The organism is Priestia sp. ABM2_011 (assembly GCF_056158845.1).
In genome coordinates this window covers 1,683,150-1,796,546 of the sequence record NZ_JBSWUB010000001.1, presented here as the reverse complement: position 1 = coordinate 1,796,546, position 113,397 = coordinate 1,683,150, and the positions used below count along the sequence as shown (strand labels likewise).

Below are 113,397 nucleotides of genomic sequence, written 5' to 3'. Positions count from 1 at the left end.
TTTTAACGTTTTTTCTCTAAAATCGTTAATTTCTTTCATAAAAGGGTACTCACTGAACTTTACTATCTTGTAGGATAATCTATTTAATGTAGGACCAAAGCTTTGTTTTGACGATAAAGAGAAATTTGGGAACTCTGTAATTGGATACATAATTGGAACGGGCGGTAAGCAAATGCAAGGAATATGATAGTACAGCGCAATATCAACGGCACCAAGAGCTTTAGGATGATAAATGATTAGATCGGCTCCTTGGGAAGCCTGATAAAAATCATCCATACTTCTTCTGTAGGATGGAGCAATTTTTTCTTTTGAAAATTTCATTATTTTAAAAGGTGAAAACTTCTTACCATTAAGTATATCTCTTCCTTCCTCGCTCTCCATTATCGCCATCAAATCAGTAGCAGCGGGATGAAAGGAAACCTTATTTTCTTCAATAAAATGTTGAAACGTCGCACCTGTACAAATGACTACTTCATGTCCAATCTTAATCATTTCTCGAGCAAGTGCAATATAAGGCTGTACATCTCCTCTACTGCCTAACGTTAAAATTGTCACTTTCATAATTTCCACCCCCATAATAAATAATAACTTAACTTTTTTGTTTTGCTGCAACTATATTTTAGCTTATGTATGAATTTTTCTTATTTATTTAATTTTTGATTTCGTTAAGTTAAATGATAATGTTTTATGGTTTGCGATAGTTCTTGCATTCACAGATAATTTACTCTTTGCAAAGGTAATAAGGCAGATTAATCCCTTTGTTGAATATAAAATTACTCATCCTTTAAAAATTGCAAGATTTATAGTTTTTAGTTTGATTGCTATAGCCAACTTATACTGGATAAAATGTTGAATCAGAGTCTTTATATTCTCATGTCTCCTTTTCATCGTCATTAAAAGAAAAACTCATTTCTATTTTAAAAGAAGTCTATTCCGGACTTAATCTACTGAAATGATTAAAAGGTTGCAAAAGCTCTCTCCTTACCAAATAGCTGGTATAAAAGACGTTTTTTCATTCCGTATTAAGGGAATTAAGATAGAAATTTAAGAAAAAGGAGCTAAAATGGCAAAATAGTAAATTTAAGTCTTTCTGGAAGTCATTAATGTTAATTAAAAATATGAAGGAGGAAGATGATGAAGAAAACAACACCTATTTTTTGGATCTCTTTAATCATTAGCGTTTTATTTGTAGGCTGGGGTATATTAAAACCAACTAATCTACTTCACGTCATGACCACCGCGGAAAGTTATTTGCTTAATCGCTTTGGTTGGTTTTATCAATTTTCTGCCACATTCTTTTTAATATTTGCCTTAGTATTAGCTTTTAGTCGATTTGGAAAAATAAAACTGGGCAAACCCCATGAAAAACCTGAGTTTAGTACCCCTACTTGGTTCGCTATGTTATTTAGCGCTGGGATGGGAATTGGTTTACTTTTTTATGGGATTTCTGAGCCAATCTCCCACTATGCTACACCCCCTTTTGGGAAACCTCAAACTACTGAATCTGCAAAACTGAGCCTAGAATATACATATTTACACTGGGGATTTCATGCTTGGGCAATTTATGCTGTAGTAGCACTTGCCTTAGCCTATTATAAATTCCGAAAAAACATGCCTGGACTAATGAGCGCAACCCTAACCCCTCTTATTGGAAATAAGAGTAAAGGACCAATTGGCTACGCAGTAGATATTATAGCTGTGTTTGCTACTATATTTGGGGTGGCGGCATCTTTAGGATTAGGAGCTTCACAGATAAATAGTGGATTTCATTACCTAACTGGCATGCCTATTAGCTATAAAGTTCAACTCGTTATTATTGCCATTACAACTATTTTATTTATTACATCTGCAGGAACCGGTGTTTCAAGAGGTATCAAATATTTGAGCAACGCTAACATGGTTTTAGCCGTCATTCTATTTGTTTCTTTTCTTTTTCTTGGACCTACACAATACTTAATAGAGCTTTTCTCTACAACCTTTGGTTCCTACGTTCAACAATTACCAAGCATGGGGCTGCGATTTGCTCCCTTTAATTCGGACAATAACCAGTGGGTAAAAGATTGGACCATTTTTTACTGGGCTTGGTGGATATCATGGACCCCATTTGTGGGAACTTTCATTGCACGCGTATCTAAAGGAAGAACGGTTCGTGAATTTATTATGGCTGTATTAATCGTTCCAACACTTGTATGCTCAATATGGTTTGGCATATTTGGAGGTACCGGTATTTATTTTGATTTTGTGAAAGGATTAGATGTGGCAAAACAAAGCTTAGAAACCTCTCTATTCTTTGTGTATGATCAAATGCCGTTTGGAAGTTTTCTTTCTACCATCTCTGTAGTCCTTATTTTGACGTTCTTTGTGACTTCTGCAGATTCGGCCACTTTTGTTCTGGGGATGCAAACTACAGATGGGAATTTAAATCCACCTTTCTTTGTTACATTTATTTGGGGAATCATTTTAGCTGCTATTTCAGCAATTTTATTAGGTACAGGTGGCCTGCAAGGCATGCAAGCAGCTATTATTGTCAGTGCATTACCATTAGGGATTGTTCTTCTATTCATGTCCTATGCATTAATTAAGTCCTTCCGACAAGAAGTTTCTGAAGATAAAAAGCAAAATAAAAAAACTGCTTAACTTATTTCAATATGAAGCAGCTTTAAAAGGTGTATGATTTATTTTTAAACTGATATTTATATCTTTTGTTTGAGGGAAACTTTATAGTAAACATCATGTATGTAAGCTTTGTTAAAGGTTGTTTCCTTTTAGTGAGGAAACAACCTTTCTCTTCTTGCATGTTTGTAAGTACCAACTTATTTTTTTGATTGAAGTTGTATTCAAATTTATATTATTTAGCATTATATAAGTAATTTATTGCTAATGATACCTTAGGAAAATATTATCTATAATAAACAAAGTTATAAGAAAAGCCGTATATCTCTCAAGGTGACAGAAACCTATCCATAAAGAGAATGTACTCTTAACAATACTTGGCACATGAAGCATAATTTCAGTTTTAAAGAGACAAAGGAGCATAAAAATGGTTACATATTGGATTATTTTATTAGCTATCGCTGTAGGGGTAGTGTTTATCGCGGAAAAACTGAAACAACCTTATCCCACTTTCCTTGTAGTAATAGGATTAATTATTGGTTTGGTACCCATTCCTGCGTTGGGAGAAATAAAAAGTTATGCAGCCAATGATACCGTGTTTCAAACGACCGTTATTTTCATCTTCTTATCAGCTTTGTTAGGGGATGCAGCACTTAAACTTCCCTTTGATGAATTAAAACGTAATAAGAAATCGATTTCTTTATTAGCTTTTTTAGGTACATTGCTTACCTTCTTACTAGTTGCTGCTTCTACTTATTTTTTCTTGAACCTTTCTTTGCAAGAATCCTTAATTTTCGGTGCACTTATGGCAGCTACTGACCCTGTATCCGTTCTAAGCATTTTTAAGTCAATGGGCCTAAACAAGCGCCTCTCCATTGTGGTCGAAGGAGAAAGTTTAGCAAATGACGGAGTTGCTGTTGTACTATTTCAAATTGCTGTGGTAACTACTGCCTTGAGCTTAACAGGTACATTGAATGCGCTGCTTGAATTTCTGAAAGTTGTAAGTGGAGGCATATTGATTGGTGGAGTGTTTGGTTTATTAGCTTCTCGTATTACATCTAAGATTGATCATTATTTAGTGGAGACTGGATTATCGATGGTTCTATTTTATGGTACGTTTCAGCTTGCTGAACACTTTGACGTTTCTGGGGTAATATCTGTAGTAGTAGGTGGCGTAATCTTAGGAACTTATGGACGAAACGTAGGCATGTCATATTTAACACATGAAAAAGTGAATTCCTTTTGGGAAACAATCGCCTTTCTCTCCAATGCGCTTATTTTCTTATTAGTAGGATTAGAAGTGAGTCGTATTGATTTTTTAGATAAAGGATGGCTTATCGTTGGAAGTATTCTTATTGTTCTTTTAGCACGTTTTCTCGCTGTCTATATAAGCTTAGCTTTTGATAAATCCATTCCAACTTCATGGAAACCTATTATTTCATGGGGAGGATTAAAGGGATCTCTTTCAATTGCGCTTGTTTTAGGCATTACACCCGAATTTGAAGGAAAAAATCTGTTATTAGCAATGACATTTAGTAATGTAGTCTTTTCTCTTCTTATTCAAGGAACAACACTAAAAAAATTAGTTTCATTTTTGAATGTAAAATAAAAGCCTATACTAAAAGAAAGCTGATGTTATGTTTGAAACTTTTCTTACACCCACTCGTATATCCATAAGGAACACCCTTACTCCTTTCTTAGTCAACATACAATAAATACGCGATAGAAAGCTTACAAGGAGGAATTAGATGGAATCAAGAATGAGTTGGTGTATTAAAAATCCTTCGTTTTATTTGGGAGCTGTTTTATTTCTCATCTTTGGTAGCCAATGCGTTATGGGATATATAAAAGAACATCAATTCTACGTTTTAGAGAGCATATTGAGTATCATAGGTGTTTTTATGATTGTTCTACCGTTGAAAAAGAAACTTGCTCCTCATTCACCAAAAAGCACTTAGTTATATGGGACTGACCCCTGATTTCGAGACAAGGATCCAAACACCTTTTAAACAGCCAGTTTTCGGTATTGTACCGGTGACTGGTTGTTTAGTTTTGTTTGAATACAGATATGGTTATAATAAGTAATGTAGCTTTCGACAGTTTGTTCTACGATGGCAGTCGTAGTACATGTTAACTCATCGAGGTAAAATGTTTCAGACTTTAGGGTGAAATGAAACGATTCAATTCAATTCTGTTATTTTGTTAGTAATAGCTTATATAGTGAGTTTTAGATTTAACAGAAAAAGCTAAAATCAATTAAGGAGCTGCTTGATAAAAAGAAATCCTTAATAAAATCATGTAGCAAAGGGGGGCTTTAATACGATTTCGGTGTGAATAGGAATCTAGATCGTTACGTTTGTTTCCACATTTCAGGGCACATACTCCGGGTATAGATTAAATAGAAAAAGTAAAGAAGCAGAAAAAAAAGAGATTATACAGCAAGATAGCACGCTGTGTAGTGTCTTTTTTCTGCCTTTTCGCTTTTATATAGACTAATAAGGTTTTATTTTTACACGAAGGTAGACACCTGAAGCGATTTTCACTTTACAAAGCTACATCATAGTCTAACTCTTACTTCCGTACCATCTGTAGCTTTGACATCTACTAGAACCATTCCCTTATGTTTCTTCAGTTCCTTGACGATAGGCTTTAGCACACTTTTATCTATTAGCGGAAAAGTAAAGTTCAGCTCTTTTCTTTTAAAATGTTCTTTTGTCCATTTATCTATATGCTTCTGGATAAATTTCGAAAAAGCAACGCTAATAGCAACGTTTAAAAGAGCATATGGAATTGGGATACTAAACCGAGCTTCTTTGGTTTTCACTTTTACATGAATCATAAGCGCACCGTTACTCAATGATGACTGAAACGGTATCTCCGTTCGCCGATTTAATATCAACAATCTGGCCATCTAACTCGTTTTCAATTGCTTCAACAATCAGGTTTATATCTATATCTTTTACATATTTTTCTGATTGAGGAATACTTGCTGCGATGCTGTGTCCAGCCATTAATACCAGCTTGACAAGCTTTATTGGCAAATTAACCTTCACATTATCATTTTCAGTTGAAACAACTCGAACTTTTAACGTTTTATCTAAATACGCATTTGGTTTCTTCAAAAGCTTATTGCCTGTTTCTTCTTTTTCTTTTAATACTTGAATCAGTTCTGATCCCTTTTCTGCATCAATTTTTCCTTCTTGAACCATTGTTAACACTTTTGTAATTTCCTCTTTCACAAAAATCCCCCCTATTCTTCTTTTAAGAGCTTGATGGCTTCTTCTGCTGTAATTTCACCATTTTCTAACATAGACACAACTTTTTTCTCGTCTACTTCGTTTTTCTTCTTTTCTACATATCCAAGAGATGAAATGATGTCAGTCAGCTTGCCTCGAACCGTTGGATATGAAACGCCCAGTTCTTTCTCAACTTCTTTGATATTTCCTCTGCACGTTAAAAACACTTCTACAAAATGAAGCTGATCACTCGATAAAGATGCCAGCTTAGATAATTCAAACTCATTTTCAATCGTCGTGTGACAATGGCTGCACTGTAGCTTTGTAATTTTTAACGTTTCACTGCAGACAGGACAATTTGTAAGTACTTTATAAGCCATAATCAAATCTCCTTCTTTTAGTTAATTTGATTATACAACAATTATTTAATATTAAAAACAATAAAATTAAATAATTTTAAATAAAAAATTAAATATAATAATTTATACTTTAAAAAAATCAATAAAACATTTTAAATCACGCACAATGAAAACTAATAAATATTTGCTGAATTAGATGCTTGAGGTTTAAAAAGACACATACAGCTATACAAAAAAGAGTACCTTAAAACCTTCCCCAAACCTAAAAAAACACAGACCATACAATGGTCTGTGTTTTTTATTAATGCGCTTTTTGTTCAACATTAACTCTCTTGATAAAGAACGAGATCACTAATCCAACAATGGAAACAATAATCGCAAAGACGAATGCATGTTGAACACCGTTGGTAAAGGCAAGAACTTGGTTTAATGGATCCATTTTATCTGACACCGTCTCAAGGAAGCTTCTTGAACCTGATGACAGAATCGAGATTCCAACAGCTGTTCCGATTGCTCCAGAAACCTGCTGCAAGGTGTTCATAATCGCTGTTCCATGCGGGTACAGCTCTGGTGGAAGCTGGTTTAAACCATTTGTTTGAGCTGGCATCATAATCATCGAAATGGCAATCATAAGCGCAATGTGTAACCCAATGATAAACCCTGTTGACGTTTCCAGCGTTACGGTTGAAAAACCATACATGGTGCCGACTACAATCAAAAGACCAGGAATAACTAGCCATTTGGGACCAAAACGGTCAAATAATCCGCCCATAACCGGTGAAAGAATTCCGTTAATCACTCCTCCTGGAAGAAGCATTAGACCAGCGGCAAAGGTTGATAAAGCTAATGATGTTTGTAAGTACAGGGGTAAAATCATCATGGCAGACAGTAGTACCATCATGCAGACTAGAATTAATAAAAGACCAATTGTAAACATTGGATACTTAAAGGCTTTAAGGTCTAACATTGGCTCTTTCATCTTCGTTTGACGAATAGAGAATGCAACTAGTGCAACAGTTCCAATCACAAGAGTTAGAATAACCTGTAGACTTCCCCAGCCCCCGCCTTCTCCAGCGCTGCTAAATCCAAATACAATTCCTCCAAAACCTATCGTTGAAAGAACAACGGAAATCATATCGATTTTTGGCTTTGTTGGTGTCGTAACGTTCTGCATAAAGAAAGCTCCAAACACCAAGGCAACCACTAATAACGGAAGTGAAATCCAAAAAATCCAGTGCCACGTTAATGTTTTTAAGATTAAGCCTGATACAGTTGGTCCAACAGCTGGCGCAAACATAATAACAAGGCCAATGATCCCCATTGACTTTCCACGCTTATGCGGTGGAATAATAACAAGAATCGTGTTGAACATAAGCGGTAAAAGCAAAGCTGTTCCCACGGCTTGCACGACACGGGCAATCATTAGTACCCCAAACGTTGGTGCGATAGCGGCAATAAATGTTCCGATAATCGAGCAGATTAGCGATGCTATAAAAAGCTGTCTCGTCGTAAACCGCTGAAGAATAAAACCTGAAATAGGTACCAGAATTCCTAACGTTAATAGATATCCTGTTGTTAGCCATTGTGCCGTTGTTTCGTGAATACCAAAGCCTGAAATTAGCTCTTTTAACGCCATATTTAGCGCTGTTTCACTAAATAAACCGATAAACCCGGCAATAAGAAACGACGTAATAATCGGCAGCACTTTGATGTTAGAGCCTTCGGCTGCTGTTTGTTGATTACTCATATTAAATTGTCTTCCTCTCTTTTACGTACTCTTTTTGATAAATTTTTTTCTATCTCAATGATAAGTTGATTAGCAGACAAACGATACATACCGATATAAAGATTAGTAATAAGTTTAAGACATTGTGCTGATTAAGCTTTTTCCTTCTCTTCTCTTTTGACCGGATTGCTTTTTGTCTTCTAAATTCGTTTCTTTCCACAGATACCTCTCTCTCCATTTCATTTCTAAATTACGTATGTAAACTGTTTCCCATTTATGTATATGCTTTTTCAATAAGCAAGATAGAACTAAAAAATGAAAAGAGGAAAGGCACATATTTATACCATTCCCCTGCACAAAGGAAAAATGAATTTCCACTTTGTATACCAGGAATATTGTAACACATCTATAAGTACTGTTTCTATCTAAAATATACTAAATAATGATATCTATATACCTAACTTAGTGCCCTGTGACAATTAAAATTTGTTTCTGTTATTTCATTAGCAATGACGTATATAGTCATTTTTGAATGTAATAGAAGCTCTGTTTATGTTCATTGGCTACTATGTATATTCTCTGCTTCACAACGTAATTTATAAAAATCCTGAACGAATGTGTTTTCTTCTAAAATGGATTCTTTCATTTTACGTAAAGTTCTTTTTCCTACACGACGGTCAAGCATACACAATATTTTTATTAACATATCATTCGACTTTAAAGATAATTCAATTGGTGAATTAAAATATTCCTCCAAAGCAGAAAAGAAATCATATTGTGCATAAATGCCTTCCGTTTTTAATTGTTCTTGAGCTTGTTCTTGGATTGCTCGATTATTAAAAACATTATCATAAGTAAAATCGTCTAACTGAATACGAATATCTCTTTCTCTATAATATTCTTCTTTTTCAGCAGTAATCGTACACATATTTAACATTTCTACTTTATCAACAGTTATGACAGCCCTACCTAACTGGTCATGTGCTTTTCGATAATTAATCACTTGAAAATCTACTCTTGAATGCAAAGATTCGCATACAAAACTCAGTAAACGTTTCTTTGCTTTGCTCCATTTTGGATGATACAGCAATAAACTCCCTCCCTTTCAACCTATTAAATTTTACCATTATAACATATCTGTGGTAGTAGAAAAGAAGTATATGCAAGAATTAAAAGAGCAAACTCTCTTACACGTGAGTTTGCTCTTTCTCTTCTTCATTCAAATTTCTTAAGTTTAACTTATTGTCCTATATCCTTCATCCTTTTAAGAGCTTTTCTATATTCTTGATCTCTCATATGCAGCATTTTATCAGGAGAAGGTTTAGGCTGGCCAAACTTTTTCAAAGCTTCTCTATACTCGCTGTCACCAATGACTCCATTCGAAACAATCTCTTTAGGCGAACGCTCAAAAACGGGAGTAGCTTTTTTACTGTGAACCTTTTCGGTACTCGGCTTTTCTTTATTTTTTTCTTTATCATGCGACTTATGAGCCAGCTTGTGTCCCTTACCTGTTAAAAACATCAAAAACGAGAGAATGAATACCACAATGCTCAATACACACGAAAACGTAGAAAAGGTATGATACGTAATGATTTCAGATTTTACATGTAGAGATTGCGTGAAATTTTCTTTACTAGCCACCTGGCTCTCTGCACTTACCGTTGCAAGGTGATCTTTATACACCTTTGCAAAAACAATACTGCTGATTACAGGAATGACCGCAGATACTGTCACTCGTATAAATTGAACCGTGACCATCCGAGGGACTAAGCTTGGTAGTGGTCCGCCTAAAGCAGCACCCATCAGACCTGCAGCGACTGTGAATCCTACTCCTGCGATTAAAGCGGCAAAGCTGATAATAAAGAGAAAAGCTGAAGCATGACCGTCCACATACATCCACTGTATGTTTACTCCCATAATAATGACGGCTCCTATAATACCTAATACGCCCGGCCCGACTTTATCATATAATACGGCACTTAATATGGCTGCAATTACTATCCCGGCAAAAAGCCCGATATAGATCAGTGACATCTCTCCTTTATCAAAACCAGATTCACTTTTAAGCAATCCTTGTAGGGATAAAAGAGTGAGACTCATACTAATATTTCCTATAACAGCGATTAAGATAGCGAGAGCTGGTTTTCGAGAAGCCACTAATCGAAAGGGAATTAAAGGATTTTTAATATGCCATTCTGCTATAAATAAAAAACATAAAAAAATGATGCTTCCTACTATGCCTATCCATACATAAGTAGATGCCCATCCTGATTTTTGGAGATTAAGTAATGTAAACGTAATAAATGCAGTAACCATAAACATTAACGCTGCACCGATGATGTCAAATGGTTCATGATGTTTTTGCTGTTGCTTGGCATGATCATTTGTTAAAAATTTGTAGCTAAAACCTATTCCCAGTAAGGAAAGTACGGCCGCTATATAAAATAACCATCTCCAGTGTCCGTAGCTTTTCACTAACATTCCGAGAAAAATACCCACAACGCTAGAGCCATAAAATCCGCCAATAAGAATCAGTAATGCCAAGTTCCGTTTCTGAATCGGAAAAGAAAGAACCAGCATTGGAATCATCATCATAAGTGCTAAACCCGTTCCTGTCCCTTGTAAAAAACGACCAATTCCCATTCCTAAGAAGCTGTTAGAAGCAATACTTACGATAGCTCCTATAAGAAACAAACACATCGAAAGAACATAATTCCTTCTCTCCCCTAACTTGTGTCGAAGGATAGGTCCAAACGGAATACAAAATGCAAAGCTTATAACCCCTATTAAAACCGGTGTTATCGAAATATAAGATTGATTGTGAAACGTTTGTTGGAGAATGTCACGTATAGAATTTAATGACGTGTTTAACATTAAACCAGGACCAATAGCTAAAACTGCCAGTAAGGAAATCCCCCAGTGTTTTTCTATTTTCATACCACAATTCCTTTCTGCCTTTCATGATTGTAAAATATCTTTATTTCAACAAACTAAAAAATAAAGCTTCAGTAAGGAAGCTTTATTTTATTTTCTAAACCTGCCACTCGAATTGGCCCTAGAAGGGTTAAACGGGTTAATTTATCAGCCATAAATGCAGGGCTAAATTTCATATCGCTTTCTAACCAAGAACAAATGACACCTATATGAGCTGATGTAATATAGCTAATCAGGATATCTTTAGGGATATCCAGTCCATCCTCTTCTTCTCCAATCGAAGAGATTAGCTCTCCGTACACTCTTTTCTTTACAATTTCCGTCATATGACTTCTGAATTGAGGCAATCCTCGGTCACTTAGCATGACTTTAAAATAATCCGCGTGTTCGTAGATGAATTCAAAAAGCTTTAAAAAAGAAACAGACTCATCTTTTTCTTCCACTTCTGAGGAAACCTCGTTATTTTGTTTAGGCTTTACTTGCTCTATTAGCTCTTCTAGAACTTCATTCATAATCTGAACAAGAAAGTCTTGCTTATCTTGATAATGTAAATAAAATGTTCCTCGCGTTAATTCCGCTTTTTCCGTAATTTCTTGAATCGTAATGGACGTGACATCTTTCTCCTTAAGAAGTTCGACTAAAGCGTCTCTTAAGTATTTATTTGTTCTTTTTATCCTAGGATCTACTTTTTTTTTAGTCATAGTTGATCTCCTTGTATCACTTTTATTAAGACATACAATAGACTATTTAAACTATCCTGTATCGTCAACATACATTTTATACATAATGTAAACTAATGAACATCATGTATATTAAGTCTCACAAAGTATTGCCAATCTGTCAATATCAAAAATTGGGTAGCGTTAAAACATTCGTTAGACATGGATTGAGTGAACTCAAGAGTGTAATCTTTTGTAAAAACGTTCAAAAGAAATGGTATTAGAAATGAAGGAATAGTAAAAATTGATATTATGGAGGTGTTTTCTTATGAAAAAGTTTGAAGTAACGTTTCATTTAATCAATGGTGAAATCAGTCATATAGTTGAAACTAAATCACTTATTCGTGCAAAGAACTACATACAATATAGATTTGAAGATAAAAGTAAAGTATTGGACTTAGCAAATGACTTGGTACTCGTTAAAAGCAGCGTTCAATACTTTACCGTAGCTGAAAAAGAATAAGTAATGATATAAAAGGGATAAATGATCGAGTATGAATGGCTTGTTACACCGCTGTTAATTTCCATGCAAGGCTTCGCTTTTTGCAGGCGGCAAGTGAGTCTGCAGGAGTCTTTCGCCTTGCTATCCAATTAACGGCTACAAGCACCTACATTCACCCTCATAATAAAAAAATCCGAACAGTTTATCGTTGGAATCTCCTTCCACTAAACTACTTTTAAGCTCTTTTCTCGCTATTTTTTCACCCAGTTATCATTACTATTTTTTTCGTACTTTGTTTTCACTGCATTCCACGCAACTTTATGCGCCGTAGCTTCTTCTTTGTATTCGTCACTCGCTGAGTTAAATGCTTCTTTATAAATTTCCTGAGCATGATGAGGAAGGTTATCTTTTACTCCATCAGGCAATTCTTTTAATGAATTGTAAGGCATATAGTATTCCTCCTTGAAAACGTCTTTTACTACTGATTTACCTGTTCTTAATGAGTATAAACATTTAATAAACTCTGAAAACGAATGGGAGTTTTGACTCTATAAAAAAGAACAGCACCTCTCTAGGAAGCCTGTTCTTCAAGTGAAACTAATTATCCTTTAAACATCAGCGGGGAAACGCCCTTACTTAAGTTCCATTTGCTTAAGGTAATCAATTCAATTTCTTGATCAGCAAAGAAACAAATACCTTTTGCATTTTCTACAGGATAGATTCTGCTCGTCATCACTTTCTCGCCTTCATTAATAAAAACTTCAATGGACGATTTATCGACAAAGAGATGAAGATGCAGGTGGTTATCATTTAATCCAACAGGTGCTTTTCTTACTCCTCCATCACCTTCACCTGAGTTATCGCGATTAAAGATAAACAAACTTTCTAATCTATCATAGGTTAAAAGCGTTTCTTGGTGAGTTTCGTTATCTGTTCGCAATTTCACTCCGAATTTTGAAGCGGCTTTTGCGTTAATTTTCACTTCAAGTTCGTAACAATCACCTGAAATACCTGCAAGTTCTTGTTCTCCACTAACGATAATATTTTTATACTGCACGTGATGTTGACGAAGCTGCTTAAGCTCTGGAATTGGTTTACTAATTATGTTCCCTTGTTTAATAGAAAGCTCACGCGGAATAGTCATTGCTCCTGCCCAATTGTATTTTTGTTCAGGCATGCAGCTTTCCCACATAGCCATCCACGCTATCATAATTCGTCTGCCATGTTCATCTTCTGTTGTTTGAGGAGCATAAAAGTCAAACCCGTAGTCTAAAAGTTGAAAATCTTCATGTTGAAGCAGCCCCGTTTTATAGTCTAATTTTCCTTTTATATATCCAGCTTGATGTAAGTTATGATAGAGATCTCCTTCTGGTTTTACTCCTTGAGGCGACATGACAAGCACGTCCTGTCCGTCGAGACTAAAAAGATCTGGACATTCCCACATAAAACCAAGATTCCCTTGGCTTTTGGCCATTATATTTATAAACTCCCAATCCATTAGATCTCTTGAACGATACAAAAGAACTTGGCCCTCATGATCCTTCGTGCGTGATCCAAGAACACAATAATAATAGTCATCTTTCTTCCATACTTTTGGATCTCTAAAATGATAAGGGTGAATATTCCCTTCAGGCACTGAATCAATAACTGGGTTTTGAACTGCTTTATTAAAATGAACGCCGTCTTCGCTTACAGCAAGACACTGAACTTGTCGTAAGTCCGTATCATAGTTAGCTCCCGTCCACACATTCCCTGTATACATGGCATAAAGCTTTCCATCTTTTTCAACTGCACTTCCTGAAAAGCATCCATCTTGGTCATATTCTTCACTCGGAGCAAGAACAATAGGGAGATGTTCCCAATGAGTGAGATCTCTACTTTTTATATGCCCCCAAAACATTGGCCCCCACTCGGGAGAATATGGATGATGCTGATAGAATAAATGATACTCACCTTTGTAAAAGCAAAATCCGTTCGGGTCATTCATCCAATATGCCGGTGTAGACACATGGTATTGTAATCGCCAATAATTCTGATTAACAGCCTCCTGCTCGTTTAACACACTCTTCATTGCCTTTGAGATTTTTTCTTGATGTTGATTTTTTAATGTTTTCAACCGATTTCTCCCTGCCTTTCTCTACGTGAATGAGTTACGTGTGATAAAAAGAGATTAAAACGATGAATCAATCTCACAAACAATGGATTCGTAAGGTCGCAATTTTAGTTGATTTGGGTGTAATTCCAAATGATCGTAGTTCGATAAAATAACTTCTTTCATAGTAAAATCTAAGTTTAAAGCTACTTCTTTATGATCAAAGTTAGCGATTACCGCTATTTTTTTATTATTAAACTCCCTTGCGTAAGCCATGATTTGTAGACTATCTTCAAACAAATCTTCGTATTTACCAAAAGCGATAACCTCTGAATATGGACTGCTTTTTCTTAATTTAATTAAATTTTTATAGAAATAAAATAAAGAATTATCATCCTTTAAAGCATTCTCAACGTTAATAGAAGAGTAATTAGCATTTATCTCTAGCCACGGTGTGCCTTGGCTAAACCCTGCATATTGAGAATGATTCCACTGCATAGGTGTTCGGGAATTATCACGGCTGCGTCTCCAAATTGCTGCTAATGCTTCTTCTTTTGAAAATCCTTCTTTCAGCGCAGAGTGATATTGATCAATTGAAGCTAAGTCATTGTAATGCTCAATCGACGGATACTCTACATTTGTCATTCCGATTTCTTGTCCTTGATAGATGAATGGTGTGCCTTTTAGTAAAAAATAGACCGTAGCTAACATTTTTGCTGACGTAGGTCCTATATCTTCTGGTTTAATAAATTTATTTAAAGAACGAGGCTGGTCATGGTTTTCTAAATAAAGCGCTCCCCACCCTGTATTGTTATAGAACGTTTGACTATCAGAAATGGCTCTTTTGAAATCAAGCAGATTCCACTTATCCGGTTCATACCATTTTCCTTTTTTTCCTACGTCTAAATCGACATGATCGAATTCAAAAAGCATACTAAAATGTCCTTCTTCTCCCGCGTAAATAGGCAGTTCTTTGTGTGATACTCCAGGAGCTTCCGCCACAGTTAAGATATCATGTGAAGCAAAAGCTTCTTTACTTAGTTCACTTAAAAATTCATGAATGCCTTCTTGATTTGTTTCAATTACATTCATTTCACCATCCGAATTAGCAAAGTCCTGTCGTTTTTTTATAAATGTAATGGCATCTACCCGAAAGCCGCTAATTCCTTTTTCTAACCACCATGTGACCATGTTATAGACAGCATTTCGAAGATCAGGGTTTTCCCAATTAAGATCAGGCTGCTTTTTAGAAAATGCATGAAGATAATACTGTTCTGTTTGTTCATCATACTCCCAGCATGAACCGCCAAAAATAGATTCCCAATTATTAGGAGGTCTTCCATCTTCTTTTCCATCTTTCCAAATATACCAATCTCTTTTCGGATGATTTACATCACTTTTTGATTCTAGGAACCACTCATGTTCATCCGAAGTATGGTTAACGACTAGGTCCATAATAATCTTTATATTTCTTTTTTTGGCTTCATCAATCAGTAGATCCATATCTTCCATAGAGCCAAATTCTTCTGCAATGGCTTGATAATCAGAGATGTCATATCCGTTATCATCCATTGGAGATTGATAAACTGGACTTAGCCAAATAACGTCGATACCTAACTCTTTTAAGTAATCTAATTTTTGAATAACTCCTTTTAAGTCGCCAATTCCATCACCATTCGAATCGTAAAAACTTTTCGGATAAATTTGATATACAACTGCTTCTTTCCACCACTGTTTATTCATCGTTATAGCGCTTTCTGGATTCTTTCTTTCGCTTAGTTGAACCATTGCTTATCAGCTCCTATGTATTTATATTAAAATGATGTATATATTCTTCTGCTTTTATGGTATCGATACCATATGTAATTAAAAAAATTTATGTTATTAAAAAATCTGATATAACCCTTTATACCTCACGCTTCTATACTTACCTCAAACTCTTTGTTCTAGTATGCGATAAATAGCTGAATGTAGAGGAACTGTCTTCTGCTTTAAGGTAAATTTATTGTATTATATTATAGGAACGGTTTCAATTACTTTTCTGAAAATTTTTCAAAAAAGGTGAGAACTAATAGATTTAGCTCTCACCTTCATCTGTTATCTCCTATCACGTTGAGCTTCGAACAACTAGCTCGATTGGGAGTTCAAACGTTTCTACTGTCGATTCAGAATCATTCAGCATATCGATCAGGATTTCCATTGCTTTAATCCCCATTTGATCAATCGGTTGTCGTATAGTTGTTAGCTTTGGATCTAACATTTGTGCAAGAGGTTGGTCATCAAATCCAATAATCGCCAAATCATTAGGTATACTTAGACCAGACTCTTTGGCTTCGATCATCATTCCTCCAGCAATTTCATCACTTCCTGTAAATATAGCCGTTGGGCGATCCTCCATTGACAGGATTTTTTTAACTACTTGTTTTCCGTCTTCAATACTATGTTGATTAACAAAAATCCATTTTGGATCCGGCTGAATTCCTGCCTCTTGAAGTGCTTTTTGATAACCTTGGTTACGGTCCTTGTCCTTACCTTCCTCAGCGAACAATCCACCTGTACAGTACCCGATTTTCCGGTGTCCCTTTTCAAGTAAATGCTTTACGCCTATATACGCACCCTTATATTGATTTAATCGAACGATTGGAACATTTGCGTTGTTTACATATTCGTTGCACAACAAAATAGGACCATACTCAGTAAACGGCTCTATGAGACTCCAGTCATTTTCAATGGACGTCATAATAATTCCGTCAACTTGCTTTGTTTTCAGTAAATTTAAAAATGCTAATTCTTTCTCTTTATCTTCATTACTTTGAAAGATTAATACATGATAGCCCTTTTTATAAGCAACTTGTTCAATTGAATCGACTAAATAAGAGAAAAATGGATTTATAATCCTTGGTACAATAACACCAATTGTAGTCGTTACCTGTCCTCTTAACTTTCTTGCCGAAGGATTTGGCGTATAATTAAGCTCTTTCATTGCTTTTAGCACACGATTTTTTTTCTCTTCTGAAACATACGAATGATTGTTTATAACACGGGAAACCGTTGTTTTTGATAACCCCGATAATTTGGCTACGTCGTATATTGTAGGCATGTGTTTATCACTCCATCACTAACTGAAATCAGTTTCATACTTATTTTACGTTAAAAAAGAGGCAAAATGCAATGAATGAATTCGTTTGCAACTCTATACCATCTGTTCAATAAGAATACAGTAGAATCCCTATAGGTCTTTGAAACAGCCCTTTTTATATAAAATGTTTCATGATTAATAAATCAGTACATATCAAATTGTTTATTTTATATGTAAGAAATCAGTACCATATTAAAAAAACACATTACACTTAAACAAACCTTTTCTGGAAGGTATTTTTGTTAATTATTTTCTTGTTGACATATGAAATCGGTACCATATATAATACAATCAATCGAAAACGCTTTCTAAATAATATTTAGATACATAAACAGCAAAGGGGATTTAAATATGGAAAACAATAAACTTTATTGGAAACTAAGCAGTTTCTTTTTCTTATTCTTCTTATCTATTGCCTCTATTTTTACTTTTTTTGCTATCTGGTTGGGACAAAGCCTTAACCTTTCCGGAGCACAAACAGGTATTGTTTTTTCTGTAAACGCTGTCTTTACTATGCTTTTTCAACCTCTTTATGGATATCTCTCTGATAAATTGGGGTTACGAAAGAATTTATTATACTTCATTTCAATTTTAGTTATTTTATCTGGACCGTTTCTAATTTTCATCTATCAACCTCTTTTAAACTGGAATTTTTGGGTAGGAGCTCTGACAGGCGGAGCTTATCTTGCCATCACCTTTTTAGCTGGAATCTCAGTCATCGAGTCATATATCGAAAAAGTTGGCAGAAAGTATGCGTTTGAATTCGGTCGTGCAAGACTTTGGGGATCAATAGGAGCTGCCGTTGCTGCTGCTATTGGAGGACGAATGCTTAATATTAACCCTGATATCAACTTTTGGATTGCATCGGGATCAGGCGTTATCTTATTACTTGTTATTTTCCTTACAAAAGTAGAAGTATCCACTATTGAAGAAAAGAAAGCAAAGTCCCTTTCTATTCAAGATTTAGGTAGCTTATTTAAACGAAAAGACTTCTGGATTTTTATGATTTTTATGCTCGGGACTGGCTGCATTTATAATGTTTTTGACCAGCAATTTCCTGTATATTATGCCTCCCTGTTCCCAACAGAACAATTAGGAAATCAAATCTTTGGTTACTTGAATGCAGGTCAAGTCTTTTTAGAATCCGGGATGTTATTAGTTGCTCCATTCATTGTGCGCAAAGTAGGTCCTAAAGGCGGTTTAATTTTAGCGGGAATCATTATGATTTTACGCGTAGTAGGTTCAGGGCTAGTATCCGATCCATACAGCATTTCCTTTATCAAGCTTCTTAACGCACCAGAGTTTGCCATTATCATCGTTTCTGTATTTAAATATCTGGCTACACATTTTGATACGAAATTCTCTTCCATCTTATATTTAGTTGGATACCAATTCGCAATGCAACTAGGAGCGGTTATACTCTCCCCTATTGTAGGAAACCTATACGATTCCATTGGCTTTCGTCACACATACTTAATCATGGGGGTTATCGTGACTGTCTTTACTCTATTTGGTGCATTTCTTTTAAGAAACAACAATCAAGCATCTAAAGATAATAATGATTCAAAGCTTACTGCTTAGAATAAGGAAAAATATTTATTAACTGTGATTCTCATAATTTTGAAAGCCCTTGCTAATTTTAGCAAGGGCTTCTTTTTGATGAGTTTCTTCTATTAATAATATATGGAACTAAAGTATATATCTTTTCAAAAGAGTTCATGGATAAAAACAAAAAATAAAACGCTTTCATTTTTTTATTCTATTAACTCATTTCCTTTGTTACAATGAAATTATAGGGATTATAGCAGAAGGGCAGATGGGACATATGAGTACAAATCTATTGATCATTTTAGGGGTTATATTTCTGACAACAGTTGCTATCACTATTTTAATTAAGATTCCTGAAGAGGAATAAACTACATCATAAAATAAAATAAAAAGCCACCTCATTCTTTTGATATTAAAAAGTGAGATGGCTTTTTCGAATTTTAAGCATTGCAAAAGTTTAAGAAAGATTAGGTCTATAAATAATTATAGCATATTAATTGAAAGGTTGTCATACAATTTTAGATAGAAAGAATCCCCTTCTAGTAAGGTATATACGTAAACATTGTGTGAAAAAACAAGAATTTTATTATGTCGTTGCTGTACATACTACATTTTAAGGAATTCATATGATAGTTAATTAAAAAAGAACTCTACTTATGGGAACTAATGATATAATTACCTTTAACTGTATAATAGGTGATTTTGTTGATAGAAGATTTATTTGGAGGAACACTACCGTTTTTGCCTTCCAAGAAAACAATTGCTGCTAAAAAGAAACTTAGTCTATTAAGTAAGCAAGAATGGTTTAGAACTACTTAACTGAGGAAGGATCTACGAACAATGAAAAAATCGAATAAAGATCATTTACTTTGGAACATGTTAAAGCTGTGGATTTCTATACCTAGAAATATTCGTGTAGCATTTCTTTGGGCTTTTATTTTAGGAATCTCTTACTTGGGGTGGGTCAAGCTAGCCCACAGATTTATTTAGCATTAGTGATTTACCTCTACTAAAATTCATTTTAAGCAAACAAGAAGACTAGAAAAGATAAAAAGCTGAACTAAGTATAAAATTAAAGGAGCACTGTCTTGAGTCGTTTTATAAAATTAGTTGTTACTTCCCTTTTATCTACTGCTATTTTTGGTGCTGTCTACGGGATAATCAGCTTAACACCTGAAAGTGAAAAAGAACCTAATATTTATTACTTCAGCTTTACAGATACATTCGTATTTACATTTATGTATACTTTACCCGTTTATATAGTTGTTGGAATTATTTGTTCCTATCTAATTGATATGCTAGCACATAACAGGCAGACAAGAAAAATGTACTTGTCTAAACTCTTAATGTACTCGTTAGCAGGAATAGTTCCTGGTTTAGCATTTTACTTTCTGTTTGAAGGAATTCAGTTAGATTATCAATTGTTATTTTATTTTTTTGCCCTGGGTATTTTTGCATCTAATACTTTTTATCATGTTTTGCTACTTATAAATAAGGTTTTTAATAAGCAGAAAATTTAATGAAAGAACCTGTAGCAACGATGAGCATTTCTGTTGTTGGAGTCTCTCTGATTTTTATTTCGTAAAGAATTGTTATAGTAAAAATATTCACTAGTCCTATGTTAAACTGTACATAGAAATATCGATGAGTCTGGAGGCAAGGTAATGAAACGTGCAATAGGAATATTTCTTATTGCTCAAGCTTTATTAACGTACTTAACTATTAATATGATTTATACTCCTTATACAACTACAACAGTGAATAACAATACGGGAGCAGTGACAGTTTCGTATAGTTACCCTTGGGTATATTGGTTAGGTTTTATTGGCTTGGGCATTATGCTTATAGTGGGAACATATTTAGTTTTTGCCAAAGAAAAGAAGCAGATCTTTAATTAAAGATCTGCTTTTGTTTCTATCGACAAATTACATTATAATACATACGTCTTTATAAGGATTTTGATATATAATGAACACTAAAAAAGAATGATTTCAGGAAGAGGAAAATGTGTGAAACGTAGTCGTTTGTTGCTTTTATCGTTAATGAGTAGTTTGTTAATTATTTCAGTATCGTTGTTCCAGTGGGATCTGGTTGATATGATAACGGAATTTTTAATGTTGCCTGTTTGGTTATTTGTATATGCCTTCTTTATCATCATAACTGTATGGGCATTGATTCATCTTTTTAAAAATAGAAAGTGGCAGCCGCTTGTTATTCAGCTCATTACTATTATATTATGGTTCTTCTTTCCCTTTACTCAAGTCAACTTGGATTTGAACTTTAAAATCCATCAAGAGAAGAGAGAAGAAGCTGCGGCTAAAATAGAAAATGGCATGATTAAACCTAACGTACCCGATAGTCCATCACTTATTCAATTGCCAAAAGAGTATACTCAATTGTCTAAAGGCGGAGGCGACATTGAAGTAGAGACAAAAGGAAAGTCGACATCAATTCTTTTCTTTACGTACCGCGGGATGCTAGACAATTTCTCAGGATTTGTTTATGACCCAAATGATCATAAACCTTCAAAAAGCGATTTTGACGGAGATTTTAAACAGATAGAAAAAGTACATAAGAACTGGTATTATGTATCTTCTTATTAAAAATAGATACTACTTAAAAACTAGCCCCAAATCGTTAGACACTGTCTGACAATTAGGGCTAGTTTTTAATTTTCATTCTTTACTTCAAGCTCTCTACTTCAGAATGCCGTTTTTTATCTACACGGTCAAAGTAAGCTTGTTCAAGAATTTGCATATAATCGCCCTCGGTAATTAAACGGACGTTACTTGATGTTGAGTTATTTTGCATGGCCAACCTTACAATGCTCGGAAAGTCTTCTTTCTTTACACCCTCTAAATCTTTCAATTTAGGAATGTTTAATGATTCTGTTAATTCTATAATTCCTTGAATTAATTTTTCAACAGCTATTTCATCTGAATCTGAATCCTTGGCAAAGCTCATATACCTTGCTAATGTAGCATGTAATTGCTTATTCTCCATAGAATTGAACCTTAATACATATGGTAAAAACACTGCGTTGGCAACTCCATGCGGGGTATCATAAAGTCCTCCAAGCGCTTCTGCTAAGCAGTGTACTGAGGCAACATCTGCAGATCCAAAACAAAGGCCTGCTAAGAGACTTCCTTCCAGCATATCTTGACGAGCCGCTTCATTTTTACCATCGCGGAAAACGATAGGCAATGCCGAAACAATGGTTCTCATTGCTTGAGCTCCGAGCGCTTGTGAAATAGAATTTGTTACTTTACACGTATAACCTTCAATCGCATGAACGAGTGCATCAATGCCAGTAGCGGCAGTAACAGAAGGCGGAAGACTGAATGTTAGTTCAGGATCAAGAATCGCCAAGGCAGGTCTTAACAAACTATGTTTGAGTGTCATCTTTCGGTGTGTAGATGCTTCCGTAATAACAGCAGAACGAGTAACTTCTGATCCCGTACCTGAAGTAGTTGGAATACAAATAACTGGTGCAATGTTTGAATACAGGAGTCGGCCGTCTGCATAGTCAGATGGTTCCCCGCCGTTTGGACCGCACAGTGCAATAGCTTTTCCAGTATCCATCGCACTTCCACCACCAATGGCAACAACTGCATCCGCACTAAAGTCATGAAATAACTTAGCACCTTCCAAGCAGTTCGTATCTCGAGGGTTTTGTTCAATTGAATCAAATACCAGCACCCGGTAACCAGAATTCTCCAGGGAAGTTACAATTGGTGAAACTAATCCTGCACGAACTACACCAGGGTCACTCACGACTAAAATTGATGAACTAATATTTAAAGATGTCAGCATTTCTGGTAATTCTCTAGCTTTCCCCATTCCTACCTCAATTTGAGTAGAACAAAAATAGTTATAAGATTTCATTTATACCCCTCCCGTTGTCTAAAATCAAATACATATCTTAAGAAGTACTAGTTTTTAAAATTTCATCATGGCCGGTAAGCTTACTTATTCCACTCTGAAGCTAATATACCCATAAAATATGTATCTACGTATTTCCCATCCACATAGGCATGGTTTCTTAATTTTCCTTCGGTAACAAAACCAATCTTTTCATATAGTGCAATGGCCTGTTCGTTTATTCCCCTTGTGGTTAAATAGATTTTATTTAGACGAAGCTGTTTAAACCCTAGATCAATCATTTGCTCCATAGCCATTCGACCATATCCGTGACCTCTAGATTCTGAAGATAGGAGAATTCCTATACTAGCTCTTCCATGTGCATAGTCTATATCCTTCAGAAATACCCATCCGACTAATTCTTTTTCATCGCTTTCAATTCCTAAAATTAAATCGTTGTTCATTCTTTTGTTTTCTACTTCTTGTACCACCTCTTCATAAGTTAAAGGTGTTCTGCCTATCATTCGTATTGCCCGTTCATCATTTAACCATTTATGTAAGTATTGAATGTGAGTAGTTTCAAATGGCGTAAGATGTATTCTTTTTGTACTCATTGATTTATCTTCTCCTTCTAAAGAAATGCAATCACAAATTACAATTCATTCCATACTTGATTCCATAAATATCGCTGACAAAGGTAAATGTGTATTTCTACTTACGATATACAACAGCCAAATTAAAATAAGTAGGTGCATAATTGAATTAAGCCATTAATCTGTTTAAATAGAACACTTTTGTATATAATTCTGGAATCAATAAAAAAAACCTCTCTTACATTTTACGTATAGTTAATCTTTGTCTTTAATTAGGGTTAATTCATCGGTTTGAGCTATTAAATCAATTTTCTCTAATCTGAGGTTGGTTCTTCTAATAAAACCCATTACGTTAATCCGATGTAATAGAAGAAGGATTTTTACTTTTTAAGGTAGAATAGTTCCTTAAAGAATCATAAAGGAGTTGATTTCATGTCTAAACAAACAAAAGATAGAAAAGAAATAAAGCTTTTGGATTCTCAACTTTACTTATGTGAGGAAATTAGAAAGCTGTTGAGGAAAAAAGAAAAAAGAAGTCTAGCCTTTGAACAAGAGTATACAGAACATGATATATTACACATTGCTTTAAACAGATTAATGAGTGAGCTAATCTCTAGACATTAAAAATTTCATCTATTATATTTGATATTATTCGAAATAGATACGTTTAATATAAAAATAGACAGAATATTTCATTAATATCTTTACTTTGTAAACGTTTTCGTTTATACTAAGTATAGGTTGGATGGCATGAGTGGCTGTCATAGTATTTAGCGTAGGCGGGGCTGATATGAGGGAACAGGGCATAGAAGAAATGTCCTTTTTTTGTTTGGGCAACATTTGTTAGAAACTAGGAAATGTTATAAAACTTCTTTCAAACGCTTTTTTTGTTTCATATGCCCTATCCAGTCTAGAAATTGAAAAAGACCACCTCTTCCCAGTCAAAAGAGGTAGCTTTTTTTAAAAATTGAATGAACAGTAGTCATTAAATAATGCTTTATTGCTTCTTGAGTAAGTTGCTTAACTTAAGAAATGGTATTCGTAGACAGCATATTAACCGCTTTTTCCAACAGTAAAATATCTTCTTCAACCATTCTTTTCATATCATCGAGATCAAGTTGAATATATTCTTCTTTTAAACGTTCTAATTCCCTGACGAACAGGAATCCCGTATAGTACCTATAATTTGTCACTACTATTTATCCCCTTTGTATGCTCTTACTAGATGTAATTCCCCTTTATTCAGATTAACAACCAATAAATGCAAAATTTTTTAAAAAAATCCTTCCCTGATGTAGGTAAAGGATTTTTAACTTGATTAAAATAGGAAAAATATGTTATTAACGTGGCCAGATTTTTAGTTTCATATACATACAACGTTTTATCGTTCTACTTTGATGTTAAATCAAATTTATCCTCTTTACCATTCCACTTTATTGTCACATGATAAGGGAGCTTTGTTACTTTGAGTGGCACATCCACTACAACTTACTATTTAAATTGATTTTTCCTTCTGTCTCATTATCTGTACCTTTTAATTTTCCTGTTTCCCCTTCAACAACATAAGAAACTTTTCCTACTTTCTCCTTGTCTTTTCCTTTATAGATGATACTACCTTGCCCGTTTTCAGTATTCTCTCCTTTATTTAAAAGATATAAAGCTTTCCAATGTTCTCCTTCACCTTCGAAACGCACACTTTCATCCTTGCTGCCACAGCTACCCAATACTAATAAAAGAATAGTTATAAATCCTAAAAACAAAAACTTCCTTTTCAATTTAAATCCTCCTACACGATAAAAAAGCACCCAACTATCCTATTAGGTGATTTTTTGTTAGTATCTGTTCTTTTTTTCAAGTAATTTAATTAATCTATCATTTTGTTTCACTATCGTTCTTAGCTTAGCTTCTAACGAACATAAAGTGATAAAGACGGCTATAAATCCTATAATGACAAAAAACATATTAGCTGATATCCCCCATACATCATTTTATTTTCAGAACAATATCTATATAATAACATTTTTTCTATATTTTATATCATAATGTTGTTTCTTAGTTAACATAATAAATAAAAGGAATAGGAAAGTGTTCTCTTAAAGGAAACCTTCAGGGCGGCCATTTAAACGTTCTAGCTATACCAAAATACAGAATGAATATGCCTTCACCCACGAACTCAACAGCTTTCCTTTATAATAAATACCCTTTCTCTAGCTAATAATAAGTAAGTAAAATATGTATATACTATAAACTAACACCATTCTTAAAAGTCTGACGTTTACGAACATCTACCTATAATTCAGCAATGTTTCCATCTAAATCATGGTTTCTCTTCTTCTATTAAAGGGAATTAAACCCTAAAAGTGAACCTTAAAAGGAGACCACCATGGTTACAATTGAATCAATTATCATAGGTATTGTTTTTATCCTCATTCAATTATACGCATTAACGATTGTCGAACGTTCTCCAATCGGGGAGCAAAAGCTGCTCTCATTATCAGGTGGTGTAGCTATTGCTTATGTATTTATTTATATCTTACCGACGCTTCATAAGAAACAAGAAGAGTTTGGAGGATCGCTAGCCCTTGATACTGAACTATATTTTCTTGGTCTTCTCGGCTTACTCGTCTATTTTTCAGTGTATTCATTTGCTCAGACAAAAGCAGCCACTCACCTAACGGAACTGACCGTTTATATGGTACAGGCTAGTTTTTTTATGATTTATTCTTTTATCATTTCTTATGTCGTGTTTTCAACCGATGTTAAGCGAGTTGAATCAGTATTCTACGGACTGGCTATCAGCCTTCATTTTATCGGGTGGTCTTACCATCTAGGAAAAAAACATCCGCGCTTACACAAAACTAGAGGTCGCTATATGCTGGCCGGAGCAACTTTTCTTGGGTCAATTCTGGGCGTTTTCGGACCCTCATCAGGACTGCTTATTGAGTCTATGATTGCTTTTAGTTCAGGTGCAATGTTATTTAACGTAATCAGTAAAGAGCTCCCTTTTGAAAAACATGCGCATTTGCCTACCTTTTTAATCTCATCTCTTGTCTACGCCGCTACAATGATTTCGTTAAAAGCTTTTTTCAACTGGTAGTTGCGAGGTGTTGGGACAAAATAAAAAGAGCAGCCATAAAGGCTGCTCTTTTAAAGTATGGTTTTTATTACTAGATACACTGCAGCAATCGATGCAAGAACGATAAGTACATTCAAAATGCGATGTTGAGTAGCTAAGTGGCCTCGCTTCATTTCTGCACGAGTCAATGGTTTATTTTCATCGTGATTTCCACTCACTCTATTACATCTCCTATCCTGTTTAGTTATTGGTTCTGCCAATTTAAGCAATAAGCTGATCTTTGTCAGCTGCTTCTTCCTTTTTTATCTTCCCTCTACATAAGATATAAAAAACACTAAACATAACAATCGACCAAATAAGATTAGCTACTGGCTCAGTGTTAGCTACCTTAAACAAACTCGGTATAGATCCGAAAACAGAATCGTCCGTTGTAAGGAATAAAGCGAGAAACATGTTATTGGCTGCGTGTGCGCCAATGGTAATTTCTAAGCTTTTTGTTTTAATCGCGATATATGTAAGAGCAAAACCAGCTACAATATAATCTAGTCCCACCAATATAATGGATTTATTCATTTCAGGATTAGCAAAATGACCTATCGAAAACATTAGCCCAACAATAATAGCAAGTAAAATTGGACGCTTCACTTTCTTACTCACCCATTGAAGAAGAAGCCCCCTAAAAAACAGCTCCTCCGTTGTTGTTTGAATAGGTACTAACAAAAGCGTAATCAGTACTAACAGGGCATACTCTTTTAAACTTACATGATTCCATGAATAATCCGAGTGGTTAAACACGACATCAATTAATTGTGAAACGATTAGTAACAGACTAAAAGCTCCAAAAGACCATATTACTTTCTTCCAATTCACACGTTTGTTAGCAGTGATTAATGATTTCATTTTTCGTTTGTGAATAAAACGAATCCCGATCCATAAACCAAAAATCCAGCATATGTACATAATATGAGACAACAGAAAATCAAGATTAGCATTGATTCCTACAGCTACCCCACTATCAAAATCAACATATGATTTTCCACTTTCATCAGCCGCAACCATTATTATTTCAGCAATAATATAAATAATGGATCCTAACAGCATAAACACAGAAGCAAGGATTGTTGTACTTACATAACGCTTCCAGCTATTTTTTCCTTCTTCCACATTTAAATAGTTTTTCATTTTATTCTTACTCCCTCAGCCTTCTCTTCTCAACTACATCGTTCTTCTCTACTTCGTTGTTGTCTAGGCAATGTAAAAATCTATTAGGACCCGAAGTCCTGCAATTATGTTAACTACCGCCTGCTTTTTACCTTTGAAGATAAGGGAAGAAACTGACAACATTAAGAAATTACAACTCTACCCATTACCTCTTTATATAAAATTTAGCGCCTTAAAAGCCGTCAAAAAACAGCTTCTTCTAAAAGAAGACTCGACACTAAGTCATCGTTAACCTTTATACCCTGCTCATACGTGCCCGCATACACATAATTTTGAAGAAAATACTTGCTACTCAAGAATATATATCCTAGAACAACCAAAATAAATATTTTTTTCAACATCGTCCTCACCTTTTTATCTAAAGTTTTCCCCTCGCGGCTGCTACCACAACCGCTAAGGGCTTATCCATAAATAGCTTTTCATTTTTTAAAATTAGCTACCATTCTATCTAACACCGCAAAAATGTATATAAGTTACAATTATATTACATTATTATTACAAATGTAACAATTACATTATAACTAAGAAAATGATGATAATCAATATGAAGTGCTCAGTAAGACTAATAAAATTGCTAGATTAATATGATGCGTGTAAATAAATCCAAAACATGTTGGAAAAGACGTTTGTTATTAAACAGGAATATTTAAATAACAAAAAAAGCAAACTCCCTACCGTTAGGAGTTTGCTTCTTTTATTCAAGAGTTTTTATAACCTCTCTCATCTTGACACTCTTCTAAAGGAGTGATTAGATATATATGTTAACTATTAAAAAATTAAAGTTAACTAATTTTATTGTCGGTGGTGAGAGTGTATTGGATTGGGAAGAAGATATTAAGAGAGAACTTGCCTATTTAGATGAAATTTTTCAAAAACGGCACCTTGTTACGACAGAATTTGCTGAACAACCATGGCTTACAGTCAATGGACGTAAAATGTTAAACCTTGCCTCTAATAACTATTTAGGCTATGCAGGAGATAGTGGACTGAAGAAAACAATGAGTGATGCTGTGATGACGTATGGAGTAGGAGCAACAGCTTCACGCTTAATAGTAGGAAATCACTTCCTTTACGAGAAAGCAGAAAGATCCCTTGTTAATTGGAAGAAAGCTGAGGCAGGACTTATTATCAATAGTGGTTATAATGCAAACCTAGGAATCATCTCAGCCTTGGTTCCGCGTAATGGCTTCATCTTCAGCGATAAGTTAAATCATGCAAGTATCATTGATGGGGCCCTACTGAGCCGTGCAAAACTTCAGCGCTATCGCCATAACGATATGAACCACCTAGAAAATTTATTAAAAAAAGTTCCCTTGGAGTCACGGAAGTTAATTGTAACAGATACTGTTTTCAGCATGGATGGTGATTTCGCCAAGCTCAAGGAGCTTGTTAAATTAAAAGAGCAGTATAACGCCCTACTAATGGTTGATGAGGCTCATGCAAGCGGTATATACGGAAGAAATGGTGAAGGATATGCGCATTTTCTCGATCTACAAGATAAAATTGATATTCAAATGGGAACGTTTAGTAAAGCGCTAGGGTCATTTGGAGCTTATGTTACCGGAAAACAGTGGCTCATAGATTATTTAAAAAATAGAATGCGAGGACTCATTTATTCAACTGCTCTTCCCCCTGCTATACTCGGTGCAATAACGGCTGCAATTGAAAAGGTGCAACAAGACACAGGGCGTCGCGCACTTCTTCAACAACATGCACTATTTTTCAGGAAGGCCCTTACATACGAAGGATTTAACACATGCAAAAGTCAATCTCAAATCATTCCAATTTTGACGGGAGAAAACAAAAGAACAATGCAGTTTGCAGAGCGTTTACAGAAAGAAGGAATTGCTGCTATTGCAGTTAGGCCTCCTACTGTTCCTGAAAATAAAGCAAGAATTCGTTTTACTGTAACAGCCGATCATACTCGAGAAGATTTAAATTGGGCCATAAAGAGAATTTCTCTAATTGGAAAAGAAATGAGTGTGATTCAATGAAACAAGCCACTATTATAATATTTCCCGGATGGGGAATGGAAAAAGCAGCGTTTCATCCGATCATAAAACCATTGTCTACTATATGTAACGTTTTGTGTACAGACTGGAGAGGTGTAAAAGAACTAAGTGACTTTAGAGAACGAGCAATCCAATTGCTTACTTCTACTCAAGGTACTGTTTATTTAATGGGTTGGTCATTAGGTTCCCTTGTAACGCTTGAACTTGCAAGTTTATACCCTAACAAGATAGAAGGACTCATATTAATTGGCGGAACTAGTCGCTTTACAAACGACATGCATAATACATTTGGATGGGAGCAACGCATCGTTGAACGTATGAAAAAACAACTACAGCGTAATAAAGAAAAAACCCTTACTTCATTTTATAACGCTATGTTCACTAAATCTGAAAAAGAAGAAGAATTTCATCATCAATTTATTGAAGTTGTTCAGCGTGATTATCAAGGAGACAGTACGTACTCCCTCCTTACAGGGCTAGATTATTTACTCCAAAAAGATGTTAGAATGCAACTCAATCAAATTCAAACTCCTTGTTTGTTGATCCATGGAAGAGATGATCAAATATGTTTGCCTGAGTCTTCTTCTTTCATAGCTGAAAGAATTGGTGGAAAAGCGCAGCTGTGTATTTTAGAAAAAGCTGGCCATATTCCTTTTTTTACAAAGCCTCAGCACTGTACGCAACTTATAGAAAAATTTCTCGAAAAGGAGCTCATTTATGATTAATAAGCAACTTTTAAAGAAAAGATTTAATAATCATGCTAAAACTTATGATGCTTATGCCGATGTACAAAAAAGCATGGCAAACCAATTAATAGATCAGCTTTCCACCAATTTCTTTAACCAGGAAATAGCTATTCTTGAAATTGGCTGCGGCACGGGTTATTTAACACAGTTATTATGCGAAAAATTTCCTAAGGCTGCTATTACAGCAGTTGATTTGTCATCAGGAATGATGGAGTTAGCAAAGAAAAAAGTAAGGGAAGATCGAATTTCTTTCATATGCGGAGATATCGAGGAACTAAGTATAGAAGGACATTACGACCTTATTATTTCGAATGCAACATTTCAGTGGTTTAATAGTCTTCATACGACAATCAAAAAATTGTATAAACAACTTAAGCCTACAGGCAGCCTGCTATTTTCAACCTTTGGAAATCGTACATTTCAAGAGCTTCATTCATGCTACAGTCATGCGAAACAAAGGCTTGGTCTTTTCAGTAACAGTTCACCTGGCCAATTGTTTTTTTCTCTTGAAGAGTTGTCTCAAATTTGTGAACAAGCATTAGTTCCATTGAGAGAGGATCCATTTAAACTATCAAAAATGGAGAAACTAGAGATTCAATACTTTCCGACGGTCCAGGAATTTTTTACATCAATAAAAAAGATTGGAGCAAGTAACAGTAACGAGGAAAGCTACTGTCAGCGCCCTTCCTTTTTTCGTGAGTTAATCAATTTATATGAAAATAATCATCGTGACGAAAATGGCGTAAAAGTAACCTATCATTGCTTAATGTTTAATATTACAAAAACGAACCAATAGCCAATCCAGCCCTGGTTACTCTCTAGAAGTGATGAATTGCTGCCAGTAAAAAAGGGTACTCTTCTATGTAGAAAAGTACCCTTAAATAATCAATTAGATTTAATTAACTTACTGTTTTTTAGAAACTAGCTCAATAATATTTGTTATACCTTGCTCATTGTACCCTGTTTTTAATAACTGTATTTGATTATGTTCAGATAAATTTGTAAAAATGATTGGTGTAACAAGTGATTTAGCATTTTCTTTAATGTAGTTTAGGTCTATTTTTAACAGCGGGGTTCCTTGTGTAACCTTTTCTCCCTCTTTAATTAGACATGTAAACCCTTTCCCATTCAAGTTCACTGTTTCTAACCCTACGTGAATTAATAACTCTAGATCATGATCTGTTTTTAGACCTATGGCATGTTTTGTAGGAAAGATGCTAACAACCTCCCCGTTGATAGGAGAAACAAGAGTATTATTAGTTGGTTCGATGGCAAAACCGTCTCCCATCATCTTTGAAGAAAAAACGGCATCAGGGACTCCTTCTAGAGGCACAATATATCCATCAAACGGAAGTTTGAATGCGCTTTCTAAAGTTGTATCGTTCATTTCTTTTTTCTCACCTGTTGCAGCAACTTCAGCTTTTGCTTTTGTTTCAGATACTTCTTTGTTATTAGAGTCTTCTGTAATTGCCTCTTTTGGTATGCCAAATAAATATGTGCAGATGAATCCTCCAGCATATCCTGCAAGTAAGCCAATGATATATTTTAGCCATAAACCATGAGCAATTAATGGAATTAAAGCTAGACCAGATGGACCGATAGCGATGGAACCAACGTTTTCGAACATTCCAATTACGGCTCCTCCAATTCCTCCACCGATACAAGCCGTAATGAACGGGCGTCCTAATGGAAGAATAACTCCGTAAATAAGTGGTTCTCCAATACCTAATATTCCGACAGGAAGAGCCCCTTTAATAATGGTAACAAGTGATTTATTTTTACGACAACGAATCCAAAGTGCTAAAGTTGCACCTACTTGTCCAGCACCAGACATGGCAAGAATCGGAAGCAAGATGGTCATACCAGCTGTGTTAATCATTTCAATATGAATAGGGATTAATACTTGATGCAGACCTAGCATCACCAATGGTAAAAATGCCACTCCTAGTACAAAACCTGCAAAAACCCCTCCACGTTCAAGTGTCCAATCTATGCCTCCAATTAAATTACTAGAAATTAGACCTGCAAAAGGCATAATAAAGAAAATCGTTAGTAATCCAACAATCAGAAGAGCAACTGTAGGTGTTACAATAATATCGATTGCATCAGGAATAAATCTACGTAAGAATTTTTCTAAAAATGAGAGTAACCATACAGCAATCAAAACCCCGATAACCCCGCCTTGCCCAGGAGTTAGAGGCTGATCAGTAAAGATATTCATAATAGGAAACTCTTCTGTAACTCCCGTTAAAAGGGTAATACCTCCGATAACTCCACCTAGGGCCGGAGTAGCGCCAAACTCTTTTGCTGCGTTAATCCCTACATAAATAACTAAATAGCTGAAAATTGCATTTTTAATCACATTAAGAATCGTAACGTATTGTTGCCAAGTATCTTTATCAAGATCTCCTGCAGTTATGCTATTTGCTAAAATAGAGGCAATACCAGCTATTAAACCTGCACCTACGAATGCTGGGATTAAAGGTATGAAAATGCTTCCAACTTTTCGTAAAAAATTTTTAAATGGCGTATTGTTTTTCTTTTTTAGCTCAGACTTCATATCTGCACCTTTTGACGTCAAATCTTCAGATGAAGCTTTTTCGTGTGAAGGAGCTGTTGAATCTTCTTGAAGTACAATACCAAATTGTTCAGCAACTTTCGTAACTACTCCTGGTCCTAGAATAATTTGATACGTATCATCATCGACAACCCCTAACACTCCTTTCACTTGTTTTATACTCGCTTCATCAATTCTATTATGATTCACCGGTGTGACTCGGAGTCTTGTCATACAGTGTGTATAATTCGCTATATTAGAACTGCCTCCAAGAGCTTGAAGCAGTTCTTTAGCTGTTTGATGATGTTTACTCATAGTTGTTCCCATCTCCCTTATAGTTTCGCTACTTAATTCACGATTGCTTGACGGATAAATCCTTGTGTTTGTTCTAAGCGATGTAAAGCTTCCTCATATGAAAGTCCTGTTAAAATCATGACTATAGCAAGCTTAGAATTACAATTTGCTTTTGCTAAGTACTCTTCTGCCGTATCATACGTGCATGAAGTTGCTTCCATCACAATTCGTTTTGCGCGTTCTACGAGCTTTTCATTCGTCAGCTGAACGTCTACCATTAGATTTCCATACACTTTTCCGATACCTACCATAGAAGCTGTCGAAAGCATGTTACAAACCAATTTTTGTGCTGTTCCGGCTTTCAAGCGAGTAGAACCTGTTAATACTTCAGGACCATTTACTACTTCAATTGCAATGTTTGCTACTTTTCCAATATCAGAGCCCTTATTACAGCTAACTGCTATTGTTTGAGCCTCAATTGAGTTAGCATATTCTAATGCTCCAATGACATAAGGTGTACGACCGCTTGCTGCAATCCCCACAACAATGTCCGCCTTAGTAAGTCGAATGTTTTGTAAGTCTTCCATGCCTAACTCTTTACTATCTTCTGCTCCTTCTACTGCTTTAATAAAGGCTTTTTCTCCGCCGGCAATTAAGCCTACTACTTCATCTGGACTTGTACCAAATGTAGGCGGACACTCAACAGCATCAAGCAAACCAATGCGGCCACTAGTTCCTGCACCTATATAAATAAGGCGCCCCCCTTGTTTCTTAGCTTCTATAATAGCTTCTACAGCTTTTGCAATAGAAGAAAGTTCTTTTTTTATCGCACTCGCAACTTTTTCATCTTCTTCATTCATGGTTGTAAGAAAATCAAAAATGGACATTTCATCCAGATTCATTGTTTTTTCATTACGAGTCTCAGTAGTTAAATGTTCAAGCATTACTTATCATCCTATCTTTGTTTTTGTTTGAAATCGTTCTCAAGTACAGAATAACGTCTTTGAAATTAAATTTCAACAATTATTTTAAAATGTTAAAATTTAATTTCAAAGACTATAGTAATATGTGACTGTGAACAAATATCATATGCCCGAATTTTAGTAAACAAGACAACTCTCGCCGTATAAATATCAAGCATGTCTTATATCAATAATGACTCCTTCCCTCCTGCAGCAAGGATTTTTTTTACATACTTTCCTATTAAAATCATTATTTTCATCCCTATATAGAGACTACATTATGTTAAATGGGTAAAAAAGCGAAAGGATTTCCATCTTTTAAAATAGACTAGTTCCTTAAAAGGTTATAAAGGAGCCGAACTCATGTCTAAACAAATAGAAGATATAAAAGAAATAAAGCTTTTAGATTCTCAAGTTCACTTATGTGAGAAGATTAAAAAATTGTTAAGAGAAAAAGCAAAAAGGATCTCATAAAAATAATACGTTTATCTTTTTATTCTTCGTGCGGACAAATGATTGGATATTTTAAATTCAGCTTACCAATAATACCGTTATATGTCTTTTGCGTAAAAGGAGCTAAGTAACGATGAAACTGAAAAGAATAGTAATTATCACCTTTTTATCAAGCGTTATCTTATTTTCGGGACCTTTATCATTGGTCAATGCATCAGTAAATGATTCTAAAATGACTGTGAAAAATTCAGTGAAAAAAGAGCAGCCTAATATAAAGATTTTAGCCACTGGAGGTACGATTGCAGGTTCTTCTGAGAGCAGCACAGACACAACTGGATATGAATCAGGAGCGCTTGATATTAAAACCATCATTAAAGCTGTTCCTGAGTTAAAAAAACTAGCGAATGTAAGCGGAGAACAAGTCGTAAATATCGGAAGTCAAAATATAGATAACAGCATTTTGTTAAAGTTAGCCAAACGAATTAATACGCTATTAGCGTCTAAGGATGTTGACGGGATTGTCGTGACACACGGATTCGATACGATGGAGGAAACAGCTTATTTTCTAAACTTAGTAGTAAAAAGTGAAAAACCTGTAGTTGTGGTTGGTTCAATGAGACCCGCTACCGCTATAAGTGCAGATGGACCGCTAAACTTGTATAATGCAGTGAAAATTGCTTCTACAAAAGAAGCACGAAATACCGGTGTTTTAGTAGCGCTTAATGATCGAATTGGCGCAGCTCGTTATATAACGAAAACACATACAACGGCAGTGGATACGTTTAAATCTCCTGAACAGGGATATGTAGGAGAAATAGCTGGAGATCAGGTATTATTTTATAATAAAGCAACTCGTAAGCATACAGCGCAATCAATATTCGATGTATCAAAATTAGATAAGCTTCCTCAAGTAGACATCATATATGGGTATCAAAACGACTCTAGGAACTTTTATGACACGGCCGTAAAAGCCGGAGCAAAAGGAATAGTCGTCGCAGGAGCAGGAAATGGACTGCTATCTGATGCTGCCCTAACAGGTGCTAGAGATGCGGTAAAAAAAGGCATAGTTATTGTTAAATCTAGCCGCGTAGGAAGCGGGGTTGTGACACATGAAGAATCAGATGATAAAGATAAGTTTGTTACATCCGATTCATTAAATCCACAAAAAGCCCGTATTCTTTTAATGCTTGCTTTAACGAAAACAAAGGACCCTAAAAAGATTCAAGAATATTTTAATGAGTATTAATCAAAAATATCTTTCTTCCTCTATTTTGGTGCTTTAAGAACAATCGGTAACAAAAGTATAAACAGGCTGAGACACCACTAGCATACTTTTGTCTCAGCCTGTTTTCATAAGAAAAAACATCATCAGGTCCCTTATTTATTTCCCCAGTTCTTGCTTTCTATAATTAAATGATGGGATGTGTTATCTAGGACACGCCATACCACGGTCTTACCTTCTATATCTTTTAACTCAATAGTTCCCTCCAACTTATTGGTATTCACATGGACACGTTTCTCGTCTATTCTTTGTGCACTTTTTAATCTTGTTCCAAATGTTGCAGGACTTTCTTCCGTTAGCTTTACAATTACATCTATCATACGTTTGTCAGAAATATAGTTTTCGCTGTTCTCATAGTTTTTATCAGCAGGTTTAATAGCGTGTTCTAACCCATTTTCGTACTGGCGCCAATCAACAATTAAAAAAATCGCAAATACTAAAGACACTGTTAGTAATAAGCCATACACAACATTTCGTTTCATTTACTTTTGCTCCTTTCAATAGCGATTTATAGGTGAAACGAAGAAAGTTCCTGTTGTAGGAATAGGTTGTATCAGAAAATAGTATCGTACAACTTTGAAAAATATTCCGGTTTTCGAGTAAAAGAAGGTATAATTTAAAGGTTTCTACTTACGGAGACTACAAATATCTAGACAATCGGCTTAATATAGGTCCAGTACCAACAATCCGTTAATCAAGAAAAATAAGAATCATGTTAGAAAACTGACGAATTTATCCTTCTCTATTACAAGCTTCTCATCGCATTGTAAGAGCCCGTAAACATACCGTTTACGGGCTCTTGTTTCTCGTTCATAAGATATAAATATAATTAGTTCAGTATGCATATTTTATTTAATATACGTTATTTTTCAATATGTTCTCCCGATATTCGGATAAAGCTTTCATTTCTATCTAATGGAACAGGAGGGCGTTCTCCTAAAGGAACCTTCCAGTGCCACCATTTGAAGATTCTAGCTATGATGAAACATAGAATAGATATGCCTGCAAAGATCCCAACAAACGTCCAGTGCTGTCCGCTTAGCAGCATAACAGGCCCTGCTGACCAGGCAAATAATTCTAACGGTGTATTAAGCGGTCCAACTACCGCTGTGTCTGTAAGTGTTTTTGATTTATTGTTAGGATCAATAATTCTTAGTAATGTAAGTCCGATAGCGAATACACCTGTTGAATAGCCATACACAAATATAGAACGTTCAAACCAGCTTTCATAGTTCATAGCAGGTCCAATTACGACTAGCATCACCACCACTACTACTATACCTGAAAGCATTAATAAACCAAGCGGAAGTGCATATTCAACAACAATAGGTAATTTAATTGATGCTACACCGAAAAATACAAGAAAATCAGTTGCTGCACTGCCTAAACGATCGACTATCTTACTATCAACGTATTTGTAAACCCCTTTTTCTCCTTTGCCTAGCAATATGTACATAAGCAGTGCTATCAAAAATGCTATTGTAAACGTTGGGAATTCCAGTCCCCAAGCAGTAGCAATATAGTTATTTAATAGATAGCCCAAACCTGACGGCACAACTAATAATGCTAAATGAAAGGCTAATGGATCCATGGCAATTGGTGAAATCGTGTCATTTCCCATTGCCGTTCTATTTTTAGGCTGAACTAATCCTGTTTTTAGATCCTCCGAAATTTCCGAAAAATCTTTTACATAGTGAGTATAACCTTTTCGCGTTGCCCATTTTATAAAGATAAGTCCACCAAAAATACCTGCTAAAATACCGCCGGTAGCAGCTGTCATTCCTAAGTCAGTTGCATTTTCCCATCCTAAATTTTCAAAGGTTGTACCTACCGCTGCCGCCGTTCCATGACCTCCATAAAATCCGGCTGCTAAAAGTAAACCAAATCCGTTATTAATCTCCGGGGCAAACTTTGAAATCACTAAAATCGAAAAAACAATTGGAATAGACATTTGAAGACCTATACAAAGAATTTTATAAGTGGCATATGCGCCCATTCGATTAATATCCTTTTTCATATTGCCGGGTGAAAAGGAAAATCCGTTTATCCCGACTGCCGCAAATACAAAGATGGTGATGATTCCTGCATAGGAGCTAATATCTTCAGAAAAAGGTAGAACATTTAGAAAGCTAGGTCCTAGTGCTAAACCTAAAAAACCTGCCAATAAGCTTGCCGGAATAAAACTTCTTTGAATAAATTTAAATTTTGCGCGAAGCAGCATGCCTATTAGAATCAAGACGCTGGCACAAGCAAAATCTACTAGTATCGTATATACAGTCATTCATATCCTCCTTTCGTAACGTTACATGCTTAAAAAATTAGTTGATCTTGTTGATGTAGCCGGTGGTGCTGGGTCTAGTTTTTCTTCTTGTATATGTAATACGTCTTCTGGTTTGATCCAAGGTCTATTTTGGATAGCACTTGTTTCTTCATGTGTAAGGTATCCTTTATAAGCGGTTAAGCTTCGTCTTAAAAATCCGTCTTTCATACAGGCTGATTTTACACCTGAATTTAGGATAGATTGGATATGTGGCAATACAGATGCCGCATAAGCTACAGAAGTAGAATTAGCAATAGCTCCAGGAATATTGCTGACACAATAATGAACGACACCATTTTCGATATATGTAGGATTTTCATGAGTTGTTTCACGGAAGGATTCAATTGCACCATCAGTATCATTGCTAATATCTACAATAACTGATCCTTTTTCCATTAAATTGAGCATATCACAATCTATTAAATAATCTTTGCGTTCCTTTGGCCATTTTACACAGTTAATCACCATATCAATTTCAGGAAGCAATTTTTTAATATTTTGCTTAGTTGATAGCTGCGTATTTACTTTTTCATTATACGTTTTGCCAATATCTCTTAATGTTCCGTAATTTACATCCATAACCGTACACCACGCACCTAAAGAATGTAGTACCTGCAGCGCCGACCTTCCTACTAGTCCTCCTCCAAGGATAAGTACCTTCATACCAGGGGCTCCGGCTAAGCCACTAACAAATTTTCCTTTCCCGCCGTTAATCGTCAGCATAGCCTGCAGACCCATTAATGCACCTTGTTTTCCCGCTGCTTCACAGTTAACTGAACCAAATCTATGAGAATCCTCTGCTGTGAACGCAATACATTTGCTATCGAGTATAGCCTGTACCTGCTCTTTATGTGCAGCTGGATGTATACACGTATAGATAATTTGATTTTCCTTAAGCAACTTATATTCACTTTCTTCAATCTCTTTAACTTTTGCGATAAAGTCACATCTTTCATACATCTCTTCTGTTGTTTCTACTATTTCCGCCCCTTCTTTTTCATACTGTTCATTCGCAAATCCCGCTAGTACGCCCGCATCTTTTTGAACAAGAACCGTGTGGCCGTCATCTTTAATAGCAGCAACCTCTAAAGGCGTCATAATGACTCGATATTCTCCCACTTTCTTATCTCTTAATACGCCAAATACCATGTTGATCCCCCTAAATTAGTTTTTGTAAATGCTTCTCCTTCATGCGTGATCTTAAGATTAAATAAATTATTATAAATTTTCAGACTAGAATAAATATACCTTATCTTGCTACACACAAACTATAGAGAGATTGTTCTAGTAGAACCTTATTCTGCATTTACTTACCAAATTATAAATTAAAATGAATAAAAATTCAAAAGAATATAATATTACTATCTATTTTTTGTGTAGTAACAAGCTTTTAGCTTATTAATCTTGCATAGAAAAAAGGTTCCACTCATCAACGTTTAATGAGTGAAACCCTTTTTTGATTATCTCACGCTAGCTGTGTCTCTGCTTTTTTGTAGGCAAGCTTATTCAAACAGTTACTTTATTACTGAAATACTGCCGTTGTGAGTAGCTAGTTTAATGATATTCTTTCCTTTGCCAATAACAACGTCCCTATCATATTTGTTCAAGATATCTACTTTTCCGTTGTCGACAGAAACGTTAAATTGAACGTTACTTGGTTCTTTTTCTGTGGTGATCTTAATTTTTCCATTGTGCGTTTTAAAGTCTATATTTCGATTAAGTTCTGCTGTTTCAAGAACAATACTTCCGTTATGTGTTTCACCTTTTAAATTGCCTTCCACGTTACTCAGCGTTATTTTCCCGTTATTTGCTTTCGTTTGAATCGTTTTTGCTGCAGCATTTTTTACACTTGTAAGTCCATTGTGTACGTTCGTATTTAGGTTTTGTGAATCAATGTCTTCTAATTCCACACGTCCATTGTTCGCACGAACAGAAACATCTGCTGCACGTAATTTTTTAACAGACACGTACCCGTTGTTGCTGGAAATCCCCAATGAATTATACTGTTTTTCAGGCAGATAAACGTTGATGGATAGCGGTTTTAATACACTAACAATGTCAAAATTGACCCAGCTGCGCTGCTGTTCATTATAGGAGATAAAAAGGGTTGAATTTTTAACATTAGTAGTGAAGTCTCTTTTTATGTTAGAAGCTGTTTCGCCTTTTAACGTTACTTTGATATCACTGCCTTTGATAGGGTACACATGAACACGAGTATTATCCGTATTAATGTTTACCTTTGATACTTGATTGCTGTTAATAACTTTTTCTTTTGAAATAGGTTCAGGGTTAATAGCACGATACGTAAGGAGACTTCCTATAATCCCAACAAGGATGAGAATACCCGCAAGAACGGAGAGTTTCTTTTTATTCAACACGTTTTAAACCGCCTTTCACCAGTGATACATTGTATTTCAGATAACGTACAAATCCTTTTATAGCTAGCTTCGTTACAACAAACATACCTAGCATAATAAAATATCCAATTCCGCAAAATGCTAACGACATAAATAAATTAAAGAGAAAAAAGCCGCTCCAATGTACAATAGCTTCACCGAGAACTAGAATAGGAGATAGCAAGAAACATAGACCTATGGCCCAAGCTGATAAAATAAAGCCAGCTAATGCAACGGCCGGACCAAGAACAATTACTACATTAAAAAAAGCTAAACCAATTACGGCCCAAGTGGCTCTCAAAATATTTTGAGTTGTTGCCTTAGCTGTTGCTTGCTCAACGTGATAATCTGCCAGTAATTCTTTGGCTATTTGATTCGGGGATCCTAGCGACGCTACAATTTCTTCTTCTGTTTTTCCTTCTTCTAACCCAATGGAAAAATGTTCTTCATAATCTTGTAAAATATCCGCTCGTTCTTTTGAGGACAATGGTTTTAAGGATTCATTTAATTGCTGTAAAAATTTACTCTTCGACATTGTTCACACCTTCTTTAATTAATTGATTAACACCTCTTGAAAATTCGTTCCATTCATCGATAAGTTCGTATAAATACTCCCTTCCTTTAGCTGTAAGCTGATAATATTTTCTTGAAGGACCTTCTGTAGATTCTTTTAAGTACGTTGTAAAATATTCTTCTTTTGTTAATCGGCGCAGAAGAGGATATACAGACCCCTCTGATATTTCAATTTGATCGGAGATTTTTTGAACTAATTCATATCCGTAGCGGTCTTTCTTATCAAGTAACACAAGGACACACAGCTCTAAAACCCCTTTTTTAAATTGCACGTTCACTGCTCTTCACCCTTTTCTTTTCACAGTCCACTACTGTTTATTGTATAGTACTGATTTATAATAACTTCCTAATAATTACAATATATCACCAGCTATTGTTTATTGCAAGGTACTGTTTAATATTTTTTAAATTTTAATCATTTTACAGTCGTAAGGCATTTTTTATAAAGCAAGGTTCAACCTTCTTTTTCTAATTAGCTTATATATGAAATTATTTTTAACGCGGCCAAAAGAAAAAGCAGCCTATAACTATAGACTACTCAGCAGCGATGTCAGGCTATTTTTCTTTTGCTTGCTTAATAAATAAAAAGAAAACCGTAATTAAGATAAAATAATTTAGCGGGTTTTTAAAGATATTACCATCTAAAGCTAATTGTAATAAGATCCATAAAGCGAAGATAACTAATATGGCTGGTATTGTAAGTTTGTTCATACATTGCTCATCCTTAGTCTCAGAGTAATACAGTAATCATGACTCTCAATATTTTTTATACTGTAAAAATTAAATCCACAAATAGCTTTGCAATTCATATTGATTGAATGTACTGTAAGAATATCACTTTTTAAGATAAAATTTAACAGTTGTCTATCATAATTGATAGAAATGTATGAATGTCATTTGATTTTTTTGTAATAACTTAAAGAAAAAAGTAACCGTTATTTTACATTTTTTAATAATAAAAACAGTCAATTTTATGACTGTTTTAAGTAGAATGCTATCAAAAATTTAATTTCCTAGGTGGTGTATCATCTTTATAAAAAATGCAGTTCTTATAGTTTCGTTTTTTATTCCCCCTACTGAAAAAACGTCCATAAATCAATGCTGGCTGTTCATATCAGTACTTTTAATAATCCACACTTAATTATGAAGCCAGTCACTTGCATCCTTACCCTATATGGTTATTTTCGCGTTGATATATCATCGTATTCATTCTTTACTTTGAGTAGATCTTCTTTGCTCAACCTTCTTCTCCTGATAGCGTTGATAGAACCAAATAGCAATAGCTAGCCAGCAGCCGCTAGCAAAATAGCCTCCAATAACGTCGCTAGGATAATGCACGCCTAAGTAAATACGACTAATACCTATTGCTAGAATCATTGTAGTGCTAATAACGATTAAAAGTGTACGTCCCCAGCGAGTAGAAATATGGCGCCAGAGCAAAAATGAAAGGACGCCGTAAACAGCAAAAGCACTCATAGCATGCCCACTTGGAAAGCTATAACCATTGATTTCGATTAATCGATGGAAATCAGGACGTGCACGATGAAAAAGTAGTTTTAGCAGCTCATTGAGGATTGGAGAACCTACAATAATCGCGATAAATAAAATAAGCTCCGTTCGATGTTTTAATACTTTATAGAGAAAAAACAAACTAAAGAGAGAAAAAACAAACTAAAGAGAGAAATCACTGCAACAGATGGCGTAGAGCCAATAAAAGTAAAGCACTTCATAATAGTCGTTAGCCCAGGAGTTTCGAACCCTTGAATTAGCGATATAATAGACCGATCAAATGCGACAATTTTTGATCCATTAATTAAAAGAGCCATCCCACTAAAACAAATAAGGGACAACAAGCTTAATATAAAAGCAAGTGTAAATTGAAACTTCAACTTCATACTAGACACCTCTACTTTCTGTGCTTTATCAAGCTACTTTTGATGAAATGTGATAAGGTCTTTTTACTTTTAGATTTTGATGCTTCTTTGCTTTTGAAGTTAGGAGTATTAAAAATAAAGAGCTTGTTTTATATGCACATTTATAGAGAGTTAGTAAACAGAGGCCATACAGCCGTTACATTTGTTCCTTCGCCCTCTTTACTCTCGATGTTAATCGTACCGTGGTACTTTTCAATCCATCGTTTGGCTATAGCCAGTCCTAAGCCAAGTCCTCCTTGTTTTCGGCTCCTTGCCTTATCCACTCGGTAAAATCTATTTAAAATATAAGGTATATCCTCTTCTGGAATTCCAATTCCTTTATCCATTACTTTAAGGGATACCTTTTCATTGATGAGAGAACAGTCTATAACTACCTCTTTCTCTTCCTTCTTAGAATATTTGACTGCATTATCTAACAAAATGATTAATATTTGTTCTAGATGGCGAGAAGAAATATTCACGTACAGATTTTCATGTGAGTGTCTTATTTTAAACTCATAGTTGTTATACAGTACTTCAAAATTCCTTACAACATGTTGAACAGTGGCCAATACGTTAATAGGTTCAACATCTACAGGATTTATCAGACTATTTTCAGCTCGGGATAGCTCCAATAATTCTTGCACAAGATTCGTTAAACGCTCTACTTCTTTCAGACTGGATTTCAAGGATTTATCTAATACTGCTGCTTCATTTTTCCCCCAGCGATTTAACAATGTCAAATGTCCTTGGATAATGGCTAACGGAGTTCTTAATTCATGTGAAGCATCCTCTACAAACTGTTTTTGCTGTAAAAAAGAGTCTTCGAGGCTATCCATCAACTCATTAAATAAACTGCCTAATTGAGCAAATTCATCGTTTTTTTCATTAACTGGAACACGTTCTTCAAGGCCATTTGTTTTTATTTTTTTCATCGTCAATGTTAACGCTTGAACGTTAGATAGTATTTTCTTTGCTAGAATGGTTCCACCTAGAATACTAAAGATTAGTGAGCCTATCCCTGCAGCAAGCATTAATAAAAAAATCTTGTCCATAAAAGCATCAGACATCTCCATATTTCTAACAATTTCAACCGTTCCAGTGAAGTTGTCGGTGACAATTGGAGAACGAAGAACGAGTAGACGTTCATCGTGGTTTCGAATCACTTTATACTCTTGGTGCTTCACCGCCTTCGGTTGCTGCCAATTTGGTGAAACATTGTTTGAGGTACTGGTTATAATGTTCCCTTTCCTATCAAGAACACGAATCAACTGATTCTTTTCATTAATTTTCGATAAGTATCCTTCACTGTTTTCAATTTGTTTTAAGGATAAAGGTTCATCATCAGATTGAATAAAAGCGAGAACCTCGTTTAATTGATGAATACCATTTTGCTTCTCATAATTTAAAATACCGTTATCAATCACAATGTATTGAAAGAGGTTATAAGAGAGAAAAAGAAAAAATAAAAACATGGAAGACCATAACGTTATCTTCCATCTTATAGGCAAATCTTTTATACACTTTATCCACTTTCTCATTTAAACATCACGCATCACGTACCCAACCCCTCTGATGGTTTGAATATATAACTCTTTGTCCTGCGCACTTAATTTATTTCTTAAATATCTAACATATACATCGACAACATTCGTTTCAACAACTGAATCGTACCCCCACACTTGCTCTAAAAGTATGTCTCTCGTTAATACTTTGTTAATGTTACGCATAAAAATGGCTAGGAGTTCAAATTCTTTATTCGTGAGTTCAATTAGTTTTTTTTCTTTTATCACTGTTCTTGATTCCAAATCAAGTTCAATATCTTTAAATGTTAATAGTAGCTTCTGATCCAGCATCTTGTTGTTTTCTTGACGTCTAAAAATGACTCGCATTCTTGCAAATAATTCTTCAATGGCAAATGGTTTGGACAAATAATCGTCAGCTCCATTATCAAGCCCCATTACCCTATCCATGACACTATCCTTAGCTGTGAGCATAATAACAGGAGTATCCTTAGTTGTTCTTAGTCTTCTGCATACCTCAATTCCATTTAATCCAGGCATCATTAAATCCAATAATATAATATCGTACTTCTGCTTGGTTGCTTTATCTAAACCAGTACGACCATCGTAAGCTACGTCAACTAAATATCCTTCATATTTTAGTTCTAATTCTAAAAATTCTACTAATCCTTCTTCATCCTCTACAATTAGTACCTTTTGCATATAAAGTACTCTCCTTTGTCTAAAAATTAAAAACGTAAAAACTGCTTCTACAAATGAATATGAGTACTAGTACTATATCCCTCCATTTTGAAAGATAATAAGAAGAAATATGAAATAAGTTTTCTATGACTTTCTTCTTTATAGGCTTTTCTTCAATTTATCAAATAAAAATTAGATTTGAATAAAAAAGAGATTAAGAATAAATGAATTTATTTCTTAATCTTCTTTAATGAATCATATAAAGTTGCTTTCCTTGTTTCTTTAACTTTCTTTAATGGTGTATCCTATACCTCGAACAGTCTCAATGAGTGAGGGACTAAATCCTTCTTCAATTTTCTTTCTCAAATAACTTATATAAACATCAAGTATATTTGTATCTCCTTCGTATTCATATCCCCATACATTTAGTAAGATTCCTTCACGAGTAACCGTCTTATTTTTATGGATGACTAAGTAAATTAATAAATCATACTCTTTAGGGGTTAAGCTGATTTTTTGCCCAGCTCTAGTTACTTCTCTTGATTCAGTATTTATAACCATATCTTCAATTAATAATAACGAGTCTTTTTCTACTTTATTCCTAATAACAAGGTGCTTATAACGTAGTAAAGAACGTATCCGAGCCAGCAATTCTTCAGTTTTAAATGGCTTAGTTATATAATCGTTTGCGCCATGATCTAACCCCAGTATTTTGTCTAGAGTTGAGTTGCGAGCTGTCAAAAGAATAATAGGCACGTAATTTTCTCTCTTTCTTACTTTACGCAAGACCTCTATACCACTCATTTCCGGTAGCATAATGTCAAGTAAAATTAAATCAAACATATTTGATAAGGCCATTTCGAGACCATCTCTTCCATTGTTTTTAATTTTCACTTGGTAACCTTCATGTTCAAGTTCCATTTTTAATATATTGCCTATTTCTACTTCATCTTCCACAATTAAAATACTTTCTTTCATCTAACTAACCCCTCTTTTCAATCTCTATATTTTTGCTTTGCATATCGATCGCTCTTTCTAATAATAAAGAGAAGTGTATAGCTATCACAAACCAACATCTTAGTGGACAATAAGAAATTTTAAGTGCTGAACATAAAAACATAAGATAAAAGACTTCTATTAGAATGTAATATTAAATTCCCTACCCATTGTTCTTTGCTTTAATAACAATTACTTCACTAATATCATTAAAGTTGGATGAGGGTTTTACAACGGCCAATTGCGTTAATCCATATTCATCAGGCTTTACTTTGATGACTTTTCCTAAGGCTAATTTCCTTTGAAAGATTGAACTGATAGGAGAGGTTTGAACTTTATCTCCTACATTAACCTCAGCCTCACTAGGGATTTTTCTAATAATTAAATTACCTTTTTTATCATCGTAGCCTTCTAATGTTCCATTCACGCTTTTCCTATCCTTTAACATTACCGCCATACGATTTGTCCTAAGGTTTGAGCTAATTAGTTCTACGATAGAGGTTGACGAAAAAACTTTGGATACCTTCCCAATGACTCCATTTGTACCTAGCACATTCATATCTATTTTTAACCCCTGCTTCTTTCCTTTATCAATTGTTAATTCATTGTTCCAGTTGTTCGTTGAGCGGCCAATTACGGTAGCTGTTACAGGATTATAGGTTTTTACCTGATCTTCTGTTTTTAAAATTTTTTTTAAGACTTTATTTTCATATTCCAACTTATAAGCATTTGCTTCCTCCTGATTTTCAGTGGCTAGCTTATTCTTTAAGATAGAGTTTTCTTTGTAAGTGGAAAATAATTGACTCACTTGTTGAGGTTCACTCCAAGAAAGCTTGTCTAAAGAAAGTAAGCTACCTTTGTACAAGGTTCCAACAAAAATAAGTCCTCCTACAGTAAGAATCCCTCCTATCAAAATATATGTATGTCTTTTCTTCTTTCTTTGAAAACGTATCAAAATGGCACCTTCCTACCAATAGTCATGCTATTTATAATCTTACTAGCTGTTTCTTAAAAATTTCTTAAGTATCATCATCTTTGACCTCTTAACAACTGTTCAACGTTCTCCTTCTTTTAATGAATTGTACTTATTTTCTAGTTTCAAAAGCTGAAGGCATAACGTTATGTTTAAAAAACTTGGCTCACATAATTTAAATTTAATACTGTGTAATGAAATTTAAATGAAATTAAAATGAGAATTCGATAAAAAATAAATATTTTATTTTTATAAAAACATCATGGTGCAACAGAGTTGATAAAACATTAATAAAAAGTTTTTTATAAAAATCTCATTAAATTCTTATTTATTTTTCATTTTGATTTTAGAAAAAGACTGTACAGTTTGAATTGCAGCGATGAAGCTTTAAAAAAATTTCTTTAAGAAAAACGTTAGGCAAGTGTGCCGTTTATTTAAGAGAATAAACAGTTAGCACAAGAAGGAGAGAAAAATTAAAAATGCAAGCATCTTCGCCAATGAATAAAATTGCACAAATTACCCTTGTTTTTTGGATTATGAAGATTTCTGCTACGACACTGGGTGAAACCGCAGGTGACTTGTTAGCACAAACATTAGGAGTTGGATATGCAGTTAGTACGCTGATCTTTTTTAGCATATTTTTAATTACACTTGTAGCTCAACTAAGCTCTAAGAGGTATATTCCGGCCCTTTATTGGACTGTTATTCTGTCAACTAGCGTAGCTGGCACAACTATGTCTGATTTTATGGATCGTACACTGGCATTAGGTTACGCAAAAGGCTCGATGATATTAATCACTATATTGTTGTCGATATTTGCATACTGGTATTTTAGCGAGCGTTCATTAAATATCAACTATATTAGAAACCGCAAGGCTGAAATACTTTATTGGATTGCCATCCTTTTCTCAAACACATTAGGTACAGCTTTAGGAGATTTTTTGTCTGATACGTCTGGCCTTGGATATATAGGTGGAGCTATTTTAATTGGCAGCTTACTAGCATTCATTGTTATATGTACCTTCTATACAAAGATTTCTCGTGTGTTTTTATTTTGGGTAGCATTCGTTTTGACTCGCCCTTTCGGAGCAACATTTGGAGATCTTTTGACAAAGCCACATGAAAAAGGCGGTTTAGACTTAGGTACGGCAGGCTCTTCTCTAGTCCTAGCCTCCATTCTTATTGCCTTTATGATTCATACGACATTTAAACAAAATAACGTAAGCTCAGAACAAGCGCTGTAGATTTCCTTTTTTATTTAATACATTACAAAACCCATAAAAAGAAAAAATCTAACGAAGTGACTAATTGCATGAACCACCTCTTTTTCGCACATACTCGTAAGGAGGTGGTGTTTATGGTTAATCAGTTAGAAGTTCTTACCCAGCGTGTTAATGATAAACAATACGATTACTGGCTTCATCATGATTTATTTAGTGCTCAATGGTGGCTAATTATCATTTTAAGTGCGCTTTTCTATTCGTTTTTTATCTCCTCATTGACCGACAACGAATAATATTTATTCTCTTAGTATTTTTTTCATTAGCTTTGTTTTAGTTGGTACTGTGGATGAACTCGGAAAGTTCTTTGGCGTATGGAGCTACCCTCATCAATTATTGGTCTTTACTCATCGTTTTAATTCCGTTGATTTTGCAGTTATCCCGGTTATACTTACATTAGTTTACCAATTCTTTAGCACATGGAAGATTTATTGGATTGCTTCTCTTATTGCTTCAGCTTTTATCGCTTTTATTGGAGTGCCTATATTTACTTTTTTCCATGTTCTATGGAGCATATTAATTACAGACACAAAAAAAGCTCACCTTAAAAGGTCAGCCTAAATAGGGGAGTTCTATAGAAAATGTTGTATTGCATTACTGATATTTATACTAGCATCTAATAGTGAAAAATTGGTGAAATGTTCGTCTCACTTATCTTTTTAAAAATTTCTTCTTTGCAAAATGAAGTCTACGTTTTAAGCTCTCACTATAAAAGCGTGAACTCGTGACAGGCTACGCTTTTATACATCTATATTCCATTAAGATCTATGAAAGTTAACCGGTCTCTAATCAGCACTTACTCGTTCAAGCCTGCTATTTTTAGGTACGTCTCTTTTATCTTCAATCGCTCTCTGTAAAGGAAGCTAAAAGAACTGTAAAATATATGGACGAAAAAGCTAATCATTATCTTGATATTATTAACGGTTTATCGCCAGATGACACTAACCCTGGCGAATGGGAGTTAATACATCATAATAAAACATCCTAAGGCTCTTAACATCACCTCCATACCCGCAGTAAAAAGACTTATCTACCATACCGTATAGATAAGTCTTTTTACTCCATTTGTTTGAACTAGACCGATGCGCTGGCAGTTTAGAGTTTGTGAAAATTCCCCCTGCAGTTCTTTTAAAAACGCATCAGCTGCAGCTGAAAGAACATGATGCTTTTTCCACACAATATTTAAACCCGATTCAAGTCTTGGCTGTAACGGCCTGAAACAAAGGTTGCTATTAGTAGACGTATTGACTATTTTATCAAGTGTTATGGCATACCCAATGCCTTCTTCAACCATAATGGCAGCATTATATGCAAGATTGTATGTAGTAACGATGTTTAATTTATGAAAGTCTTCGCCAAACCAATCCGAAAATTCATTTTTTGAAAATGTCTGCTTCATGGCCTGTCGTGAACAGATTAGTGGAGCGTTTAATAAATCCGCAGCTTGAATGCTTTCTTTGAGGGCAAGAGGACTGTCTCTTCTCATCACAACGCCCCAAACATCTTTGGCAGGGATATTAAGATAATTGTATTTTGAAATATCAGCCGGTTGAATTAAAATGCCAAAGTCAAGCAGCCCCTTGTCAAGCCGTTCCGTTATATCTTCTTCGTTTCCGCTGTAGAGGTGATATCGTATATTGGGATAACGTACCTGCACATCTTTTGCGACTCGTGCAATATGTTTCATTGCTTCTGTCTCCCCGCCCCCTATATAAATATCACCACCTATTGTTTCTTCCATGGAACTAAACTCCGCCTCCAATTTATCGACCATATTAACAATTTCCTCTGCCCTGTTTCGCAGAAGCATTCCTTCATCTGTCAAAATGATACTGTGACTGCTGCGAATAAATAATTTTTTGCCCAACTCTTGTTCAAGATCTTTTAATTGCCTAGACAGTGTTGGCTGTGTCACATGCAAAACATCAGCGGCCTTCGTGATGTTTCCTTCTCTTGCAACCGTAAGAAAATACCGCAAAACTCGAATTTCTATATCCCTCTCCTCCTTTCATAAGCTTTAGTATATACACTCCAGAAATGCTTATCAAACATATCATGATATGAGATATAAGTATTTTTTATATTTGGAAGAAGCCGTTAGAATAAACAACACAGAAGTTTATATCACACCATCAACATCTTTAATAATTCAATGTGGAAAGGAGCTTAAGATGAAAAAGCTGTTGTGCCTAGCTTCTATCTTAGTAACAAGCGTTGTCCTTGCCGCTTGTGGCAACAATAATTCATCTGCAACCGACCATAATGCCAGTAAGCATTTAAACCGAGTACCAGAACAAACAGAAGAAGTTAGTATTTCAAATACAAGAATAAAGTTAACGTTCAACAACAAAGAAGTGTTTGTTAGGATGTACGATAATCCAGCAAGTAAGGATTTTCTAGCTCAACTGCCTTTAACCGTAACGTTTGAAGATTATATAGGTAAAGAGAAAGTTAGTATTTTACAAAAAAGATTATCTATAGATGATGTACAAGCCGGAGACCTATCCAAAAAAGGAGACTTTGCTTATTACGCTCCTTGGGGAAATGTAGCTATTTTTTACAAAGATTTTGAGGATGCTACAAACGACCTTATCATACTAGGTCAAATTGAATCAGGAAAGGAAAATTTTGAAAATGTTGATGGTGATTTTACAGGTAGAATTGAAAAAGTGACTAAGTAACAACATGACAATACACCTTTAAACAACCCGCTTTACAGCAACTAGAACACAACATTTTTCAGAAAGAAGGATCTTTATTTTATGTCTAAACAAACTAAGCTACTTATATTTGTCTTAACTTTAGGAGCTTTCGGTATTATCAATACCGAAATGGGCGTTATAGGGATATTATCCTACATTGCGGATCACTTTCATATCAGTGTATCAAAGGCAGGATGGCTGGTGAGTCTCTTTGCGCTTACTGTGTCAATATCCGGTCCAACGATGCCGTTATTATTTTCGGGAGTCAATCGCAAGAAGGCAATGCTGCTTGTACTTGGTATTTTCATTTTCGGTAACATTATCTCTATCTTTACTTCTAATTTTGCTATTGCCATCATTGCGCGTGTGATTCCAGCTATTTTTCATCCAATTTATTTTTCAGCAGCTTTTACAATGGCAGCGAACTCAGTTAGCAAGGAAGAGGCTCCAAAAGCTGTTTCCAAAGTCTTTATTGGCGTATCTGCAGGTATGGTACTTGGTGTGCCGATCGCAAGTTTTCTTGCAAGTACAGTCTCGTTTCAACTATCAATGACGTTTTTTGCTGTTATTAACGCGATAGTATTTATTGCTACGTGGGCATTCTTCCCTTCAATACCTGTTAAAGAAAGACTTTCATACGGAGCACAGCTCAGCGTATTAAAAAAACCCGTTACTTGGCTTTCGATCATTGCTGTCCTTTTACTCAATTCAGCAGTATTTGGGGTATATAGCTATCTTGCTGAGTATCTTAAAAGCGTTACGAACCTTTCTGGACAATTAATTAGTTTCATGCTGGTGCTGTACGGTGTGGCAAATATTATCGGAAACATTATCGCAGGGAAATTACTTACGAAAAATGCCATTAAAACTGTAGTCGTTTTTCCTTTCGCATTGGGAGTCGTTTACATCATTTTATTCTTTATCGGACAGTTTACTTGGCCGATGGCTATCATGACTTTAGTTTGGGGAATATTTGCTGGTATAGGAACGAATATTAACCAATACTGGATTTCATCAGCAGCTCCAGAAGCTCCTGATTTCGCAAACGGACTATTTTTAGCATCCGTTAACTTAGGAACAACAATTGGTACAGCCGTAGGTGGACTATTTATATCAGGAATGGGTACACAATATGTTGTACTAGTGGGGATCTTGTCATTAGTATTGAGTGTACTATTCATTTTACCAAGAAGCTACATGCAACGTCCTGTAAGGCTACTTTCAAAATAAGACATCAACGCAACTTTCTTTCGGGATCCCTAGTAGGATCCCTTTGTTTTCTTTTATTAAATCTATGAAAAGCAGAAATCTGTTCTAATAAATGCTTACAGCATTAATATATATAAAATGGAGGACTTGAAATGGAAAACCACACTAAAGTGGCACTTGTCACCGGCGGAAATCGGGGTATTGGATATGAACTAGTGAGACAATTGGCGATGAAAGGTTTTAAGGTCATTTTGACGAGCCGAAATTCAGAAACCGGACATAAAGCCGTGCAAAAACTTAAAGACTCTCATCTTGATGTTTCATTTTTGACAATGGATATAAACAATCAAACAAGTATCAGTCAAGCTGCGGCTACAGTAAGTGAGCAATGTGGAAGATTGGATGTGCTAATTAATAACGCGGGCATATATTTAGATAAAAATCAAAAGTTAGTAGATATGGATCCTTCTGTTCTAGAGAAAACGCTAGAAACGAATTTCCTCGGTGCCTACCATGTAATCCGTTCCTTTATGCCCCTTATGGAACAGCAAGCCTACGGAAGAATTATTAATGTTTCCTCAGAATATGGAGCCCTGAGTGAAATGTCATCTCCAGGAGTAGGCGCTTATAAGTTATCTAAGCTCATTTTAAATGGCTTAACGCAGTTAATAGCTGCAGAAAGCACCAAAGATATCAAAATTAACGCGGTCGATCCGGGATGGGTAAGCTCAGATATGGGTGGACCATCGGCTCCAAGAACGCCACAGCAAGCTGCTCGTTCTATCCTTTGGTTAGCAACGATTGGACCCGAAGGACCTTCCGGAGGCTTTTTTAAAGACGGAAAACAAATCGATTGGTGAACTTTTATAGCGTTAAGGCTATTTCCTATGACATCTTGAATTTATAATAAAAACCCTACGGATTACTAGGAATAATCCGTAGGGTTTTTGCTTCTAAGATACATACGATCTATTATTTTATGCTATTATATTCCTCATCTGTTACTGGTTCTAACCATTCCGGCGTACCGGCAGTGATGGCAATGTGTTCAAACCAGCTGTCTTTTGCAGCACCATGCCAATGTTTGACACCATCATGCGTCACAATAACATCTCCAGCTTTTAAGAATTGTGCAGGTTTTCCTTCTTCTTGGTACCAACCTTCGCCCCCTGTTACTAATAGAAGCTGAAATCCATCACGATGAATATGCCAGTTATTGCGGCATCCAGGTTCAAAGGTTACATTTCCAACTCCAACGTTCACTTTAGGATCTGCGATTAAGGTTTGGAGATAACTTTGTCCAACAAAAAATTGTGCATACGCTTCATTCTTTTCACCTACTGGAAAAATAACGCCATTTTTTACTTCTTCATGTTTTGCCATTTTGATTCCTCCAATACTATCATTCATTGCTATAAAAAGTCCTCATTCGTTAGCCGTTTATTTTAATTTCCCGCCAAATACCGGGAAGTAGCTATGCTCACCATAATCTTGAATAGGTTCTACATTTTTCAAAGTCTCCATATCTGCATCGCTGATCACAAAGTCAAGCTTTGCATTGATTCTCATATGATCTGGGTTTGCCGTCTTAGGAATGACTGCAAGACCAAGCTGAATATCATAGCGCAGGCAAAGTTGAGCCACAGACACTCCGTATTTATCAGCTATTACCTTCACTTCTTTATTATCAAGAACCGCACCGTGCGCAATTGGTGAATATGCTTCTACCAAGATGCCATTCTTCTGGCAGAACTCAATTAACTCCAAAGGCGTATTGCTCACATGTGCCAATATTTGATTTACCATAGGCTTGATTTCACAGCTAGAAAGAATATTCTCTATATCATCCTGAAGGAAGTTAGAAAGGCCGATTGCCTTTACCTTCCCTGCATTATAAGCATCCTCCATTGCTTTCCATGCCTTTTTGTTTTCTTCGAAGTAACGTTTCTCTTCTCTAAACTCCGTCCAAGGCTGTGGACTGTGGATAATTAGAAGATCAATGTAATCCAGCCCCAACTTTGTTAAAGACTCATCAATGGAATTCGTAACTTCCTCATAAGTTTTTGCTTCTGCTGCAACCTTTGTTGTAATAAAAAGTTCTTCTCTTGCAACACCGCATGAACGGATTCCTTCGCCTATACCAGCTTCATTCATATAAGCTTGTGCCGTATCAATATGACGATACTCGCTAGATACCGCATCACGCACTGCCTGCGCTGCCTGTTCATCATCAAGCAGCCAAGTACCCAGGCCTAATAGCGGAATTTCTACACCGTTTGATAATTTATACGTTTCGTTAAACATGTTTTTTATCTCCTTTGAATTGTTTATTTTTTGTAATAACTTGTCCTATATACTTGAGCTTCCCATTTCTTATCAGAGAAATCTTCACATAAAACAGCAATTCTTACTCTCTTCTCTTAGTTTTCAAGGCTAATTTCATTAATACAAGCTAATGCATTCAGTGTTCTCGGAAAGCCCATATATGGAAGACAGTGAGTGATTGCATCAATCAATTGTTCCTTGTCATTTCCCACATTCAAGTTACCTTGTACATGTGCCTTCACTTGACCTTCAGCACCGCCTAACGCACTTACAATACAGAGAGTTAATAGCTCTCTTGTTTTCAAATCAAGTCCGCTGCGGGTGTAGAAATCTCCGAAGCAAAAAGCAGAAAGATATTCCTGTATATGCGTTTGATTCAATGGAGCATTCTTCTGCATTTTTTTAATAACATCTCCGAAAATCTCTACTTGAGTAGCCAGCCCTTTTTGCAAACGATTCTGTTCATCTATCGCCTTTTGGCTTTCAAGCGGTAACGCGATATGGTTTGCTTTAAAAACCTCATTCACTTCATTGACGGCATTTAACGTTTTTGGAAAGCCAATATATGGCGCACACTGATAAACAGCCTCTTTAATTTCTACAGGCGTTAGCCCAACATTCAGCGCTGCGCTAACATGTGCTTTTAACTGAGATAACGTCTGGTTAGTAACCAGAACGACCAGTGTAATTAGTTCACGTTGCTTATCGTCTAGGTCACCTTGATAAAAAACTTCTCCAAAAATGAAATGGCTCAGAATGTCTTGAAAATCCGGATCGGTAACATGTGTAGCCGGAACACCATCGCCAAACAGCTGTTTATATTTTTCTGCACTCTTATCAATACGGTTCATACACATCCCTCCTCTTGAATTTCATTTTTTTATACTTTTAAAACTCTCTATCTTTCTGTTGAAAAAATAATCAATATTGATTGATTAATCAACATCTGTCTATAATTATAAAAGCAAATAAAATCCTTTCAATCGTTAATTGAAGGCGATTCGTTGATTACTCAACAAATGAAGAGGTATTGTTGAATATCTTTTAAAAAAAGTGAGGTTTTTAAAATGGCGAAAGTGGATAGAAGAATACTAAAGAGCCAAGAGGCTATAAAAAACGCAGTGACTGAATTAATGACCCAAAAACGATTTGATGACATTACCATTCAGGATATTGCTGACAAAGCAAACGTTAACCGAGGCACGATTTATCTTCACTATATGGATAAATATGATTTATTAGATAAGATGATTGAAGAACATATGAACAACCTCGAAGAACTATGTCATTCGGCTGCTGATATGACGTTCCAAGAAGGAAATTATGTTTGGTTTGAATATTTTGAGCGTCACCATCTCTTCTTTTCAACCATGTTAGAAAGTAAAGGCGCTCATTATTTCCGCAGCCGTTTTCTCGAGTTAGTCATCCAAGAGTATGGTCCTGAAGTTGATACAACTGAAGGAGAAAACAAAGGGTTGCGTAAAGAGGTTGTTATTCAGTTCTTTGCCTCGGCCGTTGTAGGGACAGTAGAATGGTGGTTTAAAAACGGGATGCACGTTCCAACCGATGTAATAGCCGAGCAAACCGGCATATTGTTAGATCGGAATTTGGAATAATTTCATCCGTTTTACACGTACACATAAATGAAAATTCCCCCAAAGTGTAAAAGTGGCAGAAACTTTCTTATTAGAAGATTATGTTAATAAGCTGAGTTAGAGATGATATGACTTGCAGTCAGATAAAGAGATCATCTCAACATAAAAGAACAGCACTAAACCTGCTGAGTATCCATAGGTTTAGTGCTGCTCGAACATTTTGTTTTTTTAAAAACAGATATTGATTTTTACAGAAAGATTCATTTCTATCGGGAATAACTCTTTATTTTTTAGTTAATTTATAAACAATGTTTAGCTAGTAAAAATTAATCCAACTTTTTTATAATTTTTGCGGGGTTCCCTCCCACTACTACATGATCTGGAACATCTTTTATCACAACAGCTCCGGAAGCGATTACAGCATTATGTCCAATTGTAACGCCTGGATTGATGACAGCTCGTCCCCCAATCCATACATTATCTCCAATCGTGACGGGCTTGGTATATTCAACTTCTGTAATTCGCTGTTCTGCATTCACAGGATGAGTATTCGTATAAATATGTACGCCCGGTGCCATCATGCAGTTCTTACCTATTGTAATTCGTCCCCCATCTAAAAGTGTGCAGTCAAAGTTCGCATAAAAATTTTCTCCTACGTGGATATTGTATCCGTAGTCGCATCGAAAGTTAGATTCAAGGTAAATGCGTTCTCCTGTTGAACCAAATAGTTCCTTTAGTAACTCGGTACGCTTTTCATAATTCGTCTCATCTGTACCGTTAAACGAACGAACAAGCCTTCTTGCATCTTCCCGGTCCTTTACTAATTCTTGGTCTGCTGGAAAATACAGCTCGCCATCCACCATTTTTTCTTTTTCAGTTTTCATTGATTCATTCTCCATTCTTGTTATCAAATTTCCCACTAGATTGAATTCGTTTACATTTTATCATGATAGTCAATACAAAAATAAGATGTTTATAGATTCCGGTCAATAGCTCGAACACAAAAAAACTAAGAAACCACGCTGCTTTTGTACCATGGACAGCTACTAATTACTTTGTATATGTTTCCTTAATAATCGAAACAGACGCTGCTCCCGTAGCAAGTAAAATACCTGAGATTAAAATCATGCCCGGCATAGAAGATCCGATTATTGGGAACAAAGCAAAACTCAAGCAAGAAGCTATAATTTGCGGCAAACAAATACTTCCATTAAATAACCCTAGATATGTTCCCATATTCTTTCCTGACAGGGCGTTGGTAAGCATCGTGAACGGAAACGTCATCATAGCAGCCCAAGCGATGCCAATTAAAATAAATGAAGCAATCAGCATCCATTGATTGTGAATAAAAAAGACAGATCCAAAACCAATACCGCCTAGCAGTAAACTAAAAGCATACGCTGGCTTACGTTTGTTGTTGGCTACGCGTGACAAAACTAGTGACCAAATGACTGCGGCAATCGACTGTACAGCTGATAAAATGCCGAACCAGTTGCCAGCTGCTTGATAGCCGGAGCTAGACGGCTGATTCGTATACCAAACGTTTTCAGCGACTGCACCTGTACCGTATGTCCATAAATATTGAAAGCCCATCCAGCAGAAAAATTGAACAAGTGTGACCGTCCAAAAAACCTTTGGAGCGTTGCGAAGCAGTTTAAAAACGTTTACATTTTCTTTTGTAGCTTCATCTGGAATACCATGGTATGCTGCAAATTCTGCAGGTGAATATTCTTTTACTTTAAGTATTGTAAATAAACTACAAATAATTAACACAACGGCTCCAACATAAAATGAAATAACAACTGATTGTGGTACTACTCCTTTTGGTGCACTATTTGATACGCCTAATACCGTTAAAACAAAAGGGAAAATACAGGCTAGCACAGCACCGCTGTTTGATAGAAAACTTTGAATAGAATAGGCAAAACCTTTTTGCTCTTCATTGACCATGTCTCCAACCATCATCTTAAATGGCTGCATGGCTACATTTGATGATACGTCCATAAACAAAATAGTGATGGCGCCAAAAGTCATAGCAGCCACCGCACTAAAACCAAAACTGCCGGCGTTTGGCAGCAAACACATAACAATTACGGCTACAATTGCGCCAATCAGTAGATAGGGTATACGACGGCCAAGCCTTGGCATCCAGGTGCGATCTGAAAAATAACCAACTAAGGGCTGAACCACTAAACCGGCCAACGGCGGTAAAATAAAGAAAAAGCCTAATGTAGTTGGATCAGCACCGATTGTTTGAAATATACGTCCCATATTTGAACTCTGTAATGAGAATGCCATTTGTACACCTAAAAATCCAAAACTAATTAACCATATGGTACTGATCGGTAGATAAGGTAAGTTTGGCTGAACGCTTTTTTCACTGGTTTCAACGATTCTTTCTTCTAACATAACTGCCTCCTATGATTCAATTAACAGCCGCAAAAGATAGATGTTCTGATGTAAAGTGCTACGACATTCGTTGTGAACGTTTTCAAAACAACGATGAATACTGTAAATGCTAGTGTCTTTGGCTGGCTGTTTTCTATTTTGCTAGATTACCTCAGGAATACGGCATAACTAATAGTCCTGTCTAAAAATGCTGTTTGAGTATGTAAGAATTTTCACTATCTGCTCATCCGTAAGCTGCTGACTATCGCTTATACCTTCTTGAAAGTTTCATAAAATCTAATTATTAAAAACATTAGAATACTTTTATTTGAACATTATATACTAAACTAATAATTTAATGCAATCGTTTGCACAAATTATTTTTTAAATATTTAAAGACCTTCGAATCTCGTGACACTTTGCTTACATACTCATTATCATCGCTTTAATATTTCTAAGTAAAAGGAGGCTTTACTCTTGAAATCTTATAAAAAACCCAAAGAATATACGTATTCCTTGGGTTTGAGTTCCTTTAATTCACTTAATTTCCTTCTGGAGCAATCCATAATAGTAATTTCCTTCTGGAGCAATCCATAATAGAACAGAGATTATCTGTAATATAACTTTAACTGAAGGTTTTTGTAACCATAAGGATTATAAAGAAGATAACCGCGAAGAAAAATCCTTGACTGACAGGGCTAGTAGTCTTTTTATCTAAGGATTTTCGGGTAAATAGCTTGAAGAACAATGGAAACAGAATGCCTCCAATGATTGCTGTAATTAGTGCTTTAACTAACATCCAATACTCCTTTCTAAAAACTGTTAATATCCGTATATAGCTGGTTCAGTAGAGAAAACAACATCGCTCCATTTCCCGGGCAAATATTTTGGTAACCAATAGGAATGTTTAAGAATTGATCCCTTTAGCTATAACACTATTTTCTTATGTAAAAGGTTTTACAATTAAAAGCATAATAAACATGATAATCGCAAACAAAGCTCCCTGAAGAACAAAGTTTATTGGCCTATGAGTAGCTTCATTTGCTTTTAGAAAATACTTTGAACATCTTGTATGCATCATTATTTTTGCACATAAGCTAAATAAAACACCCGCACTGATTGAAGCAACTGCTGTTTTTAAGATATAAATTCACTCCTTTCTAAAACAATTGAAGGATACCCATAACTTAACATAAAAACCTAAATCCTACAAAAAATCATAGAATTGAAAACGTATGGTAATCGCCCGTAAACCATTCGTTTACAGACGAAGACGAAACTGTGAATTAGGCTAAGAAATTTTGTGGAAAACCGCTTATTTTCCCACTTATAGACGGCTTGTCTAGATACATTCATTTCCCCAGCTAAGTCTTCCCTGGACATCTTTTTCTCTTCTCTTAACTTCTGCAGCTGTTCCCCTAAATTCACTTTCATCACCTCTAAGGCTTAGCTTACAATAAATATGTAAAAAATTTCATAAATGCTTAGTAACAAGCTGCAAACCATTGGTTAACACGGCAGATATAAAGCGTACTCACTGGACATGTACAAATTCAACAAAGAAAAAAAGCTAGCATAAAGCTAACTTTTTTAAGTTAGAGATAAAGGCAGGCTAATAATTAGCAACCGCCAAATCCTCCCCAACAAGCACAGCCGATAATGATTAATAAGATAAACAGCACGATAATTAAAGCAAAACCACTGCCACCTCCGTAACCGCAGCCGCCGCCGTAACCATAGCCACAACCTCCGCCATAACCGCCAAAGAACATAAACTTCACCTCCTTCTTCTTCATACATTTAGCATATGATGAAAAACGAAATGTGCTCCACGAAGTGGATAAACTACGTTTTATATCACTATAAAAAAAACAATAACCTTTTAGTTTCTTTTACATACAATGAAGCATCCTCAAATCCCATATATGAGTTTTACACCCTCTGCAATAGAGTGTTTGAATTCCGCCCAATCAGTTCTATTGCGTATAAAAGCACTCCCTCACAACCTCGAATAAAAAAGTCTTTCTCAAATTAGAGAAAGACTTTTTTATTGTTATTAACAGCCAAATCCGCGGCCGTAACAGCTGCATCCAATAATGACAAGAAGAATAAACAGAACAACTAATAAAGCAAAACCAGAACCAGCTCCACCATAACTAGACATACAAACACTTCCTTTCGTGATATTTAACTAAAGGAAAAAACTTTAAACTTACATGGGTTAAGGTATTATATGTAGACATAGCTCATATCGATTGGATTTTGGTCTAAAATGGGCTATTTTGTTTAACGATAGCTAAATAACATCCTAAGTTTCACATAGTAAAAACCCTTCATTGTTAAAATGAAGGAGCTTTTTTGGCTATCAGCACCAAAGACGAGGTCTAGGAGGACAGCTTGGAGCACAAAAATGTTGGTGCGTTTCCTGACATACAACGGATTCTGTATGCGGGAATGAGTGCATATATTTATAATTTTTTTGATAAACATTTGTAGTATGACTCGGATGCATCACTGGCACAAACACATCTTGACCAGTAAAAGATGTATTTTGTTTAACTGGGTCATACTGAGCAGGCATGGTTTGAGGAGGCAATTGACCACAAGGTTTAGCTTGAGGATAACCACAGTTACCTTGCTGAGGATACATAGCGCCGTGATAACCACCGTAATTAGAGTGCTGATAAGGATAGTTGTTTCTCATATTAAAAATCTTCTCCTTTCTGTTAGTAGACTCCTATTACTGTATGTGAAACAACCATAGAATGTTTGGACAAATACCTAAAAAAGACCCTAAATAGTTAGGGTCTTTTTTACTAAGAGAAAAAATGTGTATCCTTAGTAACATAGCTATGATACTAAGAAATAAAAGGTTTTTTAATGCCCATTATTCCTCAAGATTAACATCCATCGCTCCGTTATCAATATTATTTAAAATGGTTTTGTTTTTATCGTCTAATTCATTACGTAAAAGTGAATTACGCGTCGCTTCGTATAAATCGTAGCTTCTTTCATCAACTGGAGAATTATGATCTTCACATATCATTTTTTCTGATTCTTTGGATTGACCTCCCATATCAGTCACCTCCTCTGTATAGTATGTGAGTTGATTAGAAAAAACATAATAACTTTATCTGCCCACTGTTGAGTAAGGTTTAATCAACGGTTAGCTGTTTCTGTATATTGTGTTTACATATGACCTTAGGTGAACACAACCATTTCTTGAGCGTGCTTTTGGATGATTTCTGGAACTTCCAGCAGTGAATGAACGGTTATTAATTTACCTTTTGGCGCAATATCAATTTCAACTTGGTTATAGCTCCACTCCAGTTCAGAAGGTACGTGAATCGCATGTATTCCAACCTCTACTGCCGGTCTTATATCGGTTTTTAATGAATTGCCAATCATCCAAGTTTTTTTTGGATCGTACTTAATTTGGTTTAGTATTTCTTTTAATGCAGGCGTATCTTTTTGTTCAGAAATAAATGCCCTTTTTTCAAAGTATTTAGCTAGCTCTAGCTGAACAATTTTTCTACCTTGGTTTTCCTCGTCTCCACCTGTGTGTAAGTAGAGATTATGTCCTTGTTCTTTAAGCTTATCTAATACTTCATACATATTTGGCAGAGGCTCTATCGGTACTTCAAATACACTTTGGCCAATTTTTTTGACTCTTTCGACTCTATCTTCATGAATATCTTGATGATTTTGTTCACTAAAAAATAAATAAGTAGCTACTAATGATTCTGGAAAACGGGAAGAGTGAAGGCCATACTTTTCGATACTTTTTAAATCTATCTCTAACTGCTTTTGTTTTATCTCTTCCTTAGTCAGATTTTCAAACCATTCCTGCAATTGAGCCACAAAAGCATTTATGGTGTCTCTAAAATATTTATTACAGTGAATAAGCGTATCGTCTAAATTAAAAAGTAAGGTTTGCTTCTGCATTTCGTGAAATCCTTTCTACAATGGATGTACAGACAATATATATATATAAATACTAACCGCTTTACCTATCCACGCCTAAAACCAAGATGAATTTTCCAATACCTTAGGCACAAGCAATTGATTACTACACTGAAATAAGAATATTTAGTGGAAAGATCCTTCTAACATATAAAATAGAAGGATCTTTTTATAAAATAAAACGCTGCAGAATATTCCTGCTAATAAATATAACGTTCAAAATGTTCTCTATTCATATTTGTTTTGAACGTAGAAGTACTCAGTCCTGAACGATTTATTAGCGGTTGGTTGCCTTCGTTTTCTTTAGGTATATTCATTTCAAGACCTTGTATAGTGAAAGGATCATACATATACGTTGTTCGTTCAGTTTCCGTATGCGACATTAACTTCACCTCTATTAATAGCCCTCGTTTTTTTAAATCATGTTAACTCGTTTACAGCAATCCTCGAATAAAAATAGCTACGTTTCATAGGTCTTTTCGCTAAAAAAAGATCCGCCGTTTTCTACTTTTTTTATTACGTTGTAATTTCTTGTGGCTCTTCGCCTTCAAGGTCAGTAAAGAAATTTTCTAAGGATTCCCTTGGGTCAAGAGCACGTCCGTCTTCTTCGACAATACGGTTAAGCGTAGGATCATTATTGCTATCTTTATTTTTATAGTTGTTATAATCAACTCTTTCTGCAATTCCTGAATTATCAACGTCTTTAAAGTCTTTCTTTGGCATAAAAACACCTCCTAGCCCTATTGTTTGAAAATTTGAAGATAAAATAAGTGGAAGGTTAAGTTATATTTTTATTTCCCCAGAATTAATTAGATACTTGTTGCTAAGAGATATGTACAACATGCTTAATTGTTTTACGAAATGGGGAAACTAAAACGTCAAAACTGAATTTACAGAGGAAGAATAACTAAACACACTTCTTAAAATAGCTATAAAAAGCAATCATTTTTATTAATCCAAAGACTAATTCTTTAAAGAGTTAGTCCTTTGTCATTCAATTAGTATACTCATGAACATGAAAAAAGAATGACAAATGAACTGTCATTCTTTCTCCTACACATGGCAAGCGTATAGTTTTCTTCACAAGGAAATGAAACATCTAATACCACTTTTTATAGTGTCATTTGTTACTAAAAAATAGTATAGGAAGCACGTAAGAAAATAATACATCCATTATTTACTATGTATGTACTTCTTCTAAGATAGGAAATTTAAATAGAAACAAGGAGGTGACACAACATGGCAAACAACAAAAGCAGCAACAACAACGAATTATTAGTATACGGTGCTGAACAAGCAATCGATCAAATGAAATATGAAATCGCGAGCGAATTTGGTGTAAACCTTGGTGCTGACACAACTGCACGTGCAAACGGATCAGTAGGTGGCGAAATCACTAAGCGTCTTGTACAAATGGCTGAGCAACAACTTGGCGGCGGACGCTTCTAACTAAGACAACTTTATAATTGATGGCTGAAGGAAGAATGGATCTCCATTCTTCCTTTTTGTACGAATAAAAAAGGAAGGAGAGATTATATGCAGCAAAATCAACCGGCTAAAGAAAATGCGGGCTTTACTGAAAAATCAGCAGCTTCTGCAACAAATGCACAACAAGTAAAACAAGAAATCCAAAGAGACATAAATGAAGGGCAAGGTGCAATGACTTCTCGAGAAGCAGGCGCAATGCGCGATTAAAAAAACACTTTAAGCAGTTTTTAATCACGGACTCTTTGTATAAGAACCTATAAAAGTACCTCAATTAACCGAGGTACTTTTAGCAGTCTACTCTATTTCGACGGGGGAAATACTGTGACTTCGGGTGTGTTTCATTAGGTCTATACTGGTGAAACACAAAGGCAAACGGTCTAATCCCCAATATATAAAAGGCGAGCCTGCCTTGTCCACCTGAAAAATAATTAGTTTGTATTTTGTCCCTCGCCATTCAGCCCTTCTTTTATGTACGCGTTAACCTGACTATTTGAAAGCAACCCAATATGTCCAATGCCATAAAGTTGAATATATTTCTATATCTTGAACAAACGAATCAAGACGCCGTGAAGCATCTAACCATCTCTTTATTAACATAATACCAATTGTTAGAAACAACATGTAAAAAAGCTCTCTATCGAAAGATAAAGAGCTTTTTCTTATCAACGAGTTCTCCATTTTGACAAAGATTAAGTGTATATCAATGGATATTGCATAAAATAAGTAAACAAGACCATATTAAATATGAATGATAGGTATAAAAGTGTATTTTCTTCCAATCATAGGAGATCGTATATGAATAATTATAAAAATGACAATACTGCAAGACGCTATATTGCTCATGTCAGTATATTTGGAACGACTCAAATTCATTTAAGAAACCCCTATATTGTTGCTTGGTGGTCAGCAGCTTTTCCTGGGTTTGGACACTTGCTACTGTCTAAATACCTTCGCGGCTTTGTGTTATTTATATGGGAGGTCGTCATAAACCTTAAATCTCATGTAAATTTAGCAATGATTTATTCTTTTCAAGGAAACATTGATATGGCCAAAGACGTGCTTAATACAAGATGGCTTCTTATTTATATTCCCGTTTATATTTTTGCTATATGGGATAGTTACCGAACAACCGTTGATTTAAATAAAATATACGTGTTAGCTGAAAGAGAAAATCATCGGTTCAACTCCTTTAGTATAGGAGCCATGGAAATAAACTATTTAGATAAACGGAATCCCATCTTGTCCGTTGCCTGGTCCTTTTTGATGCCAGGTCTAGGACAACTTTATATTCATCGGATCATTGGTGCTTTCTTTGTTATCATTTGGGCAGTCATTTTCTTTTATTATTCCCATCTACTTGAAGGGATTTCTCTGCTATTTTTAGGAGAAATAAAACAGGCTACTTCCGCTTTAAATAAAGAATGGCTGTTATTTTTCCCTTCCCTATATGGTTTTGCTACTTTTGATTCCTACATGAATACTGTTGAGAACAATAAACTTGTGGAAAGAGAGCAAAAAAACTTCTTCGAGAAAACGTATCAACATCCAAGCTTTTGTATTGTGAAAGGAAAAAAGGTGGAGTGAAAACATGCAGATCTTTTCTACATTTGAATACTCCAGTTACATAGAGTTAGCTGTTTCGGAGCTAGAGAGAAAAGGGATAAAGAAAAGGGATATATTTATTGTTCCTCTTAATAATCGAACAGAAAATCGCCGGATTTTTGATAGCCTTCATCGAGCAGATGGAGTTTCTCTTATTGATTTAGGAATGGCTTTAGCCACAGCCTTTTCCGTCATTGGTGCAAGCATTGGCTTTAAACTAAGCTGGGGCCCTATTTATTGGGGAATTATTAGTGCTTTTATCGGATTTAGCTTAGGATTGGGAATTAAACTATTTATATTTAAAGTAATCAGGAAAAATCAACGACTTCTGCGTGGCAAACATTCAGAAGTCATACTCATTGTGGATTGTCGTACGGTGGATGCCGAAATGGTTGAACAAACTTTGTGGAAAAACCTTGCCTTAGGTGTTTCAAAAGTTAGATCTGATGGCTTATAAAAATAAGTCACCATCGTACAATACAATAGCGAGATGCAGGATGAATGAATCACTATTCAGGATTAGAGATAACTTCCTTAACGGTTTGAGGGATTGAGGGAGTTTTCCTGTTTTTAAGCTGTATACTCTTCAATTAGCATAATTTCATTTATTAGAACCAAAAAAGCTCTTAAAAAGAGCTTTTTTGGTTCTAACATATGTTAAATGCCATTCTACCATCCTCTTTGATTTCTTAATGTGGTAATATGAGCAATATGATGCTTTCCATGCCAAGCGTAAGTGGCTATTAATTGCTCAATCGTCACTTCCCCATTTTCAGGATGGTGGATCATTTTCTTCAAATCTTTTTCATCAAGTGAGTTTAAAACTTTATGAAGACGCTTATGTAAAGCTGAAAAAAGTTGAAGAGAAACTTCTATCGGTAAATCATTATCAGGCAGAGTGGACCAAGCTACTTCATCATAGGCCTTAATAGTAGGTGCTTGCTCTGTTAAGCCTAATTTAAAACGAGTATAAGCATTCATATGTGAGTCAGCTAAATGATGGACAACTTGACTTAATTTCCAACCGCCTTCTCGATAAGGCGTAGCTAACTGCTCGTTTGTCAGCCCTTCTACAGCATAAGCTAATTGCTTTGGTGCATCTCCAATGTCATGAATCCAACCTTGAATATCTTCTTTCTGAATATTTTCCTTCACGGTAAATTTTCCAATAGGATATTGATTAAACATACTTCTTCCTCCCTTTCTAATTTTGTTAATATCTAGTATAGCACTCTATATGAAAATAAACTTGAATATTCAGAATAAACAACAGACGGATAAAGTGTTAAAAATAAATAAAAAAAGATCTTCAGCTATTGGAAGATCCTTTTTGGATAGTTGCTTTAAGCACTTGTAATCTTGACTGAGAATCATTGGTTTGCCTAATTACTTTTTCCACAATGTACTGATATCCATATAAAACAACGGCTAAAACCGTAGTCATCCCCCAGTACATGCTTGGCGACATCTTTTTCATTTTAAAGATGCCCACTTTTTTCAAAGCACCGCCAAAAGGGAAAATATTAAACCAGTCTAACACCGTATTGGCAAGTATGTATTTTAGAAAAGAGCCGTACGTTAGCTTAAATATCCAAAGCGTTCCTATTAAGTGCGGACCTAAAATATAAGTAAAATCTATAGGTGCTTTAGGAAATAAAGGATTGTTGTTTCTAAACCATTTTTTCTGATTAGCAATGACGGTAAACACAATGATGAATAAGTTAGCGAAAGTAGCTACAGGCAAAAAGCGGACAAATGATTTTGTTCCTATAAAAGGCGCAGTTAACCATGGAAAGATTAGCACGCTTAAAGAAATGATCAATTTTCTTTTATACTTACGCATGAATTGTCTCCTCAAACTGTATTTTCGTAAATATTATTACCTAAAATTGAAAGTTTATGTAATATACCACAACGATTCCAGACAAAGATAACCTAGCTAACGATGACATACGTTTATTTCTAGTGACGATGGCATTAAAATCCAATCCTCAAAAAAAGAAGCATCTAGTCTTTAAAGACTAAATGCTTCTCCTCCTTTACACCTTATAGATTTCATTAGACGACAGCCAGTCAACGAATTGATGATACGGATAATATGTAGTCCCTTTCAGCTCTATTTTTGGAGCTCCAGGATATTTAGTTAACAGTTCTTCAATTTCACCCTTACTCAAATGAAAGTGATAGTGTAGATCTTTTTCTTTAATCAAATAAGGATATTTTGATTTCCTTTGAGGTTTACTAAAATTTTTTAAACCATCGCCTATAAAATAACCAAGGGCAGCTAATCCTAACGCTAACCAAAAAAAGTTCATTTCCAAAACAGGATACCCCCCAAACATTTCTAATAAATACATTCTAGCGTAAGATTCATAACAAAGAGATCTTACTTTATAAGATCTCTACAAATTAGCCAGTTTTTCATCAGCTATAAACTTCATAAGTATACCTGCCCCTGAAACATTTAATAATATGCTGCTTCCTAAAATAACACCATATAATAATCCAGCTATATGTAATGTTAAAGCTAAAATCAAAAAGACTGTTCCTATACCAACTAAAAATAATCCCAAGCTTCGATTATCCATCTATTTCACCACCAAAAAAATAAATATAGTTATATTTTAACATAATTATAATTATTTCACTTATCAAAAAGAAGGAGAAGCTAAGCTATGTTAGTTTCCCCTTCTTTTTGTAACTCCAGTTTTCATTAAAAACCCTGCGGATATAATACAGGCAGCAGATAAAAGCAACCCTGTTAATCCCTGTTTTAAAATAAACCCAAAGATTATAATAGAAAATGATCCTAAAAAGAACATCAACTTGACTAAAACATTTCTTTTGCTCATTTACCCAATCATCTCGATTCTATATACAAATAATACATATAGTTACTCCCTCTGTTCTCTTTGTCCAGCACTCCAAGCTAACGCTAATATAGAAATCGTTACTACTAGTGCAGTCACCATAACTATATCCACCTCTTATTCCTTATAATTACATTTTAACATATTTTTAGAATACTGTTGGAACGGAGATTATCCGAAACTGACTAGTATAAAACGGATTACCAGCACAAAAAGAGCATCTAATTACTATAAGTGCTCCTTTTTTAGGTATTAGTACAACTAGACCCCTGTCCTACTACTTTACTTGGTAATAACCTCTGCAAAAAAACGAGTTCTTCGGTTTAATAGCAATTAAAAATGAGTTATAGATATCTGAGCCAGAAATGAATGTATTTATCCAACATACAAATAATAGGATGGATCTAATGTTTCCTGATACATAGAACGACGTAATAGCAGGAACTATCGATAATACAAGAAAAGGCAAGCTCATAAAGATCCAATATCTCGTTTTAGATAGAGTTGCATTTGTATTGAGCCAGAAAAATATTCCGCTAAATGTCAAGCTCACATCACCTTTTTTATATACGACTAAAACGTGCAGACATTCATGAATAGCAAAGACAATCATACCCATTATAATAAGATAAAAGAGATTGATGTGAGTAAAGCCTGCTCCAAAGAAATAAGGTATTGATAGAATAATAATCTGAAGCAAATGTACAAACTTCATATAGTGTTTTCGATACCACGTATTCTGGATAAAAGGTGTCCATTCAGAAAAGTCCATGCTTATTTGTGGCAAGTGACGAAACCAAATGATAATAGGCGTTCCCTCTCCTTCATGTAAACTTCCGCTAATTTCATTAACATAAAATCTCCTACTCTATATTAAGCTTTATGATTTAAATACTGAGTAAGTAAATGAACTGCGCCGTCTTGTTTTTTCTCTACTGCAACCTCTAAAGGTGTTTTACCATCATCTTTTTGTATATCGATATCTGCGCCTTTTTCGATGAGAAGTTTAATCATATTTTCATCTCCTAGCAACGAGGCCTCATGAAGGCTAGTCCATCCACCGCTTTGTTTTGCATTTACATCTGCGCCTTTTGTAAGCAACAAGTCTACAGCTTGAATTTGCTGATTTGCTACTGCTGCATGAAGAGGCAGGTTTTCATTCGAATTTTTAGCCTTAATATGAATATCCGCCCCTAGCGACAACAATAACTTAGTGCTATCCACTTGTCCAAAATAACAAGCTAAATGTAAAGGCGTCCATCCATCTGAATTAAAAGCGTTAAGTAAAGATGGCTCTTTATTTAATAAAACTCTTATCTCTTCGCTTTTCCCATTCACTGCAGCATTTGTTATTTGATCAATATATTCCACTTTATATCCCCCTAATATATAGAAATACCTTGATTATATTTCCATTTTATCATAGGTTAGTGGATGAACACGATATACAAACTCAGTTATATAAGCAAGAAGGACAATAAGGAATACGATGATAAAATTAATAATTATGGTTCCTTTAGTTAAGAATGGAGAGTTGGTATGAAAACGAATAAAACCGGAAAATTAGATAGCCACTGGTATGGAGTAAAGGTTCTTTATCAGTACTTCATGGTGGATAAACCTAATCCAGAAAACATTGATGAAAACTACGAAGAACATCAGATATTTGAAGAAAGCATTTTATTAATTAACGCTCCATCATTTGATCAAGCCTATGAAATTGCAGAAAAAAAAGCAAAAGAATGTGAAGACAGCTATACCAACGTTTATGATCAGACTGTAAAGTTCCAATTTATTGAGAGTTTAGATGCCTTCCTCTTATGTGAAGAAGAGGAGTTACCAAATGGTACGGAAGTATATTCACGTTTTTTACACGTACCTAAAAAAGAAAGTCTAGCTAATGTCTTATCTAGGTACTATCCGGAAGTTACAGAGGATGAAACAGACCTGATACGTAAAAACTTCATTTTAAGGAATAGAGATTTTAATTAAAAATTCATATTAAATATAAAGACAAGATGTATACGATATACGAACTTGATCAACATAATGTACTAACTTAAAACATAAGGAAGAGACGCCACTTGCTTTAAATGGCGTGTCTTCTTTTAAAATATTTGAGTAAAAGCTACAATTAAAATCGTAATCCCGCTTATCAACGTTCCGCATTGACCTAATGTAAAGCTGCCGATTTGAACATTTGCTGCTTTCTGCCCCACCATTACTCCTAGCCATACCGTTATAAAACTACCAAATGCTGATGTAAGCGAAATAGCTAAAGGTGATAAACCAAGTAAACCTGCTCCTAGACCGTTTGTAAGTGCATTGGCTGAAAGTGCAACACCTAGCACACTGCTTTCAACCCAGCCAATATATCGTACGTTTTCTTGACCACTACTATCTAGTTCATCAATTCCATTATTTTTTTGGGAACCAACTAATAAAATAATTCGAATTCCAATTAGCGTTAATAATACGACGGCTACAATAACATGGAACACTCCCGGTAAGATTGTTGAAATCCACCTGCCAAACATAATTCCCACCATGCTAAAGAGGAAACAAATAGCTGCTATTAGTAAATTCGAAAGCCATTTGATCCTGATTTTTCGTACTCCATAAGATATTCCTACACCAAAGTTATCTATACTTGATGATAGGGCAAAACCTAAAATGAATAACCATTCCATTTTGTATTCTCCTTTTGATGATAATATTGAGGAAATTTGCTTACTTGTTGCATATATTGTTGATAAACCTTCAATAAAATGATTACTGCGCGTTGAAAAATATAAAGAGGTGAATCGCAATGTCTAACATCCAAAATGAACAAAGCCTTGGTCTGTTATTACGGTCTTTATTAAAGGAAAATGCTTTATCTATGCGGAAACTAAGCTCACTTACGGGGATTGATACGGCAACTATTTCACGGATTATAAATGGAAAGCAGCAAGCAAATCTACATCATTTAAAGCAATTTGCACACTATTTAAATACGCCTCTTGAAGCATTGATTGATCCTGCTGAAGCTGCTTCAAACCATACAGAAAATGAACTAGAAACAGGCATTCATTACTCCATCGATAAAATTCAAGAAATACTTAAATCTTTTAATATAGCAGATACCAACTTTACGATTGAACGTGTAAAACAAGAACTAACAAAATATAAGCAATATGCACAGACAGACGAAGGACACAGCATGATCATAAATAACTTTCAATCCAAAATAGAGCAAGTAGGAAGCGTTGGTACTTTCATCGACCAATTAAAGCAAATGTATCTTGAATATTGTAGCGAAGAAACCTCAGCCGCCAAGCGCTCTATATTGGGAAGTGCGCTATTGTATTTTATTTTGCCTACCGATATTATTCCAGACTACGTCTTTCCAATCGGTTATTTAGACGATGCAATAGCTGTACAACTAGTGATGAATCAACTTACGGAATAAAAACTGAGTTTTATTAAGGGAACTGAACGCGGCATTCCGCTATTTATTGTGAAAATGGAACTTTTTCTGAACCATGACGATGAGCAGGTAAATACTCTATTGCCTTCTTTAATTTAGATAATTCCTTTGGCACAATCTTTTTAATAATTTTTTCTTTTTTACATGGCTCGCATGACTCATGGTTGCATCTATGTGCACACATACCTAAAGGGATTTTCTCTCCTACAAATGGATCTATATAGACTCCATTTTCAAATAACTTACTCTTAATAAGATTTTCATTTTGCAATCTGCAGCAATTAACACAATAGTACATTTGTTTTCACTCTCTTTCTTATACTTGATTTTGAAACATCTTATGAGAACTCATCAACAGAAGTGCTTGTTCCTACATGAAAAGTTGAAAAAATCTCAACAGGCGTTGATGAATACTCAACACACGTTACTTCCAAACATATAGTTTAAGTATGACATCATACAGAGTGTCATACTTGGGTTAATGACCGTATTACTTAGTTTATGGAGCTTGAACTCTAAAGCAAGATTAAAATTAAAAGCTGTAAGTTAAAAAGCGAATAATATTCCAGTGTTTGCTTAAACTACTCAAGATACCGCAACGTATCGACTATGTGAGAAATAATTCTCCTAGCAGAAAAGCTCCCTACGGAAATAGGGAGCTTTTTCTGCTTTTTATGTAAGGACGGTACATATTTATTTAGTCAACGTAATGTAGTTGATAGAACGCTCTAAAGTAGCAAAGGTAGATCACATTTGCGATCTACCTTTGCTCTCCATTACGGAGTCATCATTACTTTTTTAACACGGGTATCCATATTTCACTTTTAAAGGTTGGCGACGTTACATTTTTATGTTCATTCCATAAGATTTCCGGTCCTTCTACTTGTTCATAAGTTGAGGCCGGAAACCATTCTGAATAAATTCGTCCCCATACATCTTGTAATGTGTCAGGAAATGGTCCGACTGCTTCGAATACAGCCCATGTTCCAACTGGCACTTCAAGTTGTACTAAATGATCGGGACAATCCTTAGTTGTGGCTACACCGATATAATGGTCCAGCTGCCCTTTTTCCTCCATTCTCCCTTCAGAAAAGTTCACAGATGCACTAAGCAAACCTAATGGCGTAACATTAGAAAGTTCTTTTAACTTACGTATCGTTTCATCGTTCAAGCTTTCCCACATAGCAGCAATCTTTGGGTTAACTCCATGAAAAATTATCGGAACTCTTTCTTTAATACCAACGATATGAAAGGCCTCTTTTTCCTCAATTCGATAATTCATTTCATTTCCTCCTTTAATTGATAACTGAAAGGTCATTTTTGGAAATGCTTTAAGTGAACTCCCATTTTTTTTAGCTTCCGAAGGAGTTATACCGTGTAGATTTTGAAAAGCCCTTGTAAACGAATCGGGTGAGCTGTAATTGTACTTGATCGCAACATCAATGACTTTGATGTTACTATCTTTAAGTTCAAATGCTGCAAGTGTAAGTCGTCTTCGGCGAATATATTCTGATAAAGTAATACCTGCAAGAAAAGAAAACATTCTTTTAAAGTGATACTCAGAGCAAAGAGCCAGTCTTGCTACTTCTCTAAAATCGATATCATTGGTTAAATTCTCCTCAATATAGTGCAAAGCTCTATTCATATTTCTAAGCAAATCCATTTATATGACCTCCCTTATTATCAGAATAGCAGGATTTGAATAGAGCTATCCGACATTTCATGCACAGTTATGCAGGCTTTTTTCTTCTATTCATAAGTTCCTACAAACGTAAACAAGCTATTCAAAATGCAATTTCAGCTAGCATAATAACTTTAGAAAACAACAAATAAAGAGCCTTAAATTATAAGCCTCTTTATTTGTTATCTATTTACCTGTGTTTTCATTCGTAAATCCCAACCTAAATAGCAATTACACTGCATCTGTCATTACATATAAATGGGATGGCGCAATTTTGTTTTCTAAAATTACGTATGGATGGCATTTCATTAAAGCAAGCTTAAGAACTTCCGGCACTCTTTCTTCATCATAAGCGCACACTAAATATAATCCGCCTTTATTTACTAATTTATCGGCTTCATTTTCAAACTCTTCTAAAATAGGTACAATTCCTTCTTGCTGTCCCCATTCTACATGAGCCCATATTTGAAAAGATCTATTGTTTTTATAGAAGGGATCTAAGTGTCGAGAGAGATGTTCAAAGATTATAGCAGGCTGAAAACTCCCACTTGAACAGTAATAATCAAAATTATTAATAGTATGTATATATGTTAATTGGTCTTCAGTTAGAATTTCCTCTAACTTTTCAAAAATTAATGGAATTAATCTTTCACTTTCTATAACTAACGTATGTCTCTTCTGTTCAATACCCGAAACAATATAAGACACAAGATTGTCTAAGTAACTTTTCATATCGTCAATGTTGTAGTAAATATGAACGCTTTCATTATTCTGTATTAATTGAGCAAACTGATTTTTCAAATATGTACGCTCCCTTATATAAAATCAACCTAAATTTTAAGCCTCTTAAAATAGTAATTTGTTTATCTGTTAGAAAGATTCTACGCTTTGCGTTCCTGCATGTCAAAATTGGATGTTCTCCCCTTTGTTTTGGGGTGGACAGCTGTTTTTAGAACAGTGTATCTATATTGATTGCAAACGTTTGCGACAATTATTCTAGCAGCTTGACTAAAGGATACTATACCCTTTTCAAATACGATTAAAACCTAACAAGAAGTGATTATGGAATTAAACTTAAAAGAGAAGCTCCAACGTTTCTTCTATATTCACTTATGTCCTCTCAAAACCTTCAATTAAGAGAGTTAGAAAAAGACGGGATTGTTCACCGTGAAATCTATAAAGAAATCTCCCAAAAAGTAGAGTACTCCCTAACCGAATTCGGAAAATCTCTCGAACCAATCATTTTACTTATGAAAGACTGGGGAGAAACGCATAAGAACAGAATTATTAATGCAAGAGCAATGGAAAAAGAAGAAATTTAAATATAAATTATATTTATTAATAGATTCGTGTACTTTAGATATAGCCTATACACGAGTAGTTACTGTAATGTAATAAGCTAAAAAAGTGCTTGGATAATGTTTATCCAAGCACTTTTGAAATTAATTATGTATGACTTTTCTTTTTAATTTGTACACCTGTATAAATAGAATTACCTATTAATATTGCGGTTCCTAAAAGCCATCCCACCGTAGGAGAGTACTCAAATACATTTTTCAAAGCCATCCCTAAAGAAATGGCTGCTATTCCTAGCATTAATAAAAGTACAGTGATACCTTGCTGCCTTTGCATATATACCACCTCAGATGCTTTTCTTCTAATCATTGTTTCCTCGGCTGCTCTTTTTTCCCTACAATCCAAGCTAAAGATAAAATTGAAACAGTTACAACTGCTGCCGTTAACATCCCTATATCCCCCTCTTATTCCTTATAATTACATTGTAACATACCTTCAGAACAATATTTAAACATACCTATCATAATTAGACTTAGTTAACTTAAAATATGTTGTTGGTACAAAGAAAAAAAACCTATTTCTAGGGTTTTTCATTTTAATACATATAGAGCGTAACTCTCTTCATTAGAAAACCCAAGTTTACTAGCTAATACTTTTGACGCTTCATTATTATTATCGCAATCCCAAGCAGGCATAACATTCTTTTCTAAACACTTATTTATAAACTCTTGACCTACTATCTTTCCCAGTCCTTGTCCTCTATAGCTAGGCTTAGTCACAATATCGATTTCAGCTATTGTTCCACTATGAAAGATCGACACACATTCAGCGACAATATTTTCTTTATGGATAACACAAACGCCTAATCCGTTTTTCAGAAAATGACTTTCTGATCCCCAGTAATCCACTATATATGATTCATTAAAATTCTTACTTTTTCTTAAAGCGTCGGAGTTAAAATCTTTTAACTCATAAAGATCGGGAAGATTATACTTAGAAGGAACTTTTGAAGCAACAAATCTATACTTAGAACGCATCATTTTCTTTACGTACGGTTCGAAAGTCTCGTCAAAAAAAGCCTCCCAGTCGGTCGATGGAGTAAAAACAGTAAAACGTTTTTCCTTACCATAAACATTCTCAACAAAGTAACGATAGAGAGATTTATTAAACACCCCATCATTTCCTTTACCAAATACATAATAGTCACCTGCAGGTATTCTAAGAAATCCTGACGTTAGCCTCATACGATCATTTACATACACAGATCCTTCAATAACATGATTAACGACAGAAAAAGCAAATGTAGGAGTCTTAAATGATGCTTTTAAAATGTTATGTATCTTATCATAATCTTTTGGTTCTAAATAATACATTTTATCTACTCCTCCTTAACAAAGTATATGTTTATATATTTGTTAATTAATACCACACAAGATTATTTTACTGTAAACTGAATACTATACTTTTTAGATTTACCAATATCTAATTTATTAAAATATCGTAAATCAACATTTTAATAGGAGGAACTTATGATATCGCTTCATAGAATTTTAAAATTGCGTGATTTAGAAATCTTCCATGTATCAAGAAATGGAAGAATCATATCTTATGTAGTTATTGAAGACACTCGAAATCCATTTACAGAAGAAGATTCAGACCTTATAACATCGTTCTTTTCAGACTTTGTTAATAATACAAATTTAACAAACTTTATTATTAAGGAATACATTCAAGAAGATTTGTATGATCATGAAGTTAATCTAAAATTCTTCAATAAAATGTTAAAGAATATAGGTTCAAATTATAGTATTGAAGAATTTGATGAAATCAACTGGATTTATTTATCTCAGGATTAAAATATAAACTGTGTACACAACCATTCTCTTAGGCACACAGCAAAAAAGAGAACCCTTAGGGAAGTAAGAGTTCTGAAAAAGTCACTTTTATAGAATATGCAGCTTTTTATACATCCTTCATTTAGTTGGTTTTTCATTAGGAGGACCAATTAAATCGATGAATTAAAAGTGCACCTCTTATTCATATGTTAGAACACATCAAAAGTATTATTTATATTTTAAAATATGTTATAGTTTAATTCCAATAATGGTTCATACTTGAATACGTGTGAATGAACCCTTATAAAAAGTAGCCTCGCTTGCCAATGCCGAGGCTGCTTTTTCTTATTTCTTAAGGACTTTTGTCTTAAAAATGGATGTATGTCCTGTGAACAAATACTTAGAAATCACATATTATAGTGTATCTTCTAATTGAAGGAGGTATGCAATTATAGAAAACTTGGTTAGTTATATTAAAGAATTAGGCTTTCCAGTTGCGCTATCTTTTTACTTACTCGTGCGCATTGAAAGCAAATTAGATCGAATTACAGAACTGCTTCAAATTCTTATTGAAAAAAAGGACAAGCAATAAGCAGACTTCTGCTTTTATACCCAAAGCGAACTTGTACCTTCTTTTTCAAGATGCAGCACATCCACTTCTATTCCCCTATCGTATCCATGCTCTCCACCCGGAAGAACAATCAAGCCGTTCGCCGCAGCTAAAGACGAAATAGCACCCGACTTGTCCATGCCAACAGGCGTTACTAAGAGCCTTCCCCCTTCGTCTGTAATTTCTCCTCGCACCATTCTTGTGAATGCGTTAGGCTCTTTAAAACGGCCGTTTAACACCGCTTTTGTTTTATGTAAATGAGGCGCCGGTGAATGTAAAAAGCTGCGAACAATCGGACGTACAAACAGTTCAAACCCGACATAGCAAGCAGATGGGTTTCCTGATAATCCAAACAGCAGCTGTCCGTTTCGTTCTGCGACTGTTGTGACGCTTCCCGGTCGCATCGAAATTTTGTTAAACAGCACATTGGCACCAAGCTTTTCATAAATAGCCGGCAAATAATCATAGTCGCCAACGGATACTCCGCCGGTTGTCAGTAAAATATCCACTTCTTCAAGCGCTTTTTCTACCGCTTCATAGCAGCGGTCAAAATCATCTTCAAGCTTCCCTAAATATTTCGGAATTCCCCCGCTTCTTACGATTTGTGCAAGTGCCATATAAGAGTTGCTGTTGCGGATTTTCCCTGGTTCTAACGGCTCGTTTACATCAAGCAGTTCACTTCCCGTTGTTAACACGCCAACCACCGGCTGCTTCACCACGGCTACATCCGCATAGCCAAACGTAGCTAAAAAAGCCGTGACGCCCGGATTAATGCGCGTTCCTTTTGAAACGAGCACGTCTCCTTTTTTTGTTTCTTCTCCTTTTAACGCAATGTGTTCCCACTTTGAAGCAGGCCTGCTTAACGCCATATACGTTTTGCCTTCTTTTTCATACGACTTCGTCACTTCAAGCATCACAACCGCATCACATGAATGAGGCACTTGCGCTCCTGTCATAATGCGCACTGCTTGAAACGGCTTTACTTCTTCTTCAAAAACAGAGCCGGCGCCGATTTCACCTACAACTTCGAACTCTACAGAATGTTCATTTGATACTTCTACGCAGTCTTGTGCTCGAACCGCAAAGCCGTCATAAAGCGATTTATTAAAATGAGGCACGTTTTGGTCGGCAATAATATCTTCTCCTAAATAGCGCCCGTAGCTTTCGGTGATCGATACGCGTTCGATGCTGCCTTTTCTTTTATATGTCATAACTTTTTCAATTGCTTCAGGAATTGAAATAGGTGTTCTGCTTTCTAACATACATTCTTCACTTCCTTTATGTCTGTTCACTTTTTACGCTATGGTGTAAAATCATAGCATATCTCACTATTTCTATCATACAACAAAATTTACTGAAAAAGGATGAAAACACCGATGTCTTCTTTTACACATTTTAATGACCAAGGCCGTGCCAATATGGTCGATATTAGCGAAAAATCTATCACTCGCCGCGTTGCAACAGCTCGTTCAAGCATACTCGTTAACAAAGAAATTCACGAAGCCATTGTAGAACATAAAATCGGAAAAGGCGATGTGCTTGCTGTCGCACAAGTAGCAGGGATTATGGCAGCAAAACGCACGTCTGACATTATTCCGATGTGTCACCCTCTTTTATTAAAAGGCGTAAACCTTTCATTTGACTGGGATACAAGCAATAACGAGTACCGTTTATTAATAGAAGCAACTGTTAAAACGGAAGGCTCAACGGGCGTTGAAATGGAAGCTTTAACTGCCGCTTCTGCCTGCGCATTAACCGTTTATGATATGTGCAAAGCCATTGATAAAGGCATGATTATCGGCGAAACATATCTGCTTGAAAAATCAGGCGGCAAAAACGGTGACTACAAACGTACGGAAGCGTAAAGGAGGTACATAATGAGCGTACATGAACATAAATCCAAAGCAACTCAGCCCGTTCGCTGCAAAGTCATTACGGTATCCGATACACGTACAAAAGAAACCGATAAAAGCGGCGCGCTAATGATCCAACTTCTGAAAGAACACGAGATGCAGGTCGCTTCCTATGAAATTGTAAAAGACGATCAAACGTCGATTCAACAAGCGATACTTGCCGGATGCAGTGCTGAGGACATTGACGTTGTTCTCACAAACGGCGGCACCGGAATTACAAAACGAGACGTCACAATTGAAGCCGTTCAAGTGCTGATTCATAAAGAAATCGTCGGGTTTGGCGAGCTGTTTCGCATGCTGAGCTACACCGAAGACATTGGCAGCGCAGCGATTATGAGCCGAGCAATTGCCGGGACGATTAACGAAAAAGCCGTTTTTTCTACACCAGGATCAAGCGGTGCTGTTCGCCTAGCTATGACCAAACTGATTTTGCCTGAACTTCGCCACGTTGTGTGGGAATTAAACCGCCAGCGCTAACAAAATGCCTATGCTTGCGCATAGGCATTTTCATTAATCATAGTCTTTATGTACCCACTCATCTTCTGGAATGCCTAAATCTTCTCCAGAAAAACGCTCTTCTTTAAACGGATCTCCTCTAAGATGAAAGCCGTTTTGCTCCCAAAAGCCCGGATGGTTTTCATCAATAGCTTCAAAGCCTCGAAGCCATTTGACACTTTTCCAAAAGTACAAATGCGGCACAACCAATCGCAGCGGATATCCATGCTTAGGTGTAAGCGGCTCTCCGTTAAAGGAATGAGCGAGAAGAATATCGTCTCTCAGTAAATCTTTTACTTCAATGTTTGACGTATAGTCATTATCTCCGTGCAGCATGATGTATTTACTTTTCAACTCCACGCCAACTGCTTTTAAAAAGTCTGTAAACAGCACGCCCGTAAATTCATTATCAAGTCTTGTCCATCTCGTTACGCAATGAATATCACATTTCACCGTTGTTTGAGGCATGTTCAATATATCTTGATACGAAAGCGTCACTTCTTTGTCTACCAACCCAAACACGCGAAGCGTCCACTCCTCTAAGTTATACTCCGGCACGTCGCCTTCATGTAAAATAGGAAAGCGCTCTGTCACTACTTGCCCCGGAGGCACTCGTCCTTCATACTTTGGATCAATTTCTGGTGTTTTCATTCGTTTAATACGGTCTGCTTTGTTCATAGGTACCACCTCTTTATTTTTTTATCAGCGTGCACTTTGCTGACTTGTTTGATTCGTTTCGACACCTTTATCTCGTAAGAAAAACATCGCGGCTAATGTAAGTACGTAAGGGACCATCATCGTAAACTCAGTCGGTATTGAAAAACCTTGCAGTCGTGTGCTCATGGCATCCATTAAGCCGAAAAGGATACTTGACGCTAAAATACCGAGCGGATGAGACTGACCGAGCATCATCGCAACAAGTGCGATAAATCCACGCCCTGAAGTCATGCCTTCTGAGAACATCGTGACTTGCCCTAACGAAAGCTGTGCTCCCGCGATCCCGCACAGGATTCCGCATGCTGCAATCGCAAACAGCTGATATCTTATTGCTTTCAACCCAAGCGTACTTGCTGCTACTTTATTGTAGCCTACTGCTAGAAGACGAAAACCAAAAATCGTTCGATAAAAGAAGATATAAAAAGCAATAGCTGCTAAAAAAGCAAAATAGACAAGCGGTGACTGCCCGGAAACAATGTCGCCGATTATAGGTATGTCTTTAATTAAAGGAATATCCCATGTACCTATCCCGTGCATGTTTTTATCGTAATAGGCACCTTTTGTATGAAAAATAGTCCGGAGTAAAAATGTCGTTAAGCCCAGTGCTAAAAAATTAATAGACACCCCAACGACAATTTCATTTGCTTTAAACATCACGACCATCATTCCAAAAAGCAAAGCAAAAAGTAAGCTTGCTCCAGCCGCAATCACGATCGCAAAAAAGACATTATGAGTATAATAGTTGCCCGCAATCCCGCTAAAAGCTCCAATCAAAATTAGACCTTCTAGCCCTACATTAAATATGCCTACGCGCGCGCAAAGCATTCCGCCTAGCGCCGCTAATAAAATCGGTGCAACCATTCGCAGCGTTGCATTTAACAGTGACCAATCAAGCAGCTCCACGAATATCAGCTCCTTTCTTTTTGGCTTTCCACCACTGCTTTGTAAATTTCGCTGAGATAAATAGAATAAGAACAGCTTGCATAATACTCGCAATTTCTAACGGAATTTCTGTATTACGCTCTAGCCCCATCGCTCCTGTTTGCAAAGCGGCAAGTAAAAGAGACGTAAAAACAATGCCGATTGGATTTGAATTTGCTAACAGAGCAGCCATCACTCCAGTCCATGCATATCCAGGAACGGTGAGCGCACCGTCTACAAATCGGTACTGTGAACCAAGCACTTCAAATCCTCCTGCTAATCCAGCCAAGCTTCCGCTAATAAACATGCTAAACAGCATGACTTTTACCTGATGAATGCCTCCATACGCTCCGAACAACGGATTTTTCCCGGATGCGTTTACTTCATAGCCAAACACAGAGTAGCGAAGCACCGTCCATAGCAGCAGCGCACCCACTAGAGCAATGATAAATCCGACATGAAGAGGCATTCCTTGAAACACTTTTCCAAGCCATGCTGATTGCTCAATCATAGGCGTCTGAGCGAGAGCAGCTGAGCCTGTTTTATCTTGAAAAGGGTGACCTGCTAAATAACTTGCAAATAAAACAGCGATATAATTTAATAAAAGGGTCGAAATGACAAGCTGAATTTTAAACGCGGCTTCCATCCATCCTGCTAAAACGGAAAGCAATCCCCCTGCCACAACAGCAGCGGCAATGGCTGCTATCAGCTTGACTATCCCTGGAGCCGGCAGGTAATAAGCAACAATCGCTGCACTAATCGCTCCAACGACCATTTGTCCTTCTCCCCCTAAATTAAACACACCTGCTCTAAAAGCAAATCCCACACCTAACGCAATTAACAGAATAGGCGTAGCGCGAGCCAGCGTAGTGGTGAAGAAATAAAAATTACCAAACGCTCCATTCCAGAGCTCTGTATATGTTTGGAAAACCGAACCACCTGTTAAGGAGATAATAATGCCTCCTATCGCTAAGCCAAAAATGACCGCAATAATCGGTTGGATTAATGATTTAAGAAGTTTCTGCAACTGTATCACCTTCTACCGTTCCTCCTGCCATTAATATGCTTAGTTTCTCTTCCGTCGCTTCTTCTCTTGTAAGCTCTCCGACAATACTGCCTTCGTACATCACTAAAATTCGATCTGATAGTGAGATAATCTCCGACAGCTCAGACGATACAAGTAAAATAGCAGAGCCATTATTCCTTTTTTGAATCAAGGCATCATGAATACGTTCCATTGCCCCAATATCCACTCCTCGCGTTGGTTCGGCAGCAAGTAGAAAAGAGGTGTTTTGGCCAAGCTCTCTTGCAACAATTAATTTTTGCAGATTTCCCCCAGACAGTTCTCCTGCTTTTTGCTTAGATGAAGTGGCTTTAATCGAAAATTCATTTATCCATTCCTCCACGCTCGACTTGAATATCTTTCTTTTCAGCCAGCCCATCTTCGAGTAAGAAGCTTTATACTGATAGCCCATCAGCGCATTTTCCTCGATCGTATCGTCTTTAGAGGCTCCCCACATATAGCGGTCTTCTGGAATATGAGCAATTCCTGCCTCTCTTCTTTCACGCACAGATCGCCCTGTAAGATCTTCATCTCCAAGTTTGATACTTCCGGTGTCTGTTTCTACTAATCCAGCAATTGCTTGAAGCAGCTCTGACTGCCCATTTCCTGAAACCCCTGCAATACCGACAATTTCGCCTGCAGAAACGTGAAGAGACACATTTTGCAATACGTTTTTTTGTCCTTTTCCTTTTAAAAAGAGATTTTGTACGCTTAAATGAGAAGTGCTTTGTGATGGCACTCTTGCAGGACGCTCTTTTAATTCTCTCCCTACCATTAGTCTCGCTAAATGGTGAGCATTGGTATCTTCTTTACTTGTGACGCCGGCTACTTTACCATTTCGAAGAACTGTAATTCGGTCCGCTACTTCCATCACTTCTTGCAGCTTATGTGTAATAATAATGATGCTTTTTCCTTGAGAAGCCAAAAACCGGATTGTTTTTAATAGTTCCTTTACTTCATGAGGAGTAAGAACGGCGGTAGGCTCGTCTAAAATAATAATTTCTGCTCCTTGATACAGCACTTTTAAAATTTCAATCTTTTGCTGTTCCCCAATTGAGCAATGCTTTACTTTTTTATGAACATCCACTGAAATTTGATAAGTTTGGGTTAATTGCTGTACATCTGCTTTCGCCTGCTTTCTGTTGAAAAAGAGACCTTTCTTTGGCTCATGCCCCAAGACAATATTTTCAGCCACTGAAAAATGAGGAAAAACCATAAAATGCTGATGCACCATGCCTATTCCGTTTTTAATCGCATCCGCAGGAGATGAAAACGAAACAGGTTTCCCGTGCAGCTGAACACTTCCTGAACTCGGCTTTTCCATTCCGTAAAGCATCCTCATCAACGTTGTTTTACCAGCACCGTTTTCTCCGACCAGCGCGTGAACCTCCCCTTTTTTCAGCGTAAAAGACACGTTATCGTTTGCTAAAAATGAACCGTATTTCTTCGTCAAATTCGTTAACTGCAACAGCTCACTCATTCCATTCATTGCTCCTTTCCCTTTAGGTTTTTTTCAAAAATAAGAAAGAGAAGCCAGCCTTACTCGACTTCTCTTCTCAACTCACTTTGCTAACGGATCTTTTACCACTGTTTTTCCATCAATAATCGAATCTTTAATTTCTTTTAATTGATCAATTACATCTTGTCCTACAAAGTCATTAAGAGGTGTCTTGCTGTCTTGAGTCACATACGTTAACCCAACACCTTTTTCTTTTAAGCCGTATGTCACTACGCCCGATTTAAATTTGTCATTTGCTAGTGCTTCTACCGTTTCATAAGCAGCCGCATCAGATCCTTTTAACTGCGATAAAATGATATGCTCAGGATCTACTTCCGTACGGTCAATATCTTGGCCTGCCGTATAAAAACCTTTTTCTTTTGCTGCTTCAAATACACCCAAGTCGCCTACAGCTGATGCTCCAGCGATAAAATCAGCGCCTTTTGAAGCCTGTAAAATAGCAAGTTCTTTTGCTTTAGCTGGATCAGAGAAGCTTCCAACATAGTTTACTAAAAACTCTGCTTTTGGATTTGTTGATTCTAGTCCTTCTTTAAAGCTTACCGTCCATTTTTTTAATAATGGAATATCATCAGCTGCAACCATTCCTACTTTATTCGTTTTCGTAATCAATCCTGCGGCTGCTCCTAATAAATATGAAGCTTCTTGTTCACGGAATACAACGCTTCTTACATTTGGTAAATCAACCACTGTATCAATAATCGCAAATTGACGCTGCGGATTTTCTTGAGCTACTTTTTTCAACGCATCTTCGGATTCAAAAGAAGATGTAATAATCAAGTCATAATTTTCTGCTACGGCAGCACGCAAATTACTTTCAATGGCTGCTTGATCTGTAGATTCAATTGTCTTTACATCAATGTTATACTTCTTCCCAGCTCGTTTTGCTCCCTCATCCATTTGCTGAAAAAACGGGTTAACCCCAATCTTTTCAGGCAAAACAAGAGCAATTCGCTTCTTTCCTTTCTCTTCACTTCCACTGCTTTTTGTGCTTTTTGACTGACAGCCAGTTACGAGTAGTACAAGCGCAACTGCTAAAATAAGAAATCTCTTCATTTAACTTACTCCCCCTATAATATAAAAAAAGCTCTTCCTTTATATAAAGGAAGAGCTCGTTAACCAAACGTCTCTTCCTCATCTTCAAGAACATACTGTTCTTAAGGATTTGGCACCATTCTGTCATAGACAGCGGTTGCCGGGTTTCACAGGGCCAGTCCCTCCACCTCTCTTGATAAGGAAAACAATAGCTATTTGTTTTATGTAATATAGTCAATATTAATAGTTTTTTAATAATTGTCAATATTATTTTTCTTTTTCATACAAAAAAACTTTAAAAACAGATAGGATTATATGGTTTTAGTCTACTAAAATAGAAGTTAAAGCCTTTACCTCATTTCTTGAATCATTCTATACTTCTTCACAAAGCGCTTATACTGAATTTGTTGACTGTCGAAAGGATTTAGTGGTAGCAAATAAATTCTATTATGCTTCTTCGGTTAATGTGTTATTAATTGAAACCACTTTACCAATAATGTTAGACTTTTCCTTAGCGATATTGTTAAGAGGTGTTAATGTTGAAATTAATGAAAGAATTATCTGGCATAGCCATTGGGCTTATTATCGCTTTAGCCGTTTCAAAAATATTTTTTGATACCCCGACCAACATTGGAATCGTAGTTATTTTTATTACGAGTATGGTCGTAACAGGGGTAGCAAGAGCAAAACTAAGATGAGATAATCTAACAAAAAAACACCACCTTTTATTCGCAAGGTGGTGTTTTCTTTTAATGATTTTAGTATGTAGTAATTCTAAGTGAAGGCCTTTACCCTTCTCCATCAATCATCGTATACTTCCTTGCAAAGCGCTTGTAGTAAATTTGCTCATCCTCTTGCCCATCGTTAAAAACAAGTCGGTTATGATCAATATCTTTCTCTTTTAACACATAGCCTTTTTCATTCATCAGTTGAATATATTCATCTAAATGTCCTTTTTTCACCATATAGTAAAGAGCATCATCTGAATCCGTAGTCTCTGCTACACCTTGACTTCCCACTTCTAATTTGAAAACAGCTTTTGCCGTTTGAATGGGACGGTAGTCTCCAAACACTCTTTCCCAATTTAATAGCAGCAGCGCGCCGAAAATTATGATACATCCTCCAGCCGCTACGGTTAGTAAAAATCGTTTTGACACACCTTTCTCTCCTTTACATTTACATTCTTTTTCTTCTATTTAATACAACAGATTGCCCTAAACTTGTTTTTACGCCAAGCCCTAGATACACAGCAGCACCTAAAGCAATTGAAATACAAGATGTGCTAATCGCAAGTGAAGATGCAGACAGCTTATTTTCTAAAAAATAGTGAGAAGTATAATTGCCGATAATCACAGCGGCTGACATCACACTTACTAATAAAACAGGTGTCAACGCAGCTTGTCCCAGTGATTGAACTCGGTAAGAAATAGATTTTTCAATTAAATAGAAGTTATATATAACCGATACACCATACCCTCCGTAAGTCGCGACAACCGGTCCAATTTCTTTTAAGCTTGAAACCAACAGTACGTTTAATACTATCTTCACAACAATTCCTAAGCCCAAGCCTAAAATTAGCTTCTTTTGTTGATTAATTCCTTGGAGAATTGCGGCTGTTACGGTAAAAAGAGCAAAAAGAATCGCAGCAGGCGCATACCATTGTAAAACAACTCCACCGATTTCAGGACTGTTTTTCGCTCCAAAAATCATCATATATACCGGCTTACCCAATAAACAAAGCCCTACCGCAGCAGGAAGAGTAAAAAACAACAGCAGCTGCAGCGTTTTTGTAATCTTTCCTTTTACTTCCCGTAAATTTCTTTGCACAAAAGAAGATGTAATGCCCGGAATTAGCGACATGCTGAAGGCAGTCGCTAACGATACCGGCACCATCACCAAAATTTGCGCTAATCCAATGACGGAGTTAATCGTTTCAGCCTTAGCTTGTCCATATCCTATTGATTGAAAAAGCATGTTAATCGTAAACGTATCAATATTTTGATAGATAGGAATAGCTAAACCAACTAATACAAACGGAACAGCGTACGTCACAAGCTCTTTGAACATTAAAGAGAACGGAACGAATTTATTATTCTTTCCGCTGTTCACTTCTTTTATAATCAACCGCTTGCGCTTCAAATAAACCGCTCCAAGAATCCCAATTCCCCCTACGCCTCCAATAAACGCTCCAAACGTACCGATTCCAACAGCTTTTGTCATTGTGCTATGAAAAAGGTGAATAACAGCGTATGCTCCTACTAAAATGAACAACACTCGCACTATTTGTTCAATAATTGTACTTAGCGCGGACGGTCCCATAGACTGGTTACCTTGAAAGTAGCCTCGTAATAGACTCATAGGCGGGATAATAATTAAAGCAAAGCTTACCATTCGGATGACGTACACTACGTCTTTTTGACTATTTCCTGAGGAATCTTTTCCGTTAATAACTAGTTCAGCGAGCCACGGTGCCATCGTATAGAGGACTAAGAAACCTATTATGCCCGTTATCGTCATTAATAGAAGTCCTGCTTTTAACAGATCTTGTCCCGCACGGTAGTTTCCAAGACCGTTATATTTCGATACATACTTAGAAACAGCAAGCGGAAGACCCATTGTCGAAAAGCTTAGCATCAATGTATATGGACCGTATGCATACTTATAAAGTGCATAACCTGACGTTCCCACTAAGGCTGTGAAAGGAATAATATAAATAAAGCCTAAAATCTTTGTTAACAAAGAAGACGCTGTTAATAAAAGCGTACCTCTCATCAAATTTTTTTCCATACATCAAAACTCCAGCAATAAATATTATATTTTTAACAAATACTTGATTTATTGTATCATAATTACAATTATTATCCAGTTTTTTATAAAGCATTAGAACCTTCTTCATATTGCGTTTTTTTACCTAATAAAGGAATATAAACCACTCTTTTCACCTATGATAAATGAATCGTTTTTTGCTTTTTGCTTTACCTGACGTTTACATTCTAAAAGACGTGTTACATTATATATATATCAGTTACCAACTCAACTAAGACTCCTTGACTATTCTGGCCTACCTTCTCTTTTAGGTAGACTGAGGTTGCTAAATCGTTATATATAGGAGGAAAAAATCATGAAAATGAAACAACGACTATCAAAAGCGGCTGCTGCTGCGACGATTACAGGAATTGCTGCGTTTGGATTTGCTCCTGTCGCTCAGCTTGATACACCAGCACATGCAGCTACATCTCAAGAAACAAGCAGTCAAAGTCAAACAGCTGTAAAGAACATTAACGAAATTTATAATGCGGCGGTGCAAGGTGAAGTGCCGCGATTAACAGCAGACTTTAAAATTGGCAAAACCCTGCGTCAAGACGTTCGCGATCAGTTCGGTCCGCCGCCTGAAGGTTCATCAAATAGCTTTGACTACTACCACGCGGAAATGGGCCATCCTGGGTATGCATTCGGCTATGACCAAAATAACGTCATCAATGAAATTCGCTATTTTGGTACGAATGTAGAGCGTCAAACAAATTTAGGGTCCATCACGCAAGCTAACTTAAAGAAAGAATTAGGTCAGCCAAACTTTACAGGTAAAGTAAAAGGTGATGGTACGACTCAAACGAGATACACGTATCACGCCGGCGCCTATGATCTTGAATTTATTTTTGATGATAGCAAAACGTTAAATCACGTTAATTTAGTTAAAAAACCTTAAGTAATAGAAAAAGTAGCAGACAGCCTGCTACTTTTTTTCATGAAATAAAACTAGTGCTGAATCAGCTACGTGTTCATACCCAATCTCCATATAAATCTTGTTAGGCGTAGGGTTTGTCATGTCCGTGTATAGACTTGTTGTTTGAAAACCGCTGTCTAGCATAAGCTGAGAAAGCGTGGACACACAGCTTGAGGCATAGCCTTTTTTACGTTCTTCCCGCGGCGTGTATACAAAGTTAATTGTAATGTTATGAGTCGTTGGACGCGTAGCATTGGCAATCGACACATACTTCCCGTTCACTTCCCATAAAAATAACCGTTCTGCTTTAATAAAAGCTTCGCCTGTTTTGACAGCTTGTTCTTTTGACACAGGCTCTCCAATAGTCCCCATAAACTCCCAAATCCATTCTGTCACGAGCGGAAGGTGCTCCAACCTTGCTTTTACCAGCACTCCGTTCGCGTCCACAGCTTTTTTTACTTTGTCTAACTGATAAATGCGCTGATCCATTTTCAAAGAAGCTTCTTGATTTTTTAGCGCTGCTAGTTTTTGAGAAAGATATAAAGCCGTTTGCCTTTCTCCAACTAAGCCCGGTACGTCGATTTCTTGTAATAGCTCTGCCGCTTCGCTTAGTTCACCCTCCGTTAGCTTCTGTATTTGAGACAGGATGATTTGCTTAGGATGCGTTTGCAGTAACACAAGCGCAGCACGACTGTCTTTTAAAATAACACCCATGAAATTTGGTTTGCTGCTTTCATTTAAGCTGTGTAAAATTCCAAGCGCTAAGTTATGAAGAACTTCATTCTTTGATAAAAGCGGTTCTACTTGGTTTTTAAATTCCTGCACTTCTCTATATCTATGTAATTGGATCATTTTCTTTCTACCTCCGCAAATGCTCTTACCGGAAACGTTCCGGCTCCTTTTATTTTAGGAGGCACGGCGTAAAATAAAAAGGACTGCGTTAGTTGATTTAAGTGACATAAGTGTTCAGCAATTACAATGTCCGCTCCTAACAGCAGCGTATGAGCTGGTCTTGCTTTTCCTTTTGTGTCGTCAATATTCATCGAATCAATTCCTACAAGAGCGGGCTGTTGAGACACTAAATAAGCTGCCGCGCTTTCTGTTAAGTATGGATGGTTTTCTAAATAATCGTCTGTATTCCAGTAGCGATCCCATCCCGTGTGAATTAATACCGCTTTGCCTTTTACGTCTATATGGTGAAAATGAGATTCATCAATAGCTTTTAAAGTCGGGTCGATTGAAACTACTATTCCTTCCAGTCCGGCTGTTTTATCAATAGCCGTTTGAGCTAAATCCGCTCCGTCTTTGTATCTGTGAAACGGCACGTCAATATACGTACCTGTATTCGTGACCATTTCAATTTTACCGATTTGAAATTCAGTCCCTGGTTCATACAGCTTTTTAGACTCTTCTCGGCTTAAATAGTCGCAAATAATCGGTGCCGGCAAGCCTTTATGCGTGATAACTCCGTCTTCAATGACGTGGCTTAAATCAATATACGTTCTTTTTTTCATACTCCCACCCACTTTTTCAATATTCAGTAAAAATAGTCTAACATAAAAAAGCTCTTCCTAGTTTCCTAGAAAGAGTTTTTTTGAGAACGTTATCAACTTGATAAACATACATCGTACGCGTGCTTTGTATAAACAAATCCTTCAAAAATAAGACGGGCCGTACGCACTACTTTGATTCCATTAACCTGTCCTTCTTTTAGATCTACACTGGTTTCCATAATTCCCATTGGATGAGCAAGTCGAACCGTATCGCCTTTTAGTTGAACCATTTCTGACAGAAGCGTGCCTTTTGTATAGATAGCCGCCGTTGTACAAATTGCTCCTGTAATCGCAAGCGTTTGATGCGGTTTTTGCATCGACATCATGCGAATTAATACGTCCATTTGAGAAGCAGCTTTTTCTCTGCCAGTCCCGTCGCGGTGGTCCATCGGAGGAGCAATAATCGTCATTTTTGGAACCGCTGGTGATAGTTTAGTTGCTTTGCCTTGAGGTGCGAGCCCCGCTTTTTCCGCTGCAATGGAGCGAATTTCTTCAAATAGCTTCAGCTGTTTGTCCGTGTATTCATGCGGAAGTTCTGTTCCTTTTAGGCCAATATCCGCTGCTTTAACAAATACAAGCGGATTTCCTACATCAACAATTGATGCTTTTACTGTTCCGATGGATGTTTGCAGAAGATCAATAGCGTTCCCGGTCGGAAGCAGTTTTCCGGTAACGGCTCCTTCTCCGTTTTCAAACGAAAGATAAATAGGTGAACCCGTACCTGGCACTCCAGGAATCATACATTCCCCTTCTGTTTTCACTTTCCCGTTTTCTACTTCTACTTCCGCTACGATTACTTTTTTAGTATTCGTATTATAAATCCGCACTTTGGTCACCGGTTCCACAGCTTGTACAAGTCCTTGTTCAATTGCGTAAGGCCCCACTGCTGAGGAGATATTGCCGCAGTTTCCTTTAAAATCAACGAGAGATTCGCTGATGCTGACCTGCGCAAACGTGTAATCTACGTCAGCTTTCTCTAAATCTGATTTTTTAATAATCGCAATTTTACTTGTCAGCGAATTAGCTCCGCCCAACCCGTCAATTTGACGTTGATCCGGACTTCCCATTATATCTAGCAAAAACGGTTCCCAATCCGATTTGTTCACAGGCATTTCTTCATGATTGATAAAGACCCCTTTACTCGTTCCACCTCTCATAACCGTTACAGGAATACGCGTCATCTTAATCACCTTTCTCCCCTACTAACAAACGCCCAGGCGTTCATCAAACCATTTTATTTTTTTACTATTTAGAACCGGTTCATTTGCCATTTATCGTATAATAGAGGTGGTCATAAGTAAAATACATAAAATTTATTGTCTTTTTAAAAAAATTTTTATAATCTAAATACAAGGGGGAATTGGGATGGATCAAAAAGATTGGATATTAATTAAAACGCTTCACGAAGAAAAGAACATTACGCGAACGGCTGAAAGGCTCTACGTATCGCAGCCTTCTTTAAGCTACCGGCTTAAAAATCTTGAAGAAGAATTTGGCGTGACGCTGTTTTTTAAAACGAAAAAAGGAATTGAGTTTACATCTGAAGGTGAGCATCTTGTTCGCTATGCAGAAAACATGTGGAAGCAGCTGCAAGAAACAAAAGACAGCATGCGTAATATGAGCGAAACCGTTACAGGCACGCTTCGCTTAGGGGTATCGAGTAACTTCGCACAGCATAAGCTTCCAAAGATTTTAAAACAGTTTTCTCTTCACTATCCAAACGTACAGTTCAGTGTCAATACAGGCTGGAGTACGCAAGTTATGAATCTATTAGACTCTTCGCGTGTGCACGTTGGTATTTTGCGAGGCAATTACCCGTGGAACGGAGAAAAATCACTGCTGACGAAAGAGCGGCTTTGCTTAATTTCAAAAAAAGAAATTGCGATTGATGACTTGCCAAGCCTGCCTTATATTAATTATAAAACGGATACGTCGCTAAAAGATCTCATTCAAGACTGGTGGCATGACAAGTTTTCAGAGCCTCCGTTTGTAGCGATGGAAGTTGACCGGCAAGAAACGGCCAAAGAAATGGTTAAAAATGATTTAGGCTTTGCGATTTTACCAGAAATTTGCCTTCACTCCAGCGACAATTTATATACATACGGACTTTCATACCGAGATGAATCACCTTTGCTTCGAAACACGTGGCTCATGTATGATCCTTCTTATTTGAATCTAGCGGTCGTAAAAGCATTTATTGACTTTTTAAAGCTAAGTGAAAAATAAAGCAAAAGCTAAAAAGTTTGGGTCTTGGAAGAAACTTTCTTTTAGACCAAGCTTTTTTCTGGACTGCCATTATAAAAAATTTTTATGAACTTTCTAAAAAAACCTATATTTCCTTTATTTTTCAAAATGTACTAACATGAAAACAAGAAACATCAGCGGGGGTAAAGAGCGGCTTTAAAAATTCTTAATAATCAAACTACGGCTCATACATGGGGATGAGAGATGTTAGTCACGTTTTTTTACTCTAAAAGTAAACGCTTTCAAAGAAAAGAGGGAAAATAAAGGAGGTTGTTTGAATGCTAGCACTACTAGGTTTTACAATGATTATTGTCTTTACGTATCTCATTATGTCAAAAAGGATGTCTCCTATCGTAGCTTTAATGGTTATTCCGCTTCTTTTTGCGGTGATTGGAGGGTTTGGCAAAGGCGTCGGAGACATGATGCTAGAAGGGTTAAAACAAGTAGCTCCGTCAGCTGCGATGCTGCTGTTTGCCATTTTATACTTCGGCGTTATGATTGATGCCGGCCTGTTTGATCCATTAATTAAGCAGCTGTTAAAAATCGTAAAAGGCGATCCGCTCAAAATCGTGATTGGAACCGCTCTTCTATCGCTTTTAGTTGCACTAGACGGAGACGGTACAACTACTTATATGATTACGGTTTCTGCTCTTCTTCCACTGTATAAACGTTTGAATATGAGCCCGTTAGTGTTAACGACGGTTGCGATGCTTTCTCTTAGTATTATGAGCAGCATGACGCCTTGGGGAGGCCCGGCTACTCGCGCGATTGTTGCTCTTAACCTCGATGCATCAGAGTTCTTTATTCCACTTCTTCCAACGTTAATTGGCGGAGCTTTGTGGGTGATTTTTACAGGCTATATTCTTGGAAAAAAAGAGCGCAGACGACTTGGTGCTATTGACATCGAGCAGTTTGAATTAAAAAGCTCGCTTGCTTTTGCTGAAGACGCGTCTTTAACTTCTCAAGAAGATATTACGCAGCCTAAAAAAATCTGGATTAACTTAGCCTTAACCATTGCACTTATGGTCGTATTAGTTTCTGGTATTTGGTCCGTTTCTGTTTTATTTATGATTGGTTTTGCGCTTGCTCTTATGATTAACTATCCAAAACTTGAGGATCAAAAAGAACGTTTAATGGCTCATGCAGGCAACGCGTTAACCGTTGCAGCCCTTGTCTTTGCAGCCGGTATTTTTACAGGAATACTCTCCGGCACTAAAATGGTGGACGAAATGGCAAGCCTGTTAATTCATTTAGTTCCTGATTCACTCGGTTCGTTTTTACCAACAATCGTTGCTTTAACAAGCATGCCGTTTACATTTGTGATGAGTAACGACGCCTATTACTTTGGTGTTTTACCAATCTTCGCTGAAACTGCTGCTTCTTACGGAATTGATCCAATGGAAATTGCGCGAGCTTCAGTACTCGGACAACCTGTTCATCTATTAAGTCCACTCGTTGCCTCTACTTTCTTACTTGTAGGTATGGTAGGTGTTGATCTTGGTGAACATCAGCGCTTTGCATTTAAATGGGCCGTTTTAACGTCTCTTGTTCTCATTGTCCTTGCTATTGTCACAGGCGCACTTACGCTATTTTAATAGGGAATAAAAGCTGCTATAGCTTTTTATTAATAAATTCTACATGATAGGTGGAGGTACTTCTAAAATGTATGTGATTACGTGTTATGTCAGAAAAGGTGAAATGAAAATGTACGAGTTTGATAGTAAAGAAGAAGCGCTTTCTCAGCTCAAAAAGCTGAAAGGCTGCAGTATTCTTTCAGAAGTTGCTTACTTTAATGATTCATCGGTTATTCCGATAGCTATTTAATTATGCACCACTCAACCCTATAGGTACAAATTTGATAAGCTTCCTTTCGCTCAAAAGGAAGCTTCTTTTTTATGTTCTTCTCAAGCTCCGGCCCTTTTCTCTCATCAACGTTTTGTTACGTCTGGTTCGTTTTGTTTCCTTGCTTCAATCATATGAATAATTCGATTAATATGTGGAGTTAATGCTGTACATTTTTGATAGAAGGCTCCGTCTACAACAAGCAGCTCTTCGTCCATCCCGCAAAACTTGCAGCGGAGCTCTTGTGGTCCTGCGTATGAGGTGTGATAAACACTATCGTTAAAGATGGTATAAAAAGTATTTCGTTGCTGCGCGTCGTAAAAGCCATATTCTTTATTACTGTCATCACGGTAGTTAACTCCATAGTTCCGTTCAAATTCTTCTTGAGTAAACCCATCCTGCAAAAGTTCATTTTGTACTAGTTCTCTTAAACAATCCTCTATTTCTTCGTCGTTAAATGAACAATTATGTGCGTAAACATTCAGTTCTTCAGTGCTGTTCTCTTTTACCATCACTTCACTGCCGCAAATCTTACAGGGGTGTTTAGGACGCTGTTGATCAAAGTAAGAGAGAGTTTGTACCTTTTCCACTGCTATTTCATCGCTCACCTTTTTAAATTTGATCATCACATTTTCTGTTTGACTAACGTTTTCGTTATACAACATCACTTCATATTCATCTATATTCTTTCCGTTTTCTTTTCGACTCGAATGCTCCATTACTTCATACGAAGAAATGGTAAAAAACTCGTTAAAATTCACCACTAGCATGCATCCTTCCAAAAAATTTGCGTTCTCTATGTACCTGCTCTATACTACCATTTTTTCAAAGGCTCGCACCACTAAACGAACTTCTTTTAAATTCATGCATGTATAGCAGTTCACTATAACTCCCAAATATCCGATCAGTTCGCTATTTCACATTCACATCAAATAAATAAGTTGCCTTTCCATGAGGCCATTTACCCGATACTTCGTAAAGATAGTAACCGCTCTTTGAAGACACTTCAATATGATTATCCGTTATTTTAATTTTTTCTTTTTGATTATTTTTGCTTAGTTGATAAATTGTAAGTTTTGGATTGTTTTTTAGTAGAATTGTAACTTTGGTATCTTTCTCTAGCGTGAGGTCATCAAATTCTTTAGCAACCTCTTTTGGTGAGTAAGAATCCATTTTGGTTATGTGCGCACCATCGTCACCGTTCCATTCATATTCTCCTACTCGCATTTCATACTCTTTGTCATTAACCACAATGCTTCCTGACACTGGAACTTGTTCATCATTAGGTGTAGATACATTGACCTTTTCTTGGTTGCAACCAACTAGTAAGAAAAAGAATAACGATGTAAGAACTACTTTATTCATACTTTCCCTCCTCTTAAGACTCGCTCTTCTCCTCATCTTATTTTTCATCACAAATATATAATACCAAAAATATCCATAAGAGAAACCATGAAAAATCGTCACAATTATGATTTACATCAATCTGTTTGGTTACAACCCCTTATGCATATTCTTTTACTATGCGGCATACGTAACACTAACCCTTTTATAAGGAGGATTCCATGAATACGTATATAATCATCAGTATTGGCGTTGCTGCCAGCGCATTTTTATTTCGTAAATATCGAAAGCAAGTCGTTGAAATATATACAATCAGTGAATTTATTCATGCTAAAAACGGCGCGGTCGCTACAGGCTCCACGTGGCTTGAAAAGTTTTTGAAAGAACCTTACGCTACCGGACCAAACTATGAAAAAACAGAGGATGACGTTAGCGAGGATGGAGATGGGGATGGCGGAGAATAACTAAAACAAAAAAAAGAGATTGTGATATAACTACATCAATCCCATCTAAAGATCAACAAATTGGATACATGAGGTGGACTGCTTATTATACCGCTGTTGATTTCCGTGCAAGGCTTCGCTTTCCGCGGGCGGCCGCTGAGCCTCCTCGTCGCTTCCGCTCCTGCGGGGTCTCACCTATTCCGCTTCTCCCGCAGGAGTCTCCGCCTTGCCCTCCAATCAACAGCTAGAAGCATCTAAATGGATGACACCTACGCTCATCCTACCAATAAAAAATCCGAACGAAGTTGATTCTCCATCAAGAATCTTCATCGTTCGGATCGCCCTTCAGTTAGAACACTTTTGTCCCAGCCTATTTCTTATTAATCATCGCTGCCTAAAATACCAAAAAAGCGAAGCAAGTTGATGAATAGATTAATAAAGTCTAAATAAAGAGATAGTGCCAGCAGTGGAACAAGCTCTTCTGTAATTTCACCATGCTTCATTTTGTTAAAATCATATAGTACGTAAAGTGAGAAAACGATGGTACCAATCACTGAGAATGCCATAAGTCCAGGCGTTGTTAATGGACTAAACAGCGAGAAAATGCTGATGCACACTAATGCTAACAGCGCCACTAATAAAAAGCTGCCTAAAAACCCTAAATCTTTTTTTGTTTTTGCGCCAATTACACCCATCACCGTAAAAATAACGAACGTGCTTCCAAACGCATAAAGAACGACTTGCGCTCCCGCTACTGATGCATAGTAGCTGACAATCGGAAACAGCGTGATGCCTGATATAAATGAAAAAGCATATGTAAAGCCCTATCCTACGCTTTTTTTCTTTCGTAACATAAATGCGGCAACCAGCATCACAATTTCAGCAATCGCTAACGGAAGGAAATAAGCCGGCGGCACATATTGACCTACATATAAGCCAACTGTTGAAATAAATAACGAAAAAATAAATGTGACTAATACTTTTTGAAACAGAGACCGCTGCTCTACTCCAATCACTTCTTGCATGTGTAAAACCTTCTTTCTAAAATCTGTTATATTTTATATAATACCTACCTTTTCAAGAAAAATAAAGATAATACTAAGGTCTTTTTTCTTATTTCTATAGACAAGAAAGCATAGACGCTGCCGTCTATGCTTTCTTGTCACCTCTTTATTTCGGCAACAGAATACCATCGATAATTCCGTACTCCCTTGCTTCTTCAGCACTCATGAAATAATCTCGTTCCGTATCGTTTGCCACTTTTTCAACCGGCTGTCCCGTTCGTGTTGATATGATTTCATTAATATGCTGCTTCAATTTTAAAATCCGCCGAGCGCTAATTTCAATTTCAGTCGCCTGCCCTCTAGCTCCTCCTAGCGGCTGATGAATCATAACTTCACTATTTGGAAGTGCATAGCGCTTTCCTTTTGCTCCTGCTAGGAGAAGCAGTGCGCCAAAAGAAGCGGCCATGCCCGTGCAAATTGTTTGAACGTCCGGCTCAATGTACTGCATCGTATCATAAATCGCAAACCCTGCGGAAGTCGAACCTCCGGGGCTGTTAATATACAGTGAAATATCTTTTTTAGGATCATCTGCCGCAAGAAATAAGAGCTGCGCGACCACGCTGTTAGCAATATGATCATTGATTTCATCACCAATTAAAATAATCCGGTCTTTTAACAGCCTCGAATAAATATCATACGAACGTTCACCGCGGTTGCTTTGTTCAATTACATATGGAATGGTACTCATATATATCCTCCTTGTCACGCGTAATATGGCTATGCAGCCATGCAGAGAGTGCATGTCGGAGTATACGTTGGTTTTTGAATGACGCTTTTTAAGGAAGGCAACTCCCGAATCAAAAGTGCTGGGTCCTGCGCTTCTAACGTTTTATAAAACAGTTCTGACAGCTTTTTACGCTCTCTTTCATCCCAAAAAGAATCTGTAGAAAACGGCTCACTGTCTTTTTCTAATCGCTGCTTAGCACGATGTAAATTGCTTTTCACCGCTGTTTCTGACGTTTGTAAAATCGAAGCGATCTCTTTCAGCTGATAGCGAAAGCCTTCTTTTAAGAAAAAGATAACCGCTTGCTTCGGCGTAAATTGACTAAGCAGCAGTTCGACCGAGTGTCCCTTACTATCAAACGCATGCTTATCGGCTTGTTGTTCCAAAGCTTTTTCTTCGACTATTCCTTCACGCTTTCGTTTTCGCAGCAGGTCAATCCAGTGGTGGTACGCAATTTTATTTAACAGCGCAGAAGACAAATTGTGCTCTTCTCCTTTATATCGCTGAGCTTTTAAAAACGTTTCTTGCGCGATATCATCTCCGTCCCACACATTTTGTGCTAAAAAGCGGCAGTACTGCTGCAGTTTTGGGTAATGCTCGTTCCAGCAAGCCTCATCAAAGCTTTCTGTTTGTTTTTCAATTTTTTTTGAATGTGACATGGTTTTCACTCCTTTTGCACTCTCTATTTACTAAACGATTAAAGGAAATTCAAAAGATACGGGGAATCAAACTTTTTTATACATTATACGCTTAAGCAGCCATTTTTTTGTATTATAATGAAGATACTTTTATCTAAGGAGTCTAAAATGATATGCGAAGAAGACGATTATACGGCAAAAAGAAAACGAACAAACTTCACTATAAAGACTTAACTTGTGAACACCCTCTGCCCGCTTTGCCTATGAGTTATACAAGTGAAGCTCCTTTTTACTATTATGAGGCGTCAGAAGACGAAAAACAAAACGACTTTGAACTATATTCAGAGATTTGTATCATGAATCAAGAACATTTTTTCGTCAGAGGCTGCGTTGAAATTCCCGTTCTTAATGAAGAAGACCCTTTCATTTGGAACATTTGGGTTTCTTTAAGCGAAGAAAATTTTCATCGAATGATAAATTTATGGGAAAGTGACGAAAGAGAACATGAACCGCCTTATTTCGGCTGGTTTTCAGTTTCAATTCCAGGCTATCCTGAAACGTTAAATTTAAAAACAAATGTGCATACAAGACCTGTTGGAACGAGACCTCTCATTGAATTAGAACCAACCGATCATCCTTTAGCCATCGAGCAGCGGGAAGGGATAACTCTAGAGCGAATCAAAGATATACAAAAACAATTGGCTACCTATTAAAAAACCAAGACAGCCCCAGACTGTCTTAGTTTTTTACCTTTATGGCATGCGCTTTGCTCCGTAGTATTTAGGCGCCCAGTAGCTGTCTACTTTATAGTTTGTAATTTTCACGCCCTCAGATGTGGATACGTGAACGACATAGTCATTTCCAATATAGATAGATGGAATAAGTGAACTTCCTTCAAAAAAGACGAGATCTCCCGGCTTCAAGTCAGATTGTGAAATGGTTTCTCCTGCTTCCCACTGCTGACTTGCATAGCGCGGAATGTCTTTTCCAGCTGCTTCTTTATAAATGTATTGAACAAAACCTGCTGTATCAAAGCCTGTAGAAGGACTTGTCCCACCTTGTGCGTAAGGTACTTCTCCTACATATTTAAGAGATTCCGTCACAAATGGATTGTCTTTTGACAGCGATAAGTCATCGTAGCGCCTTGCTCCGGCGTACTTAGACGTCCAGTAGCTGCTTGTTAGGTAATCAACCGTCACATTTTCGCTGCGCTTGGCGTGAATAAACTGATTGCCGCCTGCGTAAATGCCTACGTGTGAAATCCCTTCACGATACGTGTCTTTAAAAAAGATAACGTCTCCTGGCTTTAAATCTGCCCGTGCAACTTCTTCTCCAACTTGCCACTGCTGATCGGTTGATCGCGGAAGGTAGACGTCCGATGCATGTTGAAATATATAGGCAACAAATGCGGAACAGTCAAAACCGTCTGTTGGCGACTCGCCTCCAAATACATATGGCGTGCCGAGATGTTTTAATGCTTCTGCAATGACTTCATTATCTTTTGCAATTTCCGGTGCTCCTGTAATGCGCTTTGCTTTGGCGAAATGTGATGACCAATAATCACTGCTTGAAATGTTTTTCACCACGACTTTTCCGTCTGAAGAAGATGCATAAATCATCTCATCGTCTCCGATATAAATAGCGGCTACGTTCACTTCACCGTTTTCATTAGTGTCAAAAAACAATACATCACCCGCTTGCAGCTCGTTTTTATCAACGTCTGTCCCAAGCTCTGACTGTTCTTTCACGGAACGAGGCAGCGTTGTATCCAGCGCTTGCTTAAACACATATTGAACGAAGCCAGAGCTGTCAAACCCTTCGCTTAGCGTCTCTCCTCCAGATGTATAATCGGCTCCTTCATACGTTTTTGCTTTACCAGCAATCACGTTTTCATCTGTAGCAGCCTGTACTTGCACAGCTTTTTCTGCAGGAAAAGCGCCTTCATAAAAAGTGGCAAGACTAAGCCCTAACGCTGTGACCATAAGAGGTTTCATTACTTTCATGTTTGTTCTCCTTTGTTTTTTATTTCATCCAAGAAGTTTTATATGTAAATGGTTCCCCTGTTAAAGTATGGTGCAGATGGATAGGAATTGGCTAGTACCTTTTGACTTAAATATGCTTCCCTTCCAAAGTCCTGTAAAAAATCCATAAAAAAACTCGGCGCATATTACGCCGAGCTTTTTTATTTCATGCCCACCTGGATATTTGCTGCTTTTTGTTTTTGACGTAAATTTGCAATCCACTTATAGTAAAGCGTAATTAACAGAACAAAAATTCCTAGCGCAAAGTACAGTTTCGAATAGCCTAAAGCGCCTGCTGCAATTCCTAATACAAACGAACCAACTGCAATCCCGCTATCATAAAACGTAAAGAATGTAGCAGTTGCATATGCGCTTCGGTGAGCAGGCGCCGCTTGAATCGCAAGCGTTTGGAAGCTAGGAAGCAGCGTTCCATACCCTAGTCCTACTAACGCACCTGAAAACAGCAGCATCCAAGAAGAATGTGTAAAGCTTAAGCTAAATAGACCAATCGCAAAGACAATACACGATGGAATAATCACAATGTTTGGGCCAGATTTATCAAATAATCTTCCTGTAAACGGTCGTGAAATCAGCATCGCAGCTGCGAATACGACAAAGAAAAAGCTTGCTGTTTTAATTAATCCAAGCGACTGTGCGTACACAGAAATAAACGAAATAATACTTGCATACGAAAAAGAAACGAGAATACCTACAGATGAAATCGGCATGGATTTCTTTTCAAACAAGTCGCTCAGTGAAAATGATTTCTTCACTGGCGAAGCAGCGTTTTCTTGAAGATTTTTGACCATCATTCCACACAGCCAGCCAACGAGCATAATCACGCCAAATACAAGGAAAATAATGTTGTATGCCATGTATTGATGAAGCGTTAATGCTAAAAACGGCCCTGCAACTACAGCTAAGTTCATTGACATTCCGAAGTAGCCAAGCCCTTCTCCTCGTCGTTTAGCGGGAACTAAATCCGCTGCAATCGCTCCGGTGACGGTTGTCGCTAAGCTGAATGAAATTCCTTGAAAGAAGCGCAGTAATAAAAGCACGTTAAAATGGTGGATAAACATATATAAGAAGGAAGAAAGCGCAAAAATGAGGGTACTAAATACAAGCGTTTTTTTCTTTCCAATGTTTTCAATGACTTTCCCTGAAAACGGTCTAACAATAATCGCAGATAATAAAAAGATGGTAACAACAAGCCCTGCCTGCGTACTCGTGCCGTCCAAGGCGTCTAATACATAAATCGGCAGCAGCGTCAGCAATGCATAAAACACGACAAAAATAAAAAAGTTGGTAATTGCAATGCTGATAAAGCTTTTAGTCCAGATTGGCTCCTGCTGGTTCGTCATTCATTTCACCCTTTTCTGTAGATTTACAAATTTTCTTTAATAACGAAATAAGCTGATCCTGTTCGCTGTCGGATAAAGCAATCAGCAAATTTTCTTCCAAACGTTCAATTTCTTGCTGAATTTCTGGAAGCTTTTTCTTCGCTTGAGGAGATAAATAAACGATGCGCTCTCGTTTATCACTGCCTGCTTTTCGCACAATCCATCCGCTTTTTTCAAGTCTTGTTAACGTGCGGGTAACCGTTGGCGCTTCGACATTTAAATACTGCCAAATCTCTGTTTGCGTCATCGAACCGAATCGCTTTAAACAAAATAAAATTGAATACTGTGAGCTGTATAGCCCGTACGCCTTTAACACTTCATTTACTTCTTTAATAGACAATCTCGACTTTTGATGAAGTTCATGAAACACCAAGTTATTCACTTTTCCCACCTCACCTTTTCATTTTATTTACCTAGGTAACTAATTGCTCTTTTATTAGTATATGTGCTGCTAGTTGATGTGTAAAGGCGGCCAAAAAGAGTAAAAATCAGCTGTTTTCTCTCATTTTCTACTAATGATTTACGCTTACACTTCTGTTTTCTTATTCTTTCGTATCACGAAACTTTTTGTATAGATTTACATGCACCTGCAAACTCTGTTAAAGAAGACGAAACAATATGCGGGAGGCTGGTATATGTTTTCACTGCGCGGCGATGCTCATAAAGTCTACCTTAAACTGAAAAAAGCGGCTCATCAAAACCAAAACGCAGAAGATATTGATGAATTAGCGGAAATGGAAGAAATTCGGCAGCTTTACCTTACGCTCGACAGCGCTATTTTACGAAAAGTGTATTACCGAATGACCAAAGAAAAAAACGGCTCCGGCGTCATCCCTATCCTTGTTTCTGCCTTGCCTTGGCTCTTTTTTTTATTTTCGCAGCGGCTGCAGCAATTTTTATTTAAAGACGGCAGCTGGCTTTGGATTATTTTTGTCGTGCTTTATGTTTTTATTCTCATTCCAAGCGTGTTTCTTCATTTCCGTGAACAATCGTGGGCTTCTGTTCATATTGAAATTATTCAAGACATTTTAAAAGATCGTGAAAAAGAGCCGAAACCCCTTTGAGGTCCGGCCCTTTTCTATTCATGTAGCTTATTCATCACTTTTGGAATGACGTGAGACAGTAAAAACCTACCTAAAAGAATCAGCAGGTAAATCATAATGAATTGAAAAACAATGAACACATGATGCGTATGTGCCCAAGCAAGCATATGAGTCGTAGAATAAGCCAATACAACAATTAATAGTAAAAAACACAGTACGTATAAAATACGCTTACCCCAAGAGGTAGCTTTTATTTTCTTTTTAATAAGCCTGCGATGTTGAATTCCCTGTAAGCATATGTAGAGGGTCAATACAAATGTAAGCATATCTCGCATTACGAAAAAAGGAATAAGTCCGATTCCTACAATCATCCACGTTAGCTTGTCATAATGCTTGTCTAGAAAGAAAAACATAAAATCCTCCTTCGAAATTAACGTGCTATTAGTTTAACACATAAAGGAAATTATGGTAAAAACCTAAATTTGCTAAATATTTCAGTGCAGAATAGACACCTATTCAATAAAAAAAGAACCTTATTATCCAATAAGGTCCTCTTTACCTATTATGAAATAGCTTGTCTGCTTTCTACGTCTCGACCTAACTTTCTTTTGATACGCTGCAGCGCGTTGTCAATTGACTTGACGTGCGTGTTTAATTCTTTCGAAATTTCAGCGTATGAATGGCCGTCCATATACAGCGTCAATGCTTTTCTTTCCAATTCACTAAGTGTTTCCGCAATTTTTAACTCGCGGTCTTCCACTTTTTCTTGATGAATCAGCACCGCTTCCGGATTAGCAATTTGATCGCCAGGAATCATATCCATCAGCGTATAGTTTGATTCTTCATCATACAGAGGCTTGTCCAATGAAATGTACGAATTTAACGGACCGTGCTTTTGACGAGTAGCCGTTTTAATCGCCGTAATAATTTGTCTTGTGATACATAACTCCGCAAACCCTTTAAAAGATGTTAGCTTGTCTTCGTTAAAGTCGCGAATTGCTTTGTACAGTCCAATCATTCCTTCTTGGACGATGTCTTCTTTTTCAGCACCAATCAAAAAGTATTTTCTTGCTTTTCCCCTTACAAGATTTTGATACTTATTGATTAAATACTCCAATGATTTTTCGTCTCCGCTGTGAACCATTTCAACCAAAACATGATCTTCTAACATAGCATAATTTTGAACTTTTTCAATTACGATGCCTGCGCTCACTCATATCCCCCCGTTACACTTAGTTGAGTTTTGATGTGTTCTAAACTGATGCATGATCTACTTACTACGACGCTACTGCAATACGGTCCAGAAACGTAAAAAGCGTACAGAGTAAACTGTCGCTTTCCTCTCTCACTTTATGCTCCCCTGCATCTTTCTATAATCTATTATAAAGAAGTATAACCGATAAAAATCAAAAAGGTTGTCGAAATATGAAAGTGTTTGCAAAAAAAATCAATTTTTATAGAAAATTCACACAAATCACTTTATTATTTCATATAGTGACAGCAATCTGTCAAAAAAGCAATAAAAAAATAATTCCATATGAAATAAACTTACTCAAGCAGAGTAAGTCGAAGTTGCAGATGATACTGCGCATATAGGATTAGTTGCCTTCCGGCTTATCAGCATTTTTTGTTCCCTTGCTTTTATAAGGCTTTGCATTTTTCTTCTTTTTTGCACTCGCCTGCCAGCGGTTCCACCCTTTTTTGCCGGTGCCTCGCCCCGTGCCACCTTTACCTTTTGCTTTACTCATACGTATTCCTCCGTTACCTGCGTGTTTGCTACAATAAAAAAAGACCCCGTCCAAAGTCGGAGTCTTTTTTGGATTGCATAAAATTATGCTTTTACAACGTTAGCAGCTTGTGCACCGCGTTGACCTTGCTCGATGTCGAAAGTCACTTTTTGACCTTCGTCTAAAGATTTGAATCCGTCGCCTTGAATTGCGCTGAAATGTACGAATACATCTTCTCCGCCTTCAATTTCGATGAAACCGAAACCTTTTTCTGCATTAAACCATTTTACTGTACCTTCAGTCATACTATTTCCTCCAGTGGTGGAATTACTCCACACATATATTACTACCCTTGCTCAATCGTACTATTTCCAGATAAAAATTTCTATTGAAGAATATTTCTCTTCTTTCAATTTCATACCGAACAAAAATAATTAACCTTAGTGTAACATATCAATTTAGAAATAGCAAGTTTCTGTTCTAAGACAGGCTTTATCCTAATTATGTATCTGTTAAAACCCTCTGTGTAAGCTTTGAGGCTACCGACATTTCTGGATTGTGATGCGCCATAAAGTTTTTTCATTCTGCAATATGTATCATTTGCACAAAAATAAATATTTCATATCCTGTTTTCTAAGAAACTACGACGCTTATAAATGGACATGCACATTTTTTATCAATTTATTTCCCACTCTCTCTTCTCCCATGCAATAAAATAACCATTAATTACAAAAAAAGATAATAATAGTATATAATGATACGTGATTTATAGCTAAGGAGGAACAACATGATTCGTGAACGATCACTTTTGATAAAAGGACTCATCTTTTTACTAGCTGTTTTTATCTTAAATATCCCTTTCCCTAACTCAGCGCCGCTTATTAATTCTGTCTTTTCTTTTTTAGGCCTTCCCATTTATGGAAATGAAGAAACAATGACGGGATTCTATTATGCTAACAATGCTTGGGCAATCATACTTTTAATAAGTCTTTTTTTACTTTATAAAAGTTTAAACCGTCATCGTTTAAAACTAACGATTTTAGCTGCATTCATCGTTACTTCCGGCCCTGGGTTTATGATTGAAGTCATGCAAAAGACCGTGTTAACAGGAATGTATGCCGTTTCTTACGATGCTGAAAACAGCAGTTGCACATTCGAGACTAATAAAAGAGAAACCATATTAACGGGAAACTGCAAGCTTTCCTTTGAAAATCACCGTTCAAAGCCTGTTACGTTTGAAGTGGCAATTGATAAGCGCGCTTTTTTTGAAGATGAACAGCCTTTTTTACAAATGATGAATAAGCCTAAACTTCATACCATTACGTTAGAATCAAAGGGGTATCAAACTGTAGAAATTACTTCATCTGTCAAAGTAGCTGATTTACCCTCTAAACTCTATATCGGAGAAATGAACGGCTTTCACGTAAACATTTATCAAAACGGGAAAAAGCGTTATTTATAAGCATTGAAAAAAGCCCTTATAGGGCTTTTTAAATGAGTGAATTACCAGCCAAGGCCTCCGCCGTAGCAGCTGCAGCCGATGATTACTAATAAAATAAATAATACAACTAATAAAGCAAAACCAGATCCATATCCACATCCAGCGTTTCCAGACATACGAACACTTCCTTTTCTTTAGTTACTCTTTCCTCAAGAAAAACGCCGCTTGCATTTCGCTTGAGTTGGATTATCTTATGCCTGAACACGCCGATTTGACTCTGGTTTTTTCTTTTTTCTTTTTCCTTCTTGCCATGCACCTCATTAGTAAAAAAAGAAAATGCTTTTCAGCCCCTCTTACAAAATCATTTATTTCACTAGCTTACGTCTTTCAGAAGACCGTACTTCCGTGCGCTTTCCGATACCTAGTACATAGTAGCTCAGCACGACAATAGCTAAAAAGATAAGCCCGACAATCAGCGATATGCGCGTTTCATCATTAAACCACATGCCTACAAGCACCATAAGTAAAAACGCGATGGTTACGTAGTTCGTCACAGGAGCAAAAGGCATTTTAAATGGATGCTGATCCATCGCCGCTCCTTTTGCTTTTCGAAAACGAATTTGACTAATAAGAATGACAAACCATGGAATCATACCTGGAAGCACGCTCGCGCTGTACACGTACACAAAAACATTTGGCGGAGCAATATAATTTAAGACAACGCCCGCAGCTAGCCCAATCATTACCGCAACGGTACTATAAATAGGTACACCGTTTCGAGAAACCTTTGTAAAAAACGCTGGAGCCTGTCCGTTTACGCCTAACGTATAAAGCATGCGTCCTGCGCTGAAAATTCCGCTGTTACATCCAGACATTGCCGCTGTAATGACCACAAAGTTAATGATTCCCGCAGCTGCCGTAATCCCTACTTTCGCAAATGTAGAAACAAACGGACTGCCGAGTGAGTCCAGCTCGTTCCACGGATATACCGTTACAATGATAAAGATGGCACCGATATAAAAGATTAATATACGCCAAATCAAGCTTTGAATCGCGCTTGTTAACGTTTTTTTAGGATCTTTGGCTTCTCCTGCTGTAATTCCAATAAGCTCTACTCCTTGATAGGCAGCAATCACAAGCGACAGCGCAAAGAAAAAGCCGGACCATCCGCCTGTAAAGAAACCGCCGTTTGCCCACAAATTCGATAGTCCAAGCGCTTCTCCCCCGTTTCCAAGACCGAAGAAAATAAGGCCAAGACCGGCAATAATCATGAGAACAATCGTAACAATTTTAATCATTGCAAACCAAAATTCAAACTCTCCAAACGATTTCACTGAGATTAAATTTGCCGCACCGAGAATGATCATGGCGACAATTCCCGGAACCCACGCCGGCAAATGCGGGAACCAGTACTGCATATAAGCTCCGACAGCAATAATTTCTGCCATGCCGACTATGACCCACTGAAACCAGTTGCTCCAAGCCGTAATGTAGCCAGCTAACGGGTGAATATATTTATGACCAAATGTCGCAAATGAACCCGTACTTGGCTCTAAGTAAAGCATTTCACCCATTGCACGCATAATAAAGAAAATAAAAACGCCGCAAATAGCATACGCAAGCAGGACGGATGGCCCCGTCCATTTAATGGTGCTTGCTGAACCCATAAATAACCCTACCCCGATCGTTCCTCCAAGAGCAATCATTTGAATATGACGAGATTCAAGCCCTCTTTTTAACTCTTTGTTTGCCAATTTACTTCCTCCTAGCCCCTCGTGATGATTTTCTCTTCTATTTAAGAGATTCTTTTATTCCCCTGTCCTGATAGGGAATGATCATCTTTTTTCTTTTTCATAAAGAAGTACGAACATACCACAAATACAGCAATCAGCAGCGTGAGATAAAACTGAGTGCGAAGTGAATCAATAAATGCCATCGCAATAAAGATACTTGTGATCGCCGCAATCGTTCCATACGTTAAATAAGGAAACAGCCACATTCTGATTTTTAAAGCTTCTGGCTTTTCTTTTTCGTATTTCTTTCTCATGCGAAGCTGTGAAAAAGCAATAACAAGGTACACAAGAAGCGCTACGCCTCCCGATGCGTTTAAAGATTTTATCAGGTGAAAGATAGTTAAAACCAACGCTGATGTAAGAAATCACGGTACATCCTACAATGGAATTAAACGGAATGCCTTTTTTATTCACTTTCAAAAACATGCGCGGCGCGTCTCCTTTTTGCGCCATTGAGTAAAGCATACGAGAACTCGTATATAGACCTGAATTTAAGCAAGAAAGAACAGCAGTCAGTACGATAAAGTTCATAATTTGAGCAGCTGCCGGAACGTTTACCAGCTCTAATATCGAAACAAACGGACTTTTCATCAAGCTTGAAGAATCCCACGGAAGGATTGTTACTAAGATTAAAATGGACCCAAGATAAAAAATTAAAATACGATAAATAACGGTATTTGTTGCGATGGTGATCGCTCGCTCAGGCTGAGCCGATTCTCCAGCCGCTGTTGCGACAATTTCTGTTCCCATAAAAGAAAACATCACAATCGCCACTCCTAAAAAGACGGAGCTGATTCCATTTGGAAGAAATCCTCCTCTATGAAGAAGGTTCGACGCTCCCGGAGACTCTACTCCCGGTATTAAACCGAGGATGATCGCTCCCCCTAAAAGTAAAAACAGCACTAAACTAACTACTTTAATAAGCGAAAACCAGTATTCAAATTCACCAAATGATTTAACAGAGTATAAGTTCGTTAACGTTAATAAAAATGTCAGGAGCAGACTCACACCCCAAGACGGTAGAGATGGAAACCAGTATTGAATAATCGTTGAACCAGCAATCGCTTCAACAGCAATAACAATTACCCAGAAAAACCAGTATAGCCAGCCGATTGTGTAGCCAGCCCACGGTCCAAGCGCTTCTCTGGCATATGTCGCGAACGAACCGCTTGAAGGATTAGCCGTAGACATTTCCCCCAGCATTCGCATCACTAAAATCACCAGCAAACCGGCAAACGCGTACGAAAAAATGGAACCAGGACCTGCTGCGTTAATAAGCGATCCGCTTCCAATGAACAAACCGGCACCAATGATTCCTCCTAAAGAAATCATGGTTATGTGTCGAATTTTTAATTCTTTTTTTAACTCAGGCGGTTGATGACTCATATTAAAATCCTCCTCATAGAAACCGTCATTTAAAGAATTACACGTTCTTCGCATCGCGCGTTAAATATGTAAGCCCTTACAAAATCATGGACAAATAACTGCCGTTTTCCTACCCTCCTTCTATCTGTGCATGCAAATGAAGCTTTCACTTAACGCAAAAGTCAGCTTCATTCGACAAAATCACTTTTCGAATTATATGATAATTTATTTTGAACAACTTTGTCTATTGTTTTTTGATCGAAAAAGTATTTTACCTTACTATCGATAAACTCTTTCTTTTATCGTAATTCTTCACTTCAAAACATCTTTTCATCTACTTACTCATATCCCTTTCTTTTCTTTTTGTTCAAAATCACTATAAAAAACATCGTTTTATTGGCTTTTTAAACAAAAGTGTTTATTTTAAAAATTTTTGAACATTTTTGTTAAAAAACTATGTACAAAACGAGAATAAGGTGATTATAATACAGGTATAGGGTGTTGGAATATTAATTATGTTGTAAATTTTCTAAAAAAGGGGTAATGAAAATGAACACAATGAATATTAACGAAATCAAACAATACAAACACGAGCCTTTCACGGACTTTACGGTTGCTGAAAACAAAGATGCGTTTGAATCTGCATTAGAACTTGTACAATCAGAGCTTGGAAAGGACTATCCTCTTGTAATTGGCGGAGAATTCATTACAACAGAAGATCAAATTCAGTCCATTAACCCAGCAAATAAAGCAGAAGTTATCGGACGCGTGTCAAAAGCAGATCAAGACCTGGCTGAAAAAGCAATGCAAGCAGCACTTTCTACATTTAATACATGGAAAAAAGAAGCGCCGGAAGCTCGCGCTGACATTCTTTTCCGCGCAGCGGACATCATTCGCCGCCGCAAACATGAATTTTCAGCTTACCTTGTAAAAGAAGCAGGAAAGCCGTGGAATGAAGCAGATGCTGATACAGCAGAAGCAATTGACTTCCTTGAATACTACGCTCGCCAAATGGTGCAGCTAAAAGACGGCGCGCCTGTTGAGAGCCGCGAAGGTGAAGAAAATAAATTTAACTACATTCCGCTTGGTGTCGGCGTTATTATTTCACCGTTTAACTTCCCGCTAGCGATCATGGCTGGAACAGCAGCAGCAGCGATCGTAGCAGGAAATACAGTTCTATTAAAACCAGCAAACAACACGCCGGTTATCGCAGCAAAATTTGTAGAAGTAATGAAAGAAGCCGGCCTTCCAGACGGCGTACTGAACTACGTGCCGGGAAGCGGAAGCGAAATTGGCGACTATTTAGTAGATCATCCAAAAACACGCTTTGTTTCATTTACAGGCTCGCGTGAAGTAGGCTGCCGCATCTATGAACGCGCAGCAAAAGTACAGCCTGGTCAAATTTGGCTAAAGCGCGTTATTGCTGAAATGGGTGGTAAAGACACGGTCGTTGTAGATAAAGATGCTGATTTAGATTTAGCTGCTTCTTCTATTGTGTATTCAGCATTTGGCTTCTCTGGACAAAAGTGTTCAGCAGGTTCTCGTGCGGTTGTTCACCAAGACGTATACGATATCGTTCTTGAAAAAGCAGTTGCGCTCACAAAAACATTAACAATGGGCAGCCCTGAAGATGTGAACACGTATATGGGACCTGTTATTGATCAAGCTTCTTTCAACAAAATTACAAAGTACATTGAAATCGGTAAAGAAGAAGGCCGTTTAATGACGGGCGGAGAAGCAGATGATTCAAAAGGCTACTTCATCCAGCCTACGATCATTGCAGATGTAGATGAAAAAGCACGTTTAATGCAAGAAGAAATCTTCGGCCCAGTCGTAGCATTCTGCAAAGCGCGCGACTTCGATCATATGATGGAAATTGCGAACAACACTGACTACGGTTTAACAGGTGCCCTTCTTTCAAATACGCCTGAACACATTGAGCGTGCGAAAGAAGAGTTCCACGTTGGAAACCTTTATTTCAACCGCGGTTGTACAGGTGCCATCGTTGGGTACCAGCCGTTTGGCGGATTTAATATGTCAGGAACAGATTCAAAAGCTGGCGGTCCTGATTACTTGATTCTGCACCTGCAAGCAAAAACAACAAGCACAACGCTTTAATACTCAGTAGAGCAGCCCTAGGCTGCTCTATCTTAAAACAACAAGGGATTTTTTCTATAGGGGGAGATATTTATGTTAGCAGAGGTATCTAAAAATGTGTTTCTTCACGCTTCCCAAAATAAAGCGCTAAACAAAGCGGCGAAAAAATGGGGTCTTCGCTTTGGTGCAGCTCAAGTGGTAGCTGGCGACACAATTGAACATGCGATCAAAAAAGTACGGGAATTGAATGAAAAAGGGCTTGTTTGTACGCTTGATCATTTAGGGGAATTTGTTTCAAGCAGAGAAGAAGCTATCGAAGCAACTCAATATAACATCAGAACACTAGAAGCTATGGGCCAAGCCGGTGTAACGTGCAACTTATCTGTCAAAATGACGCAGCTTGGTTTGGATATTGACCGCAGCTTTTGCGTTGAGAACATGCGCCGCATTCTTGAAACGGCGAAAAAATACGATAACTTTGTTCGAATCGACATGGAAGACTATGCTCACTGTCAAATGACGCTAGATATTTTACGAGAGCTTCGCGAGACGTTTGATAATGTTGGAACGGTTATTCAAGCTTACCTGTTCCGCGCTGAACAAGATGTAAAAGAGCTAAAAGGCATTCCTCTTCGATTGGTAAAAGGCGCGTATCAAGAATCACCAACCGTGGCGTTTCAAGACAAAGCCCAAATTGATGAGAACTATATGCGAATTATCGAAGAGCATTTGCTCAGTGGAACATACACGGCTATTGCATCTCACGACCACAATATTATTGCAAAAGTAAAAGAGTTCGCTCACAAAAATAACATCCCGCGCACGCAGTTTGAATTTCAAATGCTGTACGGATTCCGAACAGATATGCAGCTTAGCCTTGCAAAAGAAGGCTATACAATGCGCGTATACGTTCCCTTTGGCAACGACTGGTTTGGCTACTTTATGCGCCGCTTAGCGGAAAGACCACAAAATGTCGCATTTGCTTTAAAAGGATTCTTTTCTAAATAAGCAGTTCATTTAGTAAGGTTCGTAATGAAAACGCTATCATTTCTTTGTGCCCTTTGCGGATGCTTCTGCAAAGGGGTTTTTTTATACGATTTCTCTTCCCTTTTCGTATGTATTACGATAAAATAAAAATACGAACAAACGTTCTTTTCATTACAAACAAAAAGGAGAGTACATATGAATCCTCTATTAAAATTAGCACTGCCTCCCAAGCTAGAACCTTACCGAAAAGAAATCGAAAAAACATGTAAACCTTATATCCACATCCATACGGTCATGAACAGTCCAAAATTATATGAAAGCAAGTTTGGCGGCAACCCTTACCTTCCTCTAGAAGCAAATCATCCTCTTGATTCTCAGGGCAAGCCGATGCTCCTGATGGCACAAATCAATTTTTCTGACGTGCCTTCCTATGAAAATATGCCCTCTCAAGGCATGCTTCAATTTTTTATTTGTGGAGCTGATAATGAAAACGCCGGCGATGTGTACGGACTTGAATTTGACCATCCTACATCTCAAAAAGACTTTCGCGTCGTTTTTTATGAAGACGTAATAACTGACGAAAAAAAGTTAACAACCGATTTTTCGTATCTTGAAGACATTGACCGAGATATGTTTCCTATTCCTCAAGAAGTGGGCTTACAGTTTGAAATAAGAAGCGAACCCGTTTCCCCTACTGACTATCGCTATAACGCTGTAGAACCAGGTTTTTTTGA

General features: G+C 36.6%; 124 protein-coding genes, 8 pseudogenes and 1 riboswitch (2 of these 133 running past the window's edge). Of the genes and pseudogenes, 42 read left to right on the top strand and 90 right to left on the bottom strand.

Annotation, left to right across the window (positions count from 1 at the left end; genetic code table 11):
* A protein-coding gene (locus ACXAE4_RS09505) for a glycosyltransferase (protein WP_098112472.1) crosses the window boundary here: on the bottom strand, window positions 1–561 show its 5' end (the start). The gene continues 708 nt to the left of window position 1, outside the view; the window shows 561 of its 1,269 coding nt (coding positions 1–561); its start codon is at window positions 559–561; the stop codon falls past the left edge of the window.
* A gap of 573 nt (window positions 562–1,134) precedes the next feature.
* Between ACXAE4_RS09505 and ACXAE4_RS09500 the strand changes: the two genes are divergently transcribed.
* The 3 genes from ACXAE4_RS09500 (at window position 1,135) to ACXAE4_RS09490 (ending at window position 4,571) form a co-directional block, all read left to right on the top strand.
* Window positions 1,135–2,637: a BCCT family transporter gene (locus ACXAE4_RS09500; RefSeq protein ID WP_099331223.1), complete on the top strand. Its 1,503-nt coding sequence runs from the start codon at window positions 1,135–1,137 to the stop codon at window positions 2,635–2,637.
* A 403-nt stretch (window positions 2,638–3,040) separates the two neighbouring features.
* Complete coding sequence (locus ACXAE4_RS09495; RefSeq protein WP_475235911.1) at window positions 3,041–4,222, top strand: cation:proton antiporter; 1,182 nt, start codon at window positions 3,041–3,043, stop codon at window positions 4,220–4,222.
* A gap of 139 nt (window positions 4,223–4,361) precedes the next feature.
* Window positions 4,362–4,571 carry a hypothetical protein gene (locus tag ACXAE4_RS09490; RefSeq protein ID WP_028414856.1) on the top strand — a complete coding sequence of 70 codons (210 nt, stop codon included), beginning with the start codon at window positions 4,362–4,364 and terminating at the stop codon, window positions 4,569–4,571.
* Between the two features lie 47 nt (window positions 4,572–4,618).
* On the opposite strand, the pseudogene ACXAE4_RS09485 reads toward ACXAE4_RS09490, so the two are convergent.
* The 8 genes and pseudogenes from ACXAE4_RS09485 to ACXAE4_RS09450 form a co-directional block, all read right to left on the bottom strand.
* Window positions 4,619–4,798: pseudogene (locus tag ACXAE4_RS09485) on the bottom strand (IS3 family transposase); the annotation flags it as partial.
* A gap of 372 nt (window positions 4,799–5,170) precedes the next feature.
* A complete protein-coding gene (locus ACXAE4_RS09480; protein WP_028414857.1) occupies window positions 5,171–5,452 on the bottom strand; it encodes a hypothetical protein in 282 nt (93 codons plus the stop codon).
* Window positions 5,453–5,462: 10 nt separating this feature from the next.
* Window positions 5,463–5,852 (bottom strand): SHOCT-like domain-containing protein, encoded by a 390-nt coding sequence (locus tag ACXAE4_RS09475; protein WP_028414858.1) that lies wholly within the window; start codon window positions 5,850–5,852, stop codon window positions 5,463–5,465.
* A gap of 11 nt (window positions 5,853–5,863) precedes the next feature.
* Window positions 5,864–6,229, bottom strand: coding sequence for a DUF2089 domain-containing protein (locus tag ACXAE4_RS09470; RefSeq protein ID WP_028409887.1), 366 nt, complete (start codon window positions 6,227–6,229; stop codon window positions 5,864–5,866).
* A 280-nt stretch (window positions 6,230–6,509) separates the two neighbouring features.
* The gene (locus ACXAE4_RS09465) at window positions 6,510–7,955 is read right to left on the bottom strand and encodes a DHA2 family efflux MFS transporter permease subunit (protein ID WP_028414859.1); all 1,446 of its coding nucleotides are present in this window, start codon (window positions 7,953–7,955) and stop codon (window positions 6,510–6,512) included.
* 535 nt (window positions 7,956–8,490) lie between these two features.
* A complete protein-coding gene (locus ACXAE4_RS09460; protein WP_155010464.1) occupies window positions 8,491–9,024 on the bottom strand; it encodes an SF0329 family protein in 534 nt (177 codons plus the stop codon).
* Between the two features lie 149 nt (window positions 9,025–9,173).
* On the bottom strand, window positions 9,174–10,871 hold the full coding sequence (locus ACXAE4_RS09455; RefSeq protein WP_155010465.1) for an MFS transporter: 1,698 nt from the start codon (window positions 10,869–10,871) through the stop codon (window positions 9,174–9,176).
* A gap of 68 nt (window positions 10,872–10,939) precedes the next feature.
* Window positions 10,940–11,569: a TetR/AcrR family transcriptional regulator gene (locus tag ACXAE4_RS09450; protein WP_028414862.1), complete on the bottom strand. Its 630-nt coding sequence runs from the start codon at window positions 11,567–11,569 to the stop codon at window positions 10,940–10,942.
* A 286-nt stretch (window positions 11,570–11,855) separates the two neighbouring features.
* On the opposite strand from ACXAE4_RS09450, the gene ACXAE4_RS09445 reads away from it, so the two are divergent.
* A complete protein-coding gene (locus ACXAE4_RS09445; RefSeq protein ID WP_028414863.1) occupies window positions 11,856–12,050 on the top strand; it encodes a hypothetical protein in 195 nt (64 codons plus the stop codon).
* 230 nt (window positions 12,051–12,280) lie between these two features.
* Here the strand turns inward: ACXAE4_RS09445 and ACXAE4_RS09440 are convergent, their stop codons facing one another.
* The 4 genes from ACXAE4_RS09440 to ACXAE4_RS09425 form a co-directional block, all read right to left on the bottom strand.
* The gene (locus ACXAE4_RS09440; protein ID WP_289578222.1) at window positions 12,281–12,478 is read right to left on the bottom strand and encodes a ChaB family protein; all 198 of its coding nucleotides are present in this window, start codon (window positions 12,476–12,478) and stop codon (window positions 12,281–12,283) included.
* 152 nt (window positions 12,479–12,630) lie between these two features.
* Window positions 12,631–14,145 carry a glycoside hydrolase family 32 protein gene (locus ACXAE4_RS09435; protein WP_289578223.1) on the bottom strand — a complete coding sequence of 505 codons (1,515 nt, stop codon included), beginning with the start codon at window positions 14,143–14,145 and terminating at the stop codon, window positions 12,631–12,633.
* A gap of 54 nt (window positions 14,146–14,199) precedes the next feature.
* Window positions 14,200–15,909, bottom strand: a complete 1,710-nt coding sequence (locus ACXAE4_RS09430) for a glycoside hydrolase family 13 protein (RefSeq protein ID WP_289578224.1) — start codon at window positions 15,907–15,909, stop codon at window positions 14,200–14,202.
* Window positions 15,910–16,228: 319 nt separating this feature from the next.
* Window positions 16,229–17,221: a LacI family DNA-binding transcriptional regulator gene (locus tag ACXAE4_RS09425; RefSeq protein WP_028414867.1), complete on the bottom strand. Its 993-nt coding sequence runs from the start codon at window positions 17,219–17,221 to the stop codon at window positions 16,229–16,231.
* 390 nt (window positions 17,222–17,611) lie between these two features.
* On the opposite strand from ACXAE4_RS09425, the gene ACXAE4_RS09420 reads away from it, so the two are divergent.
* The 4 genes from ACXAE4_RS09420 (at window position 17,612) to ACXAE4_RS09405 (ending at window position 21,411) form a co-directional block, all read left to right on the top strand.
* Entirely contained in the window at window positions 17,612–18,841 is a 1,230-nt protein-coding gene (locus ACXAE4_RS09420) for an MFS transporter (RefSeq protein ID WP_289578226.1), read from the top strand.
* Between the two features lie 1,055 nt (window positions 18,842–19,896).
* On the top strand, window positions 19,897–20,328 hold the full coding sequence (locus ACXAE4_RS09415) for a hypothetical protein (protein ID WP_028414868.1): 432 nt from the start codon (window positions 19,897–19,899) through the stop codon (window positions 20,326–20,328).
* 144 nt (window positions 20,329–20,472) lie between these two features.
* A complete protein-coding gene (locus tag ACXAE4_RS09410; RefSeq protein ID WP_028414869.1) occupies window positions 20,473–20,706 on the top strand; it encodes a hypothetical protein in 234 nt (77 codons plus the stop codon).
* Window positions 20,707–20,817: 111 nt separating this feature from the next.
* A complete protein-coding gene (locus ACXAE4_RS09405) occupies window positions 20,818–21,411 on the top strand; it encodes a hypothetical protein (RefSeq protein ID WP_028414870.1) in 594 nt (197 codons plus the stop codon).
* Window positions 21,412–21,490: 79 nt separating this feature from the next.
* On the opposite strand, the gene ACXAE4_RS09400 is transcribed toward ACXAE4_RS09405, so the two are convergent.
* A complete protein-coding gene (locus tag ACXAE4_RS09400) occupies window positions 21,491–22,693 on the bottom strand; it encodes an iron-containing alcohol dehydrogenase (protein WP_098999675.1) in 1,203 nt (400 codons plus the stop codon).
* An 80-nt stretch (window positions 22,694–22,773) separates the two neighbouring features.
* Window positions 22,774–23,283 carry a GNAT family N-acetyltransferase gene (locus ACXAE4_RS09395; RefSeq protein ID WP_098112467.1) on the bottom strand — a complete coding sequence of 170 codons (510 nt, stop codon included), beginning with the start codon at window positions 23,281–23,283 and terminating at the stop codon, window positions 22,774–22,776.
* Between the two features lie 411 nt (window positions 23,284–23,694).
* Here ACXAE4_RS09395 and ACXAE4_RS09390 point away from each other — a divergent pair, with 411 nt between their 5' ends.
* Window positions 23,695–23,886, top strand: a complete 192-nt coding sequence (locus tag ACXAE4_RS09390) for a hypothetical protein (RefSeq protein ID WP_028414873.1) — start codon at window positions 23,695–23,697, stop codon at window positions 23,884–23,886.
* 401 nt (window positions 23,887–24,287) lie between these two features.
* Here ACXAE4_RS09390 and ACXAE4_RS09385 read toward each other — a convergent pair whose 3' ends face one another.
* Window positions 24,288–24,455: a hypothetical protein gene (locus ACXAE4_RS09385; protein ID WP_475235905.1), complete on the bottom strand. Its 168-nt coding sequence runs from the start codon at window positions 24,453–24,455 to the stop codon at window positions 24,288–24,290.
* Between the two features lie 288 nt (window positions 24,456–24,743).
* Window positions 24,744–25,037, bottom strand: coding sequence for a hypothetical protein (locus tag ACXAE4_RS09380; protein ID WP_475235903.1), 294 nt, complete (start codon window positions 25,035–25,037; stop codon window positions 24,744–24,746).
* A 608-nt stretch (window positions 25,038–25,645) separates the two neighbouring features.
* Here ACXAE4_RS09380 and ACXAE4_RS09375 point away from each other — a divergent pair.
* A complete protein-coding gene (locus tag ACXAE4_RS09375) occupies window positions 25,646–26,359 on the top strand; it encodes a hypothetical protein (protein ID WP_014458832.1) in 714 nt (237 codons plus the stop codon).
* Window positions 26,360–26,409: 50 nt separating this feature from the next.
* On the opposite strand, the gene ACXAE4_RS09370 is transcribed toward ACXAE4_RS09375, so the two are convergent.
* Together ACXAE4_RS09370 and ACXAE4_RS09365 are read right to left on the bottom strand one after the other, a co-directional pair.
* Window positions 26,410–26,556: a hypothetical protein gene (locus ACXAE4_RS09370; RefSeq protein WP_014458831.1), complete on the bottom strand. Its 147-nt coding sequence runs from the start codon at window positions 26,554–26,556 to the stop codon at window positions 26,410–26,412.
* Window positions 26,557–26,599: 43 nt separating this feature from the next.
* Window positions 26,600–27,520 carry a CPBP family intramembrane glutamic endopeptidase gene (locus ACXAE4_RS09365; RefSeq protein ID WP_014458830.1) on the bottom strand — a complete coding sequence of 307 codons (921 nt, stop codon included), beginning with the start codon at window positions 27,518–27,520 and terminating at the stop codon, window positions 26,600–26,602.
* A gap of 854 nt (window positions 27,521–28,374) precedes the next feature.
* Between ACXAE4_RS09365 and bioF the strand changes: the two genes are divergently transcribed.
* From bioF to bioC, 3 genes are read left to right on the top strand one after another with little or no spacing between them, the layout of a single operon-like run.
* The gene (gene bioF / locus ACXAE4_RS09360) at window positions 28,375–29,553 is read left to right on the top strand and encodes an 8-amino-7-oxononanoate synthase (protein ID WP_042992442.1); all 1,179 of its coding nucleotides are present in this window, start codon (window positions 28,375–28,377) and stop codon (window positions 29,551–29,553) included.
* Window positions 29,550–30,296: an alpha/beta fold hydrolase gene (locus ACXAE4_RS09355; protein ID WP_028414877.1), complete on the top strand. Its 747-nt coding sequence runs from the start codon at window positions 29,550–29,552 to the stop codon at window positions 30,294–30,296. The genes bioF and ACXAE4_RS09355 overlap by 4 nt, the downstream gene beginning before the upstream one ends.
* A complete protein-coding gene (gene bioC, locus ACXAE4_RS09350; protein WP_289578227.1) occupies window positions 30,289–31,113 on the top strand; it encodes a malonyl-ACP O-methyltransferase BioC in 825 nt (274 codons plus the stop codon). The genes ACXAE4_RS09355 and bioC overlap by 8 nt, the downstream gene beginning before the upstream one ends.
* Window positions 31,114–31,221: 108 nt before the next feature.
* Here bioC and ACXAE4_RS09345 read toward each other — a convergent pair.
* The 3 genes and pseudogenes from ACXAE4_RS09345 to murQ form a co-directional block, all read right to left on the bottom strand.
* Window positions 31,222–31,662 (bottom strand): annotated as a pseudogene (locus tag ACXAE4_RS09345) (PTS sugar transporter subunit IIA); the annotation flags it as partial.
* 120 nt (window positions 31,663–31,782) lie between these two features.
* Window positions 31,783–33,189 (bottom strand): annotated as a pseudogene (locus ACXAE4_RS09340) (PTS transporter subunit EIIC); the annotation flags it as partial.
* A 32-nt stretch (window positions 33,190–33,221) separates the two neighbouring features.
* Window positions 33,222–34,112 carry an N-acetylmuramic acid 6-phosphate etherase gene (murQ, locus tag ACXAE4_RS09335; protein WP_209367494.1) on the bottom strand — a complete coding sequence of 297 codons (891 nt, stop codon included), beginning with the start codon at window positions 34,110–34,112 and terminating at the stop codon, window positions 33,222–33,224.
* A 604-nt stretch (window positions 34,113–34,716) separates the two neighbouring features.
* Between murQ and ACXAE4_RS09330 the strand changes: the two genes are divergently transcribed.
* Complete coding sequence (locus tag ACXAE4_RS09330; protein ID WP_475235901.1) at window positions 34,717–35,829, top strand: type II asparaginase; 1,113 nt, start codon at window positions 34,717–34,719, stop codon at window positions 35,827–35,829.
* Window positions 35,830–35,960: 131 nt separating this feature from the next.
* Here the strand turns inward: ACXAE4_RS09330 and ACXAE4_RS09325 are convergent, their stop codons facing one another.
* The 13 genes from ACXAE4_RS09325 to mreC form a co-directional block, all read right to left on the bottom strand.
* Complete coding sequence (locus tag ACXAE4_RS09325) at window positions 35,961–36,347, bottom strand: hypothetical protein (protein WP_289578229.1); 387 nt, start codon at window positions 36,345–36,347, stop codon at window positions 35,961–35,963.
* A 380-nt stretch (window positions 36,348–36,727) separates the two neighbouring features.
* Window positions 36,728–38,146: a sodium/glutamate symporter gene (locus ACXAE4_RS09320; protein WP_217027011.1), complete on the bottom strand. Its 1,419-nt coding sequence runs from the start codon at window positions 38,144–38,146 to the stop codon at window positions 36,728–36,730.
* Window positions 38,147–38,167: 21 nt separating this feature from the next.
* Entirely contained in the window at window positions 38,168–39,334 is a 1,167-nt protein-coding gene (locus tag ACXAE4_RS09315; RefSeq protein WP_289578231.1) for an alanine dehydrogenase, read from the bottom strand.
* 365 nt (window positions 39,335–39,699) lie between these two features.
* Window positions 39,700–40,563 (bottom strand): DUF4097 family beta strand repeat-containing protein, encoded by an 864-nt coding sequence (locus ACXAE4_RS09310; RefSeq protein ID WP_289578232.1) that lies wholly within the window; start codon window positions 40,561–40,563, stop codon window positions 39,700–39,702.
* Window positions 40,553–41,116, bottom strand: a complete 564-nt coding sequence (locus ACXAE4_RS09305; RefSeq protein ID WP_098626362.1) for an HAAS signaling domain-containing protein — start codon at window positions 41,114–41,116, stop codon at window positions 40,553–40,555. The genes ACXAE4_RS09310 and ACXAE4_RS09305 overlap by 11 nt, the downstream gene beginning before the upstream one ends.
* Window positions 41,103–41,432: a PadR family transcriptional regulator gene (locus ACXAE4_RS09300; protein WP_034267458.1), complete on the bottom strand. Its 330-nt coding sequence runs from the start codon at window positions 41,430–41,432 to the stop codon at window positions 41,103–41,105. The genes ACXAE4_RS09305 and ACXAE4_RS09300 overlap by 14 nt, the downstream gene beginning before the upstream one ends.
* A 277-nt stretch (window positions 41,433–41,709) precedes the next feature.
* Window positions 41,710–41,865 (bottom strand): hypothetical protein, encoded by a 156-nt coding sequence (locus tag ACXAE4_RS09295; RefSeq protein WP_049165958.1) that lies wholly within the window; start codon window positions 41,863–41,865, stop codon window positions 41,710–41,712.
* 495 nt (window positions 41,866–42,360) lie between these two features.
* Entirely contained in the window at window positions 42,361–42,804 is a 444-nt protein-coding gene (locus tag ACXAE4_RS09290) for a phosphatase PAP2 family protein (protein ID WP_353479625.1), read from the bottom strand.
* A complete protein-coding gene (locus ACXAE4_RS09285; protein WP_353479626.1) occupies window positions 42,780–43,049 on the bottom strand; it encodes a hypothetical protein in 270 nt (89 codons plus the stop codon). Before ACXAE4_RS09285 ends, ACXAE4_RS09290 begins: the two co-directional genes overlap by 25 nt.
* 140 nt (window positions 43,050–43,189) lie before the next feature.
* On the bottom strand, window positions 43,190–44,608 hold the full coding sequence (locus ACXAE4_RS09280; RefSeq protein ID WP_289578235.1) for a HAMP domain-containing sensor histidine kinase: 1,419 nt from the start codon (window positions 44,606–44,608) through the stop codon (window positions 43,190–43,192).
* Entirely contained in the window at window positions 44,609–45,292 is a 684-nt protein-coding gene (locus ACXAE4_RS09275) for a response regulator transcription factor (RefSeq protein ID WP_028414891.1), read from the bottom strand.
* 261 nt (window positions 45,293–45,553) lie between these two features.
* Complete coding sequence (locus ACXAE4_RS09270) at window positions 45,554–46,249, bottom strand: response regulator transcription factor (RefSeq protein WP_028414892.1); 696 nt, start codon at window positions 46,247–46,249, stop codon at window positions 45,554–45,556.
* Between the two features lie 181 nt (window positions 46,250–46,430).
* The gene (gene mreC, locus ACXAE4_RS09265) at window positions 46,431–47,222 is read right to left on the bottom strand and encodes a rod shape-determining protein MreC (RefSeq protein ID WP_186806751.1); all 792 of its coding nucleotides are present in this window, start codon (window positions 47,220–47,222) and stop codon (window positions 46,431–46,433) included.
* Between the two features lie 497 nt (window positions 47,223–47,719).
* Between mreC and ACXAE4_RS09260 the strand changes: the two genes are divergently transcribed.
* Together ACXAE4_RS09260 and ACXAE4_RS09255 are read left to right on the top strand one after the other, a co-directional pair.
* Window positions 47,720–48,484 carry a COG4705 family protein gene (locus ACXAE4_RS09260; RefSeq protein WP_228123018.1) on the top strand — a complete coding sequence of 255 codons (765 nt, stop codon included), beginning with the start codon at window positions 47,720–47,722 and terminating at the stop codon, window positions 48,482–48,484.
* A 113-nt stretch (window positions 48,485–48,597) separates the two neighbouring features.
* Complete coding sequence (locus ACXAE4_RS09255) at window positions 48,598–48,756, top strand: hypothetical protein (RefSeq protein ID WP_155017460.1); 159 nt, start codon at window positions 48,598–48,600, stop codon at window positions 48,754–48,756.
* 794 nt (window positions 48,757–49,550) lie between these two features.
* On the opposite strand, the gene ACXAE4_RS09250 is transcribed toward ACXAE4_RS09255, so the two are convergent.
* Entirely contained in the window at window positions 49,551–50,513 is a 963-nt protein-coding gene (locus tag ACXAE4_RS09250) for a LysR family transcriptional regulator (protein WP_289578968.1), read from the bottom strand.
* A gap of 178 nt (window positions 50,514–50,691) precedes the next feature.
* Here ACXAE4_RS09250 and ACXAE4_RS09245 point away from each other — a divergent pair, with 178 nt between their 5' ends.
* The 3 genes from ACXAE4_RS09245 (at window position 50,692) to ACXAE4_RS09235 (ending at window position 53,291) form a co-directional block, all read left to right on the top strand.
* Complete coding sequence (locus ACXAE4_RS09245) at window positions 50,692–51,201, top strand: cyclophilin-like fold protein (RefSeq protein WP_028414895.1); 510 nt, start codon at window positions 50,692–50,694, stop codon at window positions 51,199–51,201.
* A gap of 81 nt (window positions 51,202–51,282) precedes the next feature.
* On the top strand, window positions 51,283–52,452 hold the full coding sequence (locus ACXAE4_RS09240; RefSeq protein ID WP_475235896.1) for an MFS transporter: 1,170 nt from the start codon (window positions 51,283–51,285) through the stop codon (window positions 52,450–52,452).
* A gap of 131 nt (window positions 52,453–52,583) precedes the next feature.
* On the top strand, window positions 52,584–53,291 hold the full coding sequence (locus ACXAE4_RS09235; protein WP_028414897.1) for an SDR family oxidoreductase: 708 nt from the start codon (window positions 52,584–52,586) through the stop codon (window positions 53,289–53,291).
* A 112-nt stretch (window positions 53,292–53,403) separates the two neighbouring features.
* Here ACXAE4_RS09235 and ACXAE4_RS09230 read toward each other — a convergent pair whose 3' ends face one another.
* From ACXAE4_RS09230 to ACXAE4_RS09220, 3 genes are all read right to left on the bottom strand, one after another.
* Window positions 53,404–53,814, bottom strand: coding sequence for a cupin domain-containing protein (locus tag ACXAE4_RS09230; RefSeq protein WP_028414898.1), 411 nt, complete (start codon window positions 53,812–53,814; stop codon window positions 53,404–53,406).
* 57 nt (window positions 53,815–53,871) lie between these two features.
* Window positions 53,872–54,735 (bottom strand): aldo/keto reductase, encoded by an 864-nt coding sequence (locus tag ACXAE4_RS09225; protein ID WP_154974202.1) that lies wholly within the window; start codon window positions 54,733–54,735, stop codon window positions 53,872–53,874.
* Between the two features lie 116 nt (window positions 54,736–54,851).
* Window positions 54,852–55,607: a carboxymuconolactone decarboxylase family protein gene (locus tag ACXAE4_RS09220; RefSeq protein ID WP_205664270.1), complete on the bottom strand. Its 756-nt coding sequence runs from the start codon at window positions 55,605–55,607 to the stop codon at window positions 54,852–54,854.
* Window positions 55,608–55,823: 216 nt separating this feature from the next.
* Between ACXAE4_RS09220 and ACXAE4_RS09215 the strand changes: the two genes are divergently transcribed.
* On the top strand, window positions 55,824–56,372 hold the full coding sequence (locus ACXAE4_RS09215; protein ID WP_028414900.1) for a TetR/AcrR family transcriptional regulator: 549 nt from the start codon (window positions 55,824–55,826) through the stop codon (window positions 56,370–56,372).
* A gap of 305 nt (window positions 56,373–56,677) precedes the next feature.
* On the opposite strand, the gene ACXAE4_RS09210 is transcribed toward ACXAE4_RS09215, so the two are convergent.
* From ACXAE4_RS09210 to ACXAE4_RS09165, 10 genes and pseudogenes are all read right to left on the bottom strand, one after another.
* Window positions 56,678–57,235: a sugar O-acetyltransferase gene (locus ACXAE4_RS09210; protein ID WP_098112455.1), complete on the bottom strand. Its 558-nt coding sequence runs from the start codon at window positions 57,233–57,235 to the stop codon at window positions 56,678–56,680.
* A 166-nt stretch (window positions 57,236–57,401) separates the two neighbouring features.
* Entirely contained in the window at window positions 57,402–58,760 is a 1,359-nt protein-coding gene (locus ACXAE4_RS09205) for an SLC45 family MFS transporter (RefSeq protein WP_028414902.1), read from the bottom strand.
* Between the two features lie 1,290 nt (window positions 58,761–60,050).
* Window positions 60,051–60,167: pseudogene (locus tag ACXAE4_RS09200) on the bottom strand (helix-turn-helix transcriptional regulator); the annotation flags it as partial.
* Window positions 60,168–60,358: 191 nt separating this feature from the next.
* The gene (locus ACXAE4_RS09195) at window positions 60,359–60,511 is read right to left on the bottom strand and encodes a YjcZ family sporulation protein (RefSeq protein WP_013058439.1); all 153 of its coding nucleotides are present in this window, start codon (window positions 60,509–60,511) and stop codon (window positions 60,359–60,361) included.
* A gap of 284 nt (window positions 60,512–60,795) precedes the next feature.
* Window positions 60,796–60,903, bottom strand: a complete 108-nt coding sequence (locus ACXAE4_RS09190) for a YjcZ family sporulation protein (protein WP_081213975.1) — start codon at window positions 60,901–60,903, stop codon at window positions 60,796–60,798.
* Between the two features lie 201 nt (window positions 60,904–61,104).
* Window positions 61,105–61,443: a CotD family spore coat protein gene (locus ACXAE4_RS09185; protein WP_155017466.1), complete on the bottom strand. Its 339-nt coding sequence runs from the start codon at window positions 61,441–61,443 to the stop codon at window positions 61,105–61,107.
* Window positions 61,444–61,626: 183 nt separating this feature from the next.
* Window positions 61,627–61,815, bottom strand: a complete 189-nt coding sequence (locus tag ACXAE4_RS09180) for a hypothetical protein (RefSeq protein WP_028414904.1) — start codon at window positions 61,813–61,815, stop codon at window positions 61,627–61,629.
* A gap of 125 nt (window positions 61,816–61,940) precedes the next feature.
* Entirely contained in the window at window positions 61,941–62,684 is a 744-nt protein-coding gene (locus ACXAE4_RS09175) for an HAD family hydrolase (RefSeq protein ID WP_289578244.1), read from the bottom strand.
* A 218-nt stretch (window positions 62,685–62,902) separates the two neighbouring features.
* Window positions 62,903–63,085 (bottom strand): hypothetical protein, encoded by a 183-nt coding sequence (locus ACXAE4_RS09170; RefSeq protein WP_098112452.1) that lies wholly within the window; start codon window positions 63,083–63,085, stop codon window positions 62,903–62,905.
* A gap of 133 nt (window positions 63,086–63,218) precedes the next feature.
* On the bottom strand, window positions 63,219–63,425 hold the full coding sequence (locus tag ACXAE4_RS09165) for a hypothetical protein (RefSeq protein WP_028414907.1): 207 nt from the start codon (window positions 63,423–63,425) through the stop codon (window positions 63,219–63,221).
* A gap of 516 nt (window positions 63,426–63,941) precedes the next feature.
* Here ACXAE4_RS09165 and ACXAE4_RS09160 point away from each other — a divergent pair.
* Together ACXAE4_RS09160 and ACXAE4_RS09155 are read left to right on the top strand one after the other, a co-directional pair.
* Window positions 63,942–64,151, top strand: coding sequence for an alpha/beta-type small acid-soluble spore protein (locus ACXAE4_RS09160; protein WP_013084404.1), 210 nt, complete (start codon window positions 63,942–63,944; stop codon window positions 64,149–64,151).
* An 87-nt stretch (window positions 64,152–64,238) separates the two neighbouring features.
* Window positions 64,239–64,397, top strand: coding sequence for a hypothetical protein (locus ACXAE4_RS09155; RefSeq protein WP_165573614.1), 159 nt, complete (start codon window positions 64,239–64,241; stop codon window positions 64,395–64,397).
* A 221-nt stretch (window positions 64,398–64,618) separates the two neighbouring features.
* Here ACXAE4_RS09155 and ACXAE4_RS09150 read toward each other — a convergent pair.
* Window positions 64,619–64,720: pseudogene (locus tag ACXAE4_RS09150) on the bottom strand (esterase); the annotation flags it as partial.
* Between the two features lie 265 nt (window positions 64,721–64,985).
* Here ACXAE4_RS09150 and ACXAE4_RS09145 point away from each other — a divergent pair.
* Both ACXAE4_RS09145 and ACXAE4_RS09140 read left to right on the top strand, forming a co-directional pair.
* Window positions 64,986–65,774 carry a hypothetical protein gene (locus ACXAE4_RS09145; protein WP_028414909.1) on the top strand — a complete coding sequence of 263 codons (789 nt, stop codon included), beginning with the start codon at window positions 64,986–64,988 and terminating at the stop codon, window positions 65,772–65,774.
* A 4-nt stretch (window positions 65,775–65,778) separates the two neighbouring features.
* Window positions 65,779–66,249, top strand: coding sequence for a hypothetical protein (locus ACXAE4_RS09140; protein WP_028414910.1), 471 nt, complete (start codon window positions 65,779–65,781; stop codon window positions 66,247–66,249).
* Between the two features lie 212 nt (window positions 66,250–66,461).
* On the opposite strand, the gene ACXAE4_RS09135 is transcribed toward ACXAE4_RS09140, so the two are convergent.
* The 6 genes from ACXAE4_RS09135 to ACXAE4_RS09110 all read right to left on the bottom strand — a co-directional run bounded on the left by ACXAE4_RS09135 (window position 66,462) and on the right by ACXAE4_RS09110 (window position 70,033).
* The gene (locus ACXAE4_RS09135; protein ID WP_014458796.1) at window positions 66,462–66,980 is read right to left on the bottom strand and encodes a YfiT family bacillithiol transferase; all 519 of its coding nucleotides are present in this window, start codon (window positions 66,978–66,980) and stop codon (window positions 66,462–66,464) included.
* A 121-nt stretch (window positions 66,981–67,101) separates the two neighbouring features.
* On the bottom strand, window positions 67,102–67,635 hold the full coding sequence (locus ACXAE4_RS09130) for a hypothetical protein (protein WP_051418594.1): 534 nt from the start codon (window positions 67,633–67,635) through the stop codon (window positions 67,102–67,104).
* 196 nt (window positions 67,636–67,831) lie between these two features.
* Window positions 67,832–68,113 (bottom strand): hypothetical protein, encoded by a 282-nt coding sequence (locus tag ACXAE4_RS09125; protein ID WP_025749994.1) that lies wholly within the window; start codon window positions 68,111–68,113, stop codon window positions 67,832–67,834.
* 81 nt (window positions 68,114–68,194) lie between these two features.
* Window positions 68,195–68,380 (bottom strand): hypothetical protein, encoded by a 186-nt coding sequence (locus tag ACXAE4_RS09120; protein WP_028414911.1) that lies wholly within the window; start codon window positions 68,378–68,380, stop codon window positions 68,195–68,197.
* A gap of 559 nt (window positions 68,381–68,939) precedes the next feature.
* Window positions 68,940–69,434, bottom strand: coding sequence for a DUF3267 domain-containing protein (locus tag ACXAE4_RS09115; RefSeq protein ID WP_155017582.1), 495 nt, complete (start codon window positions 69,432–69,434; stop codon window positions 68,940–68,942).
* A gap of 101 nt (window positions 69,435–69,535) precedes the next feature.
* Window positions 69,536–70,033, bottom strand: a complete 498-nt coding sequence (locus ACXAE4_RS09110; protein ID WP_098999658.1) for an ankyrin repeat domain-containing protein — start codon at window positions 70,031–70,033, stop codon at window positions 69,536–69,538.
* Window positions 70,034–70,201: 168 nt separating this feature from the next.
* Here ACXAE4_RS09110 and ACXAE4_RS09105 point away from each other — a divergent pair, with 168 nt between their 5' ends.
* Window positions 70,202–70,654 (top strand): DUF4288 domain-containing protein, encoded by a 453-nt coding sequence (locus ACXAE4_RS09105; protein ID WP_098112445.1) that lies wholly within the window; start codon window positions 70,202–70,204, stop codon window positions 70,652–70,654.
* Window positions 70,655–70,770: 116 nt separating this feature from the next.
* Here the strand turns inward: ACXAE4_RS09105 and ACXAE4_RS09100 are convergent, their stop codons facing one another.
* Window positions 70,771–71,352, bottom strand: a complete 582-nt coding sequence (locus ACXAE4_RS09100; protein ID WP_028414915.1) for a manganese efflux pump — start codon at window positions 71,350–71,352, stop codon at window positions 70,771–70,773.
* A gap of 119 nt (window positions 71,353–71,471) precedes the next feature.
* On the opposite strand from ACXAE4_RS09100, the gene ACXAE4_RS09095 reads away from it, so the two are divergent.
* Entirely contained in the window at window positions 71,472–72,113 is a 642-nt protein-coding gene (locus ACXAE4_RS09095) for a DUF1232 domain-containing protein (protein WP_028414916.1), read from the top strand.
* Window positions 72,114–72,156: 43 nt separating this feature from the next.
* Here the strand turns inward: ACXAE4_RS09095 and ACXAE4_RS09090 are convergent, their stop codons facing one another.
* From ACXAE4_RS09090 to ACXAE4_RS09080, 3 genes are all read right to left on the bottom strand, one after another.
* Window positions 72,157–72,429, bottom strand: a complete 273-nt coding sequence (locus ACXAE4_RS09090) for a DUF3973 domain-containing protein (RefSeq protein WP_033580008.1) — start codon at window positions 72,427–72,429, stop codon at window positions 72,157–72,159.
* A gap of 492 nt (window positions 72,430–72,921) precedes the next feature.
* Entirely contained in the window at window positions 72,922–73,794 is an 873-nt protein-coding gene (locus tag ACXAE4_RS09085; RefSeq protein WP_028414917.1) for an AraC family transcriptional regulator, read from the bottom strand.
* Window positions 73,795–74,043: 249 nt separating this feature from the next.
* On the bottom strand, window positions 74,044–74,613 hold the full coding sequence (locus tag ACXAE4_RS09080; RefSeq protein WP_289578248.1) for an MEDS domain-containing protein: 570 nt from the start codon (window positions 74,611–74,613) through the stop codon (window positions 74,044–74,046).
* A gap of 326 nt (window positions 74,614–74,939) precedes the next feature.
* Here ACXAE4_RS09080 and ACXAE4_RS09075 point away from each other — a divergent pair.
* Window positions 74,940–75,134 (top strand): annotated as a pseudogene (locus ACXAE4_RS09075) (winged helix-turn-helix transcriptional regulator); the annotation flags it as partial.
* A 124-nt stretch (window positions 75,135–75,258) separates the two neighbouring features.
* Here ACXAE4_RS09075 and ACXAE4_RS09070 read toward each other — a convergent pair.
* Window positions 75,259–75,444, bottom strand: a complete 186-nt coding sequence (locus tag ACXAE4_RS09070) for a hypothetical protein (RefSeq protein WP_289578249.1) — start codon at window positions 75,442–75,444, stop codon at window positions 75,259–75,261.
* 254 nt (window positions 75,445–75,698) lie between these two features.
* Window positions 75,699–76,481: a GNAT family N-acetyltransferase gene (locus ACXAE4_RS09065; protein WP_289578251.1), complete on the bottom strand. Its 783-nt coding sequence runs from the start codon at window positions 76,479–76,481 to the stop codon at window positions 75,699–75,701.
* A 156-nt stretch (window positions 76,482–76,637) separates the two neighbouring features.
* Between ACXAE4_RS09065 and ACXAE4_RS09060 the strand changes: the two genes are divergently transcribed.
* Both ACXAE4_RS09060 and ACXAE4_RS09055 read left to right on the top strand, forming a co-directional pair.
* Complete coding sequence (locus tag ACXAE4_RS09060) at window positions 76,638–76,964, top strand: terpene synthase (protein ID WP_289578252.1); 327 nt, start codon at window positions 76,638–76,640, stop codon at window positions 76,962–76,964.
* A gap of 439 nt (window positions 76,965–77,403) precedes the next feature.
* Window positions 77,404–77,535 (top strand): YvrJ family protein, encoded by a 132-nt coding sequence (locus tag ACXAE4_RS09055; protein ID WP_014458777.1) that lies wholly within the window; start codon window positions 77,404–77,406, stop codon window positions 77,533–77,535.
* A gap of 14 nt (window positions 77,536–77,549) precedes the next feature.
* On the opposite strand, the gene ACXAE4_RS09050 is transcribed toward ACXAE4_RS09055, so the two are convergent.
* A complete protein-coding gene (locus tag ACXAE4_RS09050) occupies window positions 77,550–78,815 on the bottom strand; it encodes a molybdopterin molybdotransferase MoeA (RefSeq protein WP_028414922.1) in 1,266 nt (421 codons plus the stop codon).
* A gap of 114 nt (window positions 78,816–78,929) precedes the next feature.
* Between ACXAE4_RS09050 and moaC the strand changes: the two genes are divergently transcribed.
* Both moaC and ACXAE4_RS09040 read left to right on the top strand, forming a co-directional pair.
* Window positions 78,930–79,418: a cyclic pyranopterin monophosphate synthase MoaC gene (gene moaC / locus ACXAE4_RS09045; protein ID WP_028414923.1), complete on the top strand. Its 489-nt coding sequence runs from the start codon at window positions 78,930–78,932 to the stop codon at window positions 79,416–79,418.
* A gap of 12 nt (window positions 79,419–79,430) precedes the next feature.
* Entirely contained in the window at window positions 79,431–79,943 is a 513-nt protein-coding gene (locus tag ACXAE4_RS09040) for a MogA/MoaB family molybdenum cofactor biosynthesis protein (protein WP_028414924.1), read from the top strand.
* Window positions 79,944–79,976: 33 nt separating this feature from the next.
* Here ACXAE4_RS09040 and ACXAE4_RS09035 read toward each other — a convergent pair whose 3' ends face one another.
* From ACXAE4_RS09035 to ACXAE4_RS09015, 5 genes are all read right to left on the bottom strand, one after another.
* A complete protein-coding gene (locus ACXAE4_RS09035) occupies window positions 79,977–80,639 on the bottom strand; it encodes a sulfite oxidase-like oxidoreductase (RefSeq protein WP_028414925.1) in 663 nt (220 codons plus the stop codon).
* 24 nt (window positions 80,640–80,663) lie between these two features.
* Complete coding sequence (locus tag ACXAE4_RS09030) at window positions 80,664–81,581, bottom strand: ABC transporter permease (RefSeq protein ID WP_028414926.1); 918 nt, start codon at window positions 81,579–81,581, stop codon at window positions 80,664–80,666.
* On the bottom strand, window positions 81,568–82,635 hold the full coding sequence (locus ACXAE4_RS09025; RefSeq protein ID WP_028414927.1) for an ABC transporter permease: 1,068 nt from the start codon (window positions 82,633–82,635) through the stop codon (window positions 81,568–81,570). Before ACXAE4_RS09025 ends, ACXAE4_RS09030 begins: the two co-directional genes overlap by 14 nt.
* Window positions 82,610–84,142, bottom strand: a complete 1,533-nt coding sequence (locus tag ACXAE4_RS09020) for an ABC transporter ATP-binding protein (RefSeq protein ID WP_028414928.1) — start codon at window positions 84,140–84,142, stop codon at window positions 82,610–82,612. The genes ACXAE4_RS09025 and ACXAE4_RS09020 overlap by 26 nt, the downstream gene beginning before the upstream one ends.
* 81 nt (window positions 84,143–84,223) lie before the next feature.
* Window positions 84,224–85,234, bottom strand: coding sequence for a BMP family lipoprotein (locus tag ACXAE4_RS09015; protein ID WP_098113621.1), 1,011 nt, complete (start codon window positions 85,232–85,234; stop codon window positions 84,224–84,226).
* Window positions 85,235–85,309: 75 nt separating this feature from the next.
* A riboswitch (SAM riboswitch) is annotated at window positions 85,310–85,416 on the bottom strand.
* Between the two features lie 333 nt (window positions 85,417–85,749).
* On the opposite strand from ACXAE4_RS09015, the gene ACXAE4_RS09010 reads away from it, so the two are divergent.
* Window positions 85,750–85,911: a hypothetical protein gene (locus ACXAE4_RS09010; RefSeq protein ID WP_155017469.1), complete on the top strand. Its 162-nt coding sequence runs from the start codon at window positions 85,750–85,752 to the stop codon at window positions 85,909–85,911.
* Between the two features lie 90 nt (window positions 85,912–86,001).
* Here ACXAE4_RS09010 and ACXAE4_RS09005 read toward each other — a convergent pair whose 3' ends face one another.
* On the bottom strand, window positions 86,002–86,370 hold the full coding sequence (locus ACXAE4_RS09005) for a hypothetical protein (protein WP_028414930.1): 369 nt from the start codon (window positions 86,368–86,370) through the stop codon (window positions 86,002–86,004).
* A 19-nt stretch (window positions 86,371–86,389) separates the two neighbouring features.
* On the bottom strand, window positions 86,390–88,000 hold the full coding sequence (locus ACXAE4_RS09000; RefSeq protein ID WP_028414931.1) for a putative polysaccharide biosynthesis protein: 1,611 nt from the start codon (window positions 87,998–88,000) through the stop codon (window positions 86,390–86,392).
* Window positions 88,001–88,334: 334 nt separating this feature from the next.
* Here ACXAE4_RS09000 and ACXAE4_RS08995 point away from each other — a divergent pair, with 334 nt between their 5' ends.
* Window positions 88,335–88,919: a YjgB family protein gene (locus ACXAE4_RS08995; protein ID WP_028414932.1), complete on the top strand. Its 585-nt coding sequence runs from the start codon at window positions 88,335–88,337 to the stop codon at window positions 88,917–88,919.
* Between the two features lie 27 nt (window positions 88,920–88,946).
* On the opposite strand, the gene ACXAE4_RS08990 is transcribed toward ACXAE4_RS08995, so the two are convergent.
* The 3 genes from ACXAE4_RS08990 to ACXAE4_RS08980 form a co-directional block, all read right to left on the bottom strand.
* Complete coding sequence (locus ACXAE4_RS08990) at window positions 88,947–89,789, bottom strand: GNAT family N-acetyltransferase (protein WP_028414933.1); 843 nt, start codon at window positions 89,787–89,789, stop codon at window positions 88,947–88,949.
* Window positions 89,786–90,451: a cyclase family protein gene (locus tag ACXAE4_RS08985; RefSeq protein ID WP_028414934.1), complete on the bottom strand. Its 666-nt coding sequence runs from the start codon at window positions 90,449–90,451 to the stop codon at window positions 89,786–89,788. The genes ACXAE4_RS08990 and ACXAE4_RS08985 overlap by 4 nt, the downstream gene beginning before the upstream one ends.
* Before the next feature lie 92 nt (window positions 90,452–90,543).
* Window positions 90,544–91,671 carry a 2-methylaconitate cis-trans isomerase PrpF family protein gene (locus ACXAE4_RS08980; protein ID WP_028414935.1) on the bottom strand — a complete coding sequence of 376 codons (1,128 nt, stop codon included), beginning with the start codon at window positions 91,669–91,671 and terminating at the stop codon, window positions 90,544–90,546.
* 184 nt (window positions 91,672–91,855) lie between these two features.
* Between ACXAE4_RS08980 and ACXAE4_RS08975 the strand changes: the two genes are divergently transcribed.
* On the top strand, window positions 91,856–92,716 hold the full coding sequence (locus tag ACXAE4_RS08975; RefSeq protein WP_028414936.1) for a LysR family transcriptional regulator: 861 nt from the start codon (window positions 91,856–91,858) through the stop codon (window positions 92,714–92,716).
* Window positions 92,717–93,012: 296 nt separating this feature from the next.
* Window positions 93,013–94,329, top strand: coding sequence for a CitMHS family transporter (locus ACXAE4_RS08970; protein WP_028414937.1), 1,317 nt, complete (start codon window positions 93,013–93,015; stop codon window positions 94,327–94,329).
* 333 nt (window positions 94,330–94,662) lie between these two features.
* On the opposite strand, the gene ACXAE4_RS08965 is transcribed toward ACXAE4_RS08970, so the two are convergent.
* Together ACXAE4_RS08965 and ACXAE4_RS08960 are read right to left on the bottom strand one after the other, a co-directional pair.
* Complete coding sequence (locus ACXAE4_RS08965) at window positions 94,663–95,340, bottom strand: hypothetical protein (RefSeq protein ID WP_328173016.1); 678 nt, start codon at window positions 95,338–95,340, stop codon at window positions 94,663–94,665.
* A 148-nt stretch (window positions 95,341–95,488) separates the two neighbouring features.
* Window positions 95,489–95,941, bottom strand: coding sequence for a hypothetical protein (locus ACXAE4_RS08960; protein WP_289578257.1), 453 nt, complete (start codon window positions 95,939–95,941; stop codon window positions 95,489–95,491).
* 200 nt (window positions 95,942–96,141) lie between these two features.
* On the opposite strand from ACXAE4_RS08960, the gene ACXAE4_RS08955 reads away from it, so the two are divergent.
* Window positions 96,142–96,384: a hypothetical protein gene (locus tag ACXAE4_RS08955; RefSeq protein ID WP_098999651.1), complete on the top strand. Its 243-nt coding sequence runs from the start codon at window positions 96,142–96,144 to the stop codon at window positions 96,382–96,384.
* An 85-nt stretch (window positions 96,385–96,469) separates the two neighbouring features.
* Here the strand turns inward: ACXAE4_RS08955 and ACXAE4_RS08950 are convergent, their stop codons facing one another.
* The 4 genes and pseudogenes from ACXAE4_RS08950 to ACXAE4_RS08935 all read right to left on the bottom strand — a co-directional run bounded on the left by ACXAE4_RS08950 (window position 96,470) and on the right by ACXAE4_RS08935 (window position 98,810).
* Complete coding sequence (locus ACXAE4_RS08950; protein ID WP_255256922.1) at window positions 96,470–96,604, bottom strand: hypothetical protein; 135 nt, start codon at window positions 96,602–96,604, stop codon at window positions 96,470–96,472.
* Window positions 96,605–96,743: 139 nt separating this feature from the next.
* Window positions 96,744–97,388: pseudogene (locus ACXAE4_RS08945) on the bottom strand (Bax inhibitor-1/YccA family protein).
* Between the two features lie 145 nt (window positions 97,389–97,533).
* Entirely contained in the window at window positions 97,534–98,115 is a 582-nt protein-coding gene (clpP, locus tag ACXAE4_RS08940) for an ATP-dependent Clp endopeptidase proteolytic subunit ClpP (RefSeq protein ID WP_028414941.1), read from the bottom strand.
* Window positions 98,116–98,144: 29 nt separating this feature from the next.
* Entirely contained in the window at window positions 98,145–98,810 is a 666-nt protein-coding gene (locus tag ACXAE4_RS08935) for a sigma-70 family RNA polymerase sigma factor (protein WP_028414942.1), read from the bottom strand.
* Window positions 98,811–98,962: 152 nt separating this feature from the next.
* Here ACXAE4_RS08935 and ACXAE4_RS08930 point away from each other — a divergent pair, with 152 nt between their 5' ends.
* Complete coding sequence (locus ACXAE4_RS08930) at window positions 98,963–99,502, top strand: DUF2199 domain-containing protein (RefSeq protein WP_028414943.1); 540 nt, start codon at window positions 98,963–98,965, stop codon at window positions 99,500–99,502.
* 39 nt (window positions 99,503–99,541) lie between these two features.
* Here the strand turns inward: ACXAE4_RS08930 and ACXAE4_RS08925 are convergent, their stop codons facing one another.
* The 3 genes from ACXAE4_RS08925 to ACXAE4_RS08915 all read right to left on the bottom strand — a co-directional run bounded on the left by ACXAE4_RS08925 (window position 99,542) and on the right by ACXAE4_RS08915 (window position 102,592).
* A complete protein-coding gene (locus ACXAE4_RS08925) occupies window positions 99,542–100,792 on the bottom strand; it encodes a C40 family peptidase (RefSeq protein WP_099331227.1) in 1,251 nt (416 codons plus the stop codon).
* 179 nt (window positions 100,793–100,971) lie between these two features.
* Window positions 100,972–102,171, bottom strand: a complete 1,200-nt coding sequence (locus ACXAE4_RS08920; RefSeq protein WP_028414945.1) for an MFS transporter — start codon at window positions 102,169–102,171, stop codon at window positions 100,972–100,974.
* Complete coding sequence (locus ACXAE4_RS08915) at window positions 102,140–102,592, bottom strand: MarR family winged helix-turn-helix transcriptional regulator (RefSeq protein ID WP_013058498.1); 453 nt, start codon at window positions 102,590–102,592, stop codon at window positions 102,140–102,142. The genes ACXAE4_RS08920 and ACXAE4_RS08915 overlap by 32 nt, the downstream gene beginning before the upstream one ends.
* Before the next feature lie 253 nt (window positions 102,593–102,845).
* Between ACXAE4_RS08915 and ACXAE4_RS08910 the strand changes: the two genes are divergently transcribed.
* Window positions 102,846–103,274, top strand: a complete 429-nt coding sequence (locus ACXAE4_RS08910; RefSeq protein ID WP_028414946.1) for a hypothetical protein — start codon at window positions 102,846–102,848, stop codon at window positions 103,272–103,274.
* A 14-nt stretch (window positions 103,275–103,288) separates the two neighbouring features.
* Here ACXAE4_RS08910 and ACXAE4_RS08905 read toward each other — a convergent pair whose 3' ends face one another.
* From ACXAE4_RS08905 to ACXAE4_RS08890, 4 genes are all read right to left on the bottom strand, one after another.
* Window positions 103,289–103,666 carry a hypothetical protein gene (locus tag ACXAE4_RS08905; RefSeq protein WP_028414947.1) on the bottom strand — a complete coding sequence of 126 codons (378 nt, stop codon included), beginning with the start codon at window positions 103,664–103,666 and terminating at the stop codon, window positions 103,289–103,291.
* 149 nt (window positions 103,667–103,815) lie between these two features.
* Window positions 103,816–104,466 carry an RNA polymerase sporulation sigma factor SigH gene (gene sigH, locus ACXAE4_RS08900; RefSeq protein WP_049165990.1) on the bottom strand — a complete coding sequence of 217 codons (651 nt, stop codon included), beginning with the start codon at window positions 104,464–104,466 and terminating at the stop codon, window positions 103,816–103,818.
* 385 nt (window positions 104,467–104,851) lie between these two features.
* Entirely contained in the window at window positions 104,852–105,007 is a 156-nt protein-coding gene (locus ACXAE4_RS08895; protein WP_162837669.1) for a DUF3934 family protein, read from the bottom strand.
* 77 nt (window positions 105,008–105,084) lie between these two features.
* The gene (locus ACXAE4_RS08890) at window positions 105,085–105,285 is read right to left on the bottom strand and encodes a cold-shock protein (protein ID WP_013058502.1); all 201 of its coding nucleotides are present in this window, start codon (window positions 105,283–105,285) and stop codon (window positions 105,085–105,087) included.
* 482 nt (window positions 105,286–105,767) lie between these two features.
* On the opposite strand from ACXAE4_RS08890, the gene ACXAE4_RS08885 reads away from it, so the two are divergent.
* Window positions 105,768–106,442 carry a hypothetical protein gene (locus tag ACXAE4_RS08885; protein ID WP_028414948.1) on the top strand — a complete coding sequence of 225 codons (675 nt, stop codon included), beginning with the start codon at window positions 105,768–105,770 and terminating at the stop codon, window positions 106,440–106,442.
* A 41-nt stretch (window positions 106,443–106,483) separates the two neighbouring features.
* On the opposite strand, the gene ACXAE4_RS08880 is transcribed toward ACXAE4_RS08885, so the two are convergent.
* From ACXAE4_RS08880 to ACXAE4_RS08865, 4 genes and pseudogenes are all read right to left on the bottom strand, one after another.
* The gene (locus tag ACXAE4_RS08880; protein WP_080754474.1) at window positions 106,484–106,597 is read right to left on the bottom strand and encodes a YjcZ family sporulation protein; all 114 of its coding nucleotides are present in this window, start codon (window positions 106,595–106,597) and stop codon (window positions 106,484–106,486) included.
* Between the two features lie 189 nt (window positions 106,598–106,786).
* Window positions 106,787–108,175, bottom strand: a complete 1,389-nt coding sequence (locus tag ACXAE4_RS08875; protein WP_028414949.1) for an amino acid permease — start codon at window positions 108,173–108,175, stop codon at window positions 106,787–106,789.
* A 41-nt stretch (window positions 108,176–108,216) separates the two neighbouring features.
* Window positions 108,217–108,501, bottom strand: a complete 285-nt coding sequence (locus ACXAE4_RS08870) for a hypothetical protein (protein ID WP_475235876.1) — start codon at window positions 108,499–108,501, stop codon at window positions 108,217–108,219.
* A gap of 22 nt (window positions 108,502–108,523) precedes the next feature.
* Window positions 108,524–109,546: pseudogene (locus ACXAE4_RS08865) on the bottom strand (amino acid permease); the annotation flags it as partial.
* A 582-nt stretch (window positions 109,547–110,128) separates the two neighbouring features.
* Here ACXAE4_RS08865 and pruA point away from each other — a divergent pair.
* From pruA to ACXAE4_RS08850, 3 genes are all read left to right on the top strand, one after another.
* The gene (gene pruA / locus ACXAE4_RS08860; protein WP_028414951.1) at window positions 110,129–111,697 is read left to right on the top strand and encodes an L-glutamate gamma-semialdehyde dehydrogenase; all 1,569 of its coding nucleotides are present in this window, start codon (window positions 110,129–110,131) and stop codon (window positions 111,695–111,697) included.
* A gap of 72 nt (window positions 111,698–111,769) precedes the next feature.
* On the top strand, window positions 111,770–112,684 hold the full coding sequence (locus ACXAE4_RS08855) for a proline dehydrogenase family protein (protein WP_033579975.1): 915 nt from the start codon (window positions 111,770–111,772) through the stop codon (window positions 112,682–112,684).
* 174 nt (window positions 112,685–112,858) lie between these two features.
* Window positions 112,859–113,397, top strand: partial view of a YwqG family protein gene (locus ACXAE4_RS08850; RefSeq protein WP_155010481.1) — the 5' portion only. 265 nt of this gene lie beyond the right edge of the window; 539 of the gene's 804 nt are visible here — the first part of the coding sequence; it begins with the start codon at window positions 112,859–112,861; its stop codon lies beyond the right edge, outside the window.

Bases quoted from the DNA above. Each gene is read 5' to 3' on its own strand.
- ACXAE4_RS09500 (WP_099331223.1), top strand. From the start codon at position 1,135: ATGAAGAAAACAACACCTATTTTTTGGATCTCTTTAATCATTAGCGTT.
- ACXAE4_RS09495 (WP_475235911.1), top strand. From the start codon at position 3,041: ATGGTTACATATTGGATTATTTTATTAGCTATCGCTGTAGGGGTAGTG.
- ACXAE4_RS09490 (WP_028414856.1), top strand. From the start codon at position 4,362: ATGGAATCAAGAATGAGTTGGTGTATTAAAAATCCTTCGTTTTATTTG.
- ACXAE4_RS09480 (WP_028414857.1), bottom strand. From the start codon at position 5,452: ATGATTCATGTAAAAGTGAAAACCAAAGAAGCTCGGTTTAGTATCCCA.
- ACXAE4_RS09470 (WP_028409887.1), bottom strand. From the start codon at position 6,229: ATGGCTTATAAAGTACTTACAAATTGTCCTGTCTGCAGTGAAACGTTA.
- ACXAE4_RS09465 (WP_028414859.1), bottom strand. From the start codon at position 7,955: ATGAGTAATCAACAAACAGCAGCCGAAGGCTCTAACATCAAAGTGCTG.
- ACXAE4_RS09455 (WP_155010465.1), bottom strand. From the start codon at position 10,871: ATGAAAATAGAAAAACACTGGGGGATTTCCTTACTGGCAGTTTTAGCT.
- ACXAE4_RS09450 (WP_028414862.1), bottom strand. From the start codon at position 11,569: ATGACTAAAAAAAAAGTAGATCCTAGGATAAAAAGAACAAATAAATAC.
- ACXAE4_RS09445 (WP_028414863.1), top strand. From the start codon at position 11,856: ATGAAAAAGTTTGAAGTAACGTTTCATTTAATCAATGGTGAAATCAGT.
- ACXAE4_RS09440 (WP_289578222.1), bottom strand. From the start codon at position 12,478: ATGCCTTACAATTCATTAAAAGAATTGCCTGATGGAGTAAAAGATAAC.
- ACXAE4_RS09430 (WP_289578224.1), bottom strand. From the start codon at position 15,909: ATGGTTCAACTAAGCGAAAGAAAGAATCCAGAAAGCGCTATAACGATG.
- ACXAE4_RS09425 (WP_028414867.1), bottom strand. From the start codon at position 17,221: ATGCCTACAATATACGACGTAGCCAAATTATCGGGGTTATCAAAAACA.
- ACXAE4_RS09420 (WP_289578226.1), top strand. From the start codon at position 17,612: ATGGAAAACAATAAACTTTATTGGAAACTAAGCAGTTTCTTTTTCTTA.
- ACXAE4_RS09410 (WP_028414869.1), top strand. From the start codon at position 20,473: ATGAAACGTGCAATAGGAATATTTCTTATTGCTCAAGCTTTATTAACG.
- ACXAE4_RS09400 (WP_098999675.1), bottom strand. From the start codon at position 22,693: ATGAAATCTTATAACTATTTTTGTTCTACTCAAATTGAGGTAGGAATG.
- ACXAE4_RS09395 (WP_098112467.1), bottom strand. From the start codon at position 23,283: ATGAGTACAAAAAGAATACATCTTACGCCATTTGAAACTACTCACATT.
- ACXAE4_RS09390 (WP_028414873.1), top strand. From the start codon at position 23,695: ATGTCTAAACAAACAAAAGATAGAAAAGAAATAAAGCTTTTGGATTCT.
- ACXAE4_RS09375 (WP_014458832.1), top strand. From the start codon at position 25,646: ATGGTTACAATTGAATCAATTATCATAGGTATTGTTTTTATCCTCATT.
- ACXAE4_RS09365 (WP_014458830.1), bottom strand. From the start codon at position 27,520: ATGAAAAACTATTTAAATGTGGAAGAAGGAAAAAATAGCTGGAAGCGT.
- ACXAE4_RS09355 (WP_028414877.1), top strand. From the start codon at position 29,550: ATGAAACAAGCCACTATTATAATATTTCCCGGATGGGGAATGGAAAAA.
- bioC (WP_289578227.1), top strand. From the start codon at position 30,289: ATGATTAATAAGCAACTTTTAAAGAAAAGATTTAATAATCATGCTAAA.
- murQ (WP_209367494.1), bottom strand. From the start codon at position 34,112: ATGCTTGAACATTTAACTACTGAGACTCGTAATGAAAAAACAATGAAT.
- ACXAE4_RS09330 (WP_475235901.1), top strand. From the start codon at position 34,717: ATGAAACTGAAAAGAATAGTAATTATCACCTTTTTATCAAGCGTTATC.
- ACXAE4_RS09325 (WP_289578229.1), bottom strand. From the start codon at position 36,347: ATGAAACGAAATGTTGTGTATGGCTTATTACTAACAGTGTCTTTAGTA.
- ACXAE4_RS09320 (WP_217027011.1), bottom strand. From the start codon at position 38,146: ATGACTGTATATACGATACTAGTAGATTTTGCTTGTGCCAGCGTCTTG.
- ACXAE4_RS09315 (WP_289578231.1), bottom strand. From the start codon at position 39,334: ATGGTATTTGGCGTATTAAGAGATAAGAAAGTGGGAGAATATCGAGTC.
- ACXAE4_RS09305 (WP_098626362.1), bottom strand. From the start codon at position 41,116: ATGTCGAAGAGTAAATTTTTACAGCAATTAAATGAATCCTTAAAACCA.
- ACXAE4_RS09295 (WP_049165958.1), bottom strand. From the start codon at position 41,865: ATGAACAAACTTACAATACCAGCCATATTAGTTATCTTCGCTTTATGG.
- ACXAE4_RS09285 (WP_353479626.1), bottom strand. From the start codon at position 43,049: ATGAAGTTGAAGTTTCAATTTACACTTGCTTTTATATTAAGCTTGTTG.
- ACXAE4_RS09280 (WP_289578235.1), bottom strand. From the start codon at position 44,608: ATGAGAAAGTGGATAAAGTGTATAAAAGATTTGCCTATAAGATGGAAG.
- ACXAE4_RS09275 (WP_028414891.1), bottom strand. From the start codon at position 45,292: ATGCAAAAGGTACTAATTGTAGAGGATGAAGAAGGATTAGTAGAATTT.
- ACXAE4_RS09270 (WP_028414892.1), bottom strand. From the start codon at position 46,249: ATGAAAGAAAGTATTTTAATTGTGGAAGATGAAGTAGAAATAGGCAAT.
- ACXAE4_RS09260 (WP_228123018.1), top strand. From the start codon at position 47,720: ATGCAAGCATCTTCGCCAATGAATAAAATTGCACAAATTACCCTTGTT.
- ACXAE4_RS09255 (WP_155017460.1), top strand. From the start codon at position 48,598: ATGGTTAATCAGTTAGAAGTTCTTACCCAGCGTGTTAATGATAAACAA.
- ACXAE4_RS09245 (WP_028414895.1), top strand. From the start codon at position 50,692: ATGAAAAAGCTGTTGTGCCTAGCTTCTATCTTAGTAACAAGCGTTGTC.
- ACXAE4_RS09240 (WP_475235896.1), top strand. From the start codon at position 51,283: ATGTCTAAACAAACTAAGCTACTTATATTTGTCTTAACTTTAGGAGCT.
- ACXAE4_RS09235 (WP_028414897.1), top strand. From the start codon at position 52,584: ATGGAAAACCACACTAAAGTGGCACTTGTCACCGGCGGAAATCGGGGT.
- ACXAE4_RS09230 (WP_028414898.1), bottom strand. From the start codon at position 53,814: ATGGCAAAACATGAAGAAGTAAAAAATGGCGTTATTTTTCCAGTAGGT.
- ACXAE4_RS09225 (WP_154974202.1), bottom strand. From the start codon at position 54,735: ATGTTTAACGAAACGTATAAATTATCAAACGGTGTAGAAATTCCGCTA.
- ACXAE4_RS09220 (WP_205664270.1), bottom strand. From the start codon at position 55,607: ATGAACCGTATTGATAAGAGTGCAGAAAAATATAAACAGCTGTTTGGC.
- ACXAE4_RS09215 (WP_028414900.1), top strand. From the start codon at position 55,824: ATGGCGAAAGTGGATAGAAGAATACTAAAGAGCCAAGAGGCTATAAAA.
- ACXAE4_RS09210 (WP_098112455.1), bottom strand. From the start codon at position 57,235: ATGAAAACTGAAAAAGAAAAAATGGTGGATGGCGAGCTGTATTTTCCA.
- ACXAE4_RS09205 (WP_028414902.1), bottom strand. From the start codon at position 58,760: ATGTTAGAAGAAAGAATCGTTGAAACCAGTGAAAAAAGCGTTCAGCCA.
- ACXAE4_RS09195 (WP_013058439.1), bottom strand. From the start codon at position 60,511: ATGTTCTTTGGCGGTTATGGCGGAGGTTGTGGCTATGGTTACGGCGGC.
- ACXAE4_RS09190 (WP_081213975.1), bottom strand. From the start codon at position 60,903: ATGTCTAGTTATGGTGGAGCTGGTTCTGGTTTTGCTTTATTAGTTGTT.
- ACXAE4_RS09185 (WP_155017466.1), bottom strand. From the start codon at position 61,443: ATGAGAAACAACTATCCTTATCAGCACTCTAATTACGGTGGTTATCAC.
- ACXAE4_RS09180 (WP_028414904.1), bottom strand. From the start codon at position 61,815: ATGGGAGGTCAATCCAAAGAATCAGAAAAAATGATATGTGAAGATCAT.
- ACXAE4_RS09175 (WP_289578244.1), bottom strand. From the start codon at position 62,684: ATGCAGAAGCAAACCTTACTTTTTAATTTAGACGATACGCTTATTCAC.
- ACXAE4_RS09170 (WP_098112452.1), bottom strand. From the start codon at position 63,085: ATGTCGCATACGGAAACTGAACGAACAACGTATATGTATGATCCTTTC.
- ACXAE4_RS09165 (WP_028414907.1), bottom strand. From the start codon at position 63,425: ATGCCAAAGAAAGACTTTAAAGACGTTGATAATTCAGGAATTGCAGAA.
- ACXAE4_RS09160 (WP_013084404.1), top strand. From the start codon at position 63,942: ATGGCAAACAACAAAAGCAGCAACAACAACGAATTATTAGTATACGGT.
- ACXAE4_RS09155 (WP_165573614.1), top strand. From the start codon at position 64,239: ATGCAGCAAAATCAACCGGCTAAAGAAAATGCGGGCTTTACTGAAAAA.
- ACXAE4_RS09145 (WP_028414909.1), top strand. From the start codon at position 64,986: ATGAATAATTATAAAAATGACAATACTGCAAGACGCTATATTGCTCAT.
- ACXAE4_RS09140 (WP_028414910.1), top strand. From the start codon at position 65,779: ATGCAGATCTTTTCTACATTTGAATACTCCAGTTACATAGAGTTAGCT.
- ACXAE4_RS09135 (WP_014458796.1), bottom strand. From the start codon at position 66,980: ATGTTTAATCAATATCCTATTGGAAAATTTACCGTGAAGGAAAATATT.
- ACXAE4_RS09130 (WP_051418594.1), bottom strand. From the start codon at position 67,635: ATGCGTAAGTATAAAAGAAAATTGATCATTTCTTTAAGCGTGCTAATC.
- ACXAE4_RS09120 (WP_028414911.1), bottom strand. From the start codon at position 68,380: ATGGATAATCGAAGCTTGGGATTATTTTTAGTTGGTATAGGAACAGTC.
- ACXAE4_RS09115 (WP_155017582.1), bottom strand. From the start codon at position 69,434: ATGGACTTTTCTGAATGGACACCTTTTATCCAGAATACGTGGTATCGA.
- ACXAE4_RS09105 (WP_098112445.1), top strand. From the start codon at position 70,202: ATGAAAACGAATAAAACCGGAAAATTAGATAGCCACTGGTATGGAGTA.
- ACXAE4_RS09100 (WP_028414915.1), bottom strand. From the start codon at position 71,352: ATGGAATGGTTATTCATTTTAGGTTTTGCCCTATCATCAAGTATAGAT.
- ACXAE4_RS09095 (WP_028414916.1), top strand. From the start codon at position 71,472: ATGTCTAACATCCAAAATGAACAAAGCCTTGGTCTGTTATTACGGTCT.
- ACXAE4_RS09090 (WP_033580008.1), bottom strand. From the start codon at position 72,429: ATGTACTATTGTGTTAATTGCTGCAGATTGCAAAATGAAAATCTTATT.
- ACXAE4_RS09085 (WP_028414917.1), bottom strand. From the start codon at position 73,794: ATGGATTTGCTTAGAAATATGAATAGAGCTTTGCACTATATTGAGGAG.
- ACXAE4_RS09070 (WP_289578249.1), bottom strand. From the start codon at position 75,444: ATGCAAAGGCAGCAAGGTATCACTGTACTTTTATTAATGCTAGGAATA.
- ACXAE4_RS09065 (WP_289578251.1), bottom strand. From the start codon at position 76,481: ATGTATTATTTAGAACCAAAAGATTATGATAAGATACATAACATTTTA.
- ACXAE4_RS09060 (WP_289578252.1), top strand. From the start codon at position 76,638: ATGATATCGCTTCATAGAATTTTAAAATTGCGTGATTTAGAAATCTTC.
- ACXAE4_RS09050 (WP_028414922.1), bottom strand. From the start codon at position 78,815: ATGTTAGAAAGCAGAACACCTATTTCAATTCCTGAAGCAATTGAAAAA.
- moaC (WP_028414923.1), top strand. From the start codon at position 78,930: ATGTCTTCTTTTACACATTTTAATGACCAAGGCCGTGCCAATATGGTC.
- ACXAE4_RS09040 (WP_028414924.1), top strand. From the start codon at position 79,431: ATGAGCGTACATGAACATAAATCCAAAGCAACTCAGCCCGTTCGCTGC.
- ACXAE4_RS09035 (WP_028414925.1), bottom strand. From the start codon at position 80,639: ATGAACAAAGCAGACCGTATTAAACGAATGAAAACACCAGAAATTGAT.
- ACXAE4_RS09020 (WP_028414928.1), bottom strand. From the start codon at position 84,142: ATGAGTGAGCTGTTGCAGTTAACGAATTTGACGAAGAAATACGGTTCA.
- ACXAE4_RS09015 (WP_098113621.1), bottom strand. From the start codon at position 85,234: ATGAAGAGATTTCTTATTTTAGCAGTTGCGCTTGTACTACTCGTAACT.
- ACXAE4_RS09010 (WP_155017469.1), top strand. From the start codon at position 85,750: ATGTTGAAATTAATGAAAGAATTATCTGGCATAGCCATTGGGCTTATT.
- ACXAE4_RS09000 (WP_028414931.1), bottom strand. From the start codon at position 88,000: ATGGAAAAAAATTTGATGAGAGGTACGCTTTTATTAACAGCGTCTTCT.
- ACXAE4_RS08995 (WP_028414932.1), top strand. From the start codon at position 88,335: ATGAAAATGAAACAACGACTATCAAAAGCGGCTGCTGCTGCGACGATT.
- ACXAE4_RS08990 (WP_028414933.1), bottom strand. From the start codon at position 89,789: ATGATCCAATTACATAGATATAGAGAAGTGCAGGAATTTAAAAACCAA.
- ACXAE4_RS08985 (WP_028414934.1), bottom strand. From the start codon at position 90,451: ATGAAAAAAAGAACGTATATTGATTTAAGCCACGTCATTGAAGACGGA.
- ACXAE4_RS08980 (WP_028414935.1), bottom strand. From the start codon at position 91,671: ATGACGCGTATTCCTGTAACGGTTATGAGAGGTGGAACGAGTAAAGGG.
- ACXAE4_RS08975 (WP_028414936.1), top strand. From the start codon at position 91,856: ATGGATCAAAAAGATTGGATATTAATTAAAACGCTTCACGAAGAAAAG.
- ACXAE4_RS08970 (WP_028414937.1), top strand. From the start codon at position 93,013: ATGCTAGCACTACTAGGTTTTACAATGATTATTGTCTTTACGTATCTC.
- ACXAE4_RS08960 (WP_289578257.1), bottom strand. From the start codon at position 95,941: ATGAATAAAGTAGTTCTTACATCGTTATTCTTTTTCTTACTAGTTGGT.
- ACXAE4_RS08955 (WP_098999651.1), top strand. From the start codon at position 96,142: ATGAATACGTATATAATCATCAGTATTGGCGTTGCTGCCAGCGCATTT.
- clpP (WP_028414941.1), bottom strand. From the start codon at position 98,115: ATGAGTACCATTCCATATGTAATTGAACAAAGCAACCGCGGTGAACGT.
- ACXAE4_RS08935 (WP_028414942.1), bottom strand. From the start codon at position 98,810: ATGTCACATTCAAAAAAAATTGAAAAACAAACAGAAAGCTTTGATGAG.
- ACXAE4_RS08930 (WP_028414943.1), top strand. From the start codon at position 98,963: ATGCGAAGAAGACGATTATACGGCAAAAAGAAAACGAACAAACTTCAC.
- ACXAE4_RS08925 (WP_099331227.1), bottom strand. From the start codon at position 100,792: ATGAAAGTAATGAAACCTCTTATGGTCACAGCGTTAGGGCTTAGTCTT.
- ACXAE4_RS08920 (WP_028414945.1), bottom strand. From the start codon at position 102,171: ATGACGAACCAGCAGGAGCCAATCTGGACTAAAAGCTTTATCAGCATT.
- ACXAE4_RS08910 (WP_028414946.1), top strand. From the start codon at position 102,846: ATGTTTTCACTGCGCGGCGATGCTCATAAAGTCTACCTTAAACTGAAA.
- ACXAE4_RS08905 (WP_028414947.1), bottom strand. From the start codon at position 103,666: ATGTTTTTCTTTCTAGACAAGCATTATGACAAGCTAACGTGGATGATT.
- ACXAE4_RS08890 (WP_013058502.1), bottom strand. From the start codon at position 105,285: ATGACTGAAGGTACAGTAAAATGGTTTAATGCAGAAAAAGGTTTCGGT.
- ACXAE4_RS08885 (WP_028414948.1), top strand. From the start codon at position 105,768: ATGATTCGTGAACGATCACTTTTGATAAAAGGACTCATCTTTTTACTA.
- ACXAE4_RS08880 (WP_080754474.1), bottom strand. From the start codon at position 106,597: ATGTCTGGAAACGCTGGATGTGGATATGGATCTGGTTTTGCTTTATTA.
- pruA (WP_028414951.1), top strand. From the start codon at position 110,129: ATGAACACAATGAATATTAACGAAATCAAACAATACAAACACGAGCCT.
- ACXAE4_RS08855 (WP_033579975.1), top strand. From the start codon at position 111,770: ATGTTAGCAGAGGTATCTAAAAATGTGTTTCTTCACGCTTCCCAAAAT.